Source organism: Kitasatospora purpeofusca (genome assembly GCF_042691725.1).
In the GTDB taxonomy this organism is placed as follows: domain Bacteria; phylum Actinomycetota; class Actinomycetes; order Streptomycetales; family Streptomycetaceae; genus Kitasatospora; species Kitasatospora purpeofusca_B.
Genome location: NZ_CP170483.1, coordinates 7,752,830 through 7,864,936 on the forward strand (window position 1 = coordinate 7,752,830; position 112,107 = coordinate 7,864,936).

97 protein-coding genes, 3 pseudogenes and 1 riboswitch (1 of these 101 running past the window's edge) are annotated in these 112,107 nt (G+C 75.0%); of the genes and pseudogenes, 47 read left to right on the forward strand and 53 right to left on the reverse strand.

The window, feature by feature from the left end; all coding sequences use genetic code 11:
* The first annotated feature begins 225 nt into the window (after positions 1-225).
* On the forward strand, positions 226-633 hold the full coding sequence (locus tag ACFCLZ_RS33395; protein WP_380281624.1) for a tyrosinase cofactor: 408 nt from the start codon (positions 226-228) through the stop codon (positions 631-633).
* A gap of 39 nt (positions 634-672) precedes the next feature.
* Positions 673-1,500: a tyrosinase family protein gene (locus ACFCLZ_RS33400; protein WP_380281625.1), complete on the forward strand. Its 828-nt coding sequence runs from the start codon at positions 673-675 to the stop codon at positions 1,498-1,500.
* Positions 1,501-1,626: 126 nt separating this feature from the next.
* On the opposite strand, the gene ACFCLZ_RS33405 is transcribed toward ACFCLZ_RS33400, so the two are convergent.
* The 8 genes from ACFCLZ_RS33405 to asnB form a co-directional block, all read right to left on the reverse strand.
* Positions 1,627-2,652, reverse strand: coding sequence for a 6-phosphofructokinase (locus ACFCLZ_RS33405; RefSeq protein ID WP_380281626.1), 1,026 nt, complete (start codon positions 2,650-2,652; stop codon positions 1,627-1,629).
* Between the two features lie 371 nt (positions 2,653-3,023).
* Positions 3,024-3,752, reverse strand: coding sequence for a type 1 glutamine amidotransferase (locus tag ACFCLZ_RS33410; protein ID WP_380281627.1), 729 nt, complete (start codon positions 3,750-3,752; stop codon positions 3,024-3,026).
* A 64-nt stretch (positions 3,753-3,816) separates the two neighbouring features.
* Entirely contained in the window at positions 3,817-5,079 is a 1,263-nt protein-coding gene (locus tag ACFCLZ_RS33415; RefSeq protein WP_350544444.1) for a MurT ligase domain-containing protein, read from the reverse strand.
* A gap of 316 nt (positions 5,080-5,395) precedes the next feature.
* Positions 5,396-6,826, reverse strand: coding sequence for a GNAT family N-acetyltransferase (locus tag ACFCLZ_RS33420; RefSeq protein ID WP_380281628.1), 1,431 nt, complete (start codon positions 6,824-6,826; stop codon positions 5,396-5,398).
* A 131-nt stretch (positions 6,827-6,957) separates the two neighbouring features.
* On the reverse strand, positions 6,958-7,509 hold the full coding sequence (locus ACFCLZ_RS33425) for a hypothetical protein (RefSeq protein WP_380281629.1): 552 nt from the start codon (positions 7,507-7,509) through the stop codon (positions 6,958-6,960).
* A gap of 92 nt (positions 7,510-7,601) precedes the next feature.
* A complete protein-coding gene (locus ACFCLZ_RS33430) occupies positions 7,602-9,035 on the reverse strand; it encodes a pyridoxal phosphate-dependent decarboxylase family protein (protein ID WP_380281630.1) in 1,434 nt (477 codons plus the stop codon).
* Between the two features lie 121 nt (positions 9,036-9,156).
* Positions 9,157-10,275, reverse strand: coding sequence for a hypothetical protein (locus ACFCLZ_RS33435; protein WP_380281631.1), 1,119 nt, complete (start codon positions 10,273-10,275; stop codon positions 9,157-9,159).
* A gap of 209 nt (positions 10,276-10,484) precedes the next feature.
* Positions 10,485-12,335: an asparagine synthase (glutamine-hydrolyzing) gene (asnB, locus tag ACFCLZ_RS33440; RefSeq protein WP_380281632.1), complete on the reverse strand. Its 1,851-nt coding sequence runs from the start codon at positions 12,333-12,335 to the stop codon at positions 10,485-10,487.
* A 202-nt stretch (positions 12,336-12,537) separates the two neighbouring features.
* Between asnB and ACFCLZ_RS33445 the strand changes: the two genes are divergently transcribed.
* Positions 12,538-12,822 (forward strand): hypothetical protein, encoded by a 285-nt coding sequence (locus ACFCLZ_RS33445; protein ID WP_350561504.1) that lies wholly within the window; start codon positions 12,538-12,540, stop codon positions 12,820-12,822.
* 73 nt (positions 12,823-12,895) lie between these two features.
* Positions 12,896-14,722 (forward strand): glutamine--fructose-6-phosphate transaminase (isomerizing), encoded by a 1,827-nt coding sequence (gene glmS / locus ACFCLZ_RS33450; RefSeq protein WP_380281633.1) that lies wholly within the window; start codon positions 12,896-12,898, stop codon positions 14,720-14,722.
* A 73-nt stretch (positions 14,723-14,795) separates the two neighbouring features.
* On the opposite strand, the gene ACFCLZ_RS33455 is transcribed toward glmS, so the two are convergent.
* Positions 14,796-16,592 carry a beta-galactosidase family protein gene (locus tag ACFCLZ_RS33455; RefSeq protein WP_380281634.1) on the reverse strand — a complete coding sequence of 599 codons (1,797 nt, stop codon included), beginning with the start codon at positions 16,590-16,592 and terminating at the stop codon, positions 14,796-14,798.
* Between the two features lie 271 nt (positions 16,593-16,863).
* Here ACFCLZ_RS33455 and ACFCLZ_RS33460 point away from each other — a divergent pair.
* Positions 16,864-17,319: pseudogene (locus tag ACFCLZ_RS33460) on the forward strand (amidase family protein); the annotation flags it as partial.
* A gap of 110 nt (positions 17,320-17,429) precedes the next feature.
* Here the strand turns inward: ACFCLZ_RS33460 and ACFCLZ_RS33465 are convergent.
* The 5 genes from ACFCLZ_RS33465 to ACFCLZ_RS33485 form a co-directional block, all read right to left on the reverse strand.
* Complete coding sequence (locus ACFCLZ_RS33465) at positions 17,430-19,412, reverse strand: FUSC family protein (RefSeq protein ID WP_380281635.1); 1,983 nt, start codon at positions 19,410-19,412, stop codon at positions 17,430-17,432.
* A 377-nt stretch (positions 19,413-19,789) separates the two neighbouring features.
* Positions 19,790-21,085, reverse strand: a complete 1,296-nt coding sequence (locus ACFCLZ_RS33470; RefSeq protein WP_380281636.1) for an MFS transporter — start codon at positions 21,083-21,085, stop codon at positions 19,790-19,792.
* A complete protein-coding gene (locus ACFCLZ_RS33475) occupies positions 21,082-21,816 on the reverse strand; it encodes an ArsR/SmtB family transcription factor (protein ID WP_380281637.1) in 735 nt (244 codons plus the stop codon). Before ACFCLZ_RS33475 ends, ACFCLZ_RS33470 begins: the two co-directional genes overlap by 4 nt.
* 73 nt (positions 21,817-21,889) lie before the next feature.
* Complete coding sequence (locus ACFCLZ_RS33480) at positions 21,890-22,270, reverse strand: MerR family transcriptional regulator (protein ID WP_380286368.1); 381 nt, start codon at positions 22,268-22,270, stop codon at positions 21,890-21,892.
* A gap of 36 nt (positions 22,271-22,306) precedes the next feature.
* Complete coding sequence (locus ACFCLZ_RS33485) at positions 22,307-23,326, reverse strand: MDR family NADP-dependent oxidoreductase (RefSeq protein ID WP_380281638.1); 1,020 nt, start codon at positions 23,324-23,326, stop codon at positions 22,307-22,309.
* Between the two features lie 254 nt (positions 23,327-23,580).
* Here ACFCLZ_RS33485 and ACFCLZ_RS33490 point away from each other — a divergent pair, with 254 nt between their 5' ends.
* Positions 23,581-24,324, forward strand: a complete 744-nt coding sequence (locus ACFCLZ_RS33490) for a PIG-L deacetylase family protein (protein ID WP_380281639.1) — start codon at positions 23,581-23,583, stop codon at positions 24,322-24,324.
* Here the strand turns inward: ACFCLZ_RS33490 and ACFCLZ_RS33495 are convergent.
* The 4 genes from ACFCLZ_RS33495 to ACFCLZ_RS33510 form a co-directional block, all read right to left on the reverse strand.
* A complete protein-coding gene (locus tag ACFCLZ_RS33495) occupies positions 24,321-26,177 on the reverse strand; it encodes a SpoIIE family protein phosphatase (protein ID WP_380281640.1) in 1,857 nt (618 codons plus the stop codon). The two genes, ACFCLZ_RS33490 and ACFCLZ_RS33495, sit on opposite strands and share 4 nt — an antisense overlap.
* Positions 26,178-26,224: 47 nt before the next feature.
* Positions 26,225-26,419, reverse strand: coding sequence for a DUF1918 domain-containing protein (locus ACFCLZ_RS33500; protein WP_380281641.1), 195 nt, complete (start codon positions 26,417-26,419; stop codon positions 26,225-26,227).
* A 197-nt stretch (positions 26,420-26,616) separates the two neighbouring features.
* Positions 26,617-27,294 (reverse strand): TetR/AcrR family transcriptional regulator, encoded by a 678-nt coding sequence (locus tag ACFCLZ_RS33505; RefSeq protein ID WP_380281642.1) that lies wholly within the window; start codon positions 27,292-27,294, stop codon positions 26,617-26,619.
* A 225-nt stretch (positions 27,295-27,519) separates the two neighbouring features.
* A complete protein-coding gene (locus tag ACFCLZ_RS33510; RefSeq protein ID WP_380281643.1) occupies positions 27,520-29,214 on the reverse strand; it encodes an FAD-binding oxidoreductase in 1,695 nt (564 codons plus the stop codon).
* A 186-nt stretch (positions 29,215-29,400) separates the two neighbouring features.
* Here ACFCLZ_RS33510 and ACFCLZ_RS33515 point away from each other — a divergent pair, with 186 nt between their 5' ends.
* The 5 genes from ACFCLZ_RS33515 to ACFCLZ_RS33535 all read left to right on the forward strand — a co-directional run bounded on the left by ACFCLZ_RS33515 (position 29,401) and on the right by ACFCLZ_RS33535 (position 34,533).
* Positions 29,401-30,741, forward strand: coding sequence for a GH1 family beta-glucosidase (locus ACFCLZ_RS33515; protein ID WP_380281644.1), 1,341 nt, complete (start codon positions 29,401-29,403; stop codon positions 30,739-30,741).
* 532 nt (positions 30,742-31,273) lie between these two features.
* Entirely contained in the window at positions 31,274-31,891 is a 618-nt protein-coding gene (locus ACFCLZ_RS33520) for a hypothetical protein (RefSeq protein WP_380281645.1), read from the forward strand.
* Positions 31,892-32,183: 292 nt separating this feature from the next.
* A complete protein-coding gene (locus tag ACFCLZ_RS33525; RefSeq protein ID WP_380281646.1) occupies positions 32,184-32,978 on the forward strand; it encodes a phospholipid scramblase-related protein in 795 nt (264 codons plus the stop codon).
* A gap of 201 nt (positions 32,979-33,179) precedes the next feature.
* The gene (vph, locus tag ACFCLZ_RS33530; RefSeq protein WP_380281647.1) at positions 33,180-34,070 is read left to right on the forward strand and encodes a viomycin phosphotransferase; all 891 of its coding nucleotides are present in this window, start codon (positions 33,180-33,182) and stop codon (positions 34,068-34,070) included.
* A 151-nt stretch (positions 34,071-34,221) separates the two neighbouring features.
* A complete protein-coding gene (locus ACFCLZ_RS33535) occupies positions 34,222-34,533 on the forward strand; it encodes a DUF2399 domain-containing protein (RefSeq protein ID WP_380281648.1) in 312 nt (103 codons plus the stop codon).
* Between the two features lie 80 nt (positions 34,534-34,613).
* Here the strand turns inward: ACFCLZ_RS33535 and ACFCLZ_RS33540 are convergent, their stop codons facing one another.
* The 7 genes from ACFCLZ_RS33540 to ACFCLZ_RS33570 form a co-directional block, all read right to left on the reverse strand.
* Positions 34,614-34,958, reverse strand: a complete 345-nt coding sequence (locus ACFCLZ_RS33540; RefSeq protein ID WP_380281649.1) for a CU044_2847 family protein — start codon at positions 34,956-34,958, stop codon at positions 34,614-34,616.
* A complete protein-coding gene (locus ACFCLZ_RS33545) occupies positions 34,955-36,343 on the reverse strand; it encodes an ABC transporter substrate-binding protein (protein WP_380281650.1) in 1,389 nt (462 codons plus the stop codon). Before ACFCLZ_RS33545 ends, ACFCLZ_RS33540 begins: the two co-directional genes overlap by 4 nt.
* The gene (locus ACFCLZ_RS33550; RefSeq protein ID WP_380281651.1) at positions 36,340-37,482 is read right to left on the reverse strand and encodes a hypothetical protein; all 1,143 of its coding nucleotides are present in this window, start codon (positions 37,480-37,482) and stop codon (positions 36,340-36,342) included. The genes ACFCLZ_RS33545 and ACFCLZ_RS33550 overlap by 4 nt, the downstream gene beginning before the upstream one ends.
* On the reverse strand, positions 37,479-38,969 hold the full coding sequence (locus ACFCLZ_RS33555; RefSeq protein WP_380281652.1) for a VWA domain-containing protein: 1,491 nt from the start codon (positions 38,967-38,969) through the stop codon (positions 37,479-37,481). The genes ACFCLZ_RS33550 and ACFCLZ_RS33555 overlap by 4 nt, the downstream gene beginning before the upstream one ends.
* 55 nt (positions 38,970-39,024) lie before the next feature.
* Complete coding sequence (locus tag ACFCLZ_RS33560) at positions 39,025-41,403, reverse strand: tetratricopeptide repeat protein (RefSeq protein WP_380281653.1); 2,379 nt, start codon at positions 41,401-41,403, stop codon at positions 39,025-39,027.
* Positions 41,322-43,043, reverse strand: coding sequence for a trypsin-like peptidase domain-containing protein (locus tag ACFCLZ_RS33565; protein ID WP_380281654.1), 1,722 nt, complete (start codon positions 43,041-43,043; stop codon positions 41,322-41,324). Before ACFCLZ_RS33565 ends, ACFCLZ_RS33560 begins: the two co-directional genes overlap by 82 nt.
* 306 nt (positions 43,044-43,349) lie before the next feature.
* Positions 43,350-43,652 carry a hypothetical protein gene (locus ACFCLZ_RS33570; RefSeq protein ID WP_380281655.1) on the reverse strand — a complete coding sequence of 101 codons (303 nt, stop codon included), beginning with the start codon at positions 43,650-43,652 and terminating at the stop codon, positions 43,350-43,352.
* A 250-nt stretch (positions 43,653-43,902) separates the two neighbouring features.
* Here ACFCLZ_RS33570 and ACFCLZ_RS33575 point away from each other — a divergent pair, with 250 nt between their 5' ends.
* Positions 43,903-46,725 (forward strand): ATP-binding protein, encoded by a 2,823-nt coding sequence (locus ACFCLZ_RS33575; RefSeq protein ID WP_380281656.1) that lies wholly within the window; start codon positions 43,903-43,905, stop codon positions 46,723-46,725.
* A 13-nt stretch (positions 46,726-46,738) separates the two neighbouring features.
* On the opposite strand, the gene ureA is transcribed toward ACFCLZ_RS33575, so the two are convergent.
* From ureA to ACFCLZ_RS33590, 3 genes are all read right to left on the reverse strand, one after another.
* Positions 46,739-47,317, reverse strand: coding sequence for an urease subunit gamma (gene ureA / locus ACFCLZ_RS33580; RefSeq protein WP_380281657.1), 579 nt, complete (start codon positions 47,315-47,317; stop codon positions 46,739-46,741).
* A gap of 53 nt (positions 47,318-47,370) precedes the next feature.
* Entirely contained in the window at positions 47,371-48,564 is a 1,194-nt protein-coding gene (locus tag ACFCLZ_RS33585) for an agmatine/peptidylarginine deiminase (protein WP_380281658.1), read from the reverse strand.
* Between the two features lie 138 nt (positions 48,565-48,702).
* The gene (locus ACFCLZ_RS33590) at positions 48,703-49,155 is read right to left on the reverse strand and encodes a hypothetical protein (RefSeq protein WP_380281659.1); all 453 of its coding nucleotides are present in this window, start codon (positions 49,153-49,155) and stop codon (positions 48,703-48,705) included.
* 164 nt (positions 49,156-49,319) lie between these two features.
* Here ACFCLZ_RS33590 and ACFCLZ_RS33595 point away from each other — a divergent pair, with 164 nt between their 5' ends.
* Positions 49,320-50,486: an agmatine deiminase family protein gene (locus ACFCLZ_RS33595; RefSeq protein WP_380281660.1), complete on the forward strand. Its 1,167-nt coding sequence runs from the start codon at positions 49,320-49,322 to the stop codon at positions 50,484-50,486.
* A gap of 46 nt (positions 50,487-50,532) precedes the next feature.
* Here ACFCLZ_RS33595 and ACFCLZ_RS33600 read toward each other — a convergent pair whose 3' ends face one another.
* From ACFCLZ_RS33600 to ACFCLZ_RS33610, 3 genes are all read right to left on the reverse strand, one after another.
* Entirely contained in the window at positions 50,533-51,570 is a 1,038-nt protein-coding gene (locus ACFCLZ_RS33600; RefSeq protein ID WP_380281661.1) for an agmatine/peptidylarginine deiminase, read from the reverse strand.
* Between the two features lie 179 nt (positions 51,571-51,749).
* Positions 51,750-52,328: a TetR/AcrR family transcriptional regulator gene (locus ACFCLZ_RS33605; RefSeq protein ID WP_380281662.1), complete on the reverse strand. Its 579-nt coding sequence runs from the start codon at positions 52,326-52,328 to the stop codon at positions 51,750-51,752.
* A 156-nt stretch (positions 52,329-52,484) separates the two neighbouring features.
* Positions 52,485-53,645, reverse strand: coding sequence for an iron-containing alcohol dehydrogenase (locus ACFCLZ_RS33610; protein ID WP_380281663.1), 1,161 nt, complete (start codon positions 53,643-53,645; stop codon positions 52,485-52,487).
* 135 nt (positions 53,646-53,780) lie between these two features.
* Between ACFCLZ_RS33610 and ACFCLZ_RS33615 the strand changes: the two genes are divergently transcribed.
* Both ACFCLZ_RS33615 and ACFCLZ_RS33620 read left to right on the forward strand, forming a co-directional pair.
* Positions 53,781-54,731, forward strand: coding sequence for a LysR family transcriptional regulator (locus ACFCLZ_RS33615; RefSeq protein ID WP_380281664.1), 951 nt, complete (start codon positions 53,781-53,783; stop codon positions 54,729-54,731).
* Positions 54,732-54,870: 139 nt separating this feature from the next.
* Positions 54,871-58,431 (forward strand): hypothetical protein, encoded by a 3,561-nt coding sequence (locus ACFCLZ_RS33620; protein WP_380281665.1) that lies wholly within the window; start codon positions 54,871-54,873, stop codon positions 58,429-58,431.
* Positions 58,432-58,614: 183 nt separating this feature from the next.
* On the opposite strand, the gene ACFCLZ_RS33625 is transcribed toward ACFCLZ_RS33620, so the two are convergent.
* On the reverse strand, positions 58,615-59,250 hold the full coding sequence (locus ACFCLZ_RS33625) for a TetR/AcrR family transcriptional regulator (protein ID WP_380281666.1): 636 nt from the start codon (positions 59,248-59,250) through the stop codon (positions 58,615-58,617).
* A gap of 98 nt (positions 59,251-59,348) precedes the next feature.
* Here ACFCLZ_RS33625 and ACFCLZ_RS33630 point away from each other — a divergent pair, with 98 nt between their 5' ends.
* Positions 59,349-60,461, forward strand: a complete 1,113-nt coding sequence (locus tag ACFCLZ_RS33630; protein ID WP_380281667.1) for a Gfo/Idh/MocA family protein — start codon at positions 59,349-59,351, stop codon at positions 60,459-60,461.
* Positions 60,462-60,512: 51 nt separating this feature from the next.
* Here ACFCLZ_RS33630 and ACFCLZ_RS33635 read toward each other — a convergent pair whose 3' ends face one another.
* The 3 genes from ACFCLZ_RS33635 to ACFCLZ_RS33645 all read right to left on the reverse strand — a co-directional run bounded on the left by ACFCLZ_RS33635 (position 60,513) and on the right by ACFCLZ_RS33645 (position 63,375).
* Entirely contained in the window at positions 60,513-61,769 is a 1,257-nt protein-coding gene (locus ACFCLZ_RS33635; RefSeq protein ID WP_380281668.1) for a nucleotidyl transferase AbiEii/AbiGii toxin family protein, read from the reverse strand.
* Positions 61,766-62,461 (reverse strand): hypothetical protein, encoded by a 696-nt coding sequence (locus tag ACFCLZ_RS33640; protein ID WP_380281669.1) that lies wholly within the window; start codon positions 62,459-62,461, stop codon positions 61,766-61,768. The genes ACFCLZ_RS33635 and ACFCLZ_RS33640 overlap by 4 nt, the downstream gene beginning before the upstream one ends.
* A 62-nt stretch (positions 62,462-62,523) precedes the next feature.
* Positions 62,524-63,375, reverse strand: coding sequence for a helix-turn-helix domain-containing protein (locus tag ACFCLZ_RS33645; RefSeq protein ID WP_380281670.1), 852 nt, complete (start codon positions 63,373-63,375; stop codon positions 62,524-62,526).
* 98 nt (positions 63,376-63,473) lie between these two features.
* Between ACFCLZ_RS33645 and ACFCLZ_RS33650 the strand changes: the two genes are divergently transcribed.
* Entirely contained in the window at positions 63,474-64,955 is a 1,482-nt protein-coding gene (locus ACFCLZ_RS33650) for an amidase (RefSeq protein WP_380281671.1), read from the forward strand.
* 99 nt (positions 64,956-65,054) lie between these two features.
* Positions 65,055-65,372 carry a hypothetical protein gene (locus tag ACFCLZ_RS33655; protein ID WP_380281672.1) on the forward strand — a complete coding sequence of 106 codons (318 nt, stop codon included), beginning with the start codon at positions 65,055-65,057 and terminating at the stop codon, positions 65,370-65,372.
* Here the strand turns inward: ACFCLZ_RS33655 and ACFCLZ_RS33660 are convergent.
* Entirely contained in the window at positions 65,356-66,570 is a 1,215-nt protein-coding gene (locus ACFCLZ_RS33660) for an MFS transporter (protein ID WP_380281673.1), read from the reverse strand. The genes ACFCLZ_RS33655 and ACFCLZ_RS33660 overlap by 17 nt on opposite strands.
* Positions 66,571-66,597: 27 nt before the next feature.
* Between ACFCLZ_RS33660 and ACFCLZ_RS33665 the strand changes: the two genes are divergently transcribed.
* The 4 genes from ACFCLZ_RS33665 to ACFCLZ_RS33680 are packed head-to-tail and all read left to right on the forward strand — an operon-like array spanning position 66,598 to position 69,070.
* Complete coding sequence (locus ACFCLZ_RS33665) at positions 66,598-66,777, forward strand: PT domain-containing protein (protein WP_380281674.1); 180 nt, start codon at positions 66,598-66,600, stop codon at positions 66,775-66,777.
* 52 nt (positions 66,778-66,829) lie between these two features.
* A complete protein-coding gene (locus ACFCLZ_RS33670) occupies positions 66,830-67,345 on the forward strand; it encodes a MarR family winged helix-turn-helix transcriptional regulator (RefSeq protein ID WP_380281675.1) in 516 nt (171 codons plus the stop codon).
* Positions 67,342-68,202 carry an ATP-binding cassette domain-containing protein gene (locus ACFCLZ_RS33675; RefSeq protein ID WP_380281676.1) on the forward strand — a complete coding sequence of 287 codons (861 nt, stop codon included), beginning with the start codon at positions 67,342-67,344 and terminating at the stop codon, positions 68,200-68,202. Before ACFCLZ_RS33670 ends, ACFCLZ_RS33675 begins: the two co-directional genes overlap by 4 nt.
* Positions 68,162-69,070 (forward strand): ABC transporter permease, encoded by a 909-nt coding sequence (locus ACFCLZ_RS33680; protein ID WP_380281677.1) that lies wholly within the window; start codon positions 68,162-68,164, stop codon positions 69,068-69,070. Before ACFCLZ_RS33675 ends, ACFCLZ_RS33680 begins: the two co-directional genes overlap by 41 nt.
* 60 nt (positions 69,071-69,130) lie before the next feature.
* On the opposite strand, the gene ACFCLZ_RS33685 is transcribed toward ACFCLZ_RS33680, so the two are convergent.
* Positions 69,131-70,096, reverse strand: a complete 966-nt coding sequence (locus tag ACFCLZ_RS33685; protein ID WP_380281678.1) for an RNA polymerase sigma-70 factor — start codon at positions 70,094-70,096, stop codon at positions 69,131-69,133.
* 149 nt (positions 70,097-70,245) lie between these two features.
* On the opposite strand from ACFCLZ_RS33685, the gene ACFCLZ_RS33690 reads away from it, so the two are divergent.
* Positions 70,246-70,737, forward strand: coding sequence for a carboxymuconolactone decarboxylase family protein (locus ACFCLZ_RS33690; protein WP_380281679.1), 492 nt, complete (start codon positions 70,246-70,248; stop codon positions 70,735-70,737).
* A 31-nt stretch (positions 70,738-70,768) separates the two neighbouring features.
* On the opposite strand, the gene ACFCLZ_RS33695 is transcribed toward ACFCLZ_RS33690, so the two are convergent.
* Positions 70,769-71,380 carry a TIGR03086 family metal-binding protein gene (locus ACFCLZ_RS33695; protein ID WP_380281680.1) on the reverse strand — a complete coding sequence of 204 codons (612 nt, stop codon included), beginning with the start codon at positions 71,378-71,380 and terminating at the stop codon, positions 70,769-70,771.
* A gap of 194 nt (positions 71,381-71,574) precedes the next feature.
* On the opposite strand from ACFCLZ_RS33695, the gene ACFCLZ_RS33700 reads away from it, so the two are divergent.
* Together ACFCLZ_RS33700 and ACFCLZ_RS33705 are read left to right on the forward strand one after the other, a co-directional pair.
* Positions 71,575-72,855, forward strand: a complete 1,281-nt coding sequence (locus ACFCLZ_RS33700) for a pyroglutamyl peptidase (RefSeq protein WP_380281681.1) — start codon at positions 71,575-71,577, stop codon at positions 72,853-72,855.
* A gap of 205 nt (positions 72,856-73,060) precedes the next feature.
* A complete protein-coding gene (locus ACFCLZ_RS33705; protein WP_380281682.1) occupies positions 73,061-74,653 on the forward strand; it encodes an MFS transporter in 1,593 nt (530 codons plus the stop codon).
* 22 nt (positions 74,654-74,675) lie between these two features.
* Here the strand turns inward: ACFCLZ_RS33705 and ACFCLZ_RS33710 are convergent, their stop codons facing one another.
* Positions 74,676-78,005, reverse strand: a complete 3,330-nt coding sequence (locus ACFCLZ_RS33710; protein WP_380281683.1) for a BTAD domain-containing putative transcriptional regulator — start codon at positions 78,003-78,005, stop codon at positions 74,676-74,678.
* 297 nt (positions 78,006-78,302) lie between these two features.
* On the opposite strand from ACFCLZ_RS33710, the gene ACFCLZ_RS33715 reads away from it, so the two are divergent.
* The 12 genes from ACFCLZ_RS33715 (at position 78,303) to ACFCLZ_RS33770 (ending at position 91,617) form a co-directional block, all read left to right on the forward strand.
* The gene (locus ACFCLZ_RS33715; protein WP_380281684.1) at positions 78,303-78,515 is read left to right on the forward strand and encodes a DUF5988 family protein; all 213 of its coding nucleotides are present in this window, start codon (positions 78,303-78,305) and stop codon (positions 78,513-78,515) included.
* 219 nt (positions 78,516-78,734) lie between these two features.
* The gene (locus ACFCLZ_RS33720; protein ID WP_380281685.1) at positions 78,735-80,162 is read left to right on the forward strand and encodes an amino acid permease; all 1,428 of its coding nucleotides are present in this window, start codon (positions 78,735-78,737) and stop codon (positions 80,160-80,162) included.
* A gap of 9 nt (positions 80,163-80,171) precedes the next feature.
* Positions 80,172-80,894, forward strand: coding sequence for a Crp/Fnr family transcriptional regulator (locus ACFCLZ_RS33725; protein ID WP_380281686.1), 723 nt, complete (start codon positions 80,172-80,174; stop codon positions 80,892-80,894).
* A 120-nt stretch (positions 80,895-81,014) separates the two neighbouring features.
* Positions 81,015-81,998, forward strand: coding sequence for a hypothetical protein (locus ACFCLZ_RS33730; RefSeq protein ID WP_380281687.1), 984 nt, complete (start codon positions 81,015-81,017; stop codon positions 81,996-81,998).
* Positions 81,995-84,148 (forward strand): hypothetical protein, encoded by a 2,154-nt coding sequence (locus ACFCLZ_RS33735; protein ID WP_380281688.1) that lies wholly within the window; start codon positions 81,995-81,997, stop codon positions 84,146-84,148. The genes ACFCLZ_RS33730 and ACFCLZ_RS33735 overlap by 4 nt, the downstream gene beginning before the upstream one ends.
* Entirely contained in the window at positions 84,145-85,155 is a 1,011-nt protein-coding gene (locus tag ACFCLZ_RS33740; RefSeq protein WP_380281689.1) for a hypothetical protein, read from the forward strand. Before ACFCLZ_RS33735 ends, ACFCLZ_RS33740 begins: the two co-directional genes overlap by 4 nt.
* Positions 85,152-85,694, forward strand: coding sequence for a Pycsar system effector family protein (locus tag ACFCLZ_RS33745; RefSeq protein ID WP_380281690.1), 543 nt, complete (start codon positions 85,152-85,154; stop codon positions 85,692-85,694). Before ACFCLZ_RS33740 ends, ACFCLZ_RS33745 begins: the two co-directional genes overlap by 4 nt.
* Positions 85,695-85,882: 188 nt before the next feature.
* On the forward strand, positions 85,883-86,686 hold the full coding sequence (locus ACFCLZ_RS33750; RefSeq protein ID WP_380281691.1) for a hypothetical protein: 804 nt from the start codon (positions 85,883-85,885) through the stop codon (positions 86,684-86,686).
* A 103-nt stretch (positions 86,687-86,789) separates the two neighbouring features.
* Complete coding sequence (locus ACFCLZ_RS33755; protein WP_380281692.1) at positions 86,790-87,575, forward strand: ABC transporter ATP-binding protein; 786 nt, start codon at positions 86,790-86,792, stop codon at positions 87,573-87,575.
* Positions 87,560-89,539 (forward strand): hypothetical protein, encoded by a 1,980-nt coding sequence (locus ACFCLZ_RS33760; RefSeq protein ID WP_380281693.1) that lies wholly within the window; start codon positions 87,560-87,562, stop codon positions 89,537-89,539. Before ACFCLZ_RS33755 ends, ACFCLZ_RS33760 begins: the two co-directional genes overlap by 16 nt.
* A 114-nt stretch (positions 89,540-89,653) precedes the next feature.
* Positions 89,654-90,997 carry a sensor histidine kinase gene (locus tag ACFCLZ_RS33765; protein WP_380281694.1) on the forward strand — a complete coding sequence of 448 codons (1,344 nt, stop codon included), beginning with the start codon at positions 89,654-89,656 and terminating at the stop codon, positions 90,995-90,997.
* Positions 90,961-91,617 (forward strand): LuxR C-terminal-related transcriptional regulator, encoded by a 657-nt coding sequence (locus ACFCLZ_RS33770; protein WP_380281695.1) that lies wholly within the window; start codon positions 90,961-90,963, stop codon positions 91,615-91,617. Before ACFCLZ_RS33765 ends, ACFCLZ_RS33770 begins: the two co-directional genes overlap by 37 nt.
* Here ACFCLZ_RS33770 and ACFCLZ_RS33775 read toward each other — a convergent pair.
* The 4 genes and pseudogenes from ACFCLZ_RS33775 to ACFCLZ_RS33790 form a co-directional block, all read right to left on the reverse strand.
* A complete protein-coding gene (locus ACFCLZ_RS33775) occupies positions 91,590-92,273 on the reverse strand; it encodes a rhomboid-like protein (protein WP_380281696.1) in 684 nt (227 codons plus the stop codon). The genes ACFCLZ_RS33770 and ACFCLZ_RS33775 overlap by 28 nt on opposite strands.
* Positions 92,274-92,282: 9 nt before the next feature.
* Positions 92,283-92,651: a hypothetical protein gene (locus tag ACFCLZ_RS33780; RefSeq protein ID WP_380281697.1), complete on the reverse strand. Its 369-nt coding sequence runs from the start codon at positions 92,649-92,651 to the stop codon at positions 92,283-92,285.
* Positions 92,652-92,680: 29 nt separating this feature from the next.
* Positions 92,681-92,863 (reverse strand): annotated as a pseudogene (locus ACFCLZ_RS33785) (DUF4291 family protein); the annotation flags it as partial.
* 162 nt (positions 92,864-93,025) lie between these two features.
* Positions 93,026-93,544, reverse strand: a pseudogene (locus ACFCLZ_RS33790) (DUF4291 domain-containing protein); the annotation flags it as partial.
* 115 nt (positions 93,545-93,659) lie between these two features.
* Between ACFCLZ_RS33790 and ACFCLZ_RS33795 the strand changes: the two are divergent.
* The gene (locus tag ACFCLZ_RS33795) at positions 93,660-94,208 is read left to right on the forward strand and encodes a universal stress protein (protein WP_380281698.1); all 549 of its coding nucleotides are present in this window, start codon (positions 93,660-93,662) and stop codon (positions 94,206-94,208) included.
* Between the two features lie 54 nt (positions 94,209-94,262).
* Here ACFCLZ_RS33795 and ACFCLZ_RS33800 read toward each other — a convergent pair whose 3' ends face one another.
* Positions 94,263-94,883 carry an L-threonylcarbamoyladenylate synthase gene (locus ACFCLZ_RS33800; protein ID WP_380281699.1) on the reverse strand — a complete coding sequence of 207 codons (621 nt, stop codon included), beginning with the start codon at positions 94,881-94,883 and terminating at the stop codon, positions 94,263-94,265.
* 118 nt (positions 94,884-95,001) lie between these two features.
* On the opposite strand from ACFCLZ_RS33800, the gene ACFCLZ_RS33805 reads away from it, so the two are divergent.
* A complete protein-coding gene (locus tag ACFCLZ_RS33805; protein ID WP_380281700.1) occupies positions 95,002-96,378 on the forward strand; it encodes a cytochrome P450 in 1,377 nt (458 codons plus the stop codon).
* Here the strand turns inward: ACFCLZ_RS33805 and ACFCLZ_RS33810 are convergent.
* Together ACFCLZ_RS33810 and ACFCLZ_RS33815 are read right to left on the reverse strand one after the other, a co-directional pair.
* Positions 96,375-96,773, reverse strand: coding sequence for a peptidase inhibitor family I36 protein (locus tag ACFCLZ_RS33810; RefSeq protein ID WP_380281701.1), 399 nt, complete (start codon positions 96,771-96,773; stop codon positions 96,375-96,377). The two genes, ACFCLZ_RS33805 and ACFCLZ_RS33810, sit on opposite strands and share 4 nt — an antisense overlap.
* A gap of 68 nt (positions 96,774-96,841) precedes the next feature.
* On the reverse strand, positions 96,842-97,420 hold the full coding sequence (locus ACFCLZ_RS33815) for a CHAP domain-containing protein (RefSeq protein WP_380281702.1): 579 nt from the start codon (positions 97,418-97,420) through the stop codon (positions 96,842-96,844).
* 292 nt (positions 97,421-97,712) lie between these two features.
* On the opposite strand from ACFCLZ_RS33815, the gene ACFCLZ_RS33820 reads away from it, so the two are divergent.
* Positions 97,713-98,792, forward strand: coding sequence for a helix-turn-helix domain-containing protein (locus ACFCLZ_RS33820; RefSeq protein WP_380281703.1), 1,080 nt, complete (start codon positions 97,713-97,715; stop codon positions 98,790-98,792).
* A 16-nt stretch (positions 98,793-98,808) separates the two neighbouring features.
* On the opposite strand, the gene ACFCLZ_RS33825 is transcribed toward ACFCLZ_RS33820, so the two are convergent.
* From ACFCLZ_RS33825 to ACFCLZ_RS33835, 3 genes are all read right to left on the reverse strand, one after another.
* Positions 98,809-99,966 carry an AI-2E family transporter gene (locus ACFCLZ_RS33825; RefSeq protein ID WP_380281704.1) on the reverse strand — a complete coding sequence of 386 codons (1,158 nt, stop codon included), beginning with the start codon at positions 99,964-99,966 and terminating at the stop codon, positions 98,809-98,811.
* A 410-nt stretch (positions 99,967-100,376) separates the two neighbouring features.
* Positions 100,377-101,252, reverse strand: coding sequence for a CbtA family protein (locus ACFCLZ_RS33830; protein ID WP_380281705.1), 876 nt, complete (start codon positions 101,250-101,252; stop codon positions 100,377-100,379).
* A 17-nt stretch (positions 101,253-101,269) separates the two neighbouring features.
* The gene (locus tag ACFCLZ_RS33835) at positions 101,270-101,494 is read right to left on the reverse strand and encodes a CbtB-domain containing protein (RefSeq protein WP_380281706.1); all 225 of its coding nucleotides are present in this window, start codon (positions 101,492-101,494) and stop codon (positions 101,270-101,272) included.
* Between the two features lie 61 nt (positions 101,495-101,555).
* Positions 101,556-101,642, reverse strand: a riboswitch (cobalamin riboswitch).
* Positions 101,643-101,817: 175 nt separating this feature from the next.
* Between ACFCLZ_RS33835 and ACFCLZ_RS33840 the strand changes: the two genes are divergently transcribed.
* Positions 101,818-102,420 carry a histidine phosphatase family protein gene (locus ACFCLZ_RS33840; protein ID WP_380281707.1) on the forward strand — a complete coding sequence of 201 codons (603 nt, stop codon included), beginning with the start codon at positions 101,818-101,820 and terminating at the stop codon, positions 102,418-102,420.
* A gap of 78 nt (positions 102,421-102,498) precedes the next feature.
* Here the strand turns inward: ACFCLZ_RS33840 and wecB are convergent, their stop codons facing one another.
* Positions 102,499-103,623: a non-hydrolyzing UDP-N-acetylglucosamine 2-epimerase gene (gene wecB / locus ACFCLZ_RS33845; RefSeq protein WP_380281708.1), complete on the reverse strand. Its 1,125-nt coding sequence runs from the start codon at positions 103,621-103,623 to the stop codon at positions 102,499-102,501.
* A gap of 431 nt (positions 103,624-104,054) precedes the next feature.
* On the opposite strand from wecB, the gene ACFCLZ_RS33850 reads away from it, so the two are divergent.
* The 4 genes from ACFCLZ_RS33850 (at position 104,055) to ACFCLZ_RS33865 (ending at position 107,138) form a co-directional block, all read left to right on the forward strand.
* Positions 104,055-104,231, forward strand: coding sequence for a hypothetical protein (locus ACFCLZ_RS33850; RefSeq protein WP_376084561.1), 177 nt, complete (start codon positions 104,055-104,057; stop codon positions 104,229-104,231).
* A gap of 8 nt (positions 104,232-104,239) precedes the next feature.
* Positions 104,240-104,857 carry an archaeosortase/exosortase family protein gene (locus ACFCLZ_RS33855; RefSeq protein ID WP_380281709.1) on the forward strand — a complete coding sequence of 206 codons (618 nt, stop codon included), beginning with the start codon at positions 104,240-104,242 and terminating at the stop codon, positions 104,855-104,857.
* Positions 104,854-106,269: a glycosyltransferase gene (locus ACFCLZ_RS33860; RefSeq protein ID WP_380281710.1), complete on the forward strand. Its 1,416-nt coding sequence runs from the start codon at positions 104,854-104,856 to the stop codon at positions 106,267-106,269. The genes ACFCLZ_RS33855 and ACFCLZ_RS33860 overlap by 4 nt, the downstream gene beginning before the upstream one ends.
* Before the next feature lie 125 nt (positions 106,270-106,394).
* A complete protein-coding gene (locus ACFCLZ_RS33865; protein WP_380281711.1) occupies positions 106,395-107,138 on the forward strand; it encodes a choice-of-anchor P family protein in 744 nt (247 codons plus the stop codon).
* A gap of 104 nt (positions 107,139-107,242) precedes the next feature.
* On the opposite strand, the gene ACFCLZ_RS33870 is transcribed toward ACFCLZ_RS33865, so the two are convergent.
* Both ACFCLZ_RS33870 and cobF read right to left on the reverse strand, forming a co-directional pair.
* Positions 107,243-108,484, reverse strand: coding sequence for a cytochrome P450 (locus tag ACFCLZ_RS33870; protein WP_380281712.1), 1,242 nt, complete (start codon positions 108,482-108,484; stop codon positions 107,243-107,245).
* 232 nt (positions 108,485-108,716) lie between these two features.
* Positions 108,717-109,478 (reverse strand): precorrin-6A synthase (deacetylating), encoded by a 762-nt coding sequence (gene cobF / locus ACFCLZ_RS33875; protein ID WP_380281713.1) that lies wholly within the window; start codon positions 109,476-109,478, stop codon positions 108,717-108,719.
* 117 nt (positions 109,479-109,595) lie between these two features.
* Between cobF and thiI the strand changes: the two genes are divergently transcribed.
* Positions 109,596-110,873, forward strand: a complete 1,278-nt coding sequence (thiI, locus tag ACFCLZ_RS33880; protein ID WP_380281714.1) for a tRNA uracil 4-sulfurtransferase ThiI — start codon at positions 109,596-109,598, stop codon at positions 110,871-110,873.
* Between the two features lie 50 nt (positions 110,874-110,923).
* Entirely contained in the window at positions 110,924-111,490 is a 567-nt protein-coding gene (locus ACFCLZ_RS33885; protein ID WP_380281715.1) for a hypothetical protein, read from the forward strand.
* Positions 111,491-111,502: 12 nt separating this feature from the next.
* Here ACFCLZ_RS33885 and ACFCLZ_RS33890 read toward each other — a convergent pair whose 3' ends face one another.
* Positions 111,503-112,107, reverse strand: partial view of an amidohydrolase gene (locus tag ACFCLZ_RS33890; RefSeq protein WP_380281716.1) — the final stretch only. 1,018 nt of this gene lie beyond the right edge of the window; only the last 605 of its 1,623 coding nucleotides appear in the window; the start codon falls outside the window, past its right edge — the gene reads right to left on this strand; it ends in the stop codon at positions 111,503-111,505.

The following is a 112,107-nucleotide window of genomic DNA, read 5'->3' on the forward strand; positions in this document are numbered from 1 at the left end:
CACGGTGCGGTCCACTCTGGTCCACGGGTCAAGGTAGAGCAAAAGATGACCGAATGTGGGCGCAACCCTCCGCACCCCCGCCGATCGGCTGTTCCCTAGGTCGAAGAGCCTTGCGAGCATCGAAAAGGCGACTCCGATCAAGAAATCGCCTTTGATTAACGATTCACCAATCGTTCGTGAACAGTGCCTTGACACCAGTGAAAGGCACACGAGGGGGTATTCAGCATGTCCGAGGACACCCACGGCACCGAGCTGACCCGCCGGCGGATGCTCCAGGGGGCCGGCGCCGCGCTGGCCGTCGCCGCCGGAACGGTCGTGATCGGCGTGGCCGGCCCGGGAGGAGGGGCGGCCACGGCCGCCGATCCCGGCGCTTCCGAAAGCTTCGACGAAACCTTCCAGGGCCGGCGGATCCAGGGCCGCCCGATCAGCGGGGGGAGCCACCAGCACGGTGGCGCGGGCACCGGCTACGAGGTGCGGATCGACGGCGACGAGCTGCACATGATGCGCAACGCCGACGGGACCTGGATCAGCGTGGTCAACCACTACCAGACCTTCGCGACGCCGCGCGCGCTCGCCCGGGCCGCCGTCAACGACCTCCAGGGCGCCACGCTCGTCCCGGTCGCGACCGCCTGATCCGGCCACCCGACACCCACACCACCAGAGGGGGGACTCATGGGAGTCCGCAAGAACCAGGCGACCCTGACGGCCCAGGAGAAGCGCGCCTTCGTCAACGCGGTGCTGGCGCTCAAGGCCAACGGCGGCTACGACCCGTTCGTCACCACGCACAACCAGTTCATCCTCAGCGACGTCGACAACGGCGAGCGCACCGGCCACCGCTCGCCGTCCTTCCTGCCCTGGCACCGCAAGTACCTGCTGCAGTTCGAGCAGGCGCTCCAGGCCATCGACCCGAGCGTGAACCTCCCGTACTGGGACTGGACGGCGGACCGCTCCACCGGCTCGACGGTCTGGGGCGCGGACTTCATGGGCGGCAACGGCCGCGCCACCGACGGCCAGGTGACCACCGGCCCGTTCGCCTTCTCCACCGGCAACTGGCGGCTGAACGTCAACACCGACAGCCGCACCTACCTGCGCCGTCAGCTCGCCGTCGGGGTGGCCCAGCTGCCCACCCGCCCCGACGCCGAGTCGGTGCTCGCCATCACCACCTACGACGCCGCGCCGTGGAACAGCACCTCCTCCGGCTTCCGCAACAACCTGGAGGGCTGGCGCGGGGTCAACCTGCACAACCGGGTGCACGTCTGGGTGGGCGGCCAGATGGCCACCGGGATGTCGCCCAACGACCCGGTGTTCTGGCTGCACCACTGTTTCGTCGACAAGCTCTGGTCGGAGTGGCAGAAGCGCAACCCCGGCCAGACCTACCTGCCGACGGCCGGCACGCCGGACGTGGTCGACCTCAACGAGCCGATGAAGCCGTGGAACACCGTCTCCCCGGCCGACCTGCTCGACCACAGCGCCCTGTACACCTACGACACCGGCTTCTGACCGGCGGCGCTCCCGCTCCCGGCAGGGCAGTTGCCGAGAACGGCCCCGGCCCCCCGAGACTCGCGCGCTCGGGGGCCGGGGCTCCGGTCGGCCAGGGGGCCTTCGGTCCGCCGGGGGGCGGAGCCGTCAGATGACCGTCTCGGCCTCGAGGTAGCGGTCGGCCGGCACGGTCTTCAGCTCGGCCACCGCCTCGCCCAGCGGCACCAGGTTGATGGCGGTGCCCTGCAGGGCGGTGATGTGCCCGAAGGCGCCCTGGTGGACGGCCTCCACGGCGTGCCAGCCGAAGCGGGTGGCGAGCACCCGGTCGTAGGCGGTCGGGGTGCCGCCGCGCTGGGTGTGGCCCAGGATCACCGGACGGGCCTCCTTGCCGAGCCGGTGCTCCAGCTCGCGGGAGAGCTGGGTGGCGATGCCGGTGAACCGCTCGTGGCCGTAGATGTCCTTGGTGCCCTCCTCCCAGTGCATGGTGCCGGGCTCGGGCTTGGCGCCCTCGGCGCAGACCACGATGGCGAACTTCTTCTGCCGGTCGAAGCGCTCCCGGACGACGGTGGTGAGCTTCTCGATGTGGAACGGGCGCTCCGGGACGACGATCGCGTGCGCCCCGGCCGCCATGCCCGCGTTCAGGGCGATCCAGCCGGTGTGCCGGCCCATGACCTCGACGACCATGACGCGCTGGTGCGACTCGGCGGTGGTCTTCAGCCGGTCCAGCGCCTCGGTGGCGACCGACACGGCGGTGTCGAAGCCGAAGGTGACGTCGGTACAGGCGATGTCGTTGTCGATGGTCTTCGGCACGCCGACGATCGGCAGGCCCGCGTCGCTCATCAGCTTCGCGGCCTTCAGGGTGCCCTCGCCGCCGATCGGGATCACCGCGTCGAGGCCGAGGTCCGCGCAGTACTGCTTGGCGCGCTCGACGCCGTCGCGCAGGTGGCTGGGCTGGACCCGGGAGGATCCGAGGATCGTGCCGCCCTGGGCGAGGATCCCGCTCACCGAGTCGAGGGTCAGGGGACGGTGGTGCCCCTCCAGGAAACCGCGCCAGCCGTCCTCGAACCCGATGATCTCGTCGCCGTGGTCGACCACCCCCCGGTGGACCACGGAGCGGATCACCGCGTTCAGGCCGGGGCAGTCACCGCCGCTGGTCAGCACTCCAATACGCATTGCTTTGCAACTCCCGAGCAGAACCGAGGAACGGCCGGACTACAGGCTGGGACGACGGACCGTCACCTTAGCGAGCCGTTCCCGCGCCGGGTTGACGCGGAGATGGCCGCCGGGTGAAGGACCGGCCGATTCGGACAGAACATCCGAAACCGGCCGTGGTTGTCGAGCATACGGCCCCTGCGTCCGGCCGGGCAGGAGCCGACGCGGGAGCGGCGCCGTCGGCGCCCCCGCGTGGAAGTACAGCCTGCTGCCGAGGAGGGTGTGCAGCCGGCGGCCCCGGGGAGGGGCAGCCCCATTGTCGTACGTTCCGGCCCGTCCGTGGGCCGGGTGACCGCATCGCGGGCACCCGGGGCGGACGGGCCCGGGACGTGCTACGCGGGGCGCGTCGTGGCCGCGATGCGCTCGGAGCGCAGCGCGTCGTACCAGGTGGTGTCGGCCGGCGGCAGGGCGTTCACGTCCAGCGCCAGCTTGATCAGCATGTCGGCGACGGCGGGGTTGCGCGCCATCACCGGACCGTGCAGGTAGGTGCCGAAGACGGTGTCCCGCCAGGCGCCCTCGGTGCCGTCGCCGGTGCCGTTGCCCCGGCCGGCGGTGACCCGGGCGAGCGGGTTGACGCCCTGGCCGAGGTGGGTCACGCCCTGGTGGTTCTCGAACCCGGTCAGCTGCGGCAGGCCGAGGGTGGGGTCCACGTCGGCCAGCACGTCGCCGACGCAGCGCTCGCCCTCGCCGCGGGTGGTCCACACGTCGAGCAGGCCCAGGCCCGGCTCGCGCTGGCCGAGGTCGTTGACGAACTCGTGGCCGAGGATCTGGTAGCCGGCGCAGACCGCGAAGATGATCGCGCCGTTCTCGGACGCCCGCACCAGGCCGGTGTCGTTGCGCAGCCGCTCGGCGGCGAGCCGCTGCGGACGGTCCTCGCCGCCGCCGATCAGGTAGATGTCGCCGCTGGTGGGCACCGCCTGGTCGGAGCGGACGTCGATCCGGGTCACGTTGAGATGGCGCTGGCGGGCCCGGCGCTCCACGACCAGGGCGTTGCCCCGGTCGCCGTAGGTGCTGAGCAGGTCGGGGTAGACCCAGACCACGCGCAGGGTGCTCTCACTCATCCTCGAAGGCCTTCCATGACGTACGTGCGGTGGGCTGCGGGTGCTGCTCGGTGGCGGTCCGGCATCAGCCGGCCACGACCTTCCGCAGCTGCTGGAAGGCGGTGTAGTTGGCGATCGCCTCGATCCGGCCGGGCGGGGCCATCCGGACGGCCTGCTCCAGCGAGTCCACCACGTGGAACTGCAGTCCGGCGACCTCCAGGCGCACCGCCAGGTCCAGCTTGCGCTGGCCCAGCACGAACACCGGGTGCCCGGCGAGCCGCTCGTAGTCGACGTCCCACAGCCAGGAGGTGTCGGTGCCGTCGGCGTCGAGCGCGTTGACCGAGAGCACCACCGGGGTGGGCGGGCCGTCGATCAGCGAGAAGGTCTCCAGCCAGCCGGCCGGGTTCTTGGCCAGCAGCAGCCGGATGTCACGGCCCTGGTACTGGACGACGTCGTAGCGGCCGGCCACCGCGGTGACGGAGCGCATCCGCTCCAGCGCGACCTGCGGGGAGACGCCGAACACGGCGGCGACGGCGGCCGAGCTGGTGGCGTTGGCCAGGTTGGCCCGGCCGGGCAGCTGGAGCTGGATCGGCCAGGCGCCGCGCTGCGGGTCGATCACGTGGGTGCCCTGCAGGGCCCAGTGCGGGTTGGGGCGCCGGAAGCCGCACTCCTGGCAGAACCAGTCGTCGCCGGGGCGCTGCATCACGCCGCCGCAGGCGGGGCAGGACCAGGCGTCCTCCTTCCACGCCTGTCCGGCGGCCACCCAGACCACCTTCTTGCAGGAGGACGCGGCCCAGGTCACCAGCGGGTCGTCGGCGTTGGCGATCACCACGGCCTCGGTGTCCTGCAGGCCCTCGCGCCACTTCTCCGCCATCATGCGGGTCTCGGCGGCGCGGTCGAGCTGGTCGCGGGAGAGGTTGAGCAGGGCGATCGCCTTGGGGCGGGTGTCCCGGGCCACCATCGCCAGGTACTTCTCGTCGACCTCGATGACACCGAAGCGGGCGTCCGAGCCGCCGGCCAGGGCGGAGGTGATGCCGGCCGGCATGTTGGCGCCCAGCGCGTTGGAGACCACCGGGCCGGCGGCGCGCAGCGCCTCGGCGATCAGGCGGGTGGTCGTGGTCTTGCCGTTGGTGGCGCTGACCAGCACCACGTCGAGGTTCTCGGCGAGGGTGGCGAGCAGATCGGGGTCGAGCCTCAGGGCGACCTTGCCGCCGATCACCGAGCCGCTGCCGCGCCCGGCCTTGCGGGAGACGGCCGCGGCCACCTTGCCGGCGGTCACCGCGATCTTCGCGCGCGCCGGCAGCGAGGCGTCGCGTGCGCCTGTGGGCTCCGATTCGGTGCCTGCCATGCTCAGTGGTTCCTCCTTGCTGCGGCACCGCCCGGGGGCCGGACTACGGGCCGTCGGGCGGCGGGGACGGGATCAGCCTACCGACTCCGTCGCCCGGCTCGGCGCCCCGGACCCCGCGCCGCCTGCTGCGACGCGCCCGGGGAGCCCGTCCGGGCGGTCCTGACACGGGGTCGGGACCGGCGGTGTACGGAGGGGCCGTTCGCCGTCGTGGACGCGCGGGCGGGGTGCGGCGGTTCCGGGTGCCGGGGCGGGAGGGGCCCTTGGTGAGGGTGTGGTGAAGAAATGACCAGATGATTACCAGCCTCGTTGGCCCCGCTCACCGGCCCGGGCGGGTCTGCCAGGGCACCGGGAGCTCCTCGGCGGCCTCCGCCAGGTGCGCGGTGATGACCAGCGTCCCCTCCTCCACCTGGTAGTCCAGCGGCGCCGCGAGCCGGCGCATGGTGGCGATCAGCCCGGAGTTGGACGCCTGGGTGACCGCGTACACCGTGTCCACCCCAGCCTCCAGGGCCAGCGCGGACATCCGCCGCATGAGGTCCAGGCCCAGCCCGCGCCGCTGCCAGGCGTCCTCGACCAGCACCGCCACCTCGGCGCCCTCGTCGTCCCACATCAGGTGCCCGAGGGCGACGATCCGCCCGTCGGCCGCCTCCACCGCCAGGGTCTGGCCGTGCCGGGCGTCCAGCAGGTGGTCCAGATAGCGGTCGGCGTCCCGGACCGGCCCGTGGTAGCGCTTGCGCAGCGTGTCGGGCGAGCAGCGGTGGTGCATCGCCAGCGCGGCCTCCTTGTCCGCCGCGTCCGCGCGCCGCACGGTCAGGTCGGCGCCGGCCGGCAGGCTGACCCGGGCCCGGACGTCCGGCACCCGGGGCCCGAGCAGGCTGTCCAGCTCGACCAGCGCCTGCGCCCGGGCGAACTCGGTCGGGGTGAACGGCAGCTGCGGGCGGGTGAGCTCGACGAGGTCCCCGGAGGGCACCGGCAGCCGCATCACGTGCCCGTCCACCCCGGCGGTGCGGCGCGCGGCCGCGCCCGGGTACTGCCGGATGCTGCACTGCCCGAACAGCCGGCGCAGCGCGATCGGCAGCTCGGCGGCGTCCAGCGCGGTCCGGGTGGCCAGCGCCAGCACATGGGTCGGCACGTCCACCAGGTCGTGGGCGTCGGCCGGGCCGGTCCAGATGTCGCGCCCGCCGGCCCCGGCCACCAGCGCGGCCAGGTCGGCCCGGGTGAGCGAGCGCGGCGCGCGGACGAAGAACTCGTCCACGGCGCCGGCCGGCAGCGGGTGGGACTGCATCGAGACGATGTTCACCTGCCGCGCCGCGAAGGCCGCGCAGACCCGGGCCAGGCTGCCGGGGGAGTCCTGCACCGTGGTGCGGACCCGCCACAGCGCGGTCTCCTCGAAGTCGTGCAGCGGACCCTTCAACGGCCCGGCCGCCGGGGCCGCCGCCGGCTCCGCCCCGGCCGGTGGCGCGGGGGCACCCGGCGCGGGCGGCCCGTGCAACTGGTGCCGGTGCGACCACCAGGTGTGGAACAGCGCGGTGGCGAGCAGCGCGGTGGCGGACGCGGCGAGCACCACCGGTCCGTCCGGCCCGTGCACCACGAGCTTGGCCACCAGGTCGGCGGTGGTCACCGAGAGGAAGACGGCGGCGAGTTCCACCGCGTCGCGCCGCCACCGGTGGGGACGGGCGCCGCGACGCTGGGCACGGGAGGGGTTCGGGGACTGGACGTTCTCGGGCTTCGGATTCTCCAGGTGCTCCATGCCATCAATCTGCCGCGCCGGTGTTTCACGATCACGAATCTCCCGTGACCTCACGGTTAATGGTGCCGACCGCGGACCGGACGGCCGTCCCCGTCCGGTCCCGGAGCACCGGGACCGGACGGGGCGGAGGGTCAGTTCCTGACCACCCTGAACCGCACGCCGTACCAGCCGTGGGACTCGTCGCCGTCGCGCTTCTCCGCGGTCAGGAAGTACTCCTCGCCGGTGGCCATGGTGCCGTCGATCACCACGGTGCCGATGCGGTCGTCACCGTCGGGCCACGAGTCGGCGTCCCAGACCTGGAGCTCGACCGCGCTGTTGAAGTAGAGCTGCTGCGGCGCCTGGTTGATCACCAGCTCGCTGCCGTTGGCCATCGGGTAGGCCCCCCAGAACTTGCTGCCGGGGTCCGAGCCGGGCCGGGCGGCGCGCAGCATGGTCTCGTCGGCGCCGTTCTCGCTGGTCGACCAGCACTTCAGGCTGACGATCTCCACCCGGTAGGTGTAGGCCTGCGGGGTGGTCGTGCCTCCGCCCCCGGTGCCGCCGCCGGTGCCGCCGCCGGGTTCGCAGGTCTCGCAGACGGCGTCCCGGACGGTCGGTGCGGCGGTGGCGGTGCCCGCCACCCCGCCGAGGGCCAGCGTGGTGGCCAGGCCGGCCACGGCCAGTGCGCGGATCAGTTTCGGCTTCACAGGTGCCTCCGTCAGGATCGGAGCGGTTGGGGATGCCTCCAGTCTGCGAAGCCGGAACACCCGTCAGAATCCCAGAACCCTGGGGTCTTCCGTCACGGCGCGGGTCGGCCGCACTCGCGCCCGGCGGCCTTCACTTCCTCGAGCAGGATCCGCAGGTCCGCCTCGGTGGTGGCCGGGTTGAGCAGGCAGGCGCGGAGGATCTCGCGGCCGGCCAGGCGGGCGCCGGTGAGGAAGGCGCGGCCGCGGCGCTGGACGGCGGCGGGCAGGTCGCGGTTGAGGGCGTCCAGGTCGGGCCCGGTGCGGCCGGGCGGGCGCAGGCGGAACGCGACGATGGAGGTCTGCACCTCGGCGAGGAGCTCCAACTCGGGGTCGGCAGTGATGAGTTCGCCGAGACGGCGGGCGAGCGCGGTGGTGCGGGCGATGTCCCGGGCGAGGCCGTCGCGGCCGCGGTGGGCGATGGTGGCCCACACCTTGAGGGCGCGGAACGGGCGGGTCTGCTCGGTGCCGTACTCGGAGAACCAGCCGAGCTCCCCGGCGGCCTCGTCGCGCAGGTAGGAGGGGACGAGGCTGAAGGCGGCGCGCAGCCCGGCGGGGTCCCGGACGAGCGCGCAGCCGCAGTCGACCGGGACGCCGAGCCACTTGTGCGGGTCGAGGGCGAGCGAGTCGGCCCGGGCCAGCCCGGCGTAGCGGTGCGCGATCACCGGGTCGAGCACGCCGAACGCGCCGTAGGCGCCGTCCACGTGCAGCCACAGGCGCTCCTCGGCGCAGAGGTCGGCGATCGGGTCGAAGGCGTCCACCGCGCCGGTGCCGACCGTGCCGGCCGAGGCGACCACCAGGAAGGGCAGCAGTCCGGCGGCCCGGTCGCGGGCGATCGCGGCGCGCAGCTCGGCGGTGTCGAGGCGGCCGTCCGGGCCGGTGGCCACCGCGCGCAGGTGCCTGCTGCCGAGGCCCAGCAGCTCGGCGGCCTTGCGGACGCAGGAGTGGGTCTCGCCGGTGACGTAGCCGACCAGCGGCGGCATTCCGGCCAGGCCGTCCTCGCGGACGTCCCACCCGGCGGCGCGGGCGGCCCGGTCGCGGGCGGCGGCGAGGCAGACGATGGTCGCCATCGAGGTGCCGGAGGTGAGCAGGCCGCCGCCGGGCGGGTGCGGGAAACCGACCAGCTCGGCGATCCAGCGGACCACGGCCCGCTCCAGGTGGACGTCGGCGTGGTCGCCGCCGGCCGAGCTGGGGTTCATCGCGGCGGCGGCCAGCGTGGCGAGCACGCCCGCCGGGGCCGGGGCGGAGTTCACCCAGCCGAAGAACCGCGGGTGGCCGTTGCCCATCGGGTGGGGCAGGACGTCGCGGCCGACCGCGTCCAGCAGCTCGGCGAGCGGGCGGCCGGCGGCCGGCAGCGGGGCGTCCAGCAGGGCGCGGCGCGCGGCGTCGTCCATCGGCTGCCAGACCGGGCGGGCGGCGAGCCCGGCGAGGTGGTCGGCGGCCAGGTCGGCGGCGGCGTGCGCGGCGGCGCGGAAGTCGTCGGAGGTCATGTGCGGCTCCGGGAGGTGCGGGCCAGGTGGCGCGGCGTCCTCGGCGCACCCGAATCACCGTGATCCTACGGAAGCGGGCCCGCGCCGTGCGGCGCGGGCCCGGGGAATGGGACGGGTGCGGTCAGTCCAGCGAGGCGGAGAGGCCGCTCGCGGAGCGGCAGTAGCCCTGCATCTCCTTGTCGGTGAACTTGGCGCAGAGCCGGCCGGACGCCCCCGCGTCCGTGTAGTTGACCGTGTAGTAGCTGACCAGGCCCTCCGCGCAGGCCTTGCGCTGCCAGCCGTCGGGGGCGGTCGCGCACTGCTGGGCGGCCCAGTCCTCGCGGTCCAGGTTGTACTTCATGGTGCGCGAGCCCACGCCCCGGCTGCAGTCCACCGCCCCGCCGGAGGCCTTGCCGTTGAGGCACCACTTCAGGGCCTCGGCGTACACCTCGGGGTGGTTCGGGTAGTCGTGCGAGGAGAGGTAGAAGGTGGGCGCGTAGAAGTAGCAGGCGGACTGGAACAGCGCCGGCTGGTCCTTGCACGGGTAGAGCGGGTCCTGGGCGAGCTTGTCGGCGGGGAGGTTGGCCTTCGCCTTCTCGTCCTCCTCGTCCGGGCCGAAGAGCTGCATGAACAGGCCCTCGGAGCAGCGGATCCGGTTCTGGTCGGTGGTGAACTTGTTGCACAGCTCGCGCGCCTTGGCGACGTCCTGCTGGGCGACGAACATCGTGCCGTGTCCGACGCCGTGGATGCACGGGCCGCTGTTCTTGGGCGCGCAGAGCTTGACCAGGTCGGTCTCGGGCTGGGGGGAGGCGTTGAGCATCTCCTCGACGGCACCGTGCAGGTAGCCGGCCGCGCAGGTCTCGTGCGGGTAGGAGATGACCTTCTGGAAGTCGGCGTTGAACCGCTTGACCGCCGCGTGCCCGAGCTCGTGGGCGATCGGGTGGCAGAACCGGACGGTGTACGGCAGCTGCTTGGTGATCCGGTCGAGGTCGGCCAGGGCGACGCCGGGGTCGGTGGCGTCCATCTCGGCCATCAGCTTGTTGCGCAGCGTCGAGCGGGTCCACACCGCCGGGTCCGCGGTCGCGGTGGCGCCGGCGGCCGGGCCCGGGGTGCCGACGGGCGCGGTGCTCGCCCCGGGGGCGGCCGGTCCGGCCACCGCGGCGCCGACCGGCTCGGGCGTCCAGTCGGTGACGGCCACCGACCCCAGGCCGAGCACCCCGAGCAGCAGGGCGGTGAGGATCGCGAAGGCTCGCGGTTGCATGACGGAGATCCCCCGGCGGATCGAGACGGACGGGACTCTTCCCATCCTGACGGCACGCGCTTCGGATTCCGCGTTATCGACCGCCATTCGGGAGGTGTCGGCGACGCTATCGCACCCCCTGCCCGGTCAACGAGGCGGGTTGGCGGCTGGTCACGGGCGGTGCCGCCCCCCGGGCGGCGCGGGGTTCGCGCCGCCCGGGGGCGGGTCGCTCAGAGCTCCAGGGACACCTGGTACTCCGTCAGCCACGCGTCGAGGTCCAGCGCCAGATCGGTCGCCAGCCGGACGCTCTGCGGATCGGTGTCCGGCGCCAGCGCGTCCGACACCGCCCGCCGGTCCAGCAGGGCGAGGGCGGGGGAGCCGGGGTCGGCGGCCAGGGCGGCGAGCTCGCCGCGCAGCAGCTGCGGGTAGCGCGGGTCCTGCACGATCGGGTACGGGCTCTTCATCCGGTCGGCGATCTCGGGCGGCAGCACGTCCCGCACCGCGGCGCGCAGCAGGCTCTTCTCCCGGCCGTCGAAGTGCTTCATCGCCCACGGCGTGTTGAAGACGTACTGCACCAGCCGGTGGTCGCAGAACGGCACCCGCACCTCCAGCCCGGTGGCCATGCTCATCCGGTCCTTGCGGTCCAGCAGGATGCAGGCGAAGCGGGTCAGGTTGAGGTACGACACCTCCCGCATCCGCCGTTCGAACGGGTCGGCGTCCGGCAGGTGCGGGACCTCGGCGAGCGCCTCCCGGTACCGGGCCCGGCGGTAGCCGTCCAGGTCGAGCTTGCCGAGCAGCTCCCGGTCCAGCAGCTGCTCGCGCGGTCCGCTGCCGGTGCCGCCGAGGCTGCTCAGCACGGCCGCCCACGGGAAGTCGTCGGCGTGGACGAGCCGTGGGTCGTGGAACCAGCGGTAGCCGCCGAACAGCTCGTCCGCGGACTCGCCGGACAGCGCCACCGTGGAGCGCTCGCGCACCCCGCGGAAGAGCAGCAGCAGCGAGGCGTCCATGTCGCCGACGCCGCCGGGAAGGTCCCGGGCGCGCAGGGTGGCGAGCCGCTGGGCGGGGGCGCCGAGGTCGGCGGTGTCCAGCTCGATCACCCGGTGGTCGGCGCCCACGTGCCGGGCGAGCAGCTCCGCGTACGGGCCGTCCGGGGTGGTGCGGACGGCGTCCGGGGCGAAGTTCTCGGACTGGCCGGTGAAGTCGACCGCGAAGGAGCGGACCGGGCCGGCGCCGGCGGCGCGCAGCGTCCGGGCGGCCAGGGCGGTGACCGCGCTGGAGTCCAGGCCGCCGGAGAGCAGCGAGCAGAGCGGCACGTCGGACTCCAGCTGGCGGTGGACGATGTCCTCCAGCAGCGCCCGGACGGTGCCGATCGTGGTGGGGAGGTCCTGGGCGTGCTCGCGGGCCTCCAGCGACCAGTACCGCCGCACCGTGGTGCCCCGGCGCCGTACCCGGACCACGTGGCCGGGCCGGACCTCGGCGATGCCCCGGTACGGGGTGAGCCCCGGGGTGCGGGCCAGCGTGAGCAGTTCGCGCAGCCCGTCCAGGTCGACCACCGGGCGCACCGAGGGGTGGGCGAGCAGCGCCTTCGGCTCGGAGCCGAACACCACGCCGTCCGGCGTCGGGTGGTAGTACAGCGGTTTGACGCCCATCCGGTCGCGGACCAGCAGCAGTTCCTCGGTGCGGGCGTCCCAGACGGCGAAGGCGAACATGCCGTTGAGCCGTTCGGCCAGGTGTTCGCCCCACTCCAGGTAGGCGCGCAGCACCACCTCGGTGTCGCTGCGGGTGCGGAAGCGGTGCCCGGCGGCCTCCAGTTCGGCGCGCAGCTCGCGGTGGTTGTACACCTCCCCGCTGTAGCTGAGGACGGCCAGCAGCCGGCCGTCGTGCTCGGCGGTCATCGGCTGGACGCCGCCCTCCAGGTCGAGCACGGCGAGGCGCCGGTGGCCCAGCGCGGCGTGCCGCTCCAGGTGGACGCCGCCGGCGTCCGGGCCGCGGCGGAGCTGGGTGTCCGTCATGGCCCCGAGCACCGCACGCTCGAGGGTCAGGTCGCGGTCGTACGCGACCCATCCGGTGATCCCGCACATCAGCAAGCCTCCGGTTCTTGCGACACTCTTCCGACGCTCCCGTTCCTCCCCCGGCCCCCCGGTGTGTGAGCAAGTCATCACGCTACGTGGTCACTCGTGCGGCTTCAAGACCCCTGTTCATGCTTCGAACACGGCGAGATCCTGCCCGATTTCGGGCAGGATCTTTGATCTTTCGGCGAGGGGCCGCCTAGGCTCCCCACTCGTGTCCAGCTCGCCCGGTCCCTCGCACCCTCACGACGACCTGCTCGCCCACCTCACCCGGACCAGCCCGCTCGGGCCCCGGGAGGCGGCGCGGGTGGTGGCGGAGGTGCTGGCGTACTTCTCCGAGACCACCGAGGAGTACGTCCGGCGCCGCCACGGCGAACTGCAGGCACGCGGCCTGACCAACGAGCGGATCTTCGCCCGGCTCGCCGAGGAACTGCCGGCCCGCCGGGTCGCGGCACCCGGACTCTCGGCCCGCCAGCTGCGCCGGATCGTCTACGGCTGACCGGCCGGCGTTCAGGTCTTGTCGGCACGGCCCGCCCGGCCGCGCTCGTCCTCACGGAACCAAGGAGTCCACCATGTGCGGAATCGTGGCCTACATCGGCCCCAAGGACGCGACGCCCTTCCTGCTGGAGGGCCTCGCCCGGCTGGAGTACCGCGGCTACGACTCGGCCGGCGTCGCCGTCGCCGGACGCACCGGCGGCATCAAGGTCCGCAAGGTCAAGGGCCGGGTCGCCGACCTCGCCGCCGAGATCCCCGCCCGCTTCAAGGGCACCACCGGCATCGGCCACACCCGCTGGGCCACCCACGGCGTGCCCAGCGACGCGAACGCCCACCCGCACCTGGACAATGCCGAGCGCATCGCCGTCGTCCACAACGGCATCATCGAGAACGCCGACGAACTGCGCGCCCGGCTCGCCGCCGACGGCGCCGTCTTCCGCTCCGAGACCGACACCGAGGTGCTCGCCCACCTCGTCGCCGCCCACGCCGCCGAGGGCGGCGAGCTGGAGGACGCCGTGCGCGCCGCCCTCGGCAAGGTCGTCGGCACCTACGGCATCGCCGTCCTCGACGCCGAGCAGCCCGACCGCGTCGTGGTCGCCCGCAACGGCAGCCCGATCGTGCTCGGCATCGGCGAGAAGGAGATGTTCGTCGCCTCCGACGTCTCCGCCCTGGTCCGCTACACCCGCCAGGTCGTCCACCTGGAGGACGGCGAGCTGGCCACCGTGCGCGCCGACGGCTTCCGCACCTTCACCGAGGACGCCCGCACCACCCACCGCCAGCCGTCCACCGTCGACTGGGAGATCGACTCCTACGACACCGGCGGCTACGAGCACTTCCTGCTCAAGGAGATCCACGAGCAGCCCGGTTCCGTCGAGCGCACCCTCAGCGGCCGCCTCGACCAGCGGTTCGCCACCGCCCACCTCGGCGGCCTCAACCTGGACGCCCGCGAGCTGCGCGAGATCCGCCGGGTCAAGATCCTCGGCTGCGGCTCCGCCTACTACGCCGGCGAGATGGGCGCCCAGCTGATCGAGGAGCTGGCCCGGATCCCCGCGCACAGCGAGCCCGCCTCGGAGTTCCGCTACCGCAACCCGGTCATCGAGGCCGACACCCTCTACATCGCGGTCAGCCAGTCCGGCGAGACCTACGACACCCTCGCCGCCGTCCAGGAGGTCAAGCGCAAGGGCGGCCGGGTGCTCGGCGTCGTCAACACCGTCGGCAGCGCCATCGCCCGCGAGTGCGACGGCGGCATCTACCTGCACGCCGGCCCGGAGATCTCGGTCGCCTCCACCAAGGCGTTCACCTCCACCGTCGTCGCCTTCGCGCTGATCGCCCTGCACTTCGGCCGGATCCACGACCTCTCGCCCGCCGACGGCCGCCGGATCGTCTCCGCCCTCAACGCGCTGCCCGGCCAGATCCGCGAGATCCTCGCCCAGAGCGACGACATCGCCGCCCTCGCCGCCGAGTACGCCGACTCCGCCGGGATGATGTTCATCGGCCGGGTGCGCGGCTACCCCGTCGCCCGCGAGGGCGCGCAGAAGCTCAAGGAGATCTCCTACGTGCACGCCGAGGCCTACCCGGCGAGCGAGCTGAAGCACGGCCCGCTGGCGCTGATCAGCCCCGAGCTGCCCACCGTCGCCCTCGTCCCGGACGACGAGCTGCTCGACAAGAACCTCACCACCCTCGGCGAGATCAAGGCCCGCTCCGGCCGGGTCCTCGCCATCGCCCACCGCCGCCCCGACAGCAGGCTCGCGGACCACTGCATCCTGGTCCCCAGGAGCGAGCCCGAGCTGGACCCGCTGCTCCTCAACATCCCGCTCCAGCTGCTCGCCTACCACGCCGCCGTCGCCCTGAAGCGCGACGTCGACAAGCCCCGCAACCTCGCCAAGAGCGTCACCGTCGAGTAGGCCGGGAGGCCGGACGGCCGGCCCCGGGTGGGGGCGGCCGTCCGGCGCGGGAGGCGAGCCGGGGGCGCGCGGCTCAGTAGTCCGCGCTGGGCGCGCGGGTGGTGGGGCCGAGGTCGGGTTCGTCGCGGAGTTCGAGGGCGGCGCCGTGGCGGGTGAGTTCGAGGACGACGAGGGTGTTGCGGCCCGGCCGCCAGAGCGGGGCCGGGGCGTAGAGCGTGCGCTGGGGGCCCTCGTCGGTGTGCCGGCCGAGCAGGAAGCCGTTCAGCCAGAGCAGGCCGCGGCCCCAGCCGGGGAGGGCGACGAAAGCGTCGGCTGGGGCGTCGAGTTCGGTCTCGAAGCGGTGGAAGGCGGGGTCGCCGTCGGCGGTGTCCAGGGCGTCGTGGAAGGCGAGGGCGGTGAGGTTGGCGAGCGGGAGGGGGCGGATCTCCCAGGTGTGGAGGCGCTGGCGCTCGTGCGAGACGCCGCGCCGGATGCCCTTGCGGTCGTCCAGCTGGGGGCCGTAGTTGGCGCGGCCGAGGGCCTCGACCAGGATGTCGAGGGTGACGCCGGCGGGGCCGGTGGCCAGCGGGAGGGTCTCGCCGGGGCGGTTGCGGTCGAGGACGCCGAGCGGGCGGCCGTCGGCGAAGACCTGCGCGCGGTCGCCGATGCCGTCGACGCGCAGCGGGAGTTCGGGACGCGGGCCGGGGACGCGGGTGCGGTAGTGGATCAGCCCGAGTGACTGGCCGAGCCGTTCCATCGGCTCGGGGGTGGGCCGGTGGACGGGCGCGGAGAGCGCGTCGAGGGAGTCGAGCAGGCGGGCCCGGCCGCTCGCCCGGTCGAGCCGGCGCGGGGCCAACCGGGGCGGCGGGGAGGGGAGTTCGACGTCGGGCAGCGGGAGGTGCTTGCCGATGACGGCCCGCAGGGCGTGGAACTTCTCGGTCAGCTCGCCCGCCTCGCCGATCGGCGCGTCGTAGTCGTAGCTGGTGACGGTCGGCTCGAAGCCGGGGGTGTCCGGGCCGGTGCCGGAGTGGTTGGCGCCCGCCCAGAGGCCGAAGTTGGTGCCGCCGTGCGCCATGTAGAGGTTGACGGAGGCGCCGGTGGCGAGGAGTTCGTCGAGCGCGGCGGCGGTCTCCCCGGCGTCCCGGACGTGGTGCGGGTCGCCGATCCGGTCGAACCAGCCGATCCAGAACTCCATGGCCGCCAGCGGTCCTTCGGGCTGCTGCCGGCGCAGCACCTCGAAGCGTTCGGGTGCGCGGGAGCCGAAGGTGGCGGTCGCCAGCAGGCCCGGGACCGCGCCGCCCTGCTGCATGAAGTCCTCGGAGCCGTCGGCGGTGAACAGCAGGCAGTCCACCCCGCGGGCCACCAGGCCGTCGCGCAGGTGCGCCAGGTAGGCGGCGTCGTTGCCGTAGCTCCCGTACTCGTTCTCCACCTGCACGGCCACCACCGGTCCGCCCCGGCTGCCCAGCAGCGGCAGCAGCTCCGGCACCAGGGCGTCGAACCAGCCGTCCACCGCGGCGAGGAAGGCGGGGTCGGAGCTGCGCAGCCGGATCCCGTCCACGGCCAGCAGCCGGGCCGGCAGGCCGCCGAACTCCCACTCGGCGCAGATGTACGGGCCGGGGCGGAGGATCACGTCCAGCCCGTGTCGCTCGGCGAGCCGGACGAACCGGGCGACGTCCCGCCAGCCGGTGAAGTCGATGCCACCACCGGGCAGTTCGTGGAAGTTCCAGGGGATGTAGGTGTCCACCGTGTTGACGCCGAGGGCGCGCAGCCGGGCCAGCCGGTCGTCCCACAGTCCGGGGTGGACGCGGAAGTAGTGCAGCGCGCCGGAGACGACGCGGTGCGGTGCGCCGTTGCGGCGCAATCCGCTGCCGTCGAAGTCGAGCTCGATCATGCGGACCAGCTTTCGGTGGTGACGGTGGTGACGCGGGCCGCCGGGGGGTCGGGCCCGGCGGTCGGGATCCCGGAAGCGTCGCAGGACCGAACGGGCGGTGCGGCGTGATCGTGCCCGCGCCACGCGGGGGTTCTCCACGCCGTCCTCCCGCCCTGGACTGCTCAGCTCGCGCGGAATTACCGACGGGTAGGCGGCCCGGCCGGGTGCCGCCACCGGGTACGCCGCGGCCCGCCCGGTCCGCAACCCCTGGCGGACCTCGCACTCGCCGGGGGCCTCCGCCGGCGGCGCGGCCGCGCCGGTCGCCTCCGGCGTCGCCCCGATCGCGCACGCCAACGACGGCGGCGGCTCGATACGGATCCCCGCCGCCTGCTGCGGCCTGGTCGGCCTCGCGCCCACCCGCGGCCGGATGGTGCCCAACGCCCAGGGCCGCCGGCTGCGGGTCGACCTGGTCACCGACGGCGTGCTGACTTCGTCCTCTACTGGGGCTGCATCGCCTTCCCGATCGCCACGACCGGCCGGCCGGCCGTCGACCCCGGCTTCCGGGCGGCCCGGCTCGACGGTCTCACCACCGGCCTGCGCCGGGTCTTCCACCGCGCGTTCGCCCGGGTGCCGGGCGTGGTGCGGCGGCTGCGCCGGGCCGAGCGCACGTACACGGGGATGTTCCGCACCCACGACGCGATCCGGTCGCCGGTGCTGGCGCACGTCGCGCCGCGGATCGGCCACCTGAGCCCGAACGTGGCGTTCGACGAGCACTGGCGTTCGCCCTGGGGGCGGACCGGCCCCGGCGGCGGATCCAGGACCGACCCGCCCCGGCGTCCGTCGGCCGAGGAGCGCCCGTCAGCCGAGGACGGGGGACGCGATCGCGCAGGCCGCGCGGACCTCGCGGCGCAGCGGGGCGAGGACGTCGTCCTCGGACGCGGCGGGAGCGCCGTCGGCCGGGGCCGGCAGCGGGGTGCCGGTGCGCAGGGCCTCGGCCAGGGCGGCGAGGTCGTCGGCGATGGCGGCGACCTCCTGCGGCGCCGGCGCCGGGACCCCGTGCTCGACCCGGACCCGGGTGGCGGTGGTCGTCTCCACCACCCGCTCCACCGCGATCACCAGCGGCCACCACGCGGCCGCCCGCGGGCCGGTCGGCGGCGGCTCGGTGAGCGCGCGCTGGAACTCCGAGCGGACCGCCGAGAGGTCCCGGTAGAGCCGCCGCCGGCGGCGCGGCCGGGAGGGCTGGTCGCGTCCGGGGGCGGCGGCGAAGGCCATCGCCACGTACGCGGCGGTGTCGGCGACCGCGTCGGCCAGCCGGTCGCCGATCCGGGTGTGCCAGGACTCCGGCCAGCAGAGGTAGCCGGCCAGCAGGGCGATCCCGCAGCCGATCAGCGAGTCGTACAGCCGGGGCAGCACCAGCCCGAAGCCCTGGTGGTTGAGCAGGTCGGAGAGCAGCAGGATGACCGGCGTGATGGCCGCCGTCTGGAAGGCGTAGCCCTTCGCCGAGAACGCCGGGATCAGGGTGGCCAGCAGCGCGAGGGTCGGCACGTCCCACCAGCCGCGCGGCACCTCGGCGAGCACCGGGATGGCGAGCAGCAGGCCGAGGGCCGTGCCGAAGGCGCGCAGCACGGCGCGCGAGAACACCGAGCCGAAGTCCGGTTTCAGGACGAAGGTGACGGTCAGCGCCACCCAGTACGAGCGGGGCACCGGCAGCACCGAGACCAGCGCCTGGGCCAGGCCGATGCACAGCGCCAGCCGCAGGCCGTACCGCCAGGACGCGCCCGAGAGCAGCGCCGCCCGCGCCGTGCGCCGGACCCGCTCGCCGGGGGCGGCGGGGCGGCCGAGCCGGTCGGGGGCGGTGTCGGCGCGCCCGGGCTCCGCGCCGACGGCGGCCGCGTACCGCAGGGCCTGGTCCAGGGCCCGTTCGGACGGTCCGGTCGGCGGCGGCAGGGCGAGGAAGGCGGCGGGGTCCTCGCCCGGTGCGGGGGCGGCCCGGCCCCGTTCGACGGCGTCGGCGAGCGTCAGGACGGCGGCCGGGTACGCCTCCGGGAGCGGGCCGAGGCGGGCGACCGGGCGCAGTTTCGCGGCGGAGGCCGCCTCGACGACCGGTATCAGCGCGTTGAGCCGGGCGATCAGCCGGGCCAGCCCGGGCGAGCGGCCGTGCCGGCGGGTGCGGTGGGCGAGCAGCAGGTCGTACGAGGAGTTGAGCGACTGGGTGACGGCCAGCCGCCGTTCGTCGTGCTCCGGGGTGCCGGCGGCGCGGACGAACGCGGCGACGGCCCGGTAGCTGCCGGCCACCGCCGCCCGCTCCGGCACGCCGCCGCGCAGCGGCCAGGCGAACAGGGTGAGCAGCAGCACCACCGCCCCGCCGGCGAGCAGCAGCAGCGGTGCCTTCCACCACGGGTGCGGCATCGGCAGGCCGGCCGCGACGACGGCGTTGAGCAGGAGCAGCAGGCCGGAGACGGAGGCGACCGAGCCGATCGAGGAGATCATCCCGGAGACCAGCGCGACCAGCGTCAGGACGGCGACGGCCGTCCAGTGGCGCCCGAACACCAGGGTGCCGAGGGCGATGCCGACGGCGCCGAACAGCTGCGGCACAGCGATGTTGAAGACCCGCATCCGGTAGGCGTCGGCGGTGTCGCCGATGACGGCGGACAGCGCGCCCATCGACGCCAGCGCCCCGTACGCCGGCTTCCCCGCCGCCAGCCCGACGGCCAGCGGCGCCGCCAGCCCGGCGGCGGCCCGGGCCACCGCCGCCCACGGCACCGGGGCCGGCTGCGGCCGCAGCCCGGCGGTCAGCCACTTCGGGGGTGAGAGCCGGCCACCCGGCGCGTCCTGTGCCATGGCGTCAACCTACGGCGCCCGCCCGCGCCGCCCCGGGCGCGGCGCGCGCGGCCCTCCGGGGCGGTCGAGGCGGCGGCGGGCGGCGCCGGGCAGGGCCGGTGCCTCGGGCGGGCCGGGGTCCCCGCGCACCGCGCCGGCCGTGGCCCGCACCTCGGGCGGCTGCCGGACCCGCCCTCGCCGCGGGCCCGGGCGGCGCGGCTGCCCACCGGGCACGGCCCGGACCTCGCGGACGCGGTGGCCGCGAGCGCGGCGGACCCGGGCGCCGCCCCGGTCGCCGCAGCGCTCGCCCGGGTGCGGGGGCGGCCGGGGATCAGCTCGGTCGGTCGCCCGGCTGGACGCGCTCTCCGCGCCCGCCGCCCGGGCGGCCTGACGGCCGGTCAGGTGGTGGCGGGTTCGGGGGCCGGGAGCGGGGCGTCGGCCGGGCGGGGCGTGGTGGGCAGGTCGCGGGTGCGGCCGATGGGGGAGAGGAGCAGGACGAGCGCCGCCAGCGGCACCCCGGCGGTGGTGATCCACAGCGCGGGGCGCAGGCCGATCGCGGTGCCGAGGGCGCCGGCCAGCAGGGCGCCGAGCGGGATGGTGCCGTAGCTGAGGACGGCCCCGCCGGCGCTGATGCGGCCGAGCAGCTCGGGCGGGCAGTAGCGCTGCTGGAAGCTCGACTTGATGACGTTTCCGGCCACCACGCCCACCGAGATGCCGAACCCGCCGGCGGCGTAGCAGAGCACGCCCGCGCCGGGGCCGGTGAGCGGGATCAGCAGGGCGAGCGAGGACAGGCCCAGCTCGAAGAGGATCATCGCGCGGGCCGTGCCGATCCGCGCGGCGACCCGGCGGGCCACGAAGGCGCCGAGGACGCCGCCGCTGCCGGCCGTCGCGATCAGCCCGCCGACGGTGCCCGGGGCGAGGCCGACCTCGCGGACCAGGAAGGCGACCTGGATCGACTGGTAGCCCATCAGCGCCAGGTTGGACGCGCCGGCGAACAGGGTGAACGTGCGCAGCCAGGGGTCCCCGGCGAGCAGCCGCAGGCCCTCGCCGACCTCGCGGCGCAGGGACCGGTCGGCGGCGGGCCGGGGCGGCGTCTCGCGGTGCCGGATGCGGCCCAGGCAGAGCAGCGAGACGAGGAAGGTCGCCGCGTTCGCGAACATGCCGTTGGCGGCGCCCGCGAGTTGGGCGATCAGGCCGCCGGAGCCGAGACCGGCGATCTGGGCGGCGGAGGCGCTGCCGTGCAGTTTGGCGTTGCCCTCGGGCTGGTCGGCGGGGGAGAGCAGCTCGGGCAGGTAGGCGGTGTAGGCGGTCTGGAAGAAGACGGCCGCGGTGCCGCTGAGCAGGGCGACGGCCAGCAGCAGCCCGACGCTCAGCCGGCCCGCCCAGCCGGCGACCGGGACGACGGCGAACAGCGCGAGCGAGACGGCCGCGGCGGCCAGCATGACCGGGCGGCGGCGTAAGCGGTCCACCCAGACGCCGACCGGCAGGCCCATGACCAGCCAGGGCGCCCAGGCGGCGGCGCTCAGCAGGCCGATCTCGAAGGTGGAGGCGTGCAGTTCGGAGACGGCGATCAGCGGCATGGCGACGCCGGTGACGGAGGAGCCGAACTTGCCGGCCGTCTCGCCGCACCAGAACAGGCGGAAGTCGCGGTGGCGGCGCAGCAGGCTGCGGGGGGCGGCGGCGTCGCGGTTCACTCGGCGCCCCCTCGCCGGTCCTCGGCGCGGTCGGCGCTCTCGGAGCTCTCGGAGCTTCGGGTGTTCTCGGGTGCGCCGGGCGCCGCGGGCTGCGGGCGGCGCGGGAAGGACTGGAGCTGGAGGACGACCGGCAGCGCCGCCGGGTCCGGCTCGGCGCCCTCCTCCGGCAGATGGCGCTTGATGACGGCGAACAGTTCGTCGTTGAGCGTCCGCAGCTGGGCGGGCGTCAGCCGCAGCCGGCTCCAGTCCGAGATGGTGCCGGCATCGCGCCACTCGTCCGGCCAGTCCTCGGTGATGTAGGTGTTGATCCGGTTGAAGTACTGCCCGACGAGTTGGTGCAGGTAGAGCGAGATGGCGCCGCGGCTGTCCGGGTCGTCGCGGAAGTCGGTGGTGTTGAGCTGGTTGGTGACGGGGACGCGCCGCCACCAGCGTTCGCGCTTGGTGCCGCGGCCGGTCTCCTCCTCGATGAACCCGTGCTCGGCGAGGTGGCGCAGGTGCCAGCTGACGGTGCCGGTGTTCTCGCCGAGCCGCTCGGCGAGCCGGGTGGCGGTCGCCGGGCCGTCGAGGTTCAGCAGTTCGAAGATCTCCATCCGCAGCGGGTGGGCGAGCCCGCGCAGGCTGCGCGCGTCGAGCCGGCGCATCGGCCGCGCGGGCTCGCCGCGCGTCGTCGGTGCGGCGGGTGCGGCGGGTGTCGCGGGAGTGCCGGGCGTCGTGGGGTGTTCGGTGGGCATGACGGAATCGTAGGTTGCAGAGACTTCTCTGCATAGGGGTCTCTGCAGAGAAGTCTCTGGAAGGTGTGGGCAGTTACGGCGTGACGGCTCCGGCGTGCCGGGCCAGGGCCTCGCGCAGCCGGGTCAGCCGGGCGATCTCCGCGTCCAGGGCCGCGAGGCGCTGCTCGACCACCGGGGCGAAGGTGTCCGGCCCGAAGTCGCCCTCGGAGGCGCAGCTGCGCGGTGGGTCCGCGGCGAGCAGGTCCAGCCGGTGCGAGCGGCTGGCGAGGTCCTCGACGGTCAGCCCGAGGGCCAGCAGCGCCCGGATCACCCGCACCCGGTTCACCGCCTCCGGCCCGTACTCGCGCTGGCCGGCGGCGGTGCGGTCGGGCGGTGGCAGCAGGCCCCGCTCCTCGTAGAAGCGCAGCGCCCGTGGCGTGGTGCCCGCGGCCGCCGCCGCGTCGCCGATCCTCATCCGTCCCGCCATCCGCCCTCCCCGAGCGCGCCCCGCCTACAGTTCGACGACCATGGCGCCGAAGACGTCACCGTCGATCAGCCGGGACAACGCCCCGGGCGCCTGCTCAATGCCCGGCAGGACCGTCAGGGGGACGGTCAGCTCGTCGGCGCGCAGCCAGCCGCCGAGCCGCTCCCACCACTCCGGCTCCAGCTCCGCGTACCGCTGCCCGCTGACGCCCTGCACGGTGACGTTCCGGGTGAGCAGCCGGAAGCTGTCCACCACGGCCGGTGCGTCGGCGCCGCGCCGGGCCGGGTCCATCTGCCCGGCGAGGGCGCCGATCAGCGCGAACCGCGCGTCCGGGCGGGCGGCTTCCACGGCGGCCGTCAGCTGCTCGCCGCCGACCATGTCCAACAGCACGTCGATGCCGTCCGGGGCGGCCGCGGCGAGCTGGTCGGCGATCGGGCCCTCCCCGCGCACCAGCACGGCGTCGTAGCCCAACTCGTCCGTCAGCCGCTTCGCCTTGGCGGCCGAGCCGGTGGTGCCGATCACCCGGGCGGCCCCGAGCAGCCGCGCCACCTGCCCGGACACCGTGCCGACCGCCCCCGCCGCGCCGGTGACCAGGACGACGTCCCCCTCCCGCACCCGCGCCGCCCGGGTCAGCGCGCCGTAGCCCGCGAGACCGGGGGAGAGCAGGGCGAGCGGGTCGGGGAAGTCGCCGTCCACCCGGGTGAACGCGGCGGCCTCGGCCACCGCGTGGTCGCGCCAGCCGAGCAGGTGGGTGACCAGGTCACCGGGGCGCAGCGGGCCGTCGGCCGGCGCGGCCAGCACCTCGCCGACGGCGGGCCCGAGCAGCGCGTCGCCCGGCCGGATCGAGAAGGGCGCTTCGGCGAAGGCGCCGCCGATCAGGGTGCGCAGGCCGGGGAAGACCACGAAGGCCCGGTTGCGGACCAGCACCTGCTCCGGGCCCGGGGCGGGCAGCGGGCGCTCGGCCACGGAGAAGTGCTCGGGACGGGGCAGCCCGTGCGGCGCGGCGAGAAGCCGGACCTCGCGGACGGTGGTGGGGAAGGACGTCATGGCGGACTCCTGGGCGTGCGGGCGGCGGCGCGGCGGCCGTTCCGCCGCGCGGTGCGGGGACGCTAACCCCTGCCCCGCGCGTCAGGGGCAAGTCCGCCGCTCCGCGCGCTGTGGTCGCCCGGCGGCCCGGCCGGTGATCTTCTAGAGTCACGTCCGGCACGACCATCCGACTGCACGACTGCATGACTGCACGACTGCACGGCCGTACGACTGCACGACCGCACGCACCGGCACCACGGAGAGGCAGCACCATCATGACCGAGCAGCAGGCCCCCGCTCCCTTCGAGCCCGTCGACGAGGACTGGCAGAGCGCCCTGGTCGTCGTCGCCCACCCCGACGACATGGAGTACGGCGGGGCCGCCGCCGTCGCCCGGTGGACGGACCAGGGCAAGAAGGTCGTCTATGTGATGGTCACCAGCGGCGAGGCCGGCATCGACGGCATGGCCCCCGAGCAGTGCGGCCCGCTGCGCGAGGCCGAGCAGATCGCCTCCGCCGCCGTCGTCGGCGTGGACACCGTCGAGTTCCTCGGCCACCCGGACGGCGTCGTCGAGTACGGCCTGCCGCTGCGCCGCGACATCGCCCGCGCGGTGCGCCGGCACCGTCCGGACATCGTCATCACCAGCAACTTCCGCGACACCTGGGGCGGGGTCTTCCTCAACCAGGCCGACCACATCGCCGTCGGCCGGGCCACCCTGGACGCGGTCCGGGACGCGGGCAACCGCTGGGTCTTCCGCGAGCTGGCCGACGAGGGGCACGAGCCGTGGGACGGGGTCAAGGAGATCTGGGTGGCCGGCTCGCCCGAGTCCGCGCACGCGGCGGACACCACCGAGCACTTCGACCGCGGCGTCGCCTCGCTGGAGGCCCACAAGGCCTACCTGGCCGGCCTCGGCGGTGCGATGGCGGACGCCCGCGGCTTCCTGGAGGGCGTCGGCCGCGGCGCGGGCACCCGCCTCGGGACGCGCTTCGCCGTCGCCTTCGAGGTCTTCCCGCTCCGTTAGGCCGTCGTGCCGCCCGAGCCGCCCGAGCCGCCGGAGTGGCCGATGGGGTTGCGGCGCAGGGCGAGGACCGTGAGGTCGTCCCGGCGGCGGCCGCGGCTGTAGCGGCGGACGTCCTCGTCGACGGCCTCGGGCAGCTGGTCCGGGGTGGGGTCGCCCAGGGCGCGCAGCCGCTGCTCGACCGGGTAGAAGGCGCCCGCGCCGTCCTGCGCCTCGGTGACCCCGTCGGTGAGCAGCAGCAGCGTCCCGTCGGCGGGGAGGTCGAACCACTGGACGGTGCGCACCTCCCCGGCGAGGTCGGCGAGCCCGAGCGGTACACCGGGGGTCAGCGGAACGGCCTGTGCGTTCCCGCCGGTCAGCAGGTACGGGGCGAGGTGGCCGCAGTTGACGGCCTGGACGGCGGCCGTGCGGTCCAGGCAGAACACGGTGGCGGTGACGAAGCGTTCGGCCTCGCCGCTCTGCGCCGCGTACGCGTTGTGCCGGGTGACCGCGGCCTCCAGGGCGAGGGCGACGTCGGTGAGCGCGGGCTCGCGGAACGCCGCCTCGCGGAAGGCGCCGAGCACGGCGAAGCCGGTGCCGATCGCGGGCAGGCCCTTGCCCTGGACGTCGCCGATGACGACCCGGGTGCCGTAGGGCGTGTCGGCGATGTCGTAGAGGTCGCCGCCGACCATGGCGTCCTCCTCGATCGGCCGGTAGCGGCCGTGGAGCAGGACGTCGGGGGTCAGGGCGGGCAGCGGGCGCAGCAGCTGGCGCTGGAGGGCGACGGCGGTCTGCCGCATCCGGTGGAGGTCGCGTTCGCGCCGGACCCGGCGCGCGCAGAGCAGCACGGCGACGGCCGAGGCGCCGATGACGGTGGCCAGCGTCAGCGCCCGGCCGTTGATCGACTCCGGGGGGAAGAACACCGAACTGACGATGATGACCGCGGTGACCCAGATCGCCGCGCCGACGGTCTGGGCGAGCGTGCCCAGACCGGCCAGCAGCGCGGGGACGAACACCAGCAGCAGGATGAGCCGGGCGCTGGTGCCGCCCGCCGCCTGCGCGCCCAGGGAGAGCAGGGTGGCCCCGAGGACGCCGAGCACGACGGTCCGGTTGGCGGGCGCCCGGTGCTCGTGCTCGCTCCCGGCGCCCGTGCGCGTCCCGTCCTCGGCCATCCTCGCCTCCCAGGTGATCGTTTCCAGGCTCACCGGCCGGGGCGCCCGTCGCAACCGCGCCCGCTCCCGGGGGCCGCGCAGCAGGTAGCGGGCGGTGAGCAGGACGGCGAGGACGCCGAGCGCGACCAGCAGCCACAGCTGGTAGCGCACCGCCGTCCGCCAGACCGTGCCGACATGGGCGCCGGCCAGGTAGCCGACGGCGGCCCACACGCCCACCCAGAGCGCGGCGCCGAGCACGTTGAACACCTGGAACCGGGGCCAGGGCATGCCGGTCGTCCCGGCGATGATGCCGTTGGTCTGCCGCAGCCCGTCGAAGAACCGGGCGACCGTCACCACCTTGCCGCCGTGCCGCGCGAAGAACACCTCCGCGCGGGCCGCCCGCTCCGGCGTGAGCAGCACGTACCGGCCCCAGCGGTGCACGAAGGCGCGGCCGCCGGTGGCGCCGATCAGGTGACCCAGGGTGTTGCCGAGCACGGCCGCCGCGAAGGCGATCGCCACCACGGCGGCGAGGTCCAGGTGACCGGTGCCCGCGAAGACGGCGGCCAGCACCAGGACGGTCTGCCCGGGCGCGGGGATCCCGCAGTTGTCGAGCAGGACGAACAGGGTCAGTGCCGGGTAGCCGTACTGCTCCAGCAGCGGCGCGAGCGCGGCCAGCGGCCCGGGCAGGGCCGGGGTGCCGCCGGCGGAGTCGGCCGCGAGCAGCACGGCTCACCGCCCCGGGCCGGACGGGCGCGGGGCGGTGGCCGGTGGCGTCAGCGGATCGCCTCGCGGGGTTCGATGTTGCAGTCCGGTCCGGGGTAGACCAGGCCGGTGTGGCCGTCCTCGAAGCGGACCACGTAGGGCGGTTGGCCGTCCTGGCCGCGCACCTCCACGATCTCGCCCTTCTGGTCGACCATGCCCACCGCCCGGCTGTGGATGTGGAGCTGGTCGCCTATCGCTGCCTGCATGGTCTTGCTCCTCGGGGTCTCGGGGGACAGCGGGGACCGGTGGGCCGGCTGCTGCCGCCCTCCTGTCTCCACTGTGCTGCCCGCCCGCCCGGGCCGCAACGGCTCACCGGGTCCGGTGCGGCGCGTCGCCGTGCGCTCGCGGACCGTGCCGCTCGGCGCGGGCCGTGCCGCGGATCCGTGCCGCGGATCCGCGCCGCTCAGCGCGGGCCGAGCTGTTCGAGGAGGTAGCAGCGGACCAGCCGCTTGCATTCGGCGATCATCGCCGGATCGCCCTCCGGATCGCCGCGGAAGGCGAGTTTGAGCACCGCGTCCGCCGCCTCCAGGGCCACCCGCAGACCGAGGGTGAGGGCCGCCGGGTCGGCCGTCGCGAAGAGTTCGCCGCCGAGCGCCTGGAGCCGCAGCGCGACGGCGGTGTTGTTGTCCAACTCGGTGTCCAGCAGGTGCCGGTCGTCGTGGACGCCGTTCGGCCCGGCCGGTCCGGCGAACCCGAAGTCGACCTGCCCGAAGCCGGGGACGGACCGCTTCATCGCGACGAACTCCTCCACCGCGAGGTCGGTGAACCCGGCGGGCCCGGTCGGGACCTCGGCGCGCAGCCGGTCGTCGAGCCGGTGCAGGTAGCGGTCGAGGTTGCGGCCGGCGAGCGCGGCGAGCAGGTCCTCCTTGCCCGCGAAGAACTGGTAGAGCGTGCCGATCGGCACCTGCGCGCGCTGGGCCACCTCCTTGGTGGTGAGCGCCACCGCCCCGGCCTCGTCGAGCAGTGCGGCGCACGCGTCCAGGATCCGCTCGTAGCGCTCCTGGCTGCGCTGCTGCACCGGCCGTCGCCGCCCGGGGCCGGTCCGGCCGGGGACCGGGTGGCTCCTCGTGTCCGCGCTCATGGGGCCACTGTGCCGCATCCGCTGTTCGGCGGGCCAATCCCCGGGCCCGGTCGGGGGCGTCGCCGCTCCCGGGCGGACTGCGCGAGCCCGGAGCACGTCACCCGCCACGGCCTGGAGGAACGGGCCCGCGAGCGCGGCGCCACGCTCGCCCGACGTCCGCACCGGTCCCCGGCGGCCGGCGGCCGCAGCCCCCGGCGGCCGGAGCCCGCCGGCCGCCGGGAGGCCCTACTCCGGAAGCCGGACCGAGAGGGCGTGACGGAACACGTCGCGCGGGTCCCACCGGGCCTTGACCCGTTGCAGGCGCGGGTAGTCGTCCTTGTAGTAGAGGGTGTGCCAGGGGACGCCCGAGGTGTTCCAGGCCGGGTCGGCGAGGTCGACGTCCGGGTAGTTGATGTACGACCCGTCGCTCACCTCGCCCGGCACGGGCACGCCGCCGGTGTCCTCGTAGACCTCCCGGTAGAGCTCGCGCACCCAGGAGAGGTTGGCGCCGTCGTCCTTCTCCTCGGCCCAGACGCTGTGGTAGACCGCCTTCATCACGACGTCCCGCTGTGCCACCGCGGTGGCGCCCGGCTCGACGGCGCGGACCTGTCCGCCGTAGCCGACCACCAGCATGCCGCAGGCGGGGGTGCCGGTGCCGTTGGTCAGGTGGCGGTGGATCGAGGCGAGTTGGGCCTCGGTGAAGGAGCGCCTGAGATAGCCCGCCTTGCCCTTGTAGCGGCGGGTGATGATGTTCCCGGCCTCGCCGTTGCCCGGCCAGGTCATCGGGTAGAGCCACGGGACCGTTGCGCTGCCGCCGTCGGCCTCCAGGCCGGTGCCGGCGTTCACGTAGTCGACGAAGCCCTGCACCATGGCGGGCGCGCCGGGGATCCCGGCGTCGATCTGGACCACCATCGAGAAGGTGGCCGCCGTGTGGTGGGTGAGCTGCAGGACCGCGTAAAGGCCGGTCCGGGGCGAACCCGGGTCGCTGTTGCGCTCGTGCCAGGTGCAGAAGTTGCGCAGCAGGGTGGTGAACGCCCGCTGGGTCGTCCTCGCCGCGTCCCAGGGCCACTCGACCAGGGCCTCCAGCATCTCGGCGGGCGCCGGCGGCAGCAGCCGGCACGGGTCGGGCGCCGCCGAACGGGCCTCGGCGTCGGCCTGCGGCGAACGCAGCCAGTACCGGGTGACCACGCCGAAGTTCCCGCCGCCACCGCCGGTGTGCGCCCACCACAGCTCGCGGTTGGGATCGTCCGGCTCGCGGGTCGCCACCACGGCACGGGCGGTTCCGTCGCGATCGACGACCACCACCTCGACGCCGTAGAGGTGGTCCACCACCGAGCCGTAGCGCCGCGACAGCGGTCCGTACCCGCCCCCGACCAGGTGCCCGCCGGCCCCCACCTCCGGGCAGCCGCCGGCCGGCAGGGTGACGCCCCAGCCCTTGAAGAGCGTCCGGTACACCCGGCCGAGCGTGGCACCCGGCTGCACCTCGAAGACCCGCCGCCCCGGGTCGTAGCCCACCGCGTCCAACGGCGAGAGGTCCAGCAGCAGCCGGATCGCCGGGTCGGCGGTGAAGCCCTCGAAGCAGTGGCCGCCGCTGCGCACACCGACCCGCCGCCCGTCGCGGACCGCGTCCTGGACCGCCCGCACCACCTGCTCGGTGGTGCCGACCACCCGGATCTCCTCCGGGCGCCCGACGAAGCGCTGGTTGTCGCCCTTCAGGAGGCTCGCGTACCGCGGGTCGCCCGGGCGCACCCCGGCCGGCCCGAAGGGCGCCGGGTCCCGGCGCCCGGCTGTCGCGGCCGTCGCGGTCGCCCCGGCGGGAACGGTCGCCCCGGCGGGAACGGTCGCCCCGGCGGGAACGGCCGCGACAGTGGCCAGGCCGCCGGCCGCGGCGAGCAGGGCGCGGCGGCCCAGGAGTGCGGAAGAGGTCTCGCCTTGATCCACCGTCAGCTCCCTCGTCGTGAAGGCCGGCCCCCCAGTAGCATGCCCTCCCGCACGAGGCCGCGGCCAGCAGCCGGCCGGATGTGTCGGCGCCGATCGCGCCGCCCGGGTCGCCCATCACCCCTGGCCTTTCGGCTCCGCGCCCGTAATATGAGTACCCCTCACATTTCTGCCCGCCGGGAGCCAGCCATGCCGGATCGCTACGACCTGCCGGCGGACTTCCGCTGGGGAGTCTCCACCGCCGCCCACCAGATCGAGGGGGCGGTGGACGAGGACGGCCGCGGCCCGTCCGTCTGGGACACCTTCGCCGCCCGCCCCGGCGCCGTCCGCGACGGCCACACGGGCGCGGTGGCCTGCGACCACTACCACCGCTGGCCCGAGGACATCGCGCTGCTCCAGGGCCTCGGCGTCGACGGCTACCGCTTCTCCGTCGCCTGGCCCCGCGTCCAGCCCACCGGCGCCGGCCTGGTGAACCCCGCCGGCCTCGCCTTCTACGACCGCCTGGTGGACGCCCTGCTCGCCGCCGGCATCACCCCGCTGCCCACCCTCTTCCACTGGGACCTGCCCCAGGCCCTCGAAGACGCCGGCGGCTGGCTGAACCGCGACACCGCGTACCGCTTCGCCGAGTACACCGCGATCGTCGCCGACCGCCTGGGCGACCGCGTCCCCGCCTGGATCACCCTCAACGAGCCCTTCGTGCACATGGTCTACGGCCACGCCCTCGGCATCCACGCCCCCGGCCGCGCCCTGATGCTGGACGCCCTCCCCGCCGCCCACCACCAGCTCCTCGCCCACGGCCTGGCCGCCACCGTCCTCCACGAGGGCGGCCTCGACGTGATGATCGCCAACAACCTCACCCCCGTCTGGCCGGCCTCCACCGACCCCGCCGACCTCGCCGCCGCCCAGGCCTACGACGCCCTCCACAACCGCCTGTTCACCGACCCCATCCTCCTCGGCCGCTACCCCGACCTCACCGCCTTCGGCGTCGCCCCCGACCTCCACGGCGCAGTCCGCCCCGGCGACCTCGACCTCATCGCCGCCACCCCCCTCACCGGCCTCGGCGTCAACTACTACAACCCCACCCGCATCGCCGCCCCCACCGACCCCGCCCTCCCCTTCACCCTCCTCGACATCCCCGAAGCCCCCGCCCACACCGCCTTCGGCTGGCCCGTCCTCCCCGAGGGCCTCCACGAACTCCTCCTCCACCTCCGCGACATCTACCCCGACACCCTCCCCCCGATCACCATCACCGAGAACGGCTGCTCCACCCCCGAACCCACCGACGACCCCGCCCGGATCTCCTACCTCGCCACCCACCTCGACGCCCTCGCCACCGCCGTCACCGAAGGCATCGACGTCCGCGGCTACTACACCTGGACCCTCCTCGACAACTACGAATGGGCCGAGGGCTACCACCAGCGCTTCGGCCTCGTCCACGTCGACTTCACCACCCAGCGCCGCACCCCCAGGGCCTCGTACGCCTGGTACCGCGACCTGATCGCCGTCCACCGGAATTGCCGTGTACGGTAGTTGGCCTTCGGGGTCAGTGGTGGCACAGGGCGGTCCAGCCCCGGAAGGCGGGGCAGGGTGGACAGGGGCGTCTGTGGCCGCGCGTCACGGCAACGGGTGATGACCGGGTGATCGGCAGGCCCAGTACCAGTAGTCCCGGTCGGCGACCCGACCGGCTCTGGGCGGCCGACACGGCCTACCTGGATCCGCTCGGGAGCGAGCGTCGGCAGGCCCTCGAAGGAGCACAGTGATCCGCGCGGCGGTGGCGGCGGTCATGTCGGTGGCGGTGAGGCCCGAGGCGACGGCGTTGACGGTGGTGCCGAACCGGCCCGGCTCGGTGGCCAGGGTCTTGGTGGGTGCAGATGGCTCAGCGGCTTGCAGGGGACCGCAGGACCGTGAAGATCACCTGGTCCACCCGTCCGGGTTGGTGTGCCGTGCGAGGCCCACGCGGCGGGCGTCGGCACAATGAGGCATGGGATCAAGCCCTGGGCCGACCGGTTCACCGTCGGCGACACTCGATCAGGCCGCCGCGCGGGGCGAGCACTGGTGGCCGGTGGCACTGGCGATCGCCACGGCCGCGATGCTCCACCTGGCGCTGCCCGCCGCGTACCGGCTGGACCCCGCATGGGTGGTTCCCGTGGTCATGCTCACCCTGCTGGGGGCACTGATCCTTGGTGACCCGGGGCGGATCGATCGGCAGAAGCGGTGGCTCAGAGTGGTCACCGATGTCATGATCGGCTTCATCACCGCGGCCAACCTCTATGCGGGTGTCCACCTGGTGGCGGACATCCTGACCAACAACAAGCTGTTCGCCGACAACGCCACCGGTCTGCTGGCCACCGGGGGAGTGACCTGGGCCACGAACGTGATCGCCTTCGCGCTGTGGTACTGGGACCTCGACCGAGGCGGTGCGGCTGCCCGCGCCCACCCGCTCCAGCCGAGCCCGAGCTTCGTGTTCCCCGAGATGCAGCACTCGGCCTACGCGAGCGCCGACTGGGTGCCGACGTTCGCCGACTACCTGTCGCTGGCCTTCTGGACCGCCACGGCGTTCAGCCCGACCGATGTCTCCGCCGTCAGGAGGTGGGCGAAGCTGCTGATGATGGTGGAGGCCGCGGCCTCCCTCATCCTTGCCGCCCTGGTGATCGCCCGCGCGATCAACATCCTGCAATAGACGAGGCGGGCGCACCGGCCTGTGGTGAGCAGCCGCCTCGTCGACGAAGCCCGTCGGATGGACACGACCGGTGTGAGCAGGTGCACCTGGTTGTTGGCCACCAGTGCCCGGAGATTCTCCCTGGGCTGACGATGCGCCGGGGCCCACCGGGCCTGACGCGCGCGCGGTGGTTGAGGCGTCTCGACCGGGCCCGAGCCGGCGTCCCGGGTGTGACGTCGGTCACACAGTCGCCGTCGGGTGGCGGACAACTGGCGCTCGCAGCCGCAGAAGCTGCAGGTCACGGGCAGAGCCGGTGGTCCGCGGACGAACCTCGGCGGTCGAACGATCTGGCTATCCGGGGAGGATTGAGCCTAGCCTGCCCGCCATGTCCCAGAACACGAACACTCCCGGCTTCCCCGGGCAGCCGGTCGCTCCGGCCGGCGACTCCGCCAAGGTGCAGCGCCAGGTACAGCAGCAGGCGGGTGTCGGCCCGGTCTCCGGTGGCGGCGGCACCCTGTTCTCCGAGCCGGTCCTTGTGGTGAACCAGAAGGCCAAGCTGATCGAGCTGACCAACGAGTACGCCGTCTTCGACCAGCAGGGCGCCACGCTGGGCTCGGTGGTCCAGGTCGGCCAGAGCGGTCTGCGCAAGGCGGTACGACTGCTCACCTCCCTCGACCAGTATCTGACCCACAAGCTGGAGATCCGTGACGCGCACGGCACCCCGGTGCTGCTGCTGACCCGCCCGGCGAAGTTCATCAAGTCGCGGGTGGTCGTGCAGCTTCCGAACGGCCAGGAAGTCGGCCAGATCGTTCAGCAGAACGCCATCGGGAAGATCAACTTTGCGCTGGAGGTCGGCGGGCGGAAGGTCGGCGCCGTCAAGGCCGAGAACTGGCGGGCCTGGAACTTCTCCATCGTCGACGAGACGGACGCCGAGATCGCCCGGATCACCAAGACCTGGGAAGGCCTGGCGAAGACGATGTTCACCACGGCCGACAACTACGTGCTCCAGATCCACCGACCGCTCGCCGACCCGCTGCTCAGCCTCGTCGTGGCGACCGCGCTGACCGTGGACACCGCGCTGAAGCAGGACGCCCGCGGCCTCGGATAGCCGCGACCGCACCCTGTTCGTTGTTCGTGCCCCACCCCCCGACCGGGGGCGGGGCACGAAGGCGGCAGGTGTCCGGGGCGGGCGGGGGTGGAGAGCGGGGCCGCGCCACAGGGCGGGTCGGTTGCGGTAGTCGGCCCGCGGCCACGGCGGAGCGTACGGTCTCTCGGGGGCGCCCGGTCGGGGCAGCCTCCCGATCACCGCTTGCCGAAGGAGGGTTCACGCGCCATGGAGTTCCCCGAAACGCACCGGACCCTGCTCGCCAGGTTGCTTCCCGGCGAGGAGCCGAGAGGCCTGACGATTCGTCAAGGGCAGTTCCATCAGGTGGTCATCGGGGCGGAGCGCGTCGTGTGCTTCGCCCGCACCGGTGCCGCGGCCGAGCGGCTTCCCGGCCGGGCGGCGCGACTGCGCGCCCTCGCCGGGCTCGGCCTCGGGTTCCGCACCCCCGAGCCGCTGGAGGAGGGCGCCGCCGCGGGCCCGGACGAGCCGGCCTACCTGGTGCTCACCCGGGTGCCCGGGGCGGCCTTGGCGGAGGACGTCCTCGAAAGCCCCGAGGCGGCGGAGGCGGTCGCCGCCCAGTACGCCGCGCTGTTGTCGGCGCTGGCCGCGGCCGGTGGCGACGACCGGGCGCGCTCGGTCCTTCCGCACGCCCTCGAAGGGGAGTGGCGGGAGTTCTCCGACGGGGTGCGGGCGGAGCTCTTCCCGCTCATGCACCACGCCGGCCGGGTGCGGGCCGAGCGCGAACTCGCCGCCCTCGACGGCCTTCCCCACCTCACCTCCGCCGTGGTCCACGGCGACCTCGGCGGGGAGAACGTGTTGTGGGAGACCGTCGACGGCCTGCCGCGGCTCAGCGGTGTGGTGGACTGGGACGAGGTCGCCCTCGGCGACCAGGCCGAGGACCTCGCCGCGATCGGCGCCGGCCACGGCGCGGAACTGCTCGGCCGGGTGCTCGCCCTCGGCGCCGGGGCGGCGGGCGGCGACATGGACGGCCGGATCGCCGCGATCCGGGGCACCTTCGCCCTCCAACAGGCTCTCCAGGCCCGGCGCGACGGTGATGAGGCGGAACTGGCCGATGGGCTGACCGGCTACCGCTGAGCACATGTGTCGGGGTGCGCCGTCGGCCGGGCCGGAACTCGAAGGGCGCGGCAGGGCCGGTGCACATCACCGAGAACCCCAGCGTGCTCGCCGTCGCCCTACGACGATTCGGCCGGCACTGGTCTGCACCTCCGGGTGGCCCAACACGGCCGTGATCCACCTGCTGCGCCGACTCGCCGACGATGGCGTCTCCCTGCACTACCACGGTGACTTCGACGGCGAGGGCATCCGCATAGCGGCCCACGTCATGGCCAGGACCGGAGCCGTTCCCTGGCGCATGGGTGCCGACGAGTACCGAGCCGCTGCGACAAGGGTCCCCTCGGGCCCCGCCCCGGGGCGGCTGACGCCCGCACCGTGGGACCGGCTGCTCGTCGACTCCATGGCCGAACTGCGCACCTCGGTGGTCGAGGAGGTGGTCGCCGACCTCCTCCTGGACGACCTCACGCCTGGTACCGGGACCTGATCGCCGCCCACCGGGCGCGGCATGCCGGACAGTTGGGCCGATGGGTGGGCCTTGTGGCATGGACCCGCTCGCAGCTGCGGTCACTCCTCGTCGTCGTCGGCCTCACCGGTGGGTTCTTCGGGCGACCAGCGGAGCGTCACATCGAAGTGGACGCCGGCGGAGCCGCCCGCGAGGATCACGCCGATGCTGCCGTCCAGTTTGACGCCGAACTTGACCTCGATCTCGTCGGGTCGGCGCGGCAGGGCGCGGAACGCCTCGATCACGTCGGATGCCGTGTTGACCACGGTGTGCAGCGAGTCCCGCACCGTGGCGCCCGCTCTCTCCAGACTTCCCCGGCCGGCGGGCGCGACGCCTGCGCCGGTGCCCTCGCTCTCGACCACCAGCGTCCCGCCGGACGCGAGGGTGAATTCGGTACGTGTTGTCACTTGGCCTCCTGGCCTGGGGATCCGGATGCGCAGACGGAGCTCTGCGTCGGCTGCGGATAGGCGTCGTCCTGGACCTTGTCCAGCCCGGTGAGGATCGTCGGCAGCTGGGTCGGGTCGTTCAGATAGTCGAGCACCGCGCGGTTGAACGCGGCCGCCATGGTGCTGGGCATGCTGTCCGAGGCGTCGAAGCACAGGGTGGCGGGCGAGGTCAGCAACTCGGCGATCCGGCGGGCGACGCTGTCGGTGGCGTAACTGGACACCATCCGCGCGGTGACGGTGCGGTTGGCGGAGAAAGCCGACTCCGGCTGTCGGCTCGGCCAGATCTGCTGGGCCTGCGGGCTCGCGAGGAAGGCCATGAACTGCTCCGCCTCGGGCGAGTCGCGGAACATCGCGACGAGGTCTCCCGACACCTCGTACGTCGGCGTCGGCGCCGGCGTCGCCGTGGGCTGGAAGTCGGGGAACGGGACGAAGTCGTAGTCCTTTCCCGGGACGGGTTTGGTCGGTGCCGCGGGGTCCGGGGTGATGGGGGCGCCGTGTTCGAGGTAGCAGCCGGGCGGTGTGGTGAAGAGCGGATAGGCCCCCTCGCCGTAGCTGGTCAGCAGCGCGGTCAGCGGGCCGCCACGGATCGCGCCCTGTGCGGTGACGGTCTGGCCCCATGCCTGCCAGGCCGCGCTGACCTGCGGCGACCTCCAGTCGAGCGTGCCGTTGACCCAGTCCCTGTAGGTGTCGGCACCCGACTGGTGCAGCAGGATGTCCTCGATCCAGTCGGTGCCCGGCCACCCCGAGTTGGGCGGGTCGGCCATGGCCAGGCACCAGGGCGTCTCGCCCCGCTGGGCGATCGACCGGCCGACGCCGACCAAGTCGGCCCAGCTGGTGGGCGGCTGGGTGGCGAGCCGCTGGGGGGCGTACCAGATGAGGCTCTTGACGGAGGCTTTGACCACGACGGCGTACGGATCGCCGGTCCCGGCCTCCCCGAGGCGGTACCACTGGGGGCCGTAGTCGGACTTCAGCAGATCGACGAGTCCGCTGCCGAGTGTCTTGTCCTGGAAGCGGTTCAGCGGGACCAGGTCGCCCTGCTGCGCGTAGGAGCGCAGCGCCCCGGGGTTCGCCATGACCGCCAGGTCCGGTGCCTCGCCCTTCTGTACGGCGGTCCGCAGCACCTGGTCGAGCGCCCGGGTGGGGGAGGCGTTGACGGTGATTCCGGTCTTGGCCTCGAAGGCCTTGAGCACGGCTTGGAAGGAGTCCTTCTCGGCGTCGGCGGTCCAGGGTGTCAGGATGCTCAGGGCGCGCCGGTCGGAGGAGCCGCCGAGGCAGGAGGCGGACGCCGTCAGCAGGGTGAGGACCAGGAGGAGCCGGAGAGCTGCCCGGCGCTTCTGCCGCATCATCGGCCTCCGAACCGGTACTCGTCGATGCGCGGATTCAGCGCGCGAGCGGCCGCCGCCGCTGCGGCTGAGGTCAGCAGCACGAGAAGCGCCATGAGCTCGGCGGAGGAGGCGTCCGCGTCGGTGACACCGCTCGTGAACGCGGCCTCGGACTGGGCCTGTTGGCGACCTGATTGCCCCGCCCCGACGGTCGCGGGCTGTTCGGACGTCGGCGGTGTCAGGTGGGTCCCGCAGGACCCGGCCACCGGGCATGCCTGCGCGACGATGGCGGACAGGTCCGTGTCGGCTTGGGCGGCGGACCGGCTCGCCTGCTGCTGTGCCAGGGTGACGGCTTCGGCGAACGGGCCGTCCAGGGCCGAGCGCAGGCGTCCGTCCGAGGCATGGAGCGACAGACCGCACACCAGGGCCGTCGCGGTGAGGGCGAGCACAGCAGCCGTCAACCGGATGCTCAACCGACGCCGGAAGCGGCGGCGCAGCACCAACTGCGTCCGCACGAACAGCGCCAGCACCAGCGCGAACGGCACCAGGAACAGCAGATCCGCGGCGCCCGCCAGCCAGAGCGAGCCGCGTCGGACGGTCAGCGCCGCGCTCTCCTCCTTCCGCAGCCGGTCCAGCGTGTTCGCGACCTCCCGGTACTGCAGGGTCGCGTACCACAGGGCCGGCAGGGCGCGGGCGAGCTCACCGGTCTGCTGGTAGTCGGCGGCGGCCTGCTCGAGCTCGGCGTTGTAGTTGACGACGAGCCCCTCGACGAGTTGCAGATCACTGGTGCCCGCCGGGCCCGCCACGTTGTCCCTGGCCAGTTCCGCCAGGTTCTGGTTGATCGCGGCGATGTCGTTCTGGTAGTGGTCGCCGAGTCCGCCGAGGACCACGGTGCCCTGCCGGAAGCCGTGCACCGCCACGCGTTGGGCATCCGCGAGCGCGCCGTACGCGGCCTCGGCCCGAAGGACCGCAGGGGCGGCCCGCCTGCCGGTGGCGTCTGTTCCGGCGTGTGACTGACTGGACACCACCAGGCACAGCGCCCCGGTCAGCAGGCTGCCCGCCACCAGCGCCGCGCGGAGCCGGCGCAGGGTGCGCGCGGTCGTGGAGGGCGTCGCCGGTTCGTCCGCCACCGGTTCCGGCGCCACCGCGGTGGGGGCCGTCATCCGCCCATCACCGGTGAGCTGCCGGTGAACTCGTGGTCGCACGCGAGGTTCTCGCAGTACCGCGCGCCGGCCACCGCGACCCGGCCGCACCTCGGGCAGTCGGGCCCCGGGGCCGACGGGCGCCCGGGCGCCGCATCGGCGCGCGTCGCCGGGTTGCGCGAGAGGCCGTACGAGGTGCTGGTGACCGTGCCCATCATGGCTTGCAGGACGTAGTCCGGATCCAGCTCCGGCAGCAGGCTGACCACGCCGCGTGCGGCGTCCTCGATCCGGACGACCTTGCCCAGTCGCCGCAGCGCGTCCTCGTTGCGCAGCTCGGTGGCCAGCGCCACGGCCCGGCCCCAGGCATCGCGCGCCCCGTGGTGATCCCCCTGACGGAAGAGCGTTCCGCCGCGCCATCGGAGCGCGTACAGCTCCTTCTCCCGCTCGTGGCGGCGCCGATCGGCCCCGAGGACGGTTTCCGGGGCCGGCTGGTCGAGCCAGCGCGCGCTGATCACCTCCACCGAGCTGACGGGTGTGGCCAGTTCGGTGCCGATCGGTCCGGTGACCACCTCGATGGAAGCCAGGGTCTCCGCGTCGGCGCCGACCGTCCGGTCGCCGGTCACGGCGAAGGTCGCGACATACCGGCGCGCCTCGCTGCTCCAGGGGCCGGTCGGGTAGTCGGCCGTCGCCGTTCCGGCCAGCGGCAGGCGGTGGCCGACCAGGTCGGCCAGCGCCGGGTGGGCCTGTTCGAGGACCGACACCGACACTCCCGGTGCGCAGCGCACCCGCAGGGCCAGGTCGGACAGCGTGCGGCCCATGGCGGTGCGGATGAGCGCGCGGAAGTCGGGCGCCAGGTCGGCCAGGTCGGGCACCGCGTCCGCCGTGCCCTGGAGTTCCTCGGCGATCCGTCTCAGCTCGGCGGGCTCCCAGTCCGCACCGATACCGCGGGCGTCGCAGGTGAACACGGAACGGCAGTCGGCGAGCACGGTTTCCATCGACCGCGCCGACCGGTCCTGGTGCTCGTTGCGTCCATCGGTGAGCAGGAGCGCGTGGCGGATCAGGTCGCCGTGCGGTTCGAGCAGTTCACGGGCCTTGTCGAGCCAGGCGCCGATGACCGTGCCCTGGGCGCCGGGGGCGATCCGGTTGACAGCCTGCTTCGCCTCCGCGCGGGTGACGGCGTTCGCCGGGGCGAGGAAGGACTCCCGGGGGTAGATCATGGTTGCCTGGTGGGTACCGGCGACCACCGCGAAGCGGGTTCCCTCGCGCAGGGTGTCGATGGCGGCGCAACTCGCCTCCTTGGCCCGTTGGAGCTTGGTGCGCGGATCGCTCATCGACCCCGATTGGTCCAGCAGGATGACCTCGGCGAACCGCGCATCGCTCGGCGGGCTCGCCCGCCGGTCGGCCGCGGTGCTCGCGGCCACGCTGAGGTAGACGTGCACCTCACGCTCGTTCAGGGAGCGGTACCTGTCGTAGTTGGCCTCCAGGGTGACTCTCGGTGTTTCGGTCATGTGCCAATTCCTCGTCTGTAGGGGAAGATTGACGACTCCGTCGAAGACCGCCGGTTCACTGCGTGGTGACCGGCCGCACGGCGTTGGCCAGATCGACGAGCACGGTGTGGCGGTTCTCGTCCGGTGCCCACTGGGCGAACGCCCGGTACTCCTTCTCCAGTCTCAACCGGCTCTCGTGCTCCGTGACTTCGTCGTCGGACGCGGTCCGGTCCGGTCGCGAGGTGCGCCGGCGGTCGAGCCCGGCCTCCAGGATCAGGACGGCGAGCCGGCGCCGCTCGGGCTCGTCCAACGGCAGTGTGGCCAGCACCTGTTCGGCCTCGGCGAGGTCCGCGCGGTCGGGCAGGCCCGCGGGGCCCGCGTCGAGCCGCCCGGTGTGAATCCGCAGCGCGGCGATCCGCGCCGCCCGGTGGTGCGGTGAGGTGTCGGGTACCTGCCTCAACGCCGAGACCGCACCGGCCCGGTCGCCGCGGCGCAGCCTCGTCCGGGCGTTGCCGAAGGCGGCGCTCTCGTGCCAGCTGTCGGTCCGCCACACCGACAGGTAGGCCGCCGCCGCCGCGTCGAGCTCCTCGTCGGTCGACGCCCGGTATTCGGCGCACAGCGCCAGCGCGAGCCGCGGCGCGAGCTCACCCGGCAGCATCCGGTAGCAGGAGGTGAACATCTTCTCCGCGTCGCCGAACCGCTGCGCGGCCAGGGCTATCAGCCCCTCGTGCCAGTTGAGCCGCCACCCGGGCCGCAACAGGCCCCTTGCCCGGTCCAGCGCGGCGCGCGCCGCCCCGAGGTCGTCGAGCCGCAGGTGGAGTCGGCAGCGCAGCAGCTCGACCTCGGGCGAGGAAGCCTGGGCGGAGGCCGCGACAGGATCGGCGTAGGAGGCGAGCTGGGAGAGGGCGACCGCCGGATCGGCGCTGACGGACGCCCTGAGGAACCCGGCGGCGCAATCGCGGGCGTCGACCAGCGGCTCGGGCAGCCCGGCCGCCGCCATGACCGGCGCGGGCGGCGCGGTGGCGAGCGGACGGCAGCTGCCCTCGACCGCGGCCCGCAGCGCCGCGGTGCTCGTCCACCGGTCGAGCGGCGGCACCGCCCCGAGCCCGGGGTCGATCAGCGTGGTGGAGCGGGCGAAGAGCAGTGACGGCGCGGTGTACTGGGCGTCGTCCCGGCTGGAGATCAACTCGCGTAGAACACCGCTCAGTTGGCCCGCCAGCTCGGCGGCCGAGGCGAAGCGCAGCTGCGGATCGTCATGGGTGGCGCGACTGATGAGCCGGCGCAGCGAGGTGAAGCGGGCACTGTCCGGGTCGGCGGTGTACCACCGGAAGAGCGACTCCAGGGTCCTGCCCACCGTGTGGAGGTCGGTGGCGACGGTGGGCCCGGTGACCATCAGCTCCGGGGCCATGTACTCCTCCGAGTACGCCCCGGTGCCCGGTGTCCCGGCCTCGCGCACCGCGCCGAGGTCGATCAGCTTGATCCGGGAGCCGTACACCATCAGGTTGCTCGGCTTCAGGTCGCAGAACAGGTACTGGCTGTCGTGGAGGTACTGGAACGCCCGGAGCACGCGCAGGACGTAGCCGATGATCTGCTCGGTCTCCAGCCGGCCGAACAGTTCCGAGCGCTCCAGGGAGTAGCCGGGTACGTACTCCATCACGAGGTAGCCGTGGTAGCCGTGCCGGGACCCGCCCGCCGGCTCGTGTGTCACGAAGTCGTAGATGTCGACGATGTCGTCGTGTCTGAGCTCGATCAGGAACCGCTTCTCCTCGGCGGCCTCCTCGACCCGCCTGGGGTCCGCCGCGTCGATCAGGCCCTTGAGCGCCACCGGACGGTTGTTCAGGCGCTCGTCGTAGGCGAGGTAGACCCAGCCGAAGCCGCCGTGCCCGATGCACCCCTCGACCCGGTAGCGGTCCGACAGCAGGTCGCCCCGGCTGAGTCTCGGCACGAACGAGTAGGCCGTCCCGTCGTACGGGCAGCGCCCCTCCAACAGGCTCGGCTGGCCGTCGAGACCTGTGCCCACGGGCCGGCGGCAGGCGGGATTGGGGCAGCGCCTGCGCTCCTGCGGGATGCGCGGTTCGGTTCTGACCGCTCGGTTCGGCTCCGGTCCGGCGATCGTCGGCAGCGTGACGAGGCCCAGTCCCCACCAGGGGTCGTCGCCGAACGCGCGCGACGGCTGTACGGGCTCTGCGGGGCGCGCGGACGGCACCGCGCCGCGGTTTGTGCTCGCCACCGGTACCGACCGCCCCGGGGCCCGCTCCCCGGCCGGCAGCCGGTCGCCGCCCGTCGGCGCGGCCACCAGCGGCGGAAGCAGGCAGCGCCGGCAGTAGCCGGTCGCATCGAGTTCGCCACCGCAGCCTGGACGGTTGCACCGGTTCATGCCTGCCTCCCGTCGATCTCGCGCCGAACGGCCCGGTGGTACTCCTCGACCCGGAGCTCGGCGAGCGGTAGGTCGCATCCACCGCTGTAGAGCAGCCGCCGGGCCGCCTCGTACGACTCGCCCAGTTCCTCGATCAGGCCGCGCGCCGCGGCCTCCGAGCGGTAGGCGTCCAGCCGCCCCCGGGCCCGGTTCCGCCGGGCGAGCAGGGCCGTGCACTCGGCGTTCAACCGCCGGGCCCGCGCCAGCGACCGGGCGGCTGCCTCCTCGCAGGTGTCGAGTTCCCCCAGCAGCCATCCCCGGAGGGCGGATCCGGCGGCCGAGCCGGTGTCCCGCAGCACCCGCAGGCGGACCGCGAGCGCGGCCGCGCCGGCGACCTGTGGCGGCGGCGCGCCGAGGATCCGCGGCGCGACGTACTCACGGCACACCCGGGCGTCGCGCTCGGCCGCCTCGACCTCCTCGACCAGGCGGTCGAGCCGCTCGAGTCGGGTGCCGAACTGCGTCTTCCCGTCCTGCCGGTCGCTCGGCGGGGCGGGCGCGGCGGGCTGTCCGAGGCTCGCCGCGACCGCACTGCGGACATAGCGCGGAGGGTCGCCGTGGTAGGCGAGCAGCAGGCGCACGCCGATGCTCGACGCCCGCGCGGCGATCGGTTCGAGCAGCCGGTAGTACAACTCGCCGGGGTCGGCCGCCAGGTCGACCGCGGTCACCACGACAACGATCGGCGAGCCCAACTCCTCCAGCTGGTGGGAGAGATCATCGGTGACGCGGTCGGTCAGCAGGCTCAGACTCTCCGCGAGCTGCTGGGCGACCTGCTCGGTCGTCCGCCCGGTCGCGTCGACGGCGGCGTCCACCTCGCCCAGCTGGGGGACGGTGCCGGGCGGGGCGCCGCTGACGGTTTCGTCGGGGGCCGCCCGACGGTAGCCCGGCACCGTCAGGCCCACCAGGCGGGACGTCAGCGCGAGCGCGCCGCCACCGCCGATCGCACAGACCCCGCCCGGCCCGCCGGACGCCAGCCAGCCGACCAGGTGCCGGGTCAGCGCGAGCTGGACCGGGTCGTCCAGGACCTCCGGGACCTGCGGCGACGGCCAGTCGCTCGGCAGTACCCGCGAGGGCCGGCTCGTCAGATGCTCGTCGAGCACCGCGCTCGCGTACTTGTACAGCGTCCGGGCCGCGATCATCCAGCTGCTCTCGGCGAGCGGTGCCCGGACAACCGCGATCACGCCGAGGATCTCACCGCCCGCGGCGAGCGCCGCCGCACCGCTGAACCCACGGCCGACGCGCTGCTCCACGACCGCGTCGAGCTGGACCCGCTCCTGGGTGAAGTCGAACGAGGCGATCTTCGCCGTGACCAGCTGGCCGTTGTCGGTACCCGCCGGAAAGCCGAAGATCCGCACGATCTCGTCGTGCTGCCAGGTCCGCCGGATCCTCGCGCGCGGCACGCCCGGCACCACGGACCGCAGGGCGAGGATCGCCACATCCCCGCGCTGGTCCGGTAGCGGCGGCTGCCAGCAGCTCTCGACAACGGTCGCCGGGTAGGCGTCGTCGGGACGTCCGGCGATCCGGACCCGGACCTCGCGACCGGCTTCACGCCCGGCCTCGATGGCCTCCTCGACCACATGCGCACACGTCAGCACGTACTCGCCGTCGAGCATCGTCCCGGCACCGTGCACGCGCCCCTGGGTGTCCTCGATGCGCGCCAGCCAAGGATCCTCCCGCTCCATGGCTAAAACGCTACGCCAGAAGTGATCTGACAGATAGTCATCCGCCACGATCGGATCAGGTCGCGAGCACCGGCCCGGGGCGGAAGGAGGCTCCGCTGCCGCTGGCCGCGGAGGAGTTCAACCGGCTCGGAGCGACGGCGCGGGAGGACATCGGCGAGCGGACCCGGACGTCCCCGCGCACCGTCGGTTCGCACCTCCACCACCTCCTCCCGCAGCTGGGGATCACGTCGAGGGCCGCGCTGCGCGACGCGCCGAACCGGGTGCCGGCAGCCGGCCGGTGATCGGCCGGGCCGGCGGGGTGGGGGCTTACACGGTGCCGGCGATCCAGCCGATGGTCTCGGTGGTGTGGGGGCCGTCGGACAGGGCGGTGCCGCGGCCGACGAGTTCGTTGATACGGATCTTGAAGCCGGTGGTGGTCACGTCGGCGATGCGCAGGCCGGGGGTGTCCGGGCCGTTGAAGGTCTGGACGAACGGCACCACGATCACCTCCGTGCCGGTGGGGAAGGGCGTGGGGAAGGTGACCTGGGTGAAGGTGGAGGTGTCGCCGCCGCCGGTCGCCGAGCGGTTGGTGGAGTTCAGCTGCAGCCTGCCCGTCTGGATCATGCTCATGGTCTCCGCCTTTCGTCGAGCCGTCGCCCCGTCCGGGAGCCAACGGGGAGTTGCCCGTATTGATCCGCGTTTAGAGCGCAAGTCGCCGATACGGGCGAACTGTTCCTGTGTGACGTGTCAAGGGCGGCGCGAGGGGCCGGCCCCTGTTCGTTCGAACGGGCGGATTGTCAAGCCCGCACCGGAAGCGGCCGTTCGGCAGTAGCCTCGGCGTTGGCAACGACGGCCGTGGACGCGTGATTTGGAGGCAACGGTGGCCGAAGGGGAGCCCGCGGCGGGGGGTGGCCGGGACGGCTGTCCGCTGCACGAGCGCGAGGCCGAGATCCGGTCGGCCAGGAAGGCGGTCGAGGCGCTGGCCCGGCCCGCCGGGGCGGCGCTCGGGGAGCTGCTGGTGTACACCGGCGCGGCGGGGCTGGGCAAGACGGCGGTGCTGACCGAGGTGCGCCGGGAGGCGAGGCGGGCGGGGTGCGCGGTGCTGTTCGCCCGGGGCGGGGAGCGGCAGCGCCACGAGCCGTTCCGGGTGGTGCGCCAGCTGCTGCAGCCGGTGCTGGCGGCCCTGTCCGACGAGGAGCGGGCGCAGGTGTTCGGGCCCTGGGAGGACATCGTCGGTCCGGCCGTGGGGCTGCTGCCGCCGGGCGGGCAGCGCGATCCGCAGGGAGTGCGGGACGGGCTGGACTTCGTGCTCACCCGCCTCGTGCAGCGCCGCTCACCGGTGGTCGTGATCGTCGACGACCTGCACTGGGCCGACGCGGAGTCGCTGGGCTGGCTGGCGAGCTTCGCGGTGGGCGCGCGGGAGCTGCCGGCCCTGCTGGTGCTCGCCTGCCGGGACGAGTTCCCCGACGAGGCCCTGACGCTCCAGCGCGGCCTCGTCGGCCGGGCCGACCGGCGGCACGAGCTGCGGCCGCTCCAGCCCGCCTCGGTCGCGCGGCTGGTCCGCGCCGCGCTGGGGGCGGGGGCCGAGGACGCGTTCTGCCGCCACGTCTGGGCGGTCACCGCCGGCAACCCGTACGAGACCACCGCGCTGCTGCGCGAGGTGGTCGGCCAGCGGCTCGACCCCGTCGAGGAGAGCACCGCCCAGCTGCGCGAACTCGCCGCGGGCACCCGGGGGATGACGCTCCGGCACTGGCTGGACAAGATCGGCCCGAGCGCGGTGCGGTTCGCCTGGGCGGCGTCCATGCTGGGCACCGACATCCGCCCGGACCTCGCCGCCGTGATCTGCGCCCAGGGCCCGGAGACCGCCGCCGAGTCCGTCCGGGAGCTGCGCCGGCACGGGGTCCTGATCGGCGCGCCGGGCGGCCGGCTGGAGTTCGTCCACCCGCTGATCGCCACCTCGGTCTACCAGTCGATGCCTCCCGCCACCCGCACCGGGATGCACGGGGTGGCCGCCATCGAGACCGAGAACGCCGGACTCGGCCTGCTGACGGCCTCCCGGCACCTGCTGGAGACCCTGCCCGAGGGGGACAACCTGACCGTCGGCAAGCTGCGCCGGGCGGCCCGCGAGCACCTGGCCATCGGCGCGCCCGAGGCGGCCCAGCGCTGCCTGCGCCGCGCCATCAGCGAACCGCCCGCCGACGAGGACCGGGCCGAGGTGCTCTTCGAACTCGGCTGCTCGGCACTGCTCACCGACCCGGCGACCACGGTCAACCAGCTGCGCCTGGCCCTCGCGGACCCGCACGGGCTGAGCCCCGAGCGCCGGGTCGACGCGACCTTCCGGCTCGCCCAGGCCCTCGCCCACAGCAACCGGCTCGGCGAGGCCGCCGCGGTGTGCGCGGAGGCGGCCGCCCGCACCTCCCCCGGCCCGGGACGCCTGCGCTTGGAGGTGGCCACCTTCATGTTCGCCGCCTTCCAGTCCGAGGACGAGGACGGCCCGGGCCGCTCCCGCAGGCTCGCGGAGTTCGACCGGATGCTCGAGACGGTCGGCATGGCGTTCAGCGACATCCGGGCGGACGGCTCGGCGGCCACCGCCGTCGGTACCGCCGCCGCCACGGGCACCGGCACCGCCACGGGCGCCGCCGCCGGCCCGAAGGACGGACCACCCCCGAACGACGCCCTCTTCGAACACAACGGCCTGGCACAGGCGGTGGCGGTGCTGCGCTGCTGGGACCTCACGCTGCGCGGGGTGGACCGCGAGGAGGCGATCGCCTTCGCGGAGTCCGCGCTGCCGGGAGGCCGGCTGCCCCCCAGCCTCGGCTGGACCAACACCGTCTGGGGCTTCGAGCTGCCCGGGATCCTCGGCATCAGCTACCTCTACGCGGACCGGGTCGACCGGGCGGAGGAGCTGTTCACCGAGGCGGTCCGCGCGTACGAGGTCGCCGGGTGGAGCGGCGGCCACCTCGGCTTCGCCTATCTGCTGACCGGCATGCTCCGGTTCCGCTGCGGCGCCCTGGTGGACGCGGAGGACTATCTGCGCCGGGCGCTGCGCATCGCCGAACGGATCGGCCCGGGCGTCCCGCTGCACTGGGACGCGGTGGGGGCGCTGGCCGAGACCGTGGCCGCGCGCGGCCGGGTGGCCGAGGCGCTGGAGCTGGCGCGCGAGCACGCCTTCGGCCCGCCGTACCCGACGGTGATGGTGCTGCCCGACGCCCCCACCCTGTACGGCCGTCTGCTGCTGGCCCGGGGCGACGCGTCCGGCGCGGCCGCGACGCTGACCGCCGCCGGCGCGGCCCTGGACGCGCGCGGGTGGCGCAACACGGTGTGGGCGCCGTGGCTCGGGCACCTGGCGCGCGCGATCGCCCCCGAGCAGCCGGACCGGGCCCGTGACCTCGCCGAGGAGGCCGTCCGCCGGGCCCGGGAGTCCGGCACGGACTCGGCCATCGGCAGCACGCTGCGGCTCTGCGCGGCGGTGCACGAGGGGTCACGCGCGGCCGAGCTGCTCGTCCGGGCCGTCCGGCACCTGGAGCGGTCGCCCGCCCGCTACGAGCACGCGATGGCCCTGGTCGACCTGGGGGAGGCGCTGGGCGCCGCTCCGGCGGCCCGGAGGGCGCTGGCCCGGGGACTGGAACTGGCCGCCCACTGCGGCGCCGACGGCCTGGCCGCCCGCGCCGGAGACCTCCTGCACGCGGGCGCGGCGGGCTGAGGCGGGCCCGGGGTCACCGGCGCGCGGGGGTGCGCGGCTCCACCGTCATCAGGAGGCCGTCGGGGCGGTTGGTGCTGGTCATGACGCCGCGTACCCGCGCCCCCGGGACGGGCGCCAGCCGCCAGCGGCCCGCCACGGTCGCCACCACGGTCATCATCTCGGCGCGGGCGAAGGACTCGCCGATGCACAGGTGGCCGCCGGCGCCGAAGGGGACGCCGGGGGTCCGGGAAGTGGGATCGACGCGGTCGTCGAGGAGGACGGCGCCGGGTGCCGCCGGGCCGAGGCCGCCGCGGCCGAACGGGTCGGCGACGACGGCGAGTCGGGTGCCGTCCTCGAACACCGCCTCGACGTGGATCTCGGTGACCAGGTCCGGGACGGCGGGCAGTACGTCGGCGGGGGAGAGGACGGGGCGTGCGCGGGCCACGGCCTCGGCGAGCCGCAGGCCGTCCCGGGCGGCCTCGCAGACGGTGTCCGAGACGAGCGCGGTCGCCTCGGGGGCGTTGAGGCGCAGGCCGCGGGCGCGGCGGGCGCGGGCGAGTTCGGCTGCGGTGAAGATCAGCAGCCGGTCGCGTTCGGTGGGGGTCAGTTGCACGGGAGTTCCTTCTCCCTCGGTGCGGTGCGGTGCGGGGTGGCGGTGCGGTGGGGTCAGCCGGCGGGCTGGTCGTGGGTGGAGCAGTGGATGCCACCGCCGCCGGAGGCCAGCGTGTCGATCTGCAGCGGGACGATCTCGCGTCCGGGGAAAAGCTCCCGGAAGACGTCCTGGGCGTGGTCGTCGGCCCGGGGGTCGCCGAACAGCGGCAGGTAGACGCCCTTGTTGCCGAGGTAGAAGTTCATGTAGGAGGAGACGAAGGCGTCGCCGCGGCCGGTGATCTTGTCCGGGTCGGGCTGGGCGACCTCGATGACCTTGAGCTTCTTGCCGGTGGCGTCGGTGGCCTCGGCGAGGACGGCGCGGGCCTGGTCGGCGGAGCGGGACCAGACGTCCGGCGGGGTACCGGGGAAGGCGCGGTCCAGCAGGACGACGCCGGGGGCGGCGAAGCGGGCCAGGCAGTCGACGTGGGCGTCGGTGATGTCCTTGCCCTTGACGCCCGCGAGCCAGATCACCTTGCTGAGGCCCAGCGCCCCCTTGAGGTCCGTCTCGATCCGGTCGCGGGTGCGGCCCGGGTTGCGGTTGTCGTTGACGATCGAGCTCTCGGTGATCAGCAGGGTGCCCTGGCCGTCGGTCTCGAAGGAGCCGCCCTCGGCGGTGATCGCGGTCTCGATCCGCTCGATCCCGTACCTGTCGAGGACAGTACGGGCGACGCGGCCGTCGTTGCCGTGCTCCTGCTTGCGGCCCCAGCCGTTGAAGTTGAAGTCGACGCCCTTGACCTTGCCGCCCTCCTCCACGAAGACCGGTACGGTGTCACGGGCCCACAGGTCGTCCACCGGGACGGGGAGCAGTTCGACGTCCTTGCCGCAGGCGTTGCGGGCGGAGGTCTCCTGGCCGGGGCGGACGAGCAGGACCACCGGCTCGCGCCCGCCGATGGCGCGGGCGACGGCGGCGATGTCCTTGCGGACGCCCGCGAGCTGGTTGCCCCAGACGTTCTCGGAGGCGGGCCAGGCCATGAAGGTCCGCTCGTGCTTCTCCCACTCGCCGCCGAGGCGCCGTCCCCGGGCGGGGGCGGGAGCCGGGGCGGCAGGGGCGGCTGGGTCGGGGGCGGTGCCGGGGGCGGTGGCCGCCGGGTCGGCCGGGCCGGTCAGCTCGTCGAGGCCGGGCACGCAGGCGCTCGCACCGAGGGCGAGCAGGCCGGCGCCGGCGAGGGAACGCAGCACCGTGCGGCGCGCGAGAGGGGAGTGGGACACGGTGGCCTCCGGTGGGGCTGGGGGTGGATCGGTCCGGCGCGGAGGGGGGCTCCGGGGAGCGGTGCCCGGGGGCGCCGGCCGGCGGCGGGCGAACTCGCCCGGCATCGCCTGGACTGAACTGTCGCACTGACTGAAAAGTCAGTCAAGCTTGTGAGGACGGCGACGCGGACCCCGGACGCTCGGGCCCGCCGTCGACAGCACCCGGACGACGGCGAGGTCCCGTCCGTCGGCGGAGCGGACGCAGAAGGCGCCGCGCGCTCCGAGGGCGCCGAACGGCACCCGTCCGGACGGGCGGTTCGCGAGCCCCTGGAGGCAGTCGGCGACGCCCAGGCCGGCGTCCCGGCCGATGAAGGTGTCGGCGGTCTCCGGGACGAGGAACTCGCCGTCGCCGCGGCCGACGTACCAGGTCGCGCTGTCGGCCGGGACCACGGTGCCGGTGGCGAGGTCGAACTCGTAGCCAGAGTCCGCCGAGGTCAGCTCGACCCCGCGGGAGACGGCGGTGTAGTCGGCGGCGGTCGGAGCGGTGGGCGTCGGCCGGGCGGGCGCGGCCTCCACCGCCTCCAGGTCGTCGAGCAGGAACAGGGTCGCCACGGCGCCGACGGTCAGGGCGACGGCGGCGGTGAGCGCCGCCCGTCCGAGGGCGCGGCCGCGCCGGCCCTTCCCCCGAACGGCGGATGCGTGCCGCGCCGGGTCCTGACCCGGTGGTCAGTAGCGTGCGGAGCCGAACCCCGCCACACCTACCGGAACGAGGCTCCATGGCTCATCCCCGGCCCTCCCGCCGCTCGCTCCTGCAGTCCGGGGCGGCGCTCGCCGCACTGGCCCTGGCCGGCGGCTGCTCCTCCGACGGCGGAGGCGGGGAGCGGCAGCCCGGTGCCGGCGCCACCACCCCGGCCGCCGGTCCGGCCACCACCCCGGCGGACCGGCGCACCCTGCCGGCCGAGTCCGCCCCGCACACCCGCACTTTCATGGCCTGGCCGGCGCTGGAGGAGGTGTGGGGCGACCAGTTGCCCGGCGTCCGGCAGGACATCGCGGGCCTGGCCCGGGCGGTGGCCGGCTTCGAGCCGGTGGTGCTGCTGGCCCGCCCCGACCAGGCCGACCAGGCCCGCCGGGCCTGCGGTTCCTCGGTCGAGGTGCTGGACCTGATGGTCGACGACCTGTGGGCCCGGGACACCGGGCCGACCTTCGTCACCGGCCCGCCGGGACTCGCCGGGGTCGACTTCGACTTCAACGGCTGGGGCGGCAAGCAGACCCACGCCAACGACAGCCGGGTCGCCCGCACCCTCCTGGCCCACTACGGCATCACCCGCCTCCAGGCGCCGGTCACCGGTGAGGGCGGCGGCATCGAGGTGGACGGGGAGGGCACGCTGATGGCCACCGAGAGCTCCTGGGTCAACGAGAACCGCAACCCCGGGGTGCCCCGGGACCGGATCGAGGCGGCCTTCGAGGACCTGCTCGGCGTCGAGAAGGTGATCTGGTTCCAGGGCGTCGCCGGGCAGGACATCACCGACTGCCACGTCGACGCCCTCGCCCGCTTCGCCGAACCCGGCACCGTCCTGCTGCACCGCCCCGCCGCCGACACCCCGCCGGACGTCTGGACCACGGCCTCGGAGCAGGCGCGGCAGGTGCTGCGGTCGGCGACCGACGCCAAGGGGCGCGCGCTGCGGGTGGTGGACCTGCCCGAGCCGGACTTCGGGCTGATCCAGGGCGCGGGCAAGGACTTCCTCGCCACCTACGTCAACTACTACGTCTGCAACGGGGCCGTCATCGTCCCGCGCTTCGGGGACCGGGCCGCGGACGACCGGGCGGCCGGCGTCATCGGCGACCTGCATCCCGGGCGCACGGTCACCCAGGTGGACATCAACCACATCGCCGCGGGCGGCGGCGGCATCCACTGCGCCACCCAGCAGCAGCCCGCCGGGTGAGACCACGGGCCGGGCCCGGCGCGCGCACCGGGCCCGGCCCCGTCGGCTACGGCAGCGGCTCGTGCATGGTCGAGCAGTGGATGCCGCCGCCCCCGGCCATCAGGCGGTCGACGTCGAGCTGCACCACCTCGCGGCCCGGGAACGCCGCGGCCAGCGCCTCCCTGGCGGCGGCGTCCTTGCGGGCGTCGCCGAACTGCGTGGTGACGACGCCGCCGTTGACGAGGTGGAAGTTGAGGTAGGAGTCGACGAACTTCGAGCTGCGGGAGCGCACCGTGTCCGGGCCGTGCACGGGGACGACCCGCAGACGGCGGCCCCGGGCGTCGGTGGCGGCGGACAGGAGGGCGAACTGCTCGCGGGCGTCCCGGGCCCAGACGTCGTTCCGGTCGGCCGGCGGCAGCTGGACCATCACCACGCCGGGGCGCACGAAGCGGGAGGTGACGTCGACGTGGTCGTCGGTGACGTCCTGGCCCTTGATGCCCGGCAGCCAGATCATGGTGTCCGCGCCGTAGGCCTCCAGGACGGCGTCCTCGATCTCGTCCCGGCTCATGCCCCGGTTGCGGTTCTTGTTCACCAGGCTGCTCTCGGTGGCCATCACGGTGCCGTCGCCGTCGGTCTCGACGGCGCCGCCCTCGCCGACGAAGTCCGCGTAGGAGTGGCGCAGCCCACGGTGGGCGGCGAGGCGTTCGGCGACCCGGGCGTCGTCGTGGTGCACCTGCTTGTCGCCCCAGCCGTTGAAGTTGAGGACCACGGCGTCCAGGCCGCCGTGGCCGTCCCGGCGGAACACCGGCGCGATGTCGCGCATCCACAGGTCGTCGGTGGGGATCGCGGTGATCACCTCGACGCCGGAGCCGCACTGCGCCCGGGCCTTGCCCGCCGTCCAGTCGTCGGGGGCGCACATCACCACCGGCTCGAACTCGGCGATCGTCCGGGCGATCAGCGCGATGTCCTGCTGGACCCCGCCCAGCCGCAGCCCCCACACGCCGCGCCGGGAGGGCCAGGACATCCAGGTCCGCGCGTGCGGGACGTCGTCCGCCGGTACCCGGGAGAAGGGCTCGGCGGTCCGGTCATCGCGGTAGCGGGTCATGAGGGTCTCCAGATCGTGCGACGGTGCCCGGGCGGGGCGAGGGGGCGTCCGGCCGGCTGCTCCAGCGTCGCACTGACTGAAAAGTCAGTCAAACCGACAGGCGGAAGGTGGCGCAACGAGGAGCGGTGACGTGCGCGGCGTGGCGGTTCCGCGGTCCTGCTGCCCGGCGGCCCGGCCCCTCAGGACCCGAGCCGGGCCACCTCGGTGTCGATCGCGTCGGTCATCAGCGTCCGGGCGTGCGCCAACGGCAGGCTCCCGCTCAGCCAGCGGGTGCTCAGCCCTTCCAGCAGCGCGGTCAGCCGCTCCGCCGCCCCCGCCAGCGCGACCGCCGAGGACATCGGCCGCACCGCGCCGAGCAGCTCGGCGATCTCCTGCACCCAGATCCGGGTCGCCCGCGCCAGGTCCTCGCGCAGGGTCTCGTCGAACACCGCGCTCGCCCGCAGCTCGCCCCAGGCGGTGCTGTTCTCCCGCACCTCGACGGTGTCCTGCAGCTCCAGCAGCAGCGTCTGCTCCAGCTCCTCGCGGGCGGTCGGCGGCGGTGCGTCCGCGGCGCGCTCGGTGGTGTACCGCTCCGCCCGGTCGTTGATGAACTCCAGCGTCTGCTTGAGGATCCCCGTACGGTCCTTGAAGTGGTAGTAGATCAGCGCGGTGGACACCCCCGCCTCGGCGGCGAGCTCCTCCACCCGCAGCCCGCGCACCCCGCGGCGCGCGATCACCCGCGCCGCTGCTTCCAGGATCGACGTTTTACGACTGGCCATGATCCGCCACCTTACCCCGGGGCCCGGGCCGCGCTCCGCCCGCCCGCTGAAAGTCCCGTCAGCCGCCGATCACGGGCCGCGGGCCGGCCGGGACGCACGGTGTTCACCGTCCGCCTCCCGGCCGTCGGACCCGCCCTCCGGCGGGGTGGCGGAGCGTCAGGCGTAGATCCGGGCGTAGAGGTCCTGGATCTGGGCGGCGCTGGGGACGGCGGGATTGTTGGCGGGGGAGCCCGAGGCGAGGGCCTGTTCGGCCATCAGGGGGGTGAGGCGCGTCCACGCCTCGTGGGCGATGCCGTAGCTGCGGGGGGTGGGGACGTCCAGGTCGCGGCAGAGGGCGCGCAGGGCGTCGACGAGCTTGTCGGCGGCGGCGTCGTCGGGATCGGCGGCGGTCGCGGCCCCCAGGGCGCGGGCGCAGTCGGCGTACCGGGCGGGCGCGGCGTGGACGGAGAAGGCGGTCACGGCGGGGAACAGCATCGCGTTCGACAGGCCGTGGGCGACGTGGAAGTGGGCGCCGATCGGGCGGCTCATGCCGTGCACCAGGGCGACGCTGGAGTTCGAGAAGGCGATGCCGGCCTGGGTCGCGGCGAGCATCATGGCCTCGCGCGCCCCGGTGTCCGAGCCGTCCGCGTAGGCGCGGCGCAGATGGCGGCCGATGGTGCCGATCGCGGTGAGGGCGAGGCCGTCGGAGAAGGGGTTGGCCTTGCGGCTCACATACGCCTCGACCGCGTGGGTGAGGGCGTCGATGCCGGTGTCGGCGGTCAGCCGGGACGGCATCGACAGGGTCAGCTCGACGTCGACCACGGCGGCGATCGGCAGGAACGCCGGCCCCGGACAGAGCATCTTCTCGTCCGTGGCGCTGTCGGTGATGACGGTGAACTGGGTCGCCTCCGAGCCGCTGCCGGCGGTGGTCGGGACCGCGATCACCGGCAGCGCCGGCCCCCGGTTGACCCGCGGCGCCTTGTAGTCGCGCATCTCGCCGCCCTGCACGCCCAGCAGGGCGAGCGCCTTGGCGCTGTCCATCGGGCTGCCGCCGCCGAACCCGATGACCGAGTCCGCGGCGTGCGCGCGCAGCGCCGCCAGGCCCAGGACCAGCGAGTCGGTGGTCGGGTCGGGCACGGTGCCGGCGAACAGCCTCGAGTGCAGTCCGGCCTCCAGCAGCGTCGAGGTCAGGCGCCCGGCCGCGCCGCTGCCGACCAGGAAGGCGTCCGTGACCAGGAGGGGGCGGCTGAGCCCCAGTTCCTGGAGGACGTCGCCGAGTTCGGCGGCGGCGCCGCGGCCGACACGCATGATCCGCGGCAGGGCGAGGCCGGCAACCATGGAGAACCCCTCAAGGTGGGAGAGCGCGGGCCGGGCGCTCCGGCCGGGAAGGTTCGACTGTGCCGCCCGCGAGGGTGTGCGCTCAAGTGCCAATCGCGCAGACGGGGTGTGCGCGAATGCAGATAGGGTGGTCCCGTGCGCTCCCGTTCCCGCCCGGTCGGCGACCGGCTCCGCGCGGACGACCTGCGCCACCTGCTCGCGGTCGCCCGGACGGGGCGGCTGGTGACCGCCGCCGACGCGCTCGGCGTGGACCACACCACCGTCTCGCGCCGCATCGCCGCGCTGGAGCAGAGCCTGGGCGTGCGGCTGATCGAACGCGGCACCGAGGGCTGGGCCCTGACGGACGCCGGGAAGGCCGTCTGCGAGAGCGCCCGCGCGATCGAGGACGCCCTCGTCCGCGCCGTCGACGCGGTGTCCGGCCAGGACGCGCCGTCCCTGCACGGCACCGTCCGGGTGAGCGCGCCGGACGGCTTCGGCACCGTCTTCGCCACCCCGGCGCTGGCCCGGGTGCGCCGCCGCCACTCCCGGCTGCAGGCCGAACTCATCACGGCGACGCGGCAGTTGCCGCTGCGCCCGGCCGGCTTCGACCTCGCCCTGACCATCGGCAGGCCGCCGCGCAGCCGGCTGGTCACCGAGCACCTCACGGACTACGCGCTGGGGCTGTACGCCGCCGACGAGTACCTCGCGCGGCGCGGGGCCCCCGGCGCGGTCGCCGAGCTGCGGGAGCATCCGCTGGTCTTCTACATCGAGTCGATGCTCCAGGTCGGTGACCTCGACATCGAACGCCATCTGCCGGGCACCACGCCCGCGTTCTCCTCCACCAACGTCTTCGCCCAGGTCGAGGCCACCCGGCTGGGGGCCGGCATCGGCGTGCTGCCCGCCTTCCTCGCCGACCGGGCCGGACTGCGGCGGCTGCTGGCCGACGAGGTCGACATCCGGCTGCCGATCACGCTGGCCGTGCGGCGGGAGGCGGTGACGCAGCCCGCGGTGCGGGCCGTGCGCGACGCCCTGCACCGGGAGGTCGCCGACCGCGCCGCCGAACTGCTCCCCGAGGGTCCCGGCCACGGGTCCGCGGCGGCTCCGTAGGGGGGCCGTAGGTGGGGTCGGAGTCTGACGCGGCGTCCGGGTGACGGTGGGTCGAATCCGGTGGTGGCGGCTCCCCGATGGGCCAGGCGGAGGTTTGTCGGCATGACAGATAGTAATATTATGTGCACATAGTGTTTCCATGACAAGAGACCTTCGCGGTCCGTCGCGGCTACTGGAGCGCACGGCCCGCCTCGTGACGACAGCAACGTTGCTGGGAACCCTCAGCGCCGGCCTCACCGGATTACCGGCGCAGGCCGAACCGACCCCCCGGCAGGCGGCCGCGAACACCGGCGAACGCGTCCTGGCCACCGGCACGCCACTTGTCCAGGAGACGTTCACCGGGGCCACGGCGGACCCCCGCTTCACCGCCGTGGGCACCGCGTGCCTCACCGGCGCGCCCGCCGGCACGCTCACCCCCGGCGGCCATCCGCTCGGGGGCTGCCCGGTCGTCGAGACCGGGCCGGTGCCGCCGCTGAACGCCGCGCCGCACGGATACCTCCGGATCACCGACTCCGGCTTCGACGAGGCCGGCGCCGTCCTGTTCGACCAGGCGCTGCCGGCCGGCAACGGTCTGGACGTCAGCTTCGACCAGTGGCAGTACGGCAGCACCACACCCGCCACCCCGGCCGACGGCATCTCCTTCTTCCTGGTCAACGGCGACACCTCGCTCACCCACCCCGGCGCCTTCGGCGGCAGCCTCGGCTACGCGCAGAAGCTGCCCGACGACGACCCGAGCCTCGCCTTCCTGCCCGGCGTCGACCGCGGCTACCTGGGCGTCGGTCTCGACGTCCTCGGCAACTACTTCGGCGACTGGGAGCACCGCGGCAACGGCTGCGCGACCCGCTCGCCGGCCGGCACCGGGTTCCGCGTCCCCGCGCCCGGCGCCAACATGGTCACCGTCCGCGGCCCCGGCGACGGCACCACCGGCTACTGCTTCCTGACCGCGACGACCAGCAACTTCACCACCTCCGGCCCATGGCCCTCCACCCTGCCGGGCACCCTGCAGGGCCCGCTGACAGTGATGCCGCCCCTGGTGACCCCGGCGCAGGCGGAGACCCTGCTGGAGCCCTCCCGCCGCCGGGTGAACGTGCACCTGACGCCCGCGCCGTCGCCGGTGCTGACGGTGAGCGTGGACTTCAACGACGGCACCGGCGCGCACCAGGTGCTGTCCACCCCGGCTCCGACGCCCGTTCCCGCCACCTACAAGTTCGGCTTCGCGGGGTCGACCGGCGGGTTCACCGACGTGCACCTGCTCCGCAACGTGACCGTCACCACCGACCAGCCGCTGCCCGCCCTGAACCTGGTCAAGCAGGCCCACCAGCCGCTGCCCGGACTCATCACGGTCGGAACGCCGGTGCCGTACGACTTCGTGGTGACCAACTCCGGGAACGTGCCGATCGCCAACCTGGGCGTCAACGACCCCAAGGTCGGCCCGGTCAGCTGCCCCGTCGTCACCCTGGACCCCGGCGAGACCGTCACCTGCACGGCCACCTACCTGGTGACCGCCGCCGACGCCCAGGCCGGCCACATCGCCAACACGGCCGTGGCCACCGGCACCGCCGACGGCACCCCGATCGAGTCCCCGCCCGCCGCGGAGACCGTTCCGGTGGTGGCACCGCCGGGCATCGAGCTGACCAAGCACGCCGACGCCCCGGGCCCGTTCGCGGTCGGGGACACCGTGCCGTACAGCTACGTGGTCACCAACACCGGCGGTGTCCAGGTGGCCGCCGTCAGCGTGACGGACGACAGGGTCACCGGCATCACCTGCGCCGCCACCACGCTGGCCCCGGCCGGCAGCCCCGGCGACAGCACCACCTGTCACGGCAGCTACGTCATCACCCAGGCGGACGCCGACCTCGGCCAGGTCGTCAACAACGCCGTCGCCCACGGTACGGCCAACGGAGCCCCGATCACCTCCCCGCCGACCGAGGCCACCGTCCCGGTGGTCTCGACGTCGAGCCTGGGCCTGACGAAGCAGGCGAACACCCCCGGCCCGGTGAACGTGGGCGAGACCATCACCTACACGTACGCCGTGACGAACACGGGCGCGACGACGTTGCACAGCGTCATCGTCACCGATGACCATGTCACGCCGGTGAACTGCCCCGGGACGACGCTCGGTTCCGGGCAGAGCATGATGTGCACCGGAACCTACGTGGTGACGGCGGCGGATGCGGTGGCGGGACACCTCACCAACGTGGCGACGGCCAACGCTCTCAACCCGCACGGCGTGCCCGTCGAGAGCCCGCCGGCGCAGGTGACGGTCGAGGTGGTGGGTGTCGCGAGTCTGGCCTTGGAGAAGAAGGCGAGTACTCCTGGCCCGGTGCACGTGGGGGACACGATCACGTACACGTACACGGTGACGAACACGGGGACGGCCGCGGTGCACAACCTGACCGTGACCGATGACCGGGTCTCGCCGGTGACCTGTGTGGCAACGACCCTCGCTTCCGGGCAGAGTACGACCTGCACCGGTAGCTACGTGGTGACCAGCGCGGATGCGGTGGCGGGTCACGTGCTCAATGTGGCGACGGCGAACGCTCTCAACCCCGAGGGTGAGCCGGTTGCGAGTCCGCCGGCGCAGGAGACGGTGCCGGTCGCGTCGGTGGCGAGCCTGTCCCTGGCCAAGCGGGCCGACACGGCCGGTCCGGTGCATGTGGGGGACACGATCACGTACACGTACACGGTGACGAACACGGGGACGGCGGCGGTGCACAGCCTGACCGTGACGGACGACCTCGTGTCGCCGGTGACCTGCATCGCGACCTCGCTCGCCGCCGGGCAGAGTACGACCTGCACCGGTAGCTACGTGGTGACCAGCGCGGATGCGGTGGCGGGTCACGTGCTCAATGTGGCGACGGCGAACGCCTTCAACCCCGAGGGTGAGCCGGTCGCGAGTCCGCCGGCGCAGGAGACGGTGCCGGTCGCGTCGGTGGCGAGCCTGTCCCTGGCCAAGCGGGCCGACACCGCCGGTCCGGCGCACGTGGGTGACACGATCACGTACACCTACACGGTCACCAACACGGGGACGGCCGCGGTGCACAGCCTGACCGTGACCGATGACCGGGTCTCGTCGGTGACCTGTGTGGCGACGACCCTCGCCGCCGGGCAGGGCACGACCTGCACCGGTACCTACGTGGTGACCAGCGCGGACGCGGCGGCCGGCAGCGTGACCAACCACGCCACGGCCAACGGTCTCGACCCGCAGGGCCGGCCCGTCCAGAGCCCGCAGGCGCAGACCACCGTGCAGGTGGCGGGCGCCACGTCGGGCCTGTCGCTGACCAAGCGGGCCGACCTGCCCGGCCCGGTCCATGTCGGTGACACGATCACGTACACCTACACGGTCACCAACACCGGCACGACCACGCTGACCGACCTGACCATCGACGACGACAAGGTCTCGGACATCACGTGCGCCGAGACGACCCTCGCTCCCGGGCAGAGCACGACCTGCACCGGCAGCTACGTGGTCACCGAGCACGATGCCAAGGCGGGTCACGTGACCAACCGCGCGACGGCCAAGGCCCTCGACCCGGACTGCCGGCCCGTCCAGAGCCCGCCCGTCGAGCTCTGCATCACCGTCGAGGAGGAATGGTCGCCGCCGCACCACGGCCACGAGTCGGCGCGCCCCGAGTACTTCGACTACCTCGACCACCTCGGCCACTTCGGCTACTTCGGCTACCCGGCCGAGGCCGCGTGACCGGCGAGCGGTCCGGGCCGATAGCCGACCCGGGTCCGGCACCCGGTCCGTCGCCGTCGTTCCGGCGGCGTCGGCCGGTGCCTCCCGGGTACCCGGCCCGCCAGGTCGCACGGCCTGGCTCCCGCTCCACCGCAGCGGCCCCACCGGCGATCCGTCCGGTGGGGCCGCTGCGGCATGACGGGCTCAGGGGCGGTGCGGGGGAAGGGGATTGGGGCGGGCGGTGGACAGGCCGTCGAGGATGATGTGGAGGTTGCGCTCCCACTGATGGTCGTCGGCGGTCAGGCCGATGGTGCGGGCCGCGGTGGCCACGCCGGCGAGGAGGAAGGGGACGTCCTGCCAGGTGACGTCCGGGCGCAGGACGCCGGCGGCGTGGGTGCGGTCGACCAGGAGGCGGATCTGCTCGCGCAGGTCGGCGAGCGGGGCCTTTGGGGCGATGCCGCAACTGCCGCCCAGGGCCTCGTTGATGCCGCAGCTCCGGGTGCGGAGCCGGACGTAGCCGGCGGCGAAGTCGCGGAAGCCGGTCCACGGGTCGGGGGCGGCGAGCGCGGTGCGCGCCAGCGTCACCAGGTCGGTGAGGAGTTCGGTGAGGACGGCTTCGAGGAGCACCTCGCGGGAGGGGATGCGCCGGTAGAACGTGCCGACGCCGACGCCGGCGCGGCGGGCGATCTCGTGGGCGGTGGCGGCTTCGACGCCGATGTCGGCGATGGCCTCGCGGGCCGCGGCGACCAGCTTCGCCACGTTGCGCCGGGCGTCGGCCCGGGGCTGCGGGCCGGGGCCGTGCGCCAGGAGCAGGTCGACGGCGGTGTCGTGCGCGTTCATGGGCCGAGCCTAGCAATAAGTGGACAGGGCCTGTCCGGTTGGTTAGCCTGACGGTCAACCGGACAGGAGTTGTCCGTTTGTCGGCGGGGGGTTTCGGCATGGCGATCGCACCGATCCGCGTGGGCATCATCGGCGCCAACCCCGAGCGCGGGTGGGCGGCCAGGGCCCATGTGCCCGCGCTGCGGGCACTGCCGGAGTACGTGCTCACGGCGGTCGGCACCAGCCGGGAGCGGAGCGCCGGGGAGGCGGCCCGGCGGTTCGGCGCCGCGCACGCCTTCACCGACCCGCGGAGACTGGCCGGGCACCCCGAGGTCGACCTGGTGGTGATCACGGTCAAGGTGCCGGCCCATGCCGAGCTGGTCGGGGCCGCGCTGGCCGCCGGCAAGCACGTCTACTGCGAGTGGCCGCTGGCCCGGACGACCGAGGAGGCGGCGGCCCTCGTCGCGGCGGCCGGGGCCGCGCGGGTCCGTCATGTCATCGGTCTGCAGGCTCGCTACGCCCCGGCCGTCGCCCAGGCGCGGGAGCTGATCGCCGCCGGACGCCTCGGGCGGATCACCGCGGTGACCGTGTACGCGGCGCGTGGGAAGGCGGCCGGCGGGCGGATCCCGGGCTGGGCCGTCTACACCCTCGACCGTGCCAACGGTGCGGGCCTGCTGGAGGTCGCCGGCGGGCACACGCTGGACGCGGTGGCGCACGTGCTCCGCGCCGAACTCGCCGAACTCGTCGACGTCTCGGCCACGCTGGCCGTGCAGCACCCGACCGCCACCGTCGCCGAGACCGGTGAGCGGGTCGACGTCACCAGCCCGGACCACCTGCTGCTCCACGGCAGGTTCGCCAACGGCGCGCTGCTGTCCGCCCACATCCACGACGGCAAAGCCGGTCACGGGCACACCCGGATCGAGATCTCCGGCACCGAGGGCGACCTGACCCTGCTCTCCGCCGGTCCGGCCGGGCCGGCGGGCGTCCAGATCGGGGAACTGCTCCTCCTCTCCACGGCCGCCGGGGCCTCCGGCCCGCAGGAACTGCCGATCGCCGCCCGGCACCGGCTCCCGGACCCCGGCGCCGAGGCCCGCAACGTCGCCGGGCTCTACGCCCGCCTCGCCGAGGACCTGCGCGAGGGGACCCGGACCACCCCCGACTTCACCGACGGCCTGCGCCTGCACCGCCTGCTCGACACCGTCCGCGCCTCCGCCGCCGACGGGGCGGGGTAGCGCGGACGGGCAGCACCGTCGAGGTGCTGCCCGTCCGCGGCGGCTGAACGGCTATCCGGCGGTCAGTTCGGCGGCGTAGCGGTCGGCGACCTCCGCCAGGTTGTGGAGGAGCCGGTTCGGGTGGCCGTGGTCCTCCAGGATCCTGCGGGCGGCGGCGAGGTCGCCGTCCAGCAGGGTGCCGACGACCACCAGGGCATTGGCCGGGGGCAGGTGGTGTCCGGTGACCCACCGCTGGACCGCGGCCATGCCCTCGCGGGCCAGTACCTCGCGCAGTTCCCCGATCACCGGGGCGAGCCACTCGGCCCGCAGGGCGTATTCGCCGCGGCCGGCGAACGTGGTGGCGAGTCCGGCCAGCAGCTCGGCCGGGTACTGCTCGACCGGCTCGGCGAAGTCGGGGTAGTCCTTGGCGAACTCGTCCCAGTCGGCGTCGACGTCGGCGATGTCCTTGGGGAGCACCGGCCACCGGGCGTAGTTCTCCTCGGAGCGGGTGAACACCTCGCGCAGCAGGGTGTAGGACACCCCGGTGGTGCGCGAGAGCAGCACCGCGTCGTAGAGGTCCTTGCCCTGCGGGTGGGAGTCGGAGACCAGCCAGAGGATCTTCCAGGCCAGCGAGAGCTCCGGCGTCGCGGCGAGCAACGGGGCCCCGACGCCGGGGAGTTCGCAGGGCTGTGGGGCGGTGGGCAGGTGCTCGGTGAAGACGAAGTCCAGCTGGACGGTGCCGCCGGGCACGTCCGGGGCCGTCCACGGCAGCACCAGCCGGCGTCCGGGGATGCGGCCGTACGTCCAGATCTCGTCGTCGGCCGCCCGGTCGGCGTGCAGTCGCACCGTGCCGGAGAGCGCCTCGGCCCCGGCGGCGAGTTCGGTGAGCATCCGGTCGGTCCGGGCGTCCTCCAGCAGCCAGTCCGTCGGCTGCACGACGAAGTCCAGGTCGCCCGGCTCCCTGGCCTGCTCGCCGTACCAGGCGCGCAGCAGGATGCTGCCGCGCAGCACGAGGTGCTCCGCCCACGGGGAGGCGGCGACGGCGGACAGGACGGTGTTCAGCGCCTCGCGCCGGGCGGCGAGCCAGCGCTCGGCGAGTCGCGGGTCGCCGAAGACGGGCTCGCTCGGCCGCAGGGCCCGGGCGTACCCGGCGAGCGCGGGGTCGAAGACCGGTTGCTGACGCACCGCCTCGTCGTCGATCGGGCGGATGGACCGGGGCAGGTCCCGCTCCTCCCGGACGTCCTCCGGCGGGGGCTGCCCGGGCAGCGACAGGCCCTCCCATGGCCCGTAGTCGAGGCCCTCCCAGGCGAGGGGCCGCTCCTTGGTCATCGGGAATCTCCTTCTGTGGTGCGGTCGTGCTCGGTCAGCCATCCCGCGTCCAGCGCCTCGTCGCTGTCCACGGCGACGAACTCGCGTTCCACGGAGAGGAGGTGGTGGCCGTCGGCGGCGAGGTCGGCGAGCAGCGCCTCCAGGCGCCGGCCGGCGGTGGCCAGGCCGACCCGGCGGCACCGCTGGGTGACGAACCACTCGCGGCGGCCGTCCTCGCGCACCCGGCGCGGGTTGTGCGACAGGTGGGCGCCGTGCCGGACGGCGAGGTCGGCGAGGCCGGGTGCCGGGGCGGGCCCGGGCAGCAGCAGTCTGACGTGGTGCTCGAAGTAGCGGGCCGGTCCGTGCGCGGCGGCGTCCTCGTCCTCGGCCGGGACGCCCAGGGCCCACGGGGTGGCCTCGATCTTGGTGCGCAGGACGGTGAATCCGGCCCCGGCCAGCCGCTGCCCCGTCCGGGCGGCCGCCGCGGCGACCTCGTCCAGCGGCCCGCTGGTGCGCAGGGTGAGCATCGGCTGCGAGGGCGCCGTGCCGCGGGCCAGCAGGATGTGGGTGAACTTCAGGCCGTGGTCGGCGGCCCAGGCGGACAGCGCCTCGGCGGCGCCCGGTCGCACGGTGAGGTGCACCTCGAAGTCCCCCCGGAGGTCGGGGAGGGCCGGGGCGGCGTCGGGGTGCCGGTCAGGACGGGTGGCGAGCATGACGGCATCCTGCCAGAGGCCTCCGACAACGGCGCCGGGGTGGACGGTGCTCCGGCGGGGCGTCAGACCGTCCTCAGATAGCCGGGGGAGGCCCAGGCCTCGTCGTCGACCGTGAGCCAGGGGGCGGCCGCGACGGCCGTCGGCGTCGCCCCGGCGAAGGCGACCACCTCCCGGTGCAGGTGGGACTGGTCGGCGTAGCCGGCCTCGGCCGCGACCAGGGCGGGGCGGTGGCCGGCGGCGAGGCGGTGGGCCGCGTGGTCGAAGCGGACGAGCCGGGCCGCGTGCTTGGGCGTCAGGCCGGTCTGGCTCCGGAAGCGCGACCAGAGGCGCTTGCGGCTCCAGCCCGCCTCGGCCGCCAGCCGTTCGATCCGGACATCACCCCGGTGGGTCACCAACTGTCGCCAGACGAAGGCGACTTCCGGATCGACGGCGGGTCCGTCCCGGTGCCGCCGGGCGAGCTCGGCCTCGGCGAGCGCGAACCGGTCGGCCCAGGAGCCGGCGGCCCGCAGCCGCTCCTGGGTGCGGGCGGCGTCGCGGCCCCACAGGTCGTCGAGGCGGACGATCCTCCCGCCCAGGTCGGCGGCGGGCCCCAGGACGGCGTGCGCGACCATCGGCGACAGCCGGATCTGGAGGCACTCGATGTCCCGTCCGCGCCCGCGCAGGCCGTGGGGCGCGAGTCCGATGACGACGCTGCCGGTCTCCCGCTCGCCGCCGGCGTCGCCGACGGCGAGCGGGCCGTCGCCGAGGTCGACGGCCACGGTGACGGCCGGGTAGGGGACCACCGCCAGGTCGAGCGGGCCGGTGGCGCGGGCGCGGAATCCCGCCATGGCGACGCCCCCGATCCGGCCGGGGTGCCCGGGAGTTGTGATCTCCCACAGCGCCGCGGTGGCGCGCGGCGTGTCGACGGGGCGCATGCCGCCAGGCTACGGGACATTCGTCCAAGACCGGCGGCCCCGGCGGCGCCGAACCTGGTGGCCCGGGCAGCGAGCCCGGGGGCCGGAAAGGACCGCTCGTGACGCACCCGCTCGTGACGCACCCACCGATCGACCCCTTCGGGTCCGCAGTCGAACTCGCCGCCGCCATCCGCCGCAAGGAGGTGAGCCCGGTCGAGGTGGCCGACTGCTACCTCGCGCGGATGGACCACCTCGACCCCGGGCTGAACGCCTTCTGCCACCGCGACGACGCCGCCGTCCGCAAGGCCGCGTCCGCCGCGGCCGACGCGGTGGTGCGGGCCGAGTCCACCGACGACCTGCCGCCGTTCCACGGCGTCCCGCTGCCGGTCAAGGACCTGCGTGACGTCGCCGGCTGGCCCACCAGCCACGGTTCGGCCGGCGCGGGCCGGGAGCCGGCCGCGGCCTCGGACCCGGTGGTCCGGCGGTTCGTGGCCGCGGGGTTCGTGCTGCTCGGCAAGACCACCACCTCCGAGTTCGGCTCCCTGCCCTTCACCGAGAGCGAGGCGCTCGGCATCTCGCGCAACCCGTGGGCCCCGGACCGGACTCCGGGCGGCTCGTCGAGCGGCGCGGGCGTCGCGGTCGCCGCCGCAATGGCGCCCATCGCGCACGCCGAGGACGGCGGCGGCTCGATCCGCATCCCCGCCTCGTGCACCGGCCTGGTCGGCCTGAAGCCCACGCGCGGCCGGGTGACGGACGCGACCGTGGCCGTGGAGGGGCTCGGCTCCAGCGGGGTGGTGACCCGCTCCGTGGCCGACACCGCGGCCGCCCTGGACGTGCTCGCCCGGCACGACCCGGGCGCCTGGTGGTCGCCGCCCTCCCCGGGCCGCTCCTTCGCCGACGCGATGTGGGCGGACCCGCCCGCCGGACTGCGGATCGGCGTGCTCGTGGACTCCCCGCTCGACGGGGTGGAGGTGGACCCGGCGTGCGCGGCGGCCGTCGGCACGGCCCTGCGTGCGCTCGAATCGGCCGGCCACCACATCGTCGACACCCGCCTCCCGCTGCCCCGGACCGACGAACTGGTCACGGCGTTCACGACGATGTGGAACATCGGCGGCGCCGGGATCGCGCTCGCCGACCCGGACCGGGTCGAGCCGCACAACCGCGCCCTGCGCGACGCGGCCCGGTCGGTCGACTCCTGGGCCTACGCGGAGGGGGTGCTCGCGGCCCAGCGGCTGTCGCGGCGCGTCGTCGAGGGCTTCGTCGCCGGCTTCGACCTGCTGGTCACGCCCACCATGGCGTGCCTGCCGCCGCGGATCGGCGCCTGGCGGGCGGGCACCGACGAGGATCCCCTGATGGCGCTTCGCAACAGCTACCCGATGGGGGTGTTCACCTCCCTGTTCAACGTCACCGGGCAGCCGGCGGTCTCGCTGCCGCTCCACCACGACGACGCCACCGGCCTGCCGGTCGGTGTCCAACTCGTCGCCGCGCCGTGGCGGGAGGACCTCCTCCTCCAGGTGTCCCGCGTCCTGGAACTCGCCCACCCCTGGGGCGACCGCCGCCCGCCGGCCCGTGGCGGTGATCACGGGGGCGGGAGCAGGTAGCCCGGGCGGCGGGGACGCCGTCCGGGGCCGGGACGAGCACGGGGGTACCGTCCCCGGGCCCCGGACGGCGCCCCGCCCGGGGCCGGGAATACTGGTGGGATGCGCACGTACTCACCGGCCGCCGCGGTCGCGAATCTGCTGCTGGGGGTGCCGGCCGTGGTGCCGGTCTGGCTGCTGTGGTACTTCGCCGCCAACTGGCCGCTGGCGGCGCTGGGATGGACGGTGGGGGAGCCGACGGAGAACGACGGACCGCTGCCGTGGCTGGTGCTCGGGGGCCCGGTGGTAGCGGCCTTCGCGGGACTGTGGTGGCTGGCGAACCGGGGGCTGCGCCGCCGGTCCGGCGGGGGTCGGGGGTACTGGCCGCTGAGCGTCGCGCTGACCCTGGTGCCCACGGGCGCGCTCATCGCGGTGCCGTAGCGGCGGCGAGGGCGGCGGCGAGCAGGGCGGTGGCGCCGGCCAGGAGGAGCACGGTGGTGGGGGTGGTGCGGTCGACGACGGCGCCGCCGAGCAGGGCGGCGATCCCGATGGTGGCCTGGAAGGAGGCGGTGAACAGGACGCCCGCGGCCTCGGGGGCGTGCGGGGCGGCGGCGAGGAACCAGCTGAGGGAGCAGACCGGGACGGCGCCGTAGGCGACGCCCCAGAGCAGCAGCAGCGCGGTGGCGCCGGGGCCGGTGGTGCCGAGCACGGGCAGCAGCAGGGTGGCGCAGGCGAGTAGGGCGGCGGCCGCGGTGAACACCGGGCGCAGGGAGCGGGCGGCACACCGGCCGGCGAGCAGGTTGCCGAGCAGGCCGGCGGCGCCGTAGGCGAGCAGCAGGCCGCCGATCAGGCCCGGTCCGGCGTGGGTGACCTCGGCCAGGAACGGTGTGACGTAGGTGTAGCCGCCGAAGTGGGCGAGGACGATCAGGAAGGTCATCGCCAGGCCGGTGCGGGTGACCCGACCGGCGAGCAGTCCGCGCAGGACACCGAGGCCGGTGGTGGTGGCCGGCGGGGGCAGCGGGGGCAGGCAGAGCAGGAGCGCGGCCAGGACCAGCAGGGTGAGCACGCCCATCGCCGCGAAGGCCGCGCGCCAGCCCGCGAGCGAGCCGAGCAGGACCCCGGCCGGGACGCCCAGCACGGAGCCGAGCGGGACGGCGGTGAAGATCACGGTGTTGGCGCGGGCCTGCCGGTCCGGCGGGACGAGACGCGGGGCGAGCCCCGAGCCGATCGACCAGAAGGCGCCGATCACCAGGCCGAGCGCCACCCGGGCCACCAGCACCGCCCCGTACCCGGGGGCGAAGGCGTTCAGCAGGTCGGCGAAGGCGAGGAGCAGCAGCAGGGCGCAGAGCACGGTGCGGCGGTCGGCGCGGCGGGTCGCCACGGTGACCACCGGCGCGGCCACGGCGGCGACCAGGCCGGGCAGGGTCATCGTCAGCCCGGCGGTGCCGTCGGAGATCCGGAAGCTCGCGCCGATCGGGGTGAGCAGGCCGACGGGCAGGATCTCGGTGGTGACGATGGCGAAGACGCCCGCGGTGACGGCGAGGACGGCGGGCCACCCGCCGGTCCGGGGCCGGTTCCGGGGCCGGGTCCGGCTCTGTGGCAGGGGGCGGAGGGCGGCGGGGTGGGCGGTGTCGGGCATGACGGTGTTCCTGTCCGGGCACGGTGGGTGAGCGATGCCCGAAGTCCACCAAGCGGACGGGGGGTCGGGCTGGCGCGAATCGGACGTCAACCGTCCGGGCAGCCGTCCGGGCAACCGTCCGGGCAGCCGTCCGGGCAACCGTCCCGGAAGCCGTCCGGGAAACCGTCCCGGAAGCCGTCCGGGCAGCCGTCCCGGCAGCCGTCCTGATCCGGTCCGGGCGCTGGACGGATGGCTCTCACTGAGAGGTAAAATCGGGGGTATGAGTGCGGTCGCCCCGGACACGCCCGACACCGCGCTGGGCGAGGAGTTCTCCACCCTCCTCGTCGGCATCCAGCGCCTGGTGCGGCGCCGGTTGCGCGAGGGCCTGAGCGAACCGAGGCTGCGCGGCGCGCAGGTCGAACTGCTGCGCCTGGTCACGGACTTCCCCGGACTGCGGGTCTCGGACGCGGCCGAGGAGCTGTGTCTGGCCGGCAACTCGGTGTCCACCCTGGTCAACCAGCTGGTCGCGCTCGGCCTGCTGCGCCGCGAGGTGGATCCGGGCGACCGCCGGGCGGTGCTGCTGTACGCCACCGACGAGGCCGTCGAGCGGCTGGCGGCCTGGCGGGCCCGGCGGGAGGCGCTGGTCGGCGAGGTGGTGGCGGGGCTGTCGGCGGACGACCGGGCGGCGCTGGCCGCCGCGCTGCCCGCGCTGCGCGGGGTGGCGGCGGGCCTGCGGGGGCGGGCGGGCGAGCCGGGAGCGACGGCGGCGACGGCGGGAGGGAGGACCGGGCGATGACATCCGGATCCGAGGAGGCGGTGATCTGCCGCGGCCTGGAGTACACCTTCCGCCGCAGCCGGCGGAAGGGCGGCGGCACCCGGGCCGTCGACGGCGTCGACCTGACGGTGCGGGCCGGCGAGGTGTTCGGCCTGCTCGGCCCCAACGGCGCCGGCAAGACCACCACGATCCGGGCGATCACCACCCTGCTGCCCGTCGCCGCCGGAATGGTCCGGGTCTTCGGCCACGACGCGGCCCGGCGGCGGGCGGAGGTCCGCCGGCTGCTCGGCTACGTGCCGCAGCAGCTCTCCGCCGACGCCGGGCTGACCGGACGGGAGAACGTCGTACTGTTCGCCCGGGTCTTCGACGTCCAGCGCGCCGAGCGGGCCGCCCGGGTCGCCCAGGCGCTGGCCGCCGTCGACCTCACCGAGGCCGCCGACCGGCTGGCCGGGACCTACTCCGGCGGCATGGTGCGCCGGCTGGAGCTGGCCCAGGCCCTGGTCAGCGCGCCGCGGCTGCTGGTGCTGGACGAGCCCACCATCGGCCTGGACCCGATCGCCCGGGCCGGCGTCTGGGAGCGCATCGACGCCGTCCGCCGGGCCACCGGCATGACGGTGCTGGTGACCACCCACTACATGGACGAGGCGGACCGCCACTGCGACCGGGTCGCCCTGATGGACCGCGGCCGGATCCGCGCGCTGGGCACGCCCGGGGAGCTGAAGGACCGGGTCCGCGAACAGGACCCGGGGCTGCCCGACCCCTCGCTGGACGATGTGTTCCGTCACTACTCGGGCCGCGGGCTCGCCCGCGGCGAGGGGGCGGAAGGAGGCTTCGACGATGTCCGCCGGACCCGCCGCACGGCCAACCGCGTCGGCTGACCGCCCCGGTGACGGCGCCGGTCCCGGCCCCGGCGACGGCCCCGGTACTGGTGCCGCCCCGCCCGGCCTCGGCCTGCTGCTGGTGCCCCCGTCCGCCCGTACCGGCTGGCGGCAGGTGCCGGCCCGGGTGGCGGCGATGTGCGCGGTGGAACTGCAGAAGCTGCGCCACGACCGCACCGAGGTGTACACCCGGGCGGTCCAGCCCGCGCTCTGGCTGCTGATCTTCGGCCAGACCTTCACCCGGCTGAAGGCGATCCCGACCGGCGGGATCCCGTACCTGGACTACCTGGCGCCCGGGATCATCGCCCAGTCCGCGATGTTCGTCGCGATCTTCTACGGCATCATGATCATCTGGGAGCGGGACTCCGGGGTGCTGACCAAACTGCTGGTCACCCCGACCCCGCGGGCCGCGCTGGTGACCGGCAAGGCCTTCGCCGCCGGGGTGAAGGCGGTGCTGCAGGCCGCCGTGGTGGTGGTGCTCGCGGCGCTGCTGGGGGTCGCGATGACCTGGAACCCGCTGCGGCTGCTGGGCGTGGTGGCGGTGGTGGTGCTCGGCTCGGCCTTCTTCTCCTGCCTGTCGATGACCATCGCCGGCATCGTGCTGACCCGGGACCGGCTGATGGGCATCGGCCAGGCGATCACCATGCCGCTGTTCTTCGCCTCCAACGCCCTCTACCCGGTGGACCTGATGCCCGGCTGGCTGCAGGCGGTCAGCCGGGCCAACCCGCTCAGCTACCAGGTCGACGCCCTGCGCGGGCTGCTGATCGGCACGCCGTCGCACCTGCTGCTGGACTTCGGCGTGCTCACCCTGGCCACCGTCCTCGGCATCGCCGCCTCCTCGGCCCTGCTCGGCCGCCTCGCGCGGTAGCCACCGGGAGGCCGGGGTGGTCGGCGGGTGATCGGGGCCGTCAGCGGGTGATCGGGGCCGTCAGCGGGTGATCGGGGTCGCCCGGGTGAGCCGGGAGAGCTTCTCGGGGTTGCGCACGACGTAGACGGCGGTGATCAGCCCGTCGTCCAGGCGCAGGGCCACGAGGCTGTCGCCCTCCCCGGCGAGCTCGATCACCAGGGCCGGGCCGCCGTTGACCACGGCGGGCCGGACGGTGGCGCGGCCGGCGAAGCGGGGCAGCCCCTCGGCGAGCAGCCGGGCCACCGGGCCGGCGCCGACGACGGGGTGCGGGACGGCCGGGCGGACGCCGCCGCCGTCGCCGAGCAGGACCACGTCGGGGGCGAGCAGATCGAGCAGGCTCTGCAGTTCGCCGGTCTCCGCGGCCCGGCGGAACGCCTCGATCGCGCGGCGGTTCTCGGCGGCCGACACCGCCCCGCGCGGCCTGCGCTCGCCGACGTGGGCGCGCGCCCGGCGGGCGATCTGGCGTACGGCCGCCTGGGTCTTGCCGACGGCCCCGGCGATCTCGCCGTACTCCAGGCCGAAGACGTCGCGCAGCACGAACACCGCCCGCTCGGTCGGGGCGAGGGTCTCCAGCACCAGCAGCATCGCCATCGAGACGCTGTCGGCCAGCTCGACGTCCTCCGCCACGTCCGGAGCGGTCAGCAGCGGTTCCGGCAGCCACGGGCCGATGTATGACTCGCGACGCCGGCCGAGCGCGCGCAGGTGGCTCAGCGCCTGGCGGGTGGTGACGCGCACCAGGTACGCGCGCCGGTCGCGCACGGTGTCCTGGTCGACGCCGGTCCACCGCAGCCAGGTCTCCTGGAGGACGTCCTCGGCGTCGGCGGCCGAGCCGAGCAGCTCGTAGGCGACGGTGAAGAGCAGGTTGCGGTGGGTGACGAAGGCCTCGGTGGCGAGGTCCACGGTGGGATCGGCGGTGGGATCGGTGGTGGGATCGGTGGCGGAGGCGGTGCCCTGGAGGCTCCGGAGGTCCGGTGTGTGCGTGCCCATGGTCAGGGGACGCCGCCGAGCGCCGTTCTGTGACATCCGGGCGCGGTGGCCCCGCTCACACCGGCGCACTGTCACAGGGCCGGGTCCGTCGGCGTCCTGTGGTCGTCCGGTGCACGAGCACACGGCATCCCACGAGTGAGGACGACACCATGGAGCCCCGATTCAACCTGTTCGACAGCCCGACCGCCGCGAAGCTGGCCAAGCGCTTCTACGGCACGGCGCAGGTGCTGGAGCGGTCCGACCTCCCGAAGGCCCTGCGTGAGCTGGTGCAGCTGCGGGTCGGCCAGCTCAACGGCTGCGGATTCTGCGTCGACATCCACACCAAGGAGGCCGCGGCGGCCGGGGAGAGCGTGCTGCGCCTCCACCTGGTCGCCGCCTGGCGGCACAGCACCGTGTTCACCGAGGCCGAGCGGGCCGCCCTGGCGCTCGCCGAGGAGGCCACCGTGCTGGACCGGCACGGTGTGACCGACGAGACCTGGGCGGAGGTGCGCAAGCACTTCGACGACGACCGGCTCGGCGCGCTGGTCTGCCTGATCGCGCTGATCAACGCGGCGACCCGGATGAACGTCATCGTCCACCAGGCGGGCGGCTCCTACGAGCCCGGCATGTTCGCCGCGCTGGAGGAGCGGCCGAGCGCCTGAGCGGGGCGCCCGCCCCGCCCGGTGGGCGCGGTCAGATCCGGTCCGCGGACCAGGCCGGATCGCGGCCGGTGAGGGCCAGCAGCAGGTCCTCGGCGTCGGCGCCCGGCGGTGCGGCGCGCGGCGGGTCGAAGCGGCCGGTGCCCGCCAGGTCGCGGTAGCCGCGGAACTCGGCGAGCGCGTACCGGGCGGCGCCCGACGGCATCCGGGCGCGCTCGCCCAACGCCCGGGAGAGGTCCCAGCCGTGCACGACCGTCTCGGCGGTCAGCTCCCGGGCGTACCCGCCGGCGTCCCGCAGGCCGTACGGCACGTGCACCAGGAAGTCGGGGGCGCCGGGGCGGTTGAGCGCGCGCTGTGCGCTGCGCACCGCCGTCGCCCACACGCCCAGCGGGTTGCGGCCGAGCACGTCGCCCTCGAAGCGGTGGCCGATCTGCTCCGGGGTGTAGCCGGCGACCGCCTGGCACACCCACAGGTGCTGGGCCGCCAGATGGTTCACCAGCGTGCGCACATCCCAGTCGCGGCACGGGGTGGGCGCTGTCCAGAGGTCCTCGGACATCGAGCGCAGCAGCCGGGCCGTCTCGGCGCCGGCGGCCGCGTACTGTGCGCGGACCTCAGCGTGGAATCCGGGTGGGTGGGGACATTCCATCGCCGGGCCTCCGTCTCCTGCCCTGCTCACTCCCAGTAAACCGCTACGGGGCGTGACCCGCCAGGGGAACCTCGGGGGAATCGGAGCCCGTTCCGCTGGGGATCTCCGGCGGCCGGCGCCCCTCGCGCTCACCCTCCGTGGCGGTGGCGAGGCGCTCTGGTGAAGCGCGGGGACGCGACTGTAGTGTCCACGTCATGACGACCGCCCGGCGCCGGGCCGCCCTCGCCGCGACCCTCATCGGCGCTCTCGCCGCCACCGTCCTCCCTGCCACCGCCGCCACCGCAGCCACCGCGCGGCCGGCCCGCCCCTCCTGCCGGACCGTCGACTCCGCGCCGCTCGACCGCGAGCAGGCGCGCACCGCCGACCCGCGGACCGCCGCGCTGACCGACCGCGGGGGCCTCGGCGACTTCGTCCGCCGCTTCCCCGCCGCGCTCTGCTCCGCCCGCGGCGCCGCCGGGGCCGGCCGGATCGTCGACGCCTGGGGCGAGGCGCTCTGGCGGGCCGGCGTCGACCGCGCCCAGGGCCGCCGCCCCGGCGGCGACCTGCCGGCCGGCGACGACCGCCCGCTGTACTGGACCAGGGTCGCCATGACCATTCAACTCGCCCGCTGGCAGCCGGACTTCACCATCGACGCGACAGCCCTGCGGCAGCGCTTCGAGGACGCCTCGCGCGGGCTGTCCGACAGCGGCTTCGGCGCCCGCCCGGGTGTGCGCCGGATCTTCGTGAGCGGCTTCGACCCCTTCGGCCTGGACGCCGAGCTCCGCCGCGCCAACCCCTCCGGCTCGGCGGTCCTGCAACTGGACGGACGGCGGATCACCCTCGCCGACGGCACCCCCGCCGAGCTCCAGGCCGTGGTGTTCCCGGTCCGCTACGGCGACTTCGACCGCGGCATCGTCGAGCGCGCCTTCGGCCCGCGGCTCGCCCCCGGCCACCGCTCCGCCGACCTCATCACCACCATCAGCCAGGGCTACCCCGGGCTGTTCACCCTGGAGGCCTGGGCCGGCCGGGCCCGCTCCGCCGACCCCTACCCGGACAACACCGGCGCGCTCTCCGGCGGCACCCGCGACCACCCCGTCACCGCCCCCGGGCTCGGCCCCGGCGCCGAGTTCATCGCCACCAGCCTGCCCACCGGGCCGATGACGGCCGTTCAGCAACCCCTCCCGGTCAGGCTGAACACCACCGTCACCGAGATCCCCGCCGGGGCGAGCGCCCCGGTCGACCGGGCGGACGGCCCGACCCCCGGCTCGCGCGCGGTCGCCGGCGGCGGCGGGGGCTACCTCTCCAACGAGGTCGCCTACCGCACCAACCGGCTGCGCCTGGAGCTCGCCCCGCAGCTGCCCGGCGGCCACCTGCACACCCCCGTGCTCACCGGCCTGCCGGAGCGGACGGACCAGCTCACCGGGCCGGTCTTCGAGCAGAACGAGGCCGCGATCGCCGGCGAGGTCCTGGAGATCCTGCGGCACAGCGCGGGCTGACGGCGGCAGGCGGAGGACAGCGGCGGCAGGCTGAGGAAGGCGGAGGAGGCACGGTCGGACCGGGCAGGCCTGCGGCCGTGCCAGATCGGTACCAGCGGGCTGCCAGCGCCGCGCCAGCACGGCCCGGCACGGTGGCAGCCGACCCGGCCGAGCGGGCCCCGGTCCGCTCGGCCCCCGATCCGCAACGCTTCTCCGGAGAACCGCCATGACGACCCCGCCACCCTCACCCCGCCGCTGGTGGGGGTTGGGCGCCCTGGTGATCAGCGTCCTCGTGATCTCACTGGACGGCACGATCATCAACGTCGCCCTGCCCACGCTCTCCCAGGAGCTGGGCGCCTCCACCACCCAGCTCCAGTGGATCAGCGGCGGCTACCTGCTGACCTTCGCCGCCGTCATGCTCCCGGTCGGCGTGCTGGGCGACCGCTTCGGCCACAGGAGGCTGCTGCTCGCCGGGATCGCCGTCTTCGGCGCCGCCTCGGCCGCCGGCGTCCTGGCGGACGACCCCGGCCCGGTGATCGCCGTCCGCGCCCTGATGGGCGTCGGCGCGGCCATGATCATGCCGCTCACCATGGCGATCCTGCCCAGGATGTTCCCCAAGGAGGAGCTGGACAAGGCCGTCGGCACCTGGACCGCCGCCGCGTCGATCGGCATGCCGGTCGGCCCGCTGGTCGGCGGCTGGCTGCTCAACCACTTCTGGTGGGGCTCGGTCTTCGTCTTCAACCTCCCCGTGGCGGTGGCGGCGCTGGTCGCGGTCGCCGTCCTGCTGCCCGCCGACCCGGCGGCCGCCCGGCGCGCCGGGGCCGGCCGGGCGCCCGCCTTCGACGGCCCGGGCGCACTGCTCGGCGCCCTGGGCATCACCGGGCTCGTCTACGGCTCCGTCCTGGTGCCGGAGGACGGCTGGGGCTCCGTCAAGGTGCTCGGCACGCTGGGCGCCGGCGTGCTGCTGCTGGTCGCCCTGGTGTTCCGCGAGCGCCGGGCCGCCTCCCCGCTGGTCGACCTCGGCCTGCTCGGCGACCGCACGTTCCGGTGGGGCACGGTCGTCGCGACCTTCGTCAACTTCTGCGTCATGGGCATCCTGTTCGTGGTGCCGCAGTACCTGGGGTCGGTGCTCGGCAACAGCGCCTTCGGCACCGGCCTGCGGCTGCTGCCGCTGATCGGCGGCCTGGTGGTCGGCGCCCAGCTCGCCGAGGCCCTCGTCCCCCGGCTCGGACCGCGCGCCGTCATCCCGCTCGGGCTGCTGGTGCTGGCCGGCGCCACCCTGCTGGGCGCGCGGTCGACCGTCGCCGACGGCTACGCCTTCGCGGCCCTCTGGCTGGCCCTCACCGGCGCCGGCTTCGGCCTCGCGATCGTCCCGAGCACCAGCATGGTCCTCGGCTCGCTGCCCGAGGAGGGCGCCGGCGCAGGCTCCAGCCTGCTGGAGACCCTGCAGCAGGTCGGCGGTGTGCTCGGTGTCGCCGGCCTGGGCAGCCTGCTCAGCTCCGGCTACCTCGACCGGATCTCCACCGGCGGCCTGCCGGACGAGGCCGCCCGGGCGGCCCGGTCCTCGGTGACCGGCGCGAACGCGGTGGCCGCCCGACTGGACGACCCAGGGCTGCTGGCCTCCGCGCACACCGCCTTCGTGCACGGCAGCAACCTGGTGCTGACGGCCTGCGGTGCGGTCGCCGTGGTGGCGGCGCTGCTCGCCGCCGCCTTCGTGCCGCCGAAGTCCGCGTTCCCGGTGAAGTCCGCATTCCCGGTGAAGCCGACCGGCAAGGAGCGGGGCGGGAAGCGGGAGCGGGAGGAGAAGCAGCACGCCTGAGGCCTCGGCGGCCGGGCGGGCGTCAGGCCCACCCGGCCGCCAGGGCCAGCGCCCCTTCGACCGGGACCCGTCGGCCGCGCTCGTACGCGGCGTCGGCGGTCGGCCGGTCCAGCGCCGCCGCGACCGCCTCGGCGGCCCGGCGCACCTCCGGGCTGCGGTCGTCGCGGTAGCCGTGCAGGGTGTGGGCGGCCCCGAGCAGCTCGGCGGCCCGCTCGGGTTCGCCGCGGGCGGCGGCCAGCGCGGCGACGCCCTCCAGCAGCTCCGCCGCGGCCTGCTGGTGGACGATCTCCTCGCGGCCGAGCTCGCGGACGGCCTCGGCGTGCCACCGGGCCGCCTCCGCCAGGTCGCCCTCCTGCTCGGCCAGGCAGCCCAGTTGGCCGTAGGCCAGGGCGACGGCCCGGATCGTGTGGCCGCCGGGAGCGATGCCGTCCAGCAGCTCCAGGGCCCGGGCCAGCGGGGGCCGGGCCCCGGGCAGGTCGCCGGCCGCACGGCCCAGCCGGCTCAGTGCCACGTGCCCCTCCACGGCGCTGCCGAAGTCCCCGACCCGCTCCGCGGTACGCACCCCCTGCCGGATCTCCTCCAGGCCGCGGGCCGGGTCGCCCGCCGCGGCGCGGGCCCGGCCGAGCCGGATCAGCGACAGGGTGCCGCTCTGCGACCCGCCCCGGGCGGCGTACGCGTGGGCCTCCTGGCCGAGGCGTACGGCCTCGGCGCCGTCGCCGCGGATCAGGGCCAGTTCCAGCAGCCCGCCGAGCGCGGTGTTCATGCCCCACGGCTCGCCCAGCCGGTGGAAACCCGCGTGGCCCGCGCGCAGTTCGGTGAGCGCGGCGTCGATCCGGCCCGCGTTGAGCGTGAGGTGGCCCAGGCAGACCCGGGAGATCGCCCGCACCCACGGGTCGGTGGCGCCCTCCCGGACGGCCAGCAGCTCCCGCTCGGCCTGCGCCGTGTCGTTCAGGAACAGCGCGGCGACCGGCCGGGCCAGGTGCAGCGCGGGGTGGCCGGGGCGTTCGGGCAGGCAGTCCAGCGCGGCGCGCACGGCCTGCCGCCGGGCCTCGGCGGCGGCCTCCGGTCCGTTCGGCCCTTCCGGTTCGTTCGGGCTGTCCGGGGTGTCCGGGCTCTCCGCCATCAGCACCGCGAGGAAGGTGCACAGCGCGTATGCGTCGGCCAGCTCCGGCGCCCCGGCCGGGGGCCGGCCCCCGGTCAGCTCGCGCACCGCGACGGCCCAGCCGTGCGCCTCGGCCAGCCGGTTGTGCATGATCCAGTACCACATCAGCGCACCGGCCAGCCGCAGCGCGGTCTCCACCTCCCGCCGCTCCACCGCCCAGCCGAGCGCGGCGGCGCAGTCGTCCCGCTCGGCGGTCAGCCGCGCGGCCCACGCCTCCTGCTCGCTGCCGCGCAGCCCCGGCTCGGCGCGCTCCGCGAGGGCGAGCACCCGGGCGGCGTGCGCGGCGCGCAGCCGCTCCGTCTCGCCGGCCTCGGCCAGGCGCTCGGCGGCGTACGCCCGCACCGTCTCCAGCAGCCCGTAGCGGACCTCGCCCCCGCCGGTCGCCACGACCAGCGACTTGTCGATCAGCGCGGCGATCACGTCGATGACGTCCCGGCCGTCGACGGCGCCGTCGTCGGCGGGCGCGCAGACCTCCTCCGCGCTGCGCGGGGTGGCCCCGCCGCGGAAGACCGACAGTCGGCGCAGCACCGCCCGCTCGGTGTCGTCCAGCAGTTCCCAGCTCCAGTCCACCACCGCGCGCAGCGTCCGGTGCCGGGGCGCCGCGGCCCGGCTGCCGGCGCCGAGCAGCCGAAACCGGTCGCCGAGGCGTTCGGCGACCTGCGGGAGCGTCAGGGAGCGCAGCCGGGCGGCGGCGAGCTCGATCGCGAACGGCAGACCGTCGAGCGCGCGGCAGACGGCGACCACCAGCGGCGCGGTGGCCTCGTCGACCCGGAAGCCGGGGCGCACCGCGGCGGCCCGGTCCTCGAACAGCCGCACCGCGGCGTACCCGCGGGCCTCGGCCGGGCCCGCGCCGGGCGGCGGCAGCGGCAGCGAGGGCACCGGGCAGAGGGTCTCGCCGGTGATGGCCAGCGGCTCGCGGCTGGTGGCCAGCACCCGGACGCCGGGGGCGGCGGCCAGCACCCGGTCGGTGAGCCGGGCCACCGCCTCCACCAGGTGCTCGCAGTTGTCGAGCACCAGCAGCATCCGCCGGCCGGCCAGCGCGTCCACCAGCCGCTTCATCGGCGGCAGTACGGAGACGGCGTCGCCGACCCGGGAGGACTCGGCCCGGCCGATCGCGGTGAGCACGGCCTGCGGCAGGTCCTGGGCCGAGCCGACCTGGGCCAGCGGCACCAGCCACACCCCGTCCGGGTGGTCGCCGAGCAGGCCGGCCGACACCTCGCCGGCCAGCCGGGTCTTGCCCGCGCCGCCCGGCCCGGTGAGGGTCACCAGCCGGACCTCGCGCAGCAGCGCGCCGATCCGCCCGGTCTCCTCCTCGCGGCCGACGAAGCTGGTCAGCGGGGCGGGCAGGTTCGTGGCGGGCAGATCGGTGGCGGGCTGGTTGGCGGCGGGCAGATCGGCGGCGGGCAGATCGGTGCGCCGTCCGCCGCCCGGGCCCGGCCCGGCGGCGCGGGCCGCGGCCGCCGTCGGCAGGTCGCCGCGCAGGATCGCCAGGTGCAGCGCGGCGAGGTCCGGGGAGGGGTCGGCGCCGAGCCGTTCGGCGAGCTCCCGGCGGGTGTCCTCGTACAGCTCCAGGGCGGCCGCCTGCCGTCCGGTGGCGTGCAGGGCGCGCATCAGCAGGCCCCGCAGCCGCTCGCGCAGCGGGTGCGAGCGGCACAGGCCCTCGAGTTCGGCGACCAGGTGGGCCGCGTCGCCGAGCGCGAGTTCGGCCTCGGCCCGGTCCTCCACGGCGGCCAGCCGCAGCTCCTCGAGCCGGGTGACGGTGGCGCCGGCGAAGGCCGCGTCGGCGACCTCGGCGAGCGCGGGCCCGCGCCACAGGTCGAGCGCCCGGCGCAGGGTCGCGGCCCGTTCGGCGGGGTCGGCGGAGCGCCGGACGGCGGCCACCAGCCGTTCGAAGGCCACCGCGTCGATCTCGCCCGGGTCGACGCCGAGCCGGTAGCCGCCCGGGGCGGCGGCGACCAGGTCGCGCCCGCCGACGCCGCGCAGCCGCGAGACCAGGCTGTGCAACGTGTTGCCCGGGACGGCCGGCCGGGAGCCCTCCCACAGGTCGGCGATCAGGCGGTCGGCGGAGACGGTGCGGCCGCCGTCCATGGCGAGCCGGATCAGCAGGGCCCGCAGCCGCCGACCCCCGATCCCGACGGGCCGGGCCGCCGTGTCCCGTAGTTCGAGCGGGCCCAGGATGCCGATGCGCACGTAACCACCCCCGGCGGGCCATTCTGTCAGGCGCGCGTGATGCGTCGCGCGCCCGTTCCGCGCGCTCGGCGCCGTTCCGGTGGCGGGCCGCCAGGGTGCGCGCCCGCCGCGAGCCCCGGGTCGACCGGCGCGCCGATCATCCGGTTCGCCTCCGACCGGACGCCGCGGGATGAATCCGTACCTCCCCGACCGCCCCGGGAAGGGCGCCGTCGGGGGTTATCCGGGGGCGGGCGGCTGCGTAGGGTTCGGGGCCCAGGTCAGGAGCGCTGGCGAAGCCACCCCTTGGGAGGTAGCACGATGACGGAGCCGAAGGCGAACATTCTGCTCGAAGGCGGCGCGGCCGGCGCCGACTTCGCGCGCGTACGCGAGGTCGGCGCCGGTGAGAGCGTCGTCAAGGTCCTCACCGGCAACCGGTACGAGCACTTCCGGCGCACCGGCCGGAGCGAGGAGCACGAGGGCGTCCCGCTGGACGTCTTCGAGTGGAGCGGCAACACCTTCGTCGCCGAGTGACGCCCGCCGGGGCGCCGGGGGCCGCCGGTCCGGGCCCCGGCACCCCGGCTGACGGGTGCGGGACGAGTGCCCGTGCGGCCGCCGTGCGACCGGAGGTCTTCCGGCGGGCGAGCCGGTCCGGCGGACAAATCCCGTCGATTTGGTACAAGGTGCCGCCTGCGTGAGCATGGGCCTCCGCTCCACCGAGCGCGCAGGACGCAGGAAAGGCACCACACCCCCATGCAGACCAGCCCGGCCGCGACCCGGCAGGCTCCCGCGGCGCCGCCGTCCCCGGCGCCGTCCTCCCCGCCCCCGGCGCCGGGGACGCGCTCCGCCGTCCGCCGCTTCGGCCTGCCGACCGCGACCGCCCTGGTCATGGGCAACATCATCGGCGGCGGCATCTTCATGATCCCCGCCGTGGTGGCCCCGTACGGGACGGTCAGCCTGCTCGCCTTCGCCGTGCTCACCGTCGGCGCGATCGCCCTGGCCCTGGTCTTCGGACGGCTCGCGCGCCGCGACCCGCGCACCGGCGGGCCCTACGTCTACGCCCGCGAGGCCTTCGGCGACTTCGCCGGCTTCCTGGCCGCCTGGTCCTACTGGATCACCACCTGGGTCAGCAACGCCGCGCTCGCCGTCGCCGCCGTCGGCTACCTCACCGTCCTGTGGCCGGCCGTCGGCCGCTCCACCGCGCTCGCCCTCGGCTGCGCGCTGACCGTCCAGTGGCTGCCCGCGCTCGCCAACCTGGCCGGCACCCGGTACGTCGGCGCCGTCCAACTCGTCGCCACCGTCCTCAAGTTCATCCCGCTAGTGGTGGTCGCGGTGGCCGGGCTCGGCTCCTTCGACCCGGCGAACCTCGGCCCCTTCGACGCGACCGGAGACGGCTGGCTCGGCGGAATGACGGCCGCCGCCGCGATCCTGCTCTTCAGCTACCTCGGCGTGGAGTCGGCCGCGATGAGCGCGGGCCAGGTCCGCGACCCGGAGCGCAACGTCGGCCGGGCCAGCGTGCTCGGCACCGCGGGCGCCGCCGTCGTCTACCTGCTCGGCACGCTCGCCGTGTTCGGCACCGTCGCCCACGAGCGGCTGATCCACTCCACCGCGCCGTTCTCCGACTCGGTGAACGCCGTCTTCGGCGGCTCCTGGGGCGGCACGGCCGTCGCCGTCGCGGCCCTCGTCTCGATGACCGGCGCGCTCAACGGCTGGACCCTGCTCTCCGCCCAGGCGCCCTACGCCGCCGCCAAGGACGGCCTGTTCCCCGCCGTCTTCGCCACCGAGCGCCGCGGGGTGCCCGTCGTCGGCGTCCTGACCGGCGTCACGCTCGCCTCCCTGCTCACCGTGCTCGACTTCGCCTCCGGTGCGAAGGCCGCCTTCGACACCCTGGTGCTGGTCACCACCTTCACCGCGACCGTGCCCTACCTCCTCTCCAGCGCCGCCCAGCTGCGCTGGCTGCTGAGCGGCGACCGCGACCGCGTCGCCCCCGCCCGCCTCGCCCGCGACCTCACCCTCGCCCTGGGCGCCTTCGCCTTCTCCGCCTGGCTGGTCGCCGGCGCCGGCTACGCGGCCGTCTACCAGGGCGTCCTCTTCCTCGTCGTCGGCGTCCTCGTCCACACCGTCCTCTCCGCCCGCCGCCACCGGGCGGTGACGGGGGCACCGGCCGAGCCGGGCCAATAAGGTCGGTGCATGAGCGCTCGCGCCGGCGGAACGCCGGACCCGTCGGACCGGACGCTGCGTCACCTCATGGGGGAGGCGCGCTGGTCCGCCCTGCTGGCGGGCGCGCATGTGCGCCGGCACCCGATCGGCGACACCCTGCTGCACCAGGGGGAGCCCGGCACCCATGTGCTCGCCCTGCTCGGCGGGGTCGCCAAGGTGGTCCGCCGGGAGCCGGACGGCGACCTCACCCTGCTCGCCTTCCGCGGCCCCGGCGAGGTGCTGGGCGAGGTGGCGGTGCTGGACGACGGGGTGCGCTCGGCGAGTGTGCAGGCCATAGTCGACTGCTCGGTGGCGGTGGTCACCCGGGCGGCGTTCCTGCGGTTCGTCGCCGACCACGGCCTGTACCCCGTGATGGTCCGCTACGCCCTCGGCCGGCTCCGGGAGTCGGACGTCGCGCGCGGCGGCGGGGACGTCGTGGCCCGGCTGGCGGGCGCCCTGGTGGTGCTGGCCGAGCTCTCCGCCGACGCACCGGGCGGCGGGGCGGGCGGCGGGTCGGGCCCGGGCGTCACCCTCGCCCTGACCCGCGACGACCTGGCCCAGTACCTCGGCGTCTCCCGGAACACCGTCACCGCGGGTCTCGCCGAACTGGAGCCGCTGCACGTGGAGTGCGGGCGCCGGCGCATCGTCGTCCGGGACCCGGCCGCCCTGCGGAACGCCGCACCGGGGACGGTCGACGGGGTGCGCCGCGGCTGACCGGGCGTCAGTTCGTGTGACAGCCGTCACGGGAGTTCCGCACCGAGCGGGCACACGGGCGCGGACGTCCTCGGGAAGCTGGGAGCGCGACTTCCCACACCGAGCACCCGAGGAGACCCGATGCCCGACTCCGGCCGTCCCCAGTCCGACGCCGGCCGCCTGCCCACGGCGACGGCGCAGCCCTACAGTCGCAGCCGGCGACTCCCGCCGTACCGGGGGATCGTCGCCGTCGACGCCAAGGGCTTCACCGCTCACCCCGCCATCGAGCACGGCGAGATCAGCCGGGCGATCCCGGAACTGCTGGAGCAGTCCTTCGTCCGGGCCGACCTGGCCGAGGTCTGGGACGACCAGCGGTTCCCCGCCTCGACCGGCGACGGGTACGTCTTCGGCTGCGACCCGGAGTGGATGCCCTTCGTGATCCACCCCTGGCTGCACACCCTCCAGGAGACGCTGGAGGAGTTCAACCTGCACGCGTCGGGAACGGTGGGCCTGCGGCTGCGGGTCGGCCTCAACATCGGGCCGCTGCCGGACCGGGGACGCGACTTCGACGGCAACGGCACGGCGCGCAACGACACCCACCGGCTGCTCGACTCGCAGCCGGTCAAGGACGCGCTGGCCACGTCGAGGGCGAGCGTCACCCACGTCGCCGCGATCCTCTCCGAGCGCTGCTACCAGGACGCGGTGGCCGGCGGCTACACCGGCCGGCACCCCGACCGCTTCACCGAGGTGTCGGCCACCGTCGAGGGCAAGCCCTTCGAGCAGCGGGCCTGGCTGTACGTGCCCGCGCCGTCGGGGGGCCTGCTGAGGCACGGAGGCGGGCAGGACGAGCCGGTGGAGCGGTCCTCCGCGGGCGCCGGCGAGGAGCCGCCCGCGCCGACACCGGCCCAGGCTCCGGCTCCGGTGTTCCAGCAGGCCGAGCGGGGCAACCTGAACACCGGCACCGTGCACGGAGGGCAGCACACCACCAACGTCCTGCGCGGCCCCCTCTCCGGCACCGTCCTCCAGGGCAGGACCATCAGGACCATCGGCTCCGTCGGCGGCGACTACGTCGAGGGCAACAAGGGCGACACGGTCCACGGCGACAAGAACGAGTACCGGCGGTGAGCGCCGACGAGCCGGCCGGCGACCCGGCGGGTCTCGACGACCCGGCAGACCTCGACGACGACCTCGCCGGTCTCGCCGGTTTCCGCAGCGGCCGGGCCCACGTCATCTACGCCCCGCACGGGAACATCAACACCGGCTCGGTGCACGGCGGCCAGCGGGTCGAGAACGGCGGCGGACCGGGCGGTCACGGCGACCGGCCGGTGGAGGCCCACGAAGGGCCGATCTCCGAACAGGAGATCCGCGAGGCCTGCACGGGCTTCGCCGAACCCACGTGGTTCGCCGCCGCGCTCGCCGAACTGGACGGCGGCGTCCTCTTCCTCCACGGGGAGCCGGGCACGGGGCGCCGGACGGCCGCGCTGAATCTGCTGCACCGGCACAGCGGCCGCAGCCCGGACCTGCGCGCGCTCGACAGCGACGAGAACCTCGCCACCTGGCGCCCCACCGGCGCCGGGGCCCGCGGCTACCTCGTCCACGGCCTCCTGCCGCAGCACCCGCTGGGACCGGCGGTCGTCGCCAACCTGCGCCGCCTGCTCCGCGACGCGCAGGCCCGGATGGTGATCGTCCTCCCGCACGAGCCGGAGCGCGTCCGTGCGCTGGCCCGGGACCTGCACGTCTCCCCGGTGCGGTGCGAACCCCCGCCGCCCCGGGCCGTCTTCGAGGCCCGGCTGACGGCCGCCGTCCCCGACGAGCACCGGCGCCGGGGGCTGCTGGAGCGGCTCGACGCCGGCCTGCTCGACTCCCTGCTCAGCCCGAGACTCGTACCCGCCCAGGTGGCCGAGCTGGTCACCACGATCAGCGCCGCCGGTGACGGCGGCCCCGACCCCACCGACCTCCGCGCGCGGCTCAGCTTCCTCACGGCGAGGGAGGTGCCCGACCTGCTCAAGCAACTCCACGATGACCCCGACGGCCTGGCCTTCCTGCTGGCCACCAGCGTCTTCGAAGGACTCGACCACCGCATCGTCCGGGAGGAGGCCGAACGGCTCCTCGCCCTGGCCGACGGCCGACTCGACTCCGTCCTGCGGGACGGCGGCGACCCGGACGGCACGGGCCCGCGTGGAACCGGGGCACATCCGCGACCGAACCCGCGCTTCGTCCTCCGGCGCTCGCTGGACGAACTCCTGGACACCGTCCGCGCCCAGTGCGCGCCCGTGGAGATCCGCCGGCACAGTCGCTTCGCCTATTCCGTGGAACCGGTGCGCTTCACCCGGCACCGGCAGGGGGAGGCCGTCCTGCGGCACGTCTGGCGCCAGTACGGGGGAGTGCCCGAACTGCTGACGGCGTGGTTGAAGGAAGCCCCGTTGCGGGACGCCGAACTGGCCGGGCCGGTGGGACACGTGATGGGTCTGGCCGCGGGTTGGGGCGGAGGCCGCCGTGCGCTGAGGCACATCGAGGAACTGGCCGAGGCGGACCCCGTGCGCAGCCGGGTCACGGCCGCGTACGCCCTTGACATGGCGGCGCGGGACACCGTGCTCGCAGGCGAGGTCAAATACCTGCTCCGCAGGTGGAGCGACCGGAGCGACTGGCGGGTGAGAAGCACCGTCGCCTACACCTGCGGCACCGACTTCGGCACGTCCCGGCCGGAGGTTGCGTTGACGCTGCTGCGCGGTGTCTACCGCGGGACCGAGGGCGAGGAACTGGCGGTTGCCAGGAGCGTGCGGCCGGCCCTGGTGGCCCTGTGCGCGGCGGGGAACCAGTCGACCGTCCTGCGCAGGCTCATCGGCTGGGCAGAGCGCCGTGGCGTCGAAGCGCAGCTGGCGCTGGACGTCCTGCCCGAGCTGCTGGATGACGATCCCGAGTGGTTCCAGGCCCAGTTGCTCACGGCCGGTGAGCACACCGGTCCGCTCGTAGCGCTCGTCCGCCGAGCCCTCGACGACGACGGTCACTTCGACGCGACCCGTAGTGCGCTCGTCGGGTGGTGCCGGACGGCCGCCTGGAACACCGGGTCGCGCACGGCCGTCGAGACCCTGCTCACCGCGCTGGCCCAGGACGTGAGCCTCGGTGTCCTGCGCCTGTTCGTCGAGATCGACGGCGACGCGGACCCGGAGATCGTCGGTCGGCCCATCGCCCGGAACGCCCTGGCGGCCTGGCGGCGGGGAGAGCCGCCGCCACGTCCCGCCGCCGCCCACCCGAACGGAGGAACCCCCCGATGACCGACGACCTCGATCCGCCCGTCTACGCCCGCGCCGCCCGCGCCCCCTGGCGCGAGATCCTGGGCCACCGCTGGTCCGGCCGGCGTGACCGGGCCCTGGTGCTGCGCGACCGTGCCGGCCGGCACCACCTCTCCGGGACCTCCCGCCGCCGCTCCGGCACCGACGAGGACGGGCCGGGGGCGAGCGGTCTGTGGGGGTACGAGGGCGCGTACCTGGTGCCGCTCGACGAGCGCCCGGCCGTGCGCGCGGTCGGCGTCCCGACCCCGTACGGCACGGAATCCTTCGACGTGCACGTCCTGTGGTGGGCCCACGACCCCGTGCAGGTCGTGCGGACCGGCACCGTGCGCGGCTGGTACCCCGTCCGCAAGGACCTCGAAGGGCGCCTGCGTCACCTCTACGACCAGTACGCCGCCGCCGGGCAGCGCCTCGGCGCGCCCGAGGTGATGCAGTACCTGGCCGCGCCGCACTCCATGGCCGACTGCGGGCTCGGGTACCGGGTGACGGACGTCTGCGCCCGCGAGAGTGCCACCGAACTCCGCCTCGGGGACGGAGGCGGCGGTGCCGGTCTGCCCCGGGGGTGGAACGAGGAGAGCAAGGAGGAGTACGAGTTCTGCCGGTACGCCGTCCAGCAGGGCCCGGTGTACCTCGCGGCGCTCTGGCTGGCCCGGCGGCCGGAGGAGGTTCGCCAGGTGCTGGACTGGACGGTCGACCACGCGGACCTGCTGCGCGGCGCCACCGACTGGCAGGACGCCGTGGCCGGACTGCTCGGCCGGCTGACGGCCCAGGAGCAGCAGGAGCTCTCCCGGCTGTTGCGCGACCGGCTGGTGGCGCTCGGCCGCTCCGTGCCGGGACCGCCGTCCCCGCCGCCGCCTTCGGAGCCGCCGTCGGCGTGGTCGGCTTCGGAGTTCGGCAAGGTCCGCATCCCGGCCGAAGGCTGGGTCGGCGGCACGGCGAACGGCACGGCGAACGGCGCGGCGAACGGTGCGGTGAACGGGCGGCCGTTGTGAGCCCGATACCCGAGGTGGCCGCCTCGACCGCCCAGGGCGCGCCGACCCCGCGCGCGGTGGCGGCCATGGAGCGGCTGTTGGCCGCCAACAGCACGGAGCTGACCAGGGCCGACACCAAGGCCGCCGTTCTCCTCGGCTTCGCCGGGGCGGCCCTCGGCGTCTTCGTCCCGCTCAGCCGCAAGGACGGCGCCGGGAGTGCCGTCCACGGCTGGGACACCCGCCTGCTGTGGTGGACCGCCGTGCTCAGCGCCCTGTGCGCCGTCGGCTGCTTCCTCTCCGCCATCGCCCCGCGCCATCGCAAGGGGCGCGGGGACGGTGCGAGCGGGCCCGGCTACTTCGAGCACATCGGGCCGGACGCCGGTCGCGGACGGCTGGGCCGGGCCTTCGAGCACGTCGGGCGCGACCCGGCCGGCCCGCTGCTCGCCTCGCTCGTCGCGACCAGTGCGATCATCCGCGCCAAGTACCGCTGGATCGAGGCGGGAACGGTGCTGCTGCTCCTGGCGCTGCCCCAGTTCGCCGCGCTGCTCCGGCCGGTGTGACCGCAGCCCCGGCGCGGCCCGCCGTCAGGCGGGCAGGTGCCCGGGCGTCGGCACGGCGAGGCCGAACAGGTCCGTGACGGTGGTGAGGGCGGCGGCCCCGAGCACGGCGGCGGGGAGGACGCCGTCCCGGACCTGCGGGCGCTCATCGCCGCCCGGGTGCCGCAGGGAGTATCGACCGGCTCTCGCCGGTGCCCGCCGCCGAGCCGCACCATCTGCGGACCTCGCTGCGCAGGCTCCGCACCGGGCTGCCGCGCGAGCTCTCCTCGGGCGACACGCGGCGCTGCACCGCCGCGTACGACCGGCTCGCCGCCCTGCGGTTCGGCGGGATCCACTCCGCCGCCACCCTGGCGGAGGCCCTGGACCGGCTCACCGCGCGCGGCGACCGCTTCCGCCGGCTGATGATCGCCCACGGCCTCCCGGCCCTGGCGATCCAGGCGGTCGACGCCGGCCCCCGCGAGACCGACCCGCCGCTGCCCCGGCCCACCGAACTCGCCGCCGACCCCGGGCCGGTGAGCCGCCTCCTGCTCGCCTACGGAATGACCGCCGCCCGGGCCGGGTGGCGGATGTCCGTCGTCGTCAAGCCGAACCGGATCCTGCCCGTCCTCGCCGACGCCGCCCGCAGCGGCGCGAGCCGACCGGTGTTCGCCGTGCTCACCGCGATGCTCACCGAACTCGCCGCGGACCCCGCACGCCGTGGCCTGCAGGACGCCCTCACCCTGGCCGCCGACTGCACAGCGGCCGAGGCCGTGCGCACCTCCGTCCCCGCCCTGGACACCCACGGCCTCTCCCCGCCGCGTCCGGGCGGAGGCGGCCCGGCTGGCCGGGATCCTCGCCTCCTGAATCGATCGGACCGGAACCGGAGACGGTCCCGGGTTGGTCAGGCGGTTGGGCCGGGTCCGCTCCACGAGGACGCCTTCGCCGCCGGGAGGGCTTCCGGCGCGCGGACGGCAGGTGCAGGGCGGGGGTGGGTCTGGGCCCACCTTGAAGTGTGAAGTGGGGTGGATTCCGCCCGGATCGTGTCCGTCCTAGCGTTTGCCATGTGCCGCCCGGAGGGGGTGGGCCGGGTGCGTGCGGGAGGGTGAGGTGCGGGGAACGGTGCGGGGAACGGTGCGGGTGGAGGGCGAGGGGGTGCCGGCGCTGCGGCTGGAGGGGCTGAGCAAGCGGTTCGGGTCCCACCGGGCGGTGGACGGGGTGGACCTGACCGTGCCGAGCGGCTCGTTCTACGGGCTGGTCGGGCCGAACGGGGCGGGCAAGACGACGTCGCTGTCGATGGCGGTCGGGCTGCTGCGGCCGGACGCCGGGCGGGCGGAGGTGTTCGGCGTCGACGTGTGGGCCGATCCGCTGCGCGCCAAGGCGCTGGTGGGCGTGCTGCCCGACGGCCTCGCGCTGCCGGAGCGGCTGACCGGGCGGGAGCTGCTGCGGTACCTGGGCCGGCTGCACGGCCTGGACGGGCGGACGGTGGACTCCCGGACCGAGGAGCTGCTGACCGTGCTGGAGCTGGCCGACGCGGCCCGGACGGCGGTGATCGACTACTCCACCGGGATGCGCAAGAAGATCGGCCTGGCCACCGCGCTGCTGCACGGGCCCTGGCTGCTGGTGCTGGACGAGCCGTTCGAGGCGGTCGACCCGGTGTCGGCGGCGACCGTCCGGACGATCCTGCAGCGGTTCGTCGCGGCCGGCGGCTCGGTGGTGCTCTCCAGCCATGTGATGGCGCTGGTCGAGAGCCTCTGCGACCACGTCGCGGTGATCGCCGGCGGCCGGGTGGCGGCCGCCGGGCCGGTGGACGAGGTGCGGGGCGGGCGGGCCCTGGAGGACGTGTTCGTCGAGCTGGTCGGTGCCCGGACCGGGGGATGGGAGGGGCTGGAGTGGCTGGCGTCCTGACGGTCCCGCCGGCGGCGGGCGGCCGCGTCGCGATCGGCGTGCTCACCGGGATGAAGGTGACCGTCCTGCGGCGGTCGATGTCCGGTCCCCGCGCCGCCGGGCTGGCCGTCGCCACGGTGTGCGGCGGGGCGGGCGCGGTCGGGACCGCCATGCTCGGCCTGGCGGACTACGCCACCCCCGAGGCCGGGTTCGGCGTCCTGGCGCTGGCCCAGCTGCTGTGGAGCCTGGGGTGGGCGCTCGGTCCGCTGGTCACCGGCGGCGACGCGACCCTGCGGCCGGCCTGGTTCGCCATGGTGCCGATGCGCCCGCGCGGCCTGGCCGTCGGGCTGCTCGGCGCCGCGTTCGTCGGTGTCACCCCGGTGCTCGCGCTGGTCGCCTTCGGCGGGCTGCTCCTCTACGGTGCCCGCCAGGGGCCGGCGGCGGCGCTGGTCGCGGTGCCCGCCGTGCTGCTCCAGCTGCTCTTCGTGGTGCTGCTGGCGAAGTTCACCCCGCAGGCGCTGGGCGGCGTGCTGCGCTTCCGCCTCGGCTGGGAGCTGTCCGCGCTGCTGGTCGGCCTCGTGATGGCCTGTCTCAACTCCGGCTGGTTCGCGATCGGCTTCCTCACCCGGCTGGGCACCGGTGACTGGGCGGCCGGGGCGGCGACCGCGGTGCGGGTGCTGCCCTCGGGCTGGGCGGTGGTCGCGGTGGACGCGGTTCGCCGGTCGGACTGGCCGACGGCCGCCGCCGCGCTCGCCGGGCTGGCCGCCGTCTGCGGGCTGCTGCTGGCGGCCTGGGCGGCGCTGCTCTCCCGGCAGCTGGTGCGCGGCGGCGCGGGCCGCCCCCACCGGGTCGCCGCCCGCCCCCGGGCCAGGAACCGGTTGCTCCCCGACACCCCGGCAGGTGCGGTCCTGGCCAAGGAACTGCTGCTCTGGCGGCGCGACCCCCGCCGGGCCCGGTTCCTGCGGACGGCGCTCTGGACGGGCGTGTTCACCGGCCTGCTCCCGCTGCTCGACGGCTACGACCAGCTGCTGCCGTGGACGGGCGTGGTCGCCGCGGTCTTCGCCGGGGCGTTCTGCGTCAACCTCTACGGCCTGGACGCGGGCGCGCTCTGGCTGACCCTGGTGGTGCCGGGCGCGGAACGGGCCGATGTCCGGGCCCGGCAGGCCGCCTGGCTGCTGGTCACCGCCCCGGTGGCGCTGCTGCTGACGGCCGTGGCGCTCCCCCTCGCCCCGGGCGCGGTCCTGCCGTGGGTGTGCGCCGTCCTCCCGGCCGTCCTCGGTGCCGGGGCCGGGCTGATCCCGCTGATGTCGGTGCTCGCCGCCGCCCCGTCCCCCGACCGCCCCGGCGGCGGCCCGCTCGACGACCTCGCCGACGAGAGCGCCGAACACGTCCGCGCCCAGGGCCTGGCGGCGTTCTGGCTGCAACTGCTCGCCGTCCTGCCGGCCGCCGGGGTGGTGCTGGCCGGGACCCTGCTGTCCAGCGGGCCGCTGCGCTGGGCCGGCGTGCCGGCGGGCCTGCTCACCGGCGCGCTGTGCGCGTGGGGGCTGGGCCGGGCCGCCGGGCGCCGGCTGGAGGAGCGCGGCCCGGAGCTGCTGGACGTACTGCGCAAGGGTCTTCGCCGCACCCCGGAGGCCGAGTCGTCCGCGGGGCCGGAGGACGCCGGTCCGGCGGCGGCCGGGATCTCCCGCGGACGGTCGGCGGCGGTCGGCCTGCTGACCACCGGCGGCATCCTGCTGATCGCGCCGCAGGGGCTGGTGGCGCTCGCCCTGTCGCTGTTCGCGCCCTCCGTGCGCAGCTGGTTCCTGGTGCTCTACCTGCCCCGGGCGCTGGGGATACCGGTGGCGGTGGCGTTCGCCCTGCTCGGCGCGCTCTGCCTGCGGACGGCGCACCGGCTGAGCCGCCCGGACCGCCCGGACCGCCCGGACCACGCCGGCAGCCCCGGCCACCCCGACCTCCCGGCCCCGTCGGCGGAGCTGGGATCATGACCGGGCGACGGACCGTCACCCGGGCGGGACCGCATCCGTCCAGGACGATCGACCAGCGATGACCGACGACCGACCAGCGACGACCGACCGCAGAACGGAGGCCCGGTGCACCGCATGATGCCCGCAGCCCGCGCCGGCCTGCGGAGCAGCGGCGTCGCCCTCGGCCGGCTGCTGGTGCTGACGGCGGTCGTCCCCGCCGAACTGGTCCTGCTGGTGATCGTGATCGGCAGCTTCGTGCTCTGGTGCGGCCTCGGGATCTTCGTCCTGTTCCCCGCCAGCACCCGGCTCGCCCGCGCGGCCGCCGGCCTCGCCCGGACCTGGGCCGGCCGCTGGTCGGGCGTGCCGGTTCCGCCGCCCTACCTGCCGCGCCCGGGGCTCGAACGCACCCTGCACGGCTGGTTCTGGACCGGTCACGACTACCAGAAGCACCGCTGGTTCGCGAGCGTCTCCCGCACCATCCGCTGGCTCTGGAAGGACCCGGCGACCTGGCGTGACGTCCTCTGGGTGGTGCTGAACCCGGTGGTCGGCGGCGTTCTCGCCGCCACCCCGCCGCTGCTGCTCGGCGGCGGCCTGTACACCCTCGCGGGCACCGTCCTGCCGCTGCCCCGGCCGGACCTCGGCCCGGTCCGGGCCCTGCCCGGCGGCGGCCTCGTCCCCGACCTCGTCCCCGGCCTGGCCCTCACCCTCGTCCTCGGCCTCGCGTCGGCCGCCGCCGGCCTGGCCCTGGCCCGCCCGGCGCTGCGCCTGCACGGCCGCTGGACGCGCGCCCTGCTCGGCCCCACCGAGCGCTCCCGCCTCGCCCGCCGGGTCGAGCAGCTGACCGAGACCCGACTGGACGTCACCGAGGCGCAGGCCGCCGAACTGCGCCGGATCGAGCGCGACCTGCACGACGGCGCCCAGGCCCGGCTGGTCGCGGTGAGCCTGCGGCTGGGCGCGGTCGCCGCGCTGATCGACCGCGACCCGGCGCAGGCGAAGACGGTGGTGACGGACGCGCAGGAGAACGTCGCCCAGGCCCTCCAGGAGCTGCGTGACCTGGTCCGCGGCATCCACCCGCCGGTGCTCGCCGAGCGCGGACTGACGGAGGGTCTGCGCGCCCTGGCCCTGGACGTGCCGCTGCGCGTCGAGGTGCGGGCCGAGCTGCCCGGCCGGGCCGAGTCCCCGGTCGAGTCGGCGGTCTACTACGCGGTCAGCGAGGCCCTGACCAATGCGGTCAAGCACGCGGGCGCGCGGCACGCCGCGGTGGAGCTGGTCCACGTGGACGGGCTGCTGCGCGCCGAGGTCACCGACGACGGCCGCGGCGGCGCGGACCCCGACCGGGGCACCGGCCTGCGGGGCATCCAGCGCAGGCTGGCGGCGTTCGACGGTACGCTCACGCTGACCAGTCCGCCGGGCGGACCCACCCGGCTGACCATGGAGCTACCGTGCGCGTTGTCCTCGCCGAGGACCTCTACCTCCTGAGGGACGGCCTGTCCCTCCTCCTGACCGCCCACGGGCACGAGATCGTCGCGGCGGTCGCCGGCGGCCCCGAACTCGCCACCGCGCTCGCCGAGCACCGGCCGGACATCGCGGTGGTGGACGTCCGGCTGCCGCCCACCTTCACCGACGAGGGTCTCCAGGTCGCCCTCGCGGCCCGCCGGGCCCGGCCGGGCCTGCCCGTCCTGGTGCTCTCCCAGCACGTCGAGCAGCTGTACGCGCGCGAGCTGATCGCCGACGGCGCCGGGGCGGTCGGCTACCTGCTCAAGGACCGGGTCTCGCACGCCGGGCAGTTCATGGACGCGCTGCGCACCGTCGCCTCCGGCGGCACCGTGATGGACCCGCAGGTGATCTCCCGGCTGCTCGCCCGCAACGCCGACGACCGGCCGCTCGCGCTGCTCACCCCGCGCGAGCGGGAGGTGCTGGCGATGATGGCCGAGGGGCGCTCGAACGCCGCGATCGCCCAGCGGCTGCACTTCAGCGAGGGCGCGGTCAGCAAGCACACCTCCAGCATCTTCGCGAAGCTGGGCCTCGGCGCCTCCGACGACGACAACCGCCGGGTGCTCGCCGTCCTCGCCTACCTCGACGGCACCCGCTCGGCCTGACGCGGCGCCGCCAGGACGCCCGGGCGGGCCACCGGCGGCAGCCCCAGCAGGTGCGCGGCCGCGACGGCGAGCCCCACGAGCAGCGCGACCAGGTGCCCCACGGCGGCGACCTCGCCGTCCGCGACCCCGCCCAGCAGATTGGGCGCCGCCACGGCGAGCATCACCAGCCACACCGCCCGCGACCACACCGGTCGGGCCCGGCAGGCCGCCACCGCCAGCGCGGCGACCACCACGTAGGACGGGCCGGTGTCCAGGGCGTGCGCGGCCCCGGTCGGCAGCGCACCGTGCTCGATCCGCCACCACACCAGCCCCTCGGTCAGCGCGGTCGCCACCACCTGCGCGAGGGCCAGCACCGCCACCGCCCGCCGGCCGCCGAGCGCCCCGACCACGCCGAAGACGGACAGCGCGAACACCGGCCAGACCCAGACGGTGTCCTGCGGGACGAACGCCGACACCACGAGGGACTCGACCGGGTGGCCGTCCGGCCAGAGCCGCAGATTGCCCAGATCGGTCGACGCCCACTCCCGCAGCGCCCGCACCCGCTCGGCCGGCAGCAGCCGCAGCACCGGCCACATCGCGGTCAGCGCGGTCACGTACCAGAACGCCGGATTGCGCAGCAGCGGGAGCAGCCGTCGCGCGGCCGGACGTGGCACCACCCCCGGCCCCTACCGGCCGCGGCGCTGCGCCCGCGCCCCGCCGAGGAGCACCGCACCCGTGGCGAGCGCCACCGCGCCGGCGGCCATCAGCCCGCCCCGGGAGCGCCAGGACAGCACCGACCAGCGCGAGTTCGCGGAGAGCAGCGAGCCGACGCTCAGCCACGACCCGGCGGACAGCACGGACATCGCCGACCCGGCCGAACCGATCGACAGGATGCTGCCCGCCGACCCGATCGACAGCACGGACCCGGCCGATCCGATCGACAGGACCGACGACACCGACCCGATGGACAGCAGGGAGTCGCCGGAACACGCCGCCCGCGCGGGCGAGCAGGCCGACGCGGCGGCCGTTGACGAGCAATCACGAAGCTTGGACACCCCACGATCGTATGCCGCCGCCCCATCGCTCACCCACCGACGTGGGCCAGGCCGTCCGCCGGCGCGTACGGCCGTTCGTCCGGCAGCAGCAGCCGCGCGGCCTCCTCCTCGCCGGCCCGCAGATGGCCGTGGATCCGCCGCACCAGCGGGGTGACGTCGGTGATGGACACCGTCCACTCGTCCGCGTACCGCCGCGCCGCTTCGTCTGCTAAGGCGTGTCTGACCATTCGCGTCGGATCAGCGGGCGGCGTCAGGGTGCGTGCATCGCAAGGCGGAGGAGGGAGTCCATGCGGAGCATCGGCGACCGACGACAACGCGGCGAGGTGCGTGCCCTGGCGTCGCGCGCCCGGCGCGAATTGTCAGACACGCCTTGGACCGAGCTGCAGCGAGCGGTGGGGCAGCGGACGCAGGTGCAGGTCGCGCTCGGGGTCCCACTGCACCCGGGCGGGTGCCCGCTTCAGCAGGCGCTGCCAGGTCGCCCGGTCGGGGTGCAGCCCACGCTCGTAGTGCGCGAGGCAGGCGTGCTCCAGCGCCCACGCGAGGCCCGCCCGGTCGATCTCCACGGCGAGCACGGTCTCCTGCCCCTCCTTGGTCGCCCATCCGCAGCGGTACATCATCCAGAGGAACGAGGGCTTGATCCACGTCATCCGGTCGCGCTTCCACTGCGCGGGGAAGCGTCCGTCCCGGGCCGCCGCCTCCCCGATGTCCGGTCGGTACGCCTGGTAGACGGTCACGGTGGTGGCCGTGTGGAGGGCGCGGATCCGGTGCTTCGGTTCCGGCCCCGGGGCCGGCTCGGGCGCCGACGGTGCGGTGCTGTTCGGTGCTGTCACGCCATCCAGGGTGGGCCGAGGCCGGCGGGTGCCGCCACCGAATTCGGCCCGGCCGCCGGGCATGCTCATGCGATGCAAGGCCATATACAGTTAAAGCCTTCGATTTGCAGGCCCTGGAGCCCTGTGGAACGATAATCCATAAGCATTCAGCGGATCGAACACCGGAAAGTGAAGGATCATGTCGGACGGCGCGCGCGTCATCGTCGGAGTCAGCGGATCGTTGCACAGCCTGACCGCCCTGCACCGGGCGGCGGACGAGGCGCGTGACCGGGGCGCCGTCCTGGTGCCGGTGCTCGCCTGGACGCCGGCCGGCGGCGAGTACAACTACCGGCTGCGCCCCTGCCCGCCGCTGCTCCGCGCCTGGCGGGCCATGGCCGACGCGCAGTTGGACCGGGCCCTGGAGGAGGCGTTCGGCGGCCTTCCGGCCGGGGTCCGGGTCGAGCCCCAGGTGGTGCGCGGCGAGGTCGGCCCGGTGCTGACCGCGCTGGCCGACCGGCCGGACGACCTGCTGGTGGTCGGCGCGGGCCGGCACGGCGCCCTGCGCACCACCGTGCGCCGCCTGTTCCAGGGCGGTTCGGTGAGCCGCTACTGCCTCGCCCACGCCCGCTGCACCGTCCTCGCCGTCCCGCCGTCCGACCTCCAGGCCGACCTGCGCGCCCTGCGCCGCGGCGTCGACCTGCGCGAACTCAACGAACTCACCGAGCTCGTCGCCGCCCGAGCCGCCTGAGCTGTCCGAGCCGCCTGAGCCGCCTGAGCCGCCCGGACCCGGCCCGGTGGCCCGTCACTCGAAGCGGGTGACGTCGCCGGCGCCCCGGCGGACGATCTCCGGCCCGCCCCCGGAGAAGTCGACGACCGTCGTCGGCACCGTGCCGCAGTCGCCCGAATCCACCACCGCGTCCAACACGTGGTCGAGGCGCTCCTTGATCTCCCACCCCTGGGTCATCGGCTCGTCCTCGCCGGGGAGGATCAGGGTGCTGGAGACCAGGGGCTCGCCGAGTTCGGTGAGCAGCGCCCGGGTGACGGCGTGGTCGGGGATCCTGACCCCCACCGTCTTCTTCTTCGGGTGCATCAGGCGGCGGGGCACCTCCTTGGTGGCGGGGAGGATGAAGGTGTAGCTGCCCGGGGTGGCGGCCTTGACGGCGCGGAAGACGTTGTTGTCGAGCTGGACGAACTGCCCCAGCTGCGCGAAGTCCACGCACATCAGCGTGAAGTGGTGGCGCTCGTCGAGACGCCGGATCGTCCGGATCCGCTCCAGGCCGTCGCGATTCTCCAGCTGACAGCCCAGGGCGAAGCAGGAGTCGGTCGGGTACGCGATCAGAGCTCCGGACCGGAGACTGGCGGCCACGGTGCCGATGGTGCGCGGCTGCGGGGATTCTGGATGCACATCGAAGTACTTCGCCATTGGCCGACCCTACGGGATCCCGGCGGTCGACGGGCGCTGCCGCGACGGCCCGCCGCGCGAGCACTCCCGCCGCCCGGGCGCTGGTGGGCCCCCGGGCGGTCGCGTACGGTCGGCCGGTATGGGTTTCGATCAGGCTCGCGCGAACCGGATCTTCCTCCCCGGGACCTACGCCGGGGGTGTGCCCTACGAGCTGTTCCGGGAGCTGCGGACGGCCGCCCCGGTCTGTTGGGTCGAGGAACCGCCGGTGGGGGACTGGCCCGCCGGCCCCGGCTACTGGGCGGTCCTGCGCCACGCCGACGTCAAGCACGTCCTGCGCACCCCCGAGCTGTTCTCCTCCAACCTGGGCGCCACCCAGATCCGCGACCCCGACTCGGCCGCCGACCTGGCCTTCGCCCGCACCATGATGCTCAACCAGGACCCGCCCGACCACGCCCGGCTGCGCCGCATCGTCGCCGCCGCCTTCACCCCGCGGGCGCTGCGCGAGCTGGCCGACGGCATCGAGGCGCGCGCGGCGCGACTCGTCGCGGCGGTCCGCCCGCTGGGCGAGACCGACCTGGTGCCGCTCGCGGCCGACCTGCCGGTCTGGACCCTGGCGCGGATCATGGGCGTGCCGGAGCAGGACCGGCAGCTGCTGGTCGACTGGTCCAACCGGGTGATCGGCTACCAGGACGCCGACCACGCCGACTTCAGTACCGCCGACCCGTCCCGACTCACCGCGCTCGGCCGCGCCGCGTCGGCCCACCGCCCCACCACCCGGACCACCCCGGACGGCCGCCCCGTCAACCCGCGCTCGCGGGCCGCCCTCGCCGACATGTTCGCCTACGCCCACGCCCTCGCCGAACACCCGCCGCCCGGCAGCATCGTGGCCCGCATGCGCGAGGCCGGACTGAGCACGGCCGAATTCGAGACGATGTTCTTCCTCTTCGCCGTCGCCGGGAACGAGACGCTGCGCAACGGCCTGCCCGGCGGACTGCACACGCTGCTCACCCACCCCGGCCAGCACCGGCTGCTGCTGTCCCGGCCGGAACTGACCGCCTCCGCCGTGGAGGAGATGCTGCGCCACTGGCCGCCGGTGCTGGACTTCCGGCGCACCGCCACCCGGGACGTCGAACTGGGCGGGCGGATGCTCCGGCGCGGCGACAAGGTGGTGGTCCACCACGCCTCGGCCAACCGCGACGAGACGGTGTTCCCCGACCCCGACCGGTTCGACGTCACCCGCAGCCCCAACGACCACGTCAGCTTCGGCCACGGTCCGCACTTCTGCCTGGGCGCGCAGCTCGCCCGCCTCCAGATGACGGCGATGCTGCGCCACCTGCTCACCGGCCTGCCCGGGTTGGAACTCGCCCCGGGCGCGGCACCCCGGCGCCTGGTCTCCAACTTCCAGAACGGGCTGAAGGACCTCCCCGTCCGCTGGCGGACGGAGCGCCGCCGGCCGTCGTGCGGAGGAGTCCCGGCCCCCGGTGCGGCGGGGGCCGGGGAGGTCCAGCAGGTCTAGCAGGCCCAACGGTGGGAGCGGAGGTGGACGCCGGTGCCGCCGTTCTGCGAGAAGTTGCCCTTCGCGCCCGCCGCCGTGCACACCACGCGCGGGCCGGTGTAGTTCGCGCCGGTGTAGAACGCGACGGGCCTGCCGGACGTGCCGTGGTTGTACACCGAGCGGACCTTGGTGGTGGCGGACCAGCTGCAGGCGTTCCGGGCCTGCCAGTCCGGGTCGTCGTAGGGCCAGGCGCACACCTGTCCCGTCCCGTCGGGTCCGCTGTAGGCGCAGACGCTTCCGTCCACGCACGACCACGGGGCGAGGCCGGCGTGGGCGGGCTGCGGGGCGGCGAGCAGGGCGGCCGCGGCCGCGGCGAGCGAGGCGAGGAGGCCGAGGGGGTGACGGGCGCGTTCCATGACGATCGGTCCTTCCAGTGGAGGGGCGATGGAGGGGCGGTGGAGGGGCGTGGGCCGGGCGGCTGGGCTCAGGCGCCGGGCGGGCTGACGTAGCCGGAGACCGGCTGGTGGTTGGTGCGCACCGTCGACGGGTCGAGGTGGGTGCGGAGGGCGACCGCGTCGCCGAGGTTGCCGTCGACGGTGTCGAGGGTCCCGTCGGTGCGGACGGCGGCGACCACGCCGACGTGGCCGGGCGTGCCGCCGTCCGGCTCGCCGTAGATCACCAGGTCGCCCGGCTTCGGGGTGTAGGCGCCGCGCTTGTGGAACAGCCCCTTCTCCCTGCCCCACTTGCCGATGCCCCGCGCGGCGAGGACGTCGGGCGTCGCCTCGATCCCGGCCCGGCGCCACGTCCACTCGGCGAACGCCGCGCACCACGGAGTCTTCGCGCAGGATCCGCCGTTCCTGTGGTAGGCGAAGTACTTGTCGCAGGCGCCGGTCCGCTCGGGCGAGACGCCGTCGGGGGTGATCTCCCCCCGGGCCACCGAGACGACGCGGTCCCGCAGGGTGGCGGCGGACGCGGCCGGGGCGGTGGCCGCCGCGCCGAGGGCCGGCAGCAGGGTGAGGACGGCCAGCGCGGCGGTGGCCGGGGTGCGCCGGGACAGCTTCATGAGAGCTCCTCCATTGGGGTGAACCGGCTCTGCCCGCCACCTGGTCGCCTCGCCTACAGTCGGCGGGCATGCCGGGGCATGCGGGGACCGGGGAGGCGGTGGCACGGCGGGAGACGGCGAGTCGGCGAATCGGCGAGTCGGTGTGCCGTCGTGGGATCCATCCTGCGGACGCTGCCGGGACGTCACCAGGCCCATCGGCCGGTGCGGCGTCCCACTGCTCTCCCACTTCCCGTCCCACCGCTCCGACCTGCGGAAACGATGGACACTGGGACAGCGATTGGGACAACGGCGCATGCATGACGAACCGTCGGACGAGGCCGCCGGAGCCACGGCGCGGGAGACGGACCACCCCAGGGCCCTGCTCGTCCGGGCACTCAACGACGGACTCGGGGCGTGCGGCCTGTCCCTGGACCGGGTGGTGGCCCGGCTGCGGGACCGGCTCGGCGGCTCCGACGTCCGGGGGCTGAGCACCTCCTCGATCAGCCGCTACCTCGACCCCGGCCGCACCGAACTGCCCGACCTCGCCGTCCTCGCCGAACTCGCCCGGATCTTCCGTACCGACCCGGCGGAGCTGGCCCGCTGGCAGCGCTGGCACCGGCAGGCGAAGCAGGCGGCGGACCACGAGCTGCGCGACCGCCGCGCGGCGCGCCGCACCGCCGCCGCGGCGCCCGCCGGTGCCGCTGTCACGGCCGTACCGGTCCAGGTACGGCCGGAGCCCGCCGACGGACCGCCGGACGTGGTCGGCGGGACGGCGTGGCGGTGGCCGCGCCGGTGGGGTAAGGCGCTCGGGGGCCTGGCGCTCGCGGCCGTGGCCGGCGGGGCGGTGTGGGCGGGGCAGGGCGGACCCGTCGACACCGCGTCGGTGGTGACGCCGTCCGCGGGCGCGGCGCGGCGGGGGCCGGTGCCGCCGGCCGCCGCGTCGACCGAGGGGTTCGCCGAGGGGGTGGAGGTCGGCGCGCTCGGCGGGGACAGCCGCTGCTCGGCGCCGAAGGAGGGGCCGTCCGGCACCTGGCTGCGGGCCTGTGCGATGGTGCAGCCCCGCCGGCTGCTGTTCGCGGTCCGGGTCGACAATCCCACGGACGCGCCGGTCGAGGTGACCGCGAAGGTGGCCGGCTTCTGGGCCGGCGTCCTGCACTCCTGCGACCCCGGACGCTCCGTCGTGCACACCACCGTGGCGCCGGGGGCCACCTTCACCAGCGACCCGGAGGAGTGCGTCACACCCCGCCGCGGCACACCGCTCGCCTACCAGGCGGAGGCTTTCGTCGCCGTCGGGAGCGGGCAGCAGTGGGTCGGCCACATGCTCTCCCCGAACGCCCACGTCTATCCGGACCGCGAGACCCTGTGGCGGTGCCGCGGCGACGTCCCGTGCTAGGAGGCGGCGTCCCCTGTCAGGAGTCGTCGGGGCTGTCGTGCCGCAGGGCGCCGATCACCGCCCAGGCGACGGAGACCACCGGGACGGCGACCAGGGCGCCCAGGACGCCGCCGAGGACGGCGCCGCCGGTGACGGAGAGGGCGACGGCGACGGGGTGGATGCGGACGGACCAGCCGAGGACGAGCGGGTGGAGGAGGTGGCCCTCGATCTGGCCGATCACCACGATCAGGCCGAGGACCAGCAGGGCCACCACCGGCCCGCGGGCGGCGAGGGCGACCAGGGCGGCGACGGCCAGGGCGATCGGGGAGCCGATCAGCGGGATGAGGGTGGCGACGAACTCCAGGACGACCAGCGGCAGCACCAGCGGCACCCCGAGGACGGCGAGGGCGATGCCGACCAGGACGGCGTTGGTCGCCGCGACGATCAGCAAGCCCCGGGTGTAGCCCGCGAAGGTGTGCCAGGCGGCCTGGCCCGCCCGCCGCCACGCCGGGCGGGTGCGGGCCGGGAGCTGGCGCAGCCACCAGGTCCACATCCGGTCGCCGGAGTGCAGGAAGAAGACCGAGCAGAACACCGCGAGCGCCAGCCCGGTGACCAGTTCGACGGCCCGTCCGGCGCCGCTGAGGGCGGTGCTGAGCAGCGCGGAGCGGTGGGAGGCGACGAAGTCGCCGATCCGGGCCCGCAGGTCGGTGGCCGCCCCGGGGTGCAGGTGGAAGGGCGCGCCGGCGAGCCAGCGGTCGATCCGGCCGAGGCCGCCGTGCAGTTCGCCGCCCAGCCGGCCCCACTCGCCGGCGACGGTCGTCCCGACCAGGGCGAGGATCCCGCCGACCAGGGCGACGGTGGCGAGGAGGGCGAGCAGGACGGCGAGCGCGCGGGGCATTCTCCGGGCCAGCAGGTCGACCGGCGGGCGCAGGACGGAGGTGATGACCAGGGCCAGGAAGACGGCGATCACCGGCAGTTCGAGCCGGGTGAGGACGGCGACGGCGAGGTAGGCGGCCACACCGAGGGCGACCAGCCGCCAGGCGTACCCGGCGGCGGTCCGCAGCCCGGGCGGCACCCGCTCGCCGGCCCGCCCGGCCGGCCGGCTGCCAGTGCGCCGCCCGGCCCGGTCCGGCCCGGCGCGTACGGCCGGACCGGGCCTGCCGCGGTGCCGCGGGCGTCCGCGTCCTGCGGTCATGGCACGGCGCTCACGCCCGGAACAGCACCTCGACCGCGGCGGCCTGCCCGCGCTGGAACAGGTCGTACGCGGCCGGCGCGTCCGGCAGCAGCAGCGTGGTCCTCGCCGGGGCGGCCGCACAGCATCACCCGGCAGCCCCGGGCGGCGGGCCCGCCCGCGATCGGCAGGCCGAGCCCGTGCGAGGAGCCGGTCTCCAGCGCCGTCCGTCCGTCCAGGCCGCCTCTGCCGCGCATCGGCCGTGCCCTCCTTCGGTCGGGGACGTCCCGTCGCCCGGCGTCTGTCCGACGACACCGCCGCCAAACCCGCGGGCGCCGCGACGAGGCGGTGGCGGGCAAAGCGGCCGGACACGGCTCGACCCCGCCGGCGCGCCTTCGGCGGGGTCGAGTCGTGGGAAGGGGACGGGGCGCCGGTCAGACCGCCGGAGCGGGGACGGCCGTGCGCTCCTCGGCCGGTGCGGCGGGGGTGAGGGCCCGCTGCGCCAGGGCGCCGAAGACCAGGGCGAACCCGGTCCACAGCACCGCCTGCAGGCCGATCGAGGCGAGCCGGAAGTCCCACAGCAGGGCGGCCGGGAAGCCGTCCGGGATCGCGTCGTCGTTGGCCGGCAGGGCGAAGGAGAGCACGGCCATCACCACGGCGTAGCCGAGGCCGGCCGTGACGACGGCGTTCCAGGTGCCCAGGCGCGGAGCCAGCCGCCGGCCGAGGATCACCGCGGCGACGCCGATCAGCACGCTGAGCGCGATCATCAGGAAGAACAGCGCGGTGCGCTTCCCGATGGTGTCCGGGTTGCCGACCGCCGGCGGCATCGCCGGGTACTTGAGGAACGGCACCAGGTAGACGGTGGTGAACGCGGCGCCCGCGACCAGCGCGGCGGTGGCCCGGGGGCCGAAGCGGCCGATCCGGCCGAGGGCGAAGCAGAACGCCAGCGCCGCGATGCCGCCGACGGCGATGCCGTAGACCAGCACCCCGGTGGCGAGCCCGGCGGTGGACTGGAGGTCGCGGCTGACCAGTTCCTCCTCGTCACCGGAGTCACCGGAGTCACCGGCGTCGGCGGAACCGGCGGCGTCACCGGAACCGGCGGCCCCGGCCCCGGCCCCGCCGCCGTGGTCGTGGTGGTGCCCGGCCGGGGTGGACTGCGACTGCTCCTGGGCGATGGCGTCCGAGACGGGGCCCTCGCCGACGGTGTAGGCGAAGACGAAGGCCACCAGCCCGGCGAGCAGACCGGCCAGCAGCCCGCGCAGCAGCAGTCGCCCGACGGTGCCCGAGGGCACGGATGCGGAGGTGTTCATCGGTGCGTGGTCTCCGCTCAGTGGCACGGGAAGCCGAGCAGGTGGCGGCCGTCGTGCACCCACTCGTGCACGGTCGCCCCGGAGAGGACCGAGGTGGCGCCCTGTTCGGCGCCGACGAAGTAGAGCAGGACCAGCATCAGGGTGCCGAGGAACAGCGCCCAGGGAAGGATGGCGCGGATCGGCAGCGTGGCCGGGGCGGAACCGCCCGCGGGCAGGCTGGGGGAGAGGACGGACTGGGCCATGGCAGGACCTCCTGGGGGAAACACGCGTCCCGTTCGGTGGAGCTCTGACGACGGCGGTCGGGTCTGACTCGTCGGACCCCGCCGTTGCGTGAGGCGGCCGGGTCCGGCTTACAGTGGCGCGACCGTGCCGGATTCCCACCGGACTTCCGTCTCGCCGTCGTCTTCAGTTGTCGGAGGAGACCGTAGCGTCCGGTGGCGGCGCAGCCAAGGGCGTGCACCGAATCGTTGTCCCGCCGCGGCCTGCGGATTCGTGCGCGGGCCGGCGTGGAACGCGCTGTTCCGAGGGGCTCCCAAGGGTGACAGGTGTACGAAGGGGGAGGGACATGACGGTACGGGTGATCTTCGTCGCCCCGGCGATCGGACCCGGGCTGCGGCAGGCGCGGTTCGCCCGCGAAGGCTCCGTGGACGGGGGCGATCCGCTCGACGCCGCCGGGGTGCGTGCCGCCCGGGCCGTCGCACCGGGCCTGCCGGCGGCGGCACACCGCTTCGTCTCGCCCTCCGCCCGCTGCCGCCGCACCGCCGAGGAGCTGGGGCTGTCCGACGCGGTGGACGAACCGGCGCTGCGCGGCTGTGCGACGGGCCGCTGGAGCGGGCGGACCCTCGACGAGGTGGCGGCCGAGGAGCCGCGGGCGGTGCTGGAGTGGCTGGCCGATCCGGCGGCCGCGCCGCACGGCGGCGAGTCGGTGCGGCAGCTGTGCGCCCGGGTGGGCGCCTGGCTGGACGGGACGGCGGCCGCGCTGGGCGGCCGGGTGCTGGTGGTCGCCGAGCCGGACGTGGTCCGGGCCGCCGCGGTGCACGCCCTCGGCGTCCCGGACCTGGCCTTCCGGCGGCTCGACGTGCCTCCGCTGGCCGGCGTCGAACTGACCGGGCGGGCGGACCGCTGGAACCTGCGCCTCGGCGGGCCCGGCACCGGCTCGGCCGGCTGAGCCCGCGGCGGACGGCAACCAGGCCCGCCGGGCCCGCCCGGTTCGCCAGGGCTGCCCGGTCCGCCCGGCTCACCCGGCTCACCCGGCGCAGAGCAGCCGCGCGCGGTCCTCGGCCAGGTAGCGGGAGCGGATGGCGGCGACGATCTCGGCGCTCGCGGTGCCGCTGCCGTACGGGGAGGGGCGCCCGGCGAGAGCCCCGACGGCGTCCGGGTCGGCGAGCGACTCCCGCAGCGCGACGTCGAGTTCGGCGCCGGGCCGGACCAGCCGGGCGAAGCCGGCCCGGACCGCCTCGGGTCGTTCGGTGGAGTTGCGGACCACGATCAGCGGCCGCTTGAGCACCGTGCACTCCTCCTGGACCCCGCCGGAGTCCGAGACCAGCAGCCGGCAGCCGGCCGCCAGGGCGAGGAAGGTGCGGTGGTCGACCGGGGGCACCGGGCGCAGCCCGGCGAGCGCGCCGGAGAGCCCGAACCGCTCGATCGCCGCCCGGGTGCGCGGGTGCAGCGGCAGTACCACCGGCAGGTCCAGCGCGGCGAGTTGGCCGAGGATCCGGCCGAGCCGGACCGGGTCGTCGGTGTTCTCGGGCCGGTGCAGGGTGGCCAGCAGGTAGCGGTCGGGACGCAGCCCGTACCCCGCCAGCACGGCGCGGGCCTCGGCCGGGCCGGGCAGCGACTCCAGGGTGGCCTCGACGACGGTGTTGCCGGTGACCAGCACCTGCTCCGCCTCGATCCCCTCGCGCAGCAGGTGGGCGGCCGCGGTCGCGGTCGGGGCGCAGTGCAGGTCGGCGAGCGGGGCGATCAGGCGGCGGTTGGCCTCCTCGGGCATGTCCGGGTCGAAGGAGCGCAGTCCGGCCTCCACGTGGACGACGGGCGCGCCCGCGCAGTGGGCGGCGAGCGCGCCGGCCGCGGCGGAGTTGGTGTCGCCCTGGACGACGACGGCGGCGGGCGGGCGGTCGGCGAAGTGGTCGCTGAGCGCGCTGACCATCCGGCCGATCTGCCGGCCCCGGGCCTCGCCGGCGACGCCGCTGAGCGTGAGGTGCGGGTCGGGGAGCGCGTACTGCCGGAAGAAGGCGGTGGTGAGTCCGGGATCCCAGTGCTGACCGGTCCAGACGATGCGGGCGGAATCCTCCAGGAGCCGTACCACACCGGCGAGTTTCACGATTTCCGGTCGGGTGCCGAGGACGACGGCTATGTCGGCTGAGGGCATGGGGAGGCTCCCTTGACGGTGCATCCGATCGAACGGTCGGGCCGATCGGAGAATTCGAACTACGCGTCACAACATGGCCGTCGGCGCCGATCCGCGGCAACCGGTGGTGATCATTGTCCCCCGAATGGCCGTATGGCCCACCGGCGCGCCGCACCGTCGACGCGCCGACGCCACGCCGATCGGTTCAAGCGGGGAAGGCATCGTGCGAACACGGACCATCAAAGATCGGATTTTCGGTCCATGATGTGCCAGCAGCACGGGAGTTCGATCCGTGGCGGAGTCGCGTAACGTTCGTCCCCGCCCGGGCAGTTCCGACGTGCCCCGCGCCGCCCCCCCTTTTCCTGGGCTGCGCCCGATGCCGCCCGACTCTTTCCGCAGTGCGGCATCCCCCCCTGTGACCTCCCCATTCTTCGACGAGAGGAATTCCCCTCATGTACGGACCTGTGGCCGGCGGACTGCCGCCGGCAGCCGGTGGCGGCGCCCTGGCCGCGACCGGATCGGTGGGCATAGGTGTCACGGCGACGGCGGCGGTGGCCCTGGTGCTGCTGGGCCTCGGCCTGCTCCGGCGCAGCAGGCTGCGCCGGAGCGAGGGTCCGGGCGAGGACTGAGCCACGCCATGACGGAATCCCTGTCGCACCCGCTCGCGCCCCGCCCGCACGCCGCGGCCCGGGCCGGGCGCTCCCCGGTCGGGATGCTGTGCGGCGCCGTGCTGCTCGGTGTGTGCGGCTCGCTGGTGGCCGGCGAACGCGCCTACCGCTCCCAGGAGAGCCGCGGCACGGCGTGGCTCGTCGAGCACCTCCTGGGGATGCGCACCCTGCTGCTCGAAGGGCCGACCGCCCCCGTCCTGTACGCGGGCGACCACACCGGCCTGGACCGGGGCGTCGCCCTGACCTCGGGGTGCAGCAGTGCGCTGCTGATCGCCCCGCTCGCCCTGGTGACCGCCCTGCTGCTGCTCTTCGGCAACCGCCGGACGGGCCGCGTGCTGCTGGCCTTCGGCGTCGCCGCCGGGCTGGTCGTGGCCACCAACCTCACCCGGCTCACCCTCGTGCTGGTGATGCAACACCGCTACGGCGCTGAGGGGTTCGGCTGGACGCACGTGCTGTTCGGCTCGGTGCTGATGATGGCCGCCGCCCTCGGCGCGGCCCTGCTCTACCTGCGGCTGCTGCCCCGCGGCAGCGCCGCCGGCGCCGTCGCGGCCGCGCCGGTCCGCGCGGGCGGGGAGGGGGATTCGTGACCCTGCTGGACACCTCGGTCTCGCTCTCCTTCGTCCTGGGCGTCGGCTTCCTCGCCTACGTCGTGGTGATCGTGCGCGGCTACCTGCGCGACCGGCCCGCGCCGACCGGCGACCCGGACGGCTTCGGCTGGCACTTCCTGATCCCCTGCCGGGACGAGGAGGCGGTCATCGCCACGACCCTGGACTACCTCGCCGCGCACTTCGCCGGCGCCACCGTCTGGGTCGTCGACGACGCCTCCGCGGACCGCACGGCCGAACTCGTCCGCACCTGGCCCGCCACCTCCGACCGCCTCACCGTCCACCTGGTGCCCCGGCGGCTACCCGAGGCGCGGACCGGCAAGGGCGACGCGCTGAACGCCGGCTACCGGGCGCTGGAGGCCGCGCTGCCCGCCGGCACCGACCCCGAGCGGGTGGTGGTCTGCGTGCTCGACGCCGACGGCCGCCCGTCGCCCGGCGCGCTCGCCGTGTGCGCCGGACCGGGCCTCTTCGGCGACCCCGGGACCGGGGCCGTCCAGGTCGAGGTGCGGATGTCCAACCGGGACGTGCCCCGCCCGCTGCCCGGGCGCGGCGCGCTCGCCAACCGGCGGGCCCGGCTGCTAGCCCGTCTCCAGGACATCGAGTTCCGCGGGCCGATCTCCGCCATGCAGATCACCCGGCGCCGCACCGGCACCGTCAACGTCGGCGGCAACGGCCAGTTCACCCGGCTCTCGGCGCTGCGCTCGGTGGACCGCGGCGGCGGGCGGCCGTGGGGCAAGGCGCTGCTGGAGGACTACGAGCTGGGCCTGCGGCTGATGCTGGCCGGCTGGCGCAACGGCTACACCACCGACGCCTGGGTCGACCAGGAGGCGCTGTGGAGCATGCGGCAGCTGGTCACCCAGCGGGTGCGCTGGGCGCAGGGCTCGATGCAGTGCACCCGCTACCTCCGGGAGATCTGGGGCTCGCGGGCGTTCGGCACGGCCGGCTTCCTGGAGGTGCTGTACTTCATGAGCCAGCCGTGGCTGCAACTCGTCGGCCTGGTGGTGTACACCGTGCCGATCGCGGCCTTCGGCTACAACCTCGCGCTCTACCCGGAGTTCGTGCTCACCTTCCTGCGGCAGGGCGGCGCCCTGCTCCTGCTGCTCTACCTGCTGCTGGGCGTCGGCGAGTTCGCGATCTGGGGGCCGCTCTACCGGCGGCGCTGCGAGCCGGGCGTCGGGCGGGCGGCCGCGCTCGGGTACGGGCTCGCGCTGGCCCTGTACGCCGCCACGACCTACCTGGTGGCCGTCCGCGCGGCCTGGCGGCTGCTGTGGCGGCGCAACTCCTGGCACAAGACCGCCCGGGTCGCCGCCGTACCACCTGTCGCCGTACCACTTGCCGCCGTACCGCCTGTCGCCGCGCCGGCTCCCGCCGCCGTCGGCGAGCCGGCGGCATGAGCGCCCCCCGACCGGCCCGCGCCCCGCCCGACCTTCCTTCCTTCCTTCCTTCCTTCCTGCCCGACCGTCCCTGCCCGTCCCCGACGGTCACCACCCTTTCCCGTCCCACGAAAGGCACCACCACCATGACCTCACGTCGCACCCGCGCCCGCCTGCTCGCCGGCGCCGCCCTCACCGCCACGCTGGTCTGCACCGCAGGACCGGCCTGGGCCGCGCTCCCCGCGCCCGAGGCCAAGGCCTACGTGGTGGCCGCGGACGCCGTCGCCGGCCTCGTCTCCGTCTCCCCGATGCCCGCCTCCACCTACCCCTCGGGCGGCACCAACACCCTGGCCGGCGTCCACCTCGGGCCGTTCGCGACCGACTCGGTGCTCACCGCCACCACCTCCGGCGATCCGCAGGCCGGCACCTCGGGGGCCTCCGCCACGGTCGACTCGCTCGGCGTCGACCTGACCCTCGCCACCGTCTCGCTCACCGGCATCAACTCGACCTGCGCCGCCACCCCGGCCGGCGCCACCGGCTCCGGCGTCATCGCGGGCGGCACCGTCCGCCTCCCGCTGCTGCCCTCGATCACCCTGCAGGCCGGGGCCGCCCCCAACACCCAGGTCTCGATACCCGGTGTCGGCACCGTCGTCCTCAACGAGCAGACCACCGCCGCCAACGGCGTCCTCACCGTCAACGCCGTGCGGATCAGCCTGCTGCCGATCCTCAACGGCGCGAACCTGACCATCGGCCACGCCGAGTGCGGCGGAGCCGAGCCGGCCGAGGCCGTGCCGATGATCAACCCCCAGGTCGCCGCCGTCGGCGGAGCGGCGGCCCTCGCCACCGCCGCCGCGCTCGTCCACCTGCGCCGCCGCAAGCACACCGCCTGACCCCCGCCCCGCCACCCGGCGCGCCCCGGGCCCACCCCATGGGCCCGGGGCCCCCGGCCGCGGCGACCTCGGGCCCGGCGGCCGGGCCCCGGCCGCCACCGCGGCTATCCGGCGGCGGGCGTGAGCCGGACCGGCAGGGTGCGCAGGCCGTTCACGATGAACGACTCCTGCGGAAGCAACTCCTCGGCCGGTATGGCGAGTTCGATGTCCGGGAAGTTGTCGAACAGGGCGCTGAGGGCCTCCTCGGCCTCCATCCTGGCGACCAGGTGGCCCAGACAGAAGTGGTGGCCGTGCCCGAAGGCCAGATGGCTCTTGTCGGCCCGGGCGAGGTCGAAGTCCCCCGGCCGGTCGGGGTGCAGCGCCGGGTCGCGTCCGGCCGAGCCGAAGGCGAACAGGACCGGCTCGCCGGTGCGGATCAGCACGCCCTCGCCGAGGTCGATGTCCTCGGCGGCGAAGTACATCGGCAGGTGCATCACCGGCGCCTCCAGGCGCAGCGCCTCCTCGATCGCGTCCTGCCAGGTCGCCTCGCCGGCGCGGATCAGCGCCAGCTGCCCGGGGTGGGTCAGCAGCAGCGCGATCGCGTGGTCGATGAGGTTGACGGTGGTCTCCGACCCGGCGCCGATCATCAGGATCAGGGTGGAGACCAACTCCTGCTCGCTGAGCCGGGACCCGTTGGCGTCGCGGGTGGCGATCAGCTCGCTGGTCATGTCGTCGCCGGGCGCGGCCCGCTTGGTGGCGGCCAGCAGCCCCATGGCGACGAACAGGTCGTCGATGAGGGCCTTGGCCTCCTCGGGCGTGGAGTAGGTGGCCAGGGCGCCGTCCACCACCCGCTGGATCTCCGGGCGCTGCTCCTCGGGGACGCCGAACAGGTCGCAGATCAGCGTGGTCGGCAGCGGGTAGGAGAGGCGGGTGTGCAGGTCGACGCTCTCGCCGGGCGCGGCCTCGCGCAGCGCGTCGACCAGGTCGGCGGTGATCGCCCGGACCAGGGGCCGCAGCGCCTCCACCCGGCGGGGGCCGAAGGCGGGCGCGGTCAGCGAGCGCAGCCGGTGGTGGTCCGCGCCGTCGCTGGTGAACATCGACTCCACCGCCACCCAGCTGGCCAGCGGCCACTCGGGGCCGACCCGGCCGTCGATCCAGTCGGGCCAGTGGTGGCGGGCGTTCTTGGCGAGCCTGGAGTCGGTGAGCAGCTGCTTGACGACGTCGGCGCGGGTCACCGACCAGGCCATGACGCGGCCGGGGAGCTCGACCCGGACGGCCGGGCCGTGGGTGCGCAGGTGGGCGGCCTCGGCGTGCAGGTCGGTGCCGTGGGTGTCGAGGACGTGGGTGAAGGGGCAGCGGGGTTCCATGGGCCCTCCTGAAGGGGGAGCGGCAGGCGGAAACGGTCGGCCGGTTGTGACCGTACGACCGGCCGGGCGGTGGCGGAAGGGCGCTCACCGCTCTTCCGTGCGCCCCCGGGCCGCCCCGTGTGCCCGGGGTGTACGGGGCGGAGCGGACGCACGCCCTGATGCACGTCCACGCGCTGGGCGACCGGGCGGTGGTCCACCCCGACCGCGCCCCGCGCCCCGCCCGTTGCCGGGGTCAGTCCTCGGTGCGACGGAGCAGGTAGGTGTCCATGATCCAACCCTTGCGCTCCCGCGCCTCGCCGCGCAGGCGGGCGATCTCGGCCGCCGTCCCCTCCAGCGGGCCGGCGACCAGGATCTCGTCCGGGGAGCCGAGGTAGGCGCCGTAGTGGATGTGCACGCCCTCGGGGTCGATCCGCCCGAAGGCCGCCTGGCCGTCGAGCATCACCACCGTGTCCTCGCTGCCCGGGCCGAAGCCCTCGGCGGCCAGCCGGCGCGCGGTGGTGATCCGCAGCGGGCGGCCCACCCGGGTGAGCGTGGTGCGGTGCTGGGCGGCGAGCACCGAGACGCTGCTGACGCCCGGCACCACCGTGTAGCGGAACGCGTCCGGATCGGCCGCCAGCACCTCGTCCAGGACGGCGGTCACACTGTCGTACAGGCTCGGGTCGCCCCACACCAGCAGCGCGCCGCTCTCCTCCGGGCCCAGCCGCTCGGCGACCAGCCGCCCGAGCAGCTCGGCCCGGCGGCGCCGCCAGTCCTCGACGGCCTCGGTGTACGCCGGGGTGCCCCGGTCGCGCTCGGCGTCCGGCACCTCGACCACCCGGTGACCGGGCCGGGCGTGCTCCTCGATCATCCGCCGGCGCAGCCGCATGAGGTCCTGGCGCTGCTCGTTCTTGTCGAGGAGGAGGAAGACGTCGGTGCGGGCGAAGGCCTTGACCGCCTGCAGGGTGAGGTGGTCCGGGTCGCCCGCACCGATGCCGATGACGTTGATGTGCCGCATGCCGACGATTCTGCCCGCCCGCCCGCCCGGCGCGGGCGTGAACCGCCACCGCCGCCCCGGCCCGTCCCCGCCGCCGCGCCGGACCGGGGACACTGGCCTCGGAGAAAGGACTTCCGCATGAACCACCTGACCGACGAGCCCCGCCTGCCCGCCGCGCGGGGCGCCACCGATCCCTACGGGACCTGCGTGCTGCTCAAGCACGGCGAGGTCGCGATCAAGGGCCGCAACCGCCGTCTGTTCGTCCGGCGGCTGGAGGACAACCTGCGGACGGCGCTGCGCGGCATCGGCGGGTCGACCTGGATCAGGACCCCGGGCGGCATCACCGTCCTCGGCGGAGAGGCGCCCGTCGACGAACTGGTGGCGCGGGCGCGGACCGTGGTCGGCTTCACCTCGATCGAGCCGGCGCTGCGCGTCCCCAGCACCATGGAGTCGATCGAGGCCAACGCGCTGGAGGTGCTGCGCACCGCGTGCGAGGGCCGGACCGCCACCGGCTTCGCCGTGCGGGTCAAGCGCCGTGACAAGACCTTCGCGCTGACCTCCTCCCAGCTGGAGCGGGAGCTCGGGGCCCGGCTGCAGCCCCGGGTGGACGGCCTGCGGGTGAACCTCACCTCGCCCGACGTCACCCTCAGCGTGGAGATCGACCACCGCGAGACGTTCCTGTCGGCGGTCCGCCACCCCGGGCTGAGCGGGCTGCCCGTCGGCTCCAGCGGCCGGGCGCTGGTGCTGCTCTCCGGCGGCTACGACTCGCCGGTGGCCGCGCACCGGGCCATGCGGCGCGGACTGGCCTGCGACTTCGTGCACTTCAGCGGCGCGCCGTACACCAACCCCGCCTCGGTGTACAAGGCGTACGCCCTGGCCCGGGAGCTCAACCGCTACCAGCCGCCGGGCGAACTGCACGTGGTGTCCCTCGGCAAGGCCCAGAAGCAGCTCGCCGTCGCGGGCGCCGGCCGGCTCCAGGTGGTCGCCCAGCGCCGCCTCATGGTGCGCACCGCCTCCGCCCTGGCCACCGCCACGGGCGCCCAGGCACTGGTGACCGGCGACAGCCTCGGGCAGGTCGCGAGCCAGACCCTGGCCAACATGGCGGCCGTGGACCAGGCGGCGACGCTGCCGGTGCTGCGCCCGCTGGTCGGCTGGGACAAGCAGGAGATCATCGACCAGGCCAGGGCCCTCGGCACCGCCGCGATATCCGTGCTCCCCGACGAGGACTGCTGCAGCCTGCTCGCCCCGCCGCAGGTCAGCACCGGAGCGCGGATCGGCCACTTGAAGGTCGTGGAACAGCGCCTCGACCTGGACGAGCTGGTCGAGACGCTGCTCGCGAACGTGCAGGTGATGCGGCCGGGACAGGAGGACGACCGGACACCCGCCGCCGGTCCGGGCCGCCCCGCCGCCGACTGACCGGTCCCGTCGGCCGGTCGGGCACCGACGGGGGCGGGTAGCCTGCCGGGGTGCACGGGTTCGGGGTGATGGAGTTCCAGTTGGTGCTGCTGCGCCGGATGGCGGACTTTCGGCCGGAGCTGGTGGAGGAGGCGCTGGGGCGGTTGGGGGTGACGCGGGCGGGGATGCGGGAGGTGAACAAGCGGTGGCAGGCGATGGTGCGGGCGCCGGGGTTCCCGTCCGGTGGGCGGCGGTACACCGCCGTGCTCGGCGCGCCGGAGGCGGTGGTGGACCGGCGGATCGGGGATCTGAGGTGCAGTGCGCGGCAGTGGGTGCTGCCGCTCTGGCCCGGGCTGCGCTTCGAGGTGCTCCTCGGCCCGGGCGGGGCGGAGCTGAACGCCTGGCTGGTGCGGGCACCCGGCACCCCGGCGCCCGTCATGCGCACGCTCGCCGATCTGACGCCGTGGAGCTGCGTGGTGGCCGACCTGGGGACGGCGTTCCCGCCCGCCGTGCCGCGCGAGGGCAGCGCGCCGACCAGGTTCCGGCTGGACTTCACCGCCCCGGACACCGGCGGCCGCCCCCGCGCCTGCACGGCGGACTTCACCTGGGGGCTGCTCCAGGAGGTGCGCCCCGCCTGAGCGGTGGGCCGCTCAGCGGCGGTGCACCGTCCGTCCGCCGACCACCGTGCGCTCCGGCAGCAGTTCGCGCAGGTCGTCGACGGGGCAGCTCAGCGGGTCGGCGGGCCAGAGCGTCAGATCGGCCAGCGCGCCCGGGCGCAGCGCCCCGCGCCCGGCGCTCTCGCCCGTCAGCCGGGCGGCGTTCACCGTGTGCAGGGCGATCGCCTCGGCGCGGCCGATCGCGTGCTCGGCGCCGAGCACCCCGGCCACCGTGGCGCGGGTGGTCATGCCCCACACCGAGACCATCGCGCCGTACGGGCCGACCGGGAAGTCCGAGCCGGCCGAGAGCTGCGCGCCCTCGTCCAGCCACTCGCGCAGCGGGAACAGCGCGCCGGTGCGCTCGGCGCCCCAGGCCCGCTGCTGGGTGAGCGCGCCGTCGTGCAGCAGCGGGTGCTGGACGGTCACCGGTACGCCGAGGGCGACGGCCCGGGCCCGCTGTCCGGGCCGGGCGAGGCCGCCGTGCTCGACGACCAGGGCGCCGGCGGGCAGGCCGGGGCGGCGCGCGAGCACGTCCTCGTAGACGTCCAGCAGGGTGCGCAGCCCGCGGTCGCCCCAGGCGTGCACGCCGACCCGCAGGC

What these genes read in the sequence shown, in the direction of transcription:
- ACFCLZ_RS33795 (WP_380281698.1), top strand. Translation starts at nt 93,660, where the DNA reads ATGTCGGACGGCGCGCGCGTCATCGTCGGAGTCAGCGGATCGTTGCAC.
- ACFCLZ_RS33605 (WP_380281662.1), bottom strand. Translation starts at nt 52,328, where the DNA reads ATGGCCAGTCGTAAAACGTCGATCCTGGAAGCAGCGGCGCGGGTGATC.
- ACFCLZ_RS33630 (WP_380281667.1), top strand. Translation starts at nt 59,349, where the DNA reads ATGGCGATCGCACCGATCCGCGTGGGCATCATCGGCGCCAACCCCGAG.
- ACFCLZ_RS33565 (WP_380281654.1), bottom strand. Translation starts at nt 43,043, where the DNA reads ATGGAGCGGGAGGATCCTTGGCTGGCGCGCATCGAGGACACCCAGGGG.
- ACFCLZ_RS33595 (WP_380281660.1), top strand. Translation starts at nt 49,320, where the DNA reads ATGGCTCATCCCCGGCCCTCCCGCCGCTCGCTCCTGCAGTCCGGGGCG.
- ACFCLZ_RS33550 (WP_380281651.1), bottom strand. Translation starts at nt 37,482, where the DNA reads ATGACGGCCCCCACCGCGGTGGCGCCGGAACCGGTGGCGGACGAACCG.
- ACFCLZ_RS33850 (WP_376084561.1), top strand. Translation starts at nt 104,055, where the DNA reads ATGTACGGACCTGTGGCCGGCGGACTGCCGCCGGCAGCCGGTGGCGGC.
- ACFCLZ_RS33415 (WP_350544444.1), bottom strand. Translation starts at nt 5,079, where the DNA reads ATGGCAGGCACCGAATCGGAGCCCACAGGCGCACGCGACGCCTCGCTG.
- ACFCLZ_RS33740 (WP_380281689.1), top strand. Translation starts at nt 84,145, where the DNA reads ATGACCGACGACCTCGATCCGCCCGTCTACGCCCGCGCCGCCCGCGCC.
- ACFCLZ_RS33410 (WP_380281627.1), bottom strand. Translation starts at nt 3,752, where the DNA reads ATGAGTGAGAGCACCCTGCGCGTGGTCTGGGTCTACCCCGACCTGCTC.
- ACFCLZ_RS33420 (WP_380281628.1), bottom strand. Translation starts at nt 6,826, where the DNA reads ATGGAGCACCTGGAGAATCCGAAGCCCGAGAACGTCCAGTCCCCGAAC.
- ACFCLZ_RS33555 (WP_380281652.1), bottom strand. Translation starts at nt 38,969, where the DNA reads ATGACCGAAACACCGAGAGTCACCCTGGAGGCCAACTACGACAGGTAC.
- ACFCLZ_RS33825 (WP_380281704.1), bottom strand. Translation starts at nt 99,966, where the DNA reads ATGACCGCAGGACGCGGACGCCCGCGGCACCGCGGCAGGCCCGGTCCG.
- ACFCLZ_RS33500 (WP_380281641.1), bottom strand. Translation starts at nt 26,419, where the DNA reads ATGCAGGCAGCGATAGGCGACCAGCTCCACATCCACAGCCGGGCGGTG.
- asnB (WP_380281632.1), bottom strand. Translation starts at nt 12,335, where the DNA reads ATGTGCGGGATCACCGGATGGGTCGCGTACGACCGCGACCTGACCCTC.
- ACFCLZ_RS33475 (WP_380281637.1), bottom strand. Translation starts at nt 21,816, where the DNA reads ATGCCCACCGAACACCCCACGACGCCCGGCACTCCCGCGACACCCGCC.
- ACFCLZ_RS33435 (WP_380281631.1), bottom strand. Translation starts at nt 10,275, where the DNA reads ATGCAACCGCGAGCCTTCGCGATCCTCACCGCCCTGCTGCTCGGGGTG.
- ACFCLZ_RS33490 (WP_380281639.1), top strand. Translation starts at nt 23,581, where the DNA reads ATGACCGAGCAGCAGGCCCCCGCTCCCTTCGAGCCCGTCGACGAGGAC.
- ACFCLZ_RS33685 (WP_380281678.1), bottom strand. Translation starts at nt 70,096, where the DNA reads ATGGGCACGCACACACCGGACCTCCGGAGCCTCCAGGGCACCGCCTCC.
- ACFCLZ_RS33855 (WP_380281709.1), top strand. Translation starts at nt 104,240, where the DNA reads ATGACGGAATCCCTGTCGCACCCGCTCGCGCCCCGCCCGCACGCCGCG.
- ACFCLZ_RS33620 (WP_380281665.1), top strand. Translation starts at nt 54,871, where the DNA reads ATGACAAGAGACCTTCGCGGTCCGTCGCGGCTACTGGAGCGCACGGCC.
- ACFCLZ_RS33690 (WP_380281679.1), top strand. Translation starts at nt 70,246, where the DNA reads ATGGAGCCCCGATTCAACCTGTTCGACAGCCCGACCGCCGCGAAGCTG.
- ACFCLZ_RS33660 (WP_380281673.1), bottom strand. Translation starts at nt 66,570, where the DNA reads ATGCCCGACACCGCCCACCCCGCCGCCCTCCGCCCCCTGCCACAGAGC.
- ACFCLZ_RS33655 (WP_380281672.1), top strand. Translation starts at nt 65,055, where the DNA reads ATGCGCACGTACTCACCGGCCGCCGCGGTCGCGAATCTGCTGCTGGGG.
- ACFCLZ_RS33810 (WP_380281701.1), bottom strand. Translation starts at nt 96,773, where the DNA reads ATGGAACGCGCCCGTCACCCCCTCGGCCTCCTCGCCTCGCTCGCCGCG.
- ACFCLZ_RS33870 (WP_380281712.1), bottom strand. Translation starts at nt 108,484, where the DNA reads ATGGAACCCCGCTGCCCCTTCACCCACGTCCTCGACACCCACGGCACC.
- ACFCLZ_RS33840 (WP_380281707.1), top strand. Translation starts at nt 101,818, where the DNA reads ATGACGGTACGGGTGATCTTCGTCGCCCCGGCGATCGGACCCGGGCTG.
- ACFCLZ_RS33695 (WP_380281680.1), bottom strand. Translation starts at nt 71,380, where the DNA reads ATGGAATGTCCCCACCCACCCGGATTCCACGCTGAGGTCCGCGCACAG.
- ACFCLZ_RS33835 (WP_380281706.1), bottom strand. Translation starts at nt 101,494, where the DNA reads ATGGCCCAGTCCGTCCTCTCCCCCAGCCTGCCCGCGGGCGGTTCCGCC.
- ACFCLZ_RS33700 (WP_380281681.1), top strand. Translation starts at nt 71,575, where the DNA reads ATGACGACCGCCCGGCGCCGGGCCGCCCTCGCCGCGACCCTCATCGGC.
- ACFCLZ_RS33715 (WP_380281684.1), top strand. Translation starts at nt 78,303, where the DNA reads ATGACGGAGCCGAAGGCGAACATTCTGCTCGAAGGCGGCGCGGCCGGC.
- ACFCLZ_RS33680 (WP_380281677.1), top strand. Translation starts at nt 68,162, where the DNA reads ATGTCCGCCGGACCCGCCGCACGGCCAACCGCGTCGGCTGACCGCCCC.
- glmS (WP_380281633.1), top strand. Translation starts at nt 12,896, where the DNA reads ATGTGCGGAATCGTGGCCTACATCGGCCCCAAGGACGCGACGCCCTTC.
- ACFCLZ_RS33515 (WP_380281644.1), top strand. Translation starts at nt 29,401, where the DNA reads ATGCCGGATCGCTACGACCTGCCGGCGGACTTCCGCTGGGGAGTCTCC.
- ACFCLZ_RS33505 (WP_380281642.1), bottom strand. Translation starts at nt 27,294, where the DNA reads ATGAGCGCGGACACGAGGAGCCACCCGGTCCCCGGCCGGACCGGCCCC.
- ACFCLZ_RS33560 (WP_380281653.1), bottom strand. Translation starts at nt 41,403, where the DNA reads ATGCGACCTACCGCTCGCCGAGCTCCGGGTCGAGGAGTACCACCGGGC.
- ACFCLZ_RS33600 (WP_380281661.1), bottom strand. Translation starts at nt 51,570, where the DNA reads ATGACCCGCTACCGCGATGACCGGACCGCCGAGCCCTTCTCCCGGGTA.
- ACFCLZ_RS33405 (WP_380281626.1), bottom strand. Translation starts at nt 2,652, where the DNA reads ATGCGTATTGGAGTGCTGACCAGCGGCGGTGACTGCCCCGGCCTGAAC.
- ACFCLZ_RS33805 (WP_380281700.1), top strand. Translation starts at nt 95,002, where the DNA reads ATGGGTTTCGATCAGGCTCGCGCGAACCGGATCTTCCTCCCCGGGACC.
- ACFCLZ_RS33570 (WP_380281655.1), bottom strand. Translation starts at nt 43,652, where the DNA reads ATGAGCATGATCCAGACGGGCAGGCTGCAGCTGAACTCCACCAACCGC.
- ACFCLZ_RS33730 (WP_380281687.1), top strand. Translation starts at nt 81,015, where the DNA reads ATGCCCGACTCCGGCCGTCCCCAGTCCGACGCCGGCCGCCTGCCCACG.
- ACFCLZ_RS33400 (WP_380281625.1), top strand. Translation starts at nt 673, where the DNA reads ATGGGAGTCCGCAAGAACCAGGCGACCCTGACGGCCCAGGAGAAGCGC.
- ACFCLZ_RS33635 (WP_380281668.1), bottom strand. Translation starts at nt 61,769, where the DNA reads ATGACCAAGGAGCGGCCCCTCGCCTGGGAGGGCCTCGACTACGGGCCA.
- ACFCLZ_RS33725 (WP_380281686.1), top strand. Translation starts at nt 80,172, where the DNA reads ATGAGCGCTCGCGCCGGCGGAACGCCGGACCCGTCGGACCGGACGCTG.
- cobF (WP_380281713.1), bottom strand. Translation starts at nt 109,478, where the DNA reads ATGCGGCACATCAACGTCATCGGCATCGGTGCGGGCGACCCGGACCAC.
- ACFCLZ_RS33865 (WP_380281711.1), top strand. Translation starts at nt 106,395, where the DNA reads ATGACCTCACGTCGCACCCGCGCCCGCCTGCTCGCCGGCGCCGCCCTC.
- ACFCLZ_RS33455 (WP_380281634.1), bottom strand. Translation starts at nt 16,592, where the DNA reads ATGATCGAGCTCGACTTCGACGGCAGCGGATTGCGCCGCAACGGCGCA.
- ACFCLZ_RS33430 (WP_380281630.1), bottom strand. Translation starts at nt 9,035, where the DNA reads ATGACCTCCGACGACTTCCGCGCCGCCGCGCACGCCGCCGCCGACCTG.
- ACFCLZ_RS33675 (WP_380281676.1), top strand. Translation starts at nt 67,342, where the DNA reads ATGACATCCGGATCCGAGGAGGCGGTGATCTGCCGCGGCCTGGAGTAC.
- ACFCLZ_RS33705 (WP_380281682.1), top strand. Translation starts at nt 73,061, where the DNA reads ATGACGACCCCGCCACCCTCACCCCGCCGCTGGTGGGGGTTGGGCGCC.
- ACFCLZ_RS33830 (WP_380281705.1), bottom strand. Translation starts at nt 101,252, where the DNA reads ATGAACACCTCCGCATCCGTGCCCTCGGGCACCGTCGGGCGACTGCTG.
- ACFCLZ_RS33815 (WP_380281702.1), bottom strand. Translation starts at nt 97,420, where the DNA reads ATGAAGCTGTCCCGGCGCACCCCGGCCACCGCCGCGCTGGCCGTCCTC.
- ACFCLZ_RS33545 (WP_380281650.1), bottom strand. Translation starts at nt 36,343, where the DNA reads ATGATGCGGCAGAAGCGCCGGGCAGCTCTCCGGCTCCTCCTGGTCCTC.
- ACFCLZ_RS33820 (WP_380281703.1), top strand. Translation starts at nt 97,713, where the DNA reads ATGCATGACGAACCGTCGGACGAGGCCGCCGGAGCCACGGCGCGGGAG.
- ACFCLZ_RS33610 (WP_380281663.1), bottom strand. Translation starts at nt 53,645, where the DNA reads ATGGTTGCCGGCCTCGCCCTGCCGCGGATCATGCGTGTCGGCCGCGGC.
- ACFCLZ_RS33395 (WP_380281624.1), top strand. Translation starts at nt 226, where the DNA reads ATGTCCGAGGACACCCACGGCACCGAGCTGACCCGCCGGCGGATGCTC.
- ACFCLZ_RS33800 (WP_380281699.1), bottom strand. Translation starts at nt 94,883, where the DNA reads ATGGCGAAGTACTTCGATGTGCATCCAGAATCCCCGCAGCCGCGCACC.
- wecB (WP_380281708.1), bottom strand. Translation starts at nt 103,623, where the DNA reads ATGCCCTCAGCCGACATAGCCGTCGTCCTCGGCACCCGACCGGAAATC.
- ACFCLZ_RS33765 (WP_380281694.1), top strand. Translation starts at nt 89,654, where the DNA reads ATGATGCCCGCAGCCCGCGCCGGCCTGCGGAGCAGCGGCGTCGCCCTC.
- ACFCLZ_RS33485 (WP_380281638.1), bottom strand. Translation starts at nt 23,326, where the DNA reads ATGACGTCCTTCCCCACCACCGTCCGCGAGGTCCGGCTTCTCGCCGCG.
- ACFCLZ_RS33625 (WP_380281666.1), bottom strand. Translation starts at nt 59,250, where the DNA reads ATGAACGCGCACGACACCGCCGTCGACCTGCTCCTGGCGCACGGCCCC.
- ACFCLZ_RS33645 (WP_380281670.1), bottom strand. Translation starts at nt 63,375, where the DNA reads ATGCGCCCCGTCGACACGCCGCGCGCCACCGCGGCGCTGTGGGAGATC.
- ACFCLZ_RS33480 (WP_380286368.1), bottom strand. Translation starts at nt 22,270, where the DNA reads ATGAGGATCGGCGACGCGGCGGCGGCCGCGGGCACCACGCCACGGGCG.
- ACFCLZ_RS33670 (WP_380281675.1), top strand. Translation starts at nt 66,830, where the DNA reads ATGAGTGCGGTCGCCCCGGACACGCCCGACACCGCGCTGGGCGAGGAG.
- ACFCLZ_RS33465 (WP_380281635.1), bottom strand. Translation starts at nt 19,412, where the DNA reads ATGGCACAGGACGCGCCGGGTGGCCGGCTCTCACCCCCGAAGTGGCTG.
- ACFCLZ_RS33640 (WP_380281669.1), bottom strand. Translation starts at nt 62,461, where the DNA reads ATGCTCGCCACCCGTCCTGACCGGCACCCCGACGCCGCCCCGGCCCTC.
- ACFCLZ_RS33720 (WP_380281685.1), top strand. Translation starts at nt 78,735, where the DNA reads ATGCAGACCAGCCCGGCCGCGACCCGGCAGGCTCCCGCGGCGCCGCCG.
- thiI (WP_380281714.1), top strand. Translation starts at nt 109,596, where the DNA reads ATGAACCACCTGACCGACGAGCCCCGCCTGCCCGCCGCGCGGGGCGCC.